Source organism: Kribbella aluminosa (assembly GCF_017876295.1).
GTDB classification, from domain to species: domain Bacteria; phylum Actinomycetota; class Actinomycetes; order Propionibacteriales; family Kribbellaceae; genus Kribbella; species Kribbella aluminosa.
The window spans coordinates 1186647-1299657 of sequence record NZ_JAGINT010000002.1; the positions used below are offsets into that span (position 1 = coordinate 1186647).

General features: G+C 69.4%; 112 protein-coding genes, 3 tRNA genes and 2 riboswitches (2 of these 117 only partly in view). Of the genes, 58 read left to right on the forward strand and 57 right to left on the reverse strand.

The features are described from left to right. Both JOF29_RS27055 and JOF29_RS27060 read right to left on the reverse strand, forming a co-directional pair. Window positions 1-103, reverse strand: partial view of a type II toxin-antitoxin system VapC family toxin gene (locus tag JOF29_RS27055; protein ID WP_209697244.1) — the start only. The gene continues 314 nt to the left of window position 1, outside the view; 103 of the gene's 417 nt are visible here — the first part of the coding sequence; its start codon is at window positions 101-103; the stop codon falls past the left edge of the window. Further along, window positions 100-285, reverse strand: a complete 186-nt coding sequence (locus tag JOF29_RS27060; RefSeq protein ID WP_209697245.1) for a hypothetical protein — start codon at window positions 283-285, stop codon at window positions 100-102. The genes JOF29_RS27055 and JOF29_RS27060 overlap by 4 nt, the downstream gene beginning before the upstream one ends. A 220-nt stretch (window positions 286-505) precedes the next feature. On the opposite strand from JOF29_RS27060, the gene JOF29_RS27065 reads away from it, so the two are divergent. Together JOF29_RS27065 and JOF29_RS27070 are read left to right on the forward strand one after the other, a co-directional pair. Continuing rightward, entirely contained in the window at window positions 506-1537 is a 1032-nt protein-coding gene (locus JOF29_RS27065) for a PSP1 domain-containing protein (protein ID WP_209700025.1), read from the forward strand. Between the two features lie 101 nt (window positions 1538-1638). Next, window positions 1639-3114 carry an alpha/beta hydrolase gene (locus JOF29_RS27070; RefSeq protein ID WP_307863718.1) on the forward strand — a complete coding sequence of 492 codons (1476 nt, stop codon included), beginning with the start codon at window positions 1639-1641 and terminating at the stop codon, window positions 3112-3114. Window positions 3115-3117: 3 nt separating this feature from the next. Here JOF29_RS27070 and JOF29_RS27075 read toward each other — a convergent pair whose 3' ends face one another. After that, the gene (locus tag JOF29_RS27075) at window positions 3118-3747 is read right to left on the reverse strand and encodes a hypothetical protein (RefSeq protein WP_209697247.1); all 630 of its coding nucleotides are present in this window, start codon (window positions 3745-3747) and stop codon (window positions 3118-3120) included. 89 nt (window positions 3748-3836) lie between these two features. Between JOF29_RS27075 and JOF29_RS27080 the strand changes: the two genes are divergently transcribed. Beyond that, complete coding sequence (locus JOF29_RS27080) at window positions 3837-4181, forward strand: sterol carrier family protein (RefSeq protein WP_209700026.1); 345 nt, start codon at window positions 3837-3839, stop codon at window positions 4179-4181. 46 nt (window positions 4182-4227) lie between these two features. On the opposite strand, the gene JOF29_RS27085 is transcribed toward JOF29_RS27080, so the two are convergent. Beyond that, window positions 4228-5028, reverse strand: a complete 801-nt coding sequence (locus JOF29_RS27085; RefSeq protein WP_209697248.1) for a hypothetical protein — start codon at window positions 5026-5028, stop codon at window positions 4228-4230. A 188-nt stretch (window positions 5029-5216) separates the two neighbouring features. On the opposite strand from JOF29_RS27085, the gene JOF29_RS27090 reads away from it, so the two are divergent. From JOF29_RS27090 to JOF29_RS27110, 5 genes are all read left to right on the forward strand, one after another. After that, window positions 5217-6503, forward strand: a complete 1287-nt coding sequence (locus JOF29_RS27090) for an MFS transporter (RefSeq protein ID WP_307863720.1) — start codon at window positions 5217-5219, stop codon at window positions 6501-6503. 25 nt (window positions 6504-6528) lie between these two features. After that, on the forward strand, window positions 6529-7491 hold the full coding sequence (locus JOF29_RS27095; protein ID WP_245359494.1) for a hypothetical protein: 963 nt from the start codon (window positions 6529-6531) through the stop codon (window positions 7489-7491). A 54-nt stretch (window positions 7492-7545) separates the two neighbouring features. Continuing rightward, a riboswitch (cobalamin riboswitch) is annotated at window positions 7546-7731 on the forward strand. A 26-nt stretch (window positions 7732-7757) separates the two neighbouring features. Next, the gene (locus JOF29_RS27100; RefSeq protein ID WP_209697249.1) at window positions 7758-8780 is read left to right on the forward strand and encodes an ABC transporter substrate-binding protein; all 1023 of its coding nucleotides are present in this window, start codon (window positions 7758-7760) and stop codon (window positions 8778-8780) included. Between the two features lie 13 nt (window positions 8781-8793). Continuing rightward, window positions 8794-9768, forward strand: a complete 975-nt coding sequence (locus tag JOF29_RS27105; protein WP_209697250.1) for a FecCD family ABC transporter permease — start codon at window positions 8794-8796, stop codon at window positions 9766-9768. Window positions 9769-9779: 11 nt separating this feature from the next. Further along, window positions 9780-10718, forward strand: coding sequence for a FecCD family ABC transporter permease (locus JOF29_RS27110; RefSeq protein ID WP_307863721.1), 939 nt, complete (start codon window positions 9780-9782; stop codon window positions 10716-10718). Here JOF29_RS27110 and pdxR read toward each other — a convergent pair. After that, window positions 10711-12213: a MocR-like pyridoxine biosynthesis transcription factor PdxR gene (gene pdxR, locus JOF29_RS27115; RefSeq protein WP_209697252.1), complete on the reverse strand. Its 1503-nt coding sequence runs from the start codon at window positions 12211-12213 to the stop codon at window positions 10711-10713. The two genes, JOF29_RS27110 and pdxR, sit on opposite strands and share 8 nt — an antisense overlap. 28 nt (window positions 12214-12241) lie before the next feature. On the opposite strand from pdxR, the gene JOF29_RS27120 reads away from it, so the two are divergent. The 3 genes from JOF29_RS27120 to JOF29_RS27130 are packed head-to-tail and all read left to right on the forward strand — an operon-like array spanning window position 12242 to window position 14696. Beyond that, on the forward strand, window positions 12242-13042 hold the full coding sequence (locus JOF29_RS27120; protein WP_209697253.1) for a methyltransferase: 801 nt from the start codon (window positions 12242-12244) through the stop codon (window positions 13040-13042). Continuing rightward, the gene (locus JOF29_RS27125; protein ID WP_209697254.1) at window positions 13039-13179 is read left to right on the forward strand and encodes a hypothetical protein; all 141 of its coding nucleotides are present in this window, start codon (window positions 13039-13041) and stop codon (window positions 13177-13179) included. The genes JOF29_RS27120 and JOF29_RS27125 overlap by 4 nt, the downstream gene beginning before the upstream one ends. A 20-nt stretch (window positions 13180-13199) precedes the next feature. Further along, the gene (locus JOF29_RS27130) at window positions 13200-14696 is read left to right on the forward strand and encodes a CYTH and CHAD domain-containing protein (protein WP_209697255.1); all 1497 of its coding nucleotides are present in this window, start codon (window positions 13200-13202) and stop codon (window positions 14694-14696) included. A gap of 112 nt (window positions 14697-14808) precedes the next feature. On the opposite strand, the gene JOF29_RS27135 is transcribed toward JOF29_RS27130, so the two are convergent. From JOF29_RS27135 to JOF29_RS27175, 10 genes are all read right to left on the reverse strand, one after another. Next, window positions 14809-16437, reverse strand: coding sequence for a monocarboxylic acid transporter (locus tag JOF29_RS27135; RefSeq protein ID WP_209700029.1), 1629 nt, complete (start codon window positions 16435-16437; stop codon window positions 14809-14811). An 11-nt stretch (window positions 16438-16448) separates the two neighbouring features. Then, window positions 16449-16787 carry a DUF485 domain-containing protein gene (locus JOF29_RS27140; RefSeq protein WP_209697256.1) on the reverse strand — a complete coding sequence of 113 codons (339 nt, stop codon included), beginning with the start codon at window positions 16785-16787 and terminating at the stop codon, window positions 16449-16451. Window positions 16788-17012: 225 nt separating this feature from the next. Continuing rightward, complete coding sequence (locus JOF29_RS27145) at window positions 17013-18593, reverse strand: sodium/solute symporter (RefSeq protein WP_209697257.1); 1581 nt, start codon at window positions 18591-18593, stop codon at window positions 17013-17015. Then, window positions 18593-18835, reverse strand: a complete 243-nt coding sequence (locus JOF29_RS43640) for a hypothetical protein (RefSeq protein ID WP_245359496.1) — start codon at window positions 18833-18835, stop codon at window positions 18593-18595. Before JOF29_RS43640 ends, JOF29_RS27145 begins: the two co-directional genes overlap by 1 nt. Window positions 18836-18986: 151 nt before the next feature. Then, complete coding sequence (locus JOF29_RS27155) at window positions 18987-19721, reverse strand: LytR/AlgR family response regulator transcription factor (protein WP_209697259.1); 735 nt, start codon at window positions 19719-19721, stop codon at window positions 18987-18989. Window positions 19722-19731: 10 nt separating this feature from the next. Continuing rightward, complete coding sequence (locus tag JOF29_RS43645) at window positions 19732-20112, reverse strand: sensor histidine kinase (RefSeq protein ID WP_307863723.1); 381 nt, start codon at window positions 20110-20112, stop codon at window positions 19732-19734. Between the two features lie 10 nt (window positions 20113-20122). Further along, window positions 20123-20863, reverse strand: coding sequence for a sensor histidine kinase (locus JOF29_RS45555; protein ID WP_307863725.1), 741 nt, complete (start codon window positions 20861-20863; stop codon window positions 20123-20125). A gap of 17 nt (window positions 20864-20880) precedes the next feature. After that, on the reverse strand, window positions 20881-21618 hold the full coding sequence (locus JOF29_RS27165; RefSeq protein WP_209697260.1) for a metallophosphoesterase family protein: 738 nt from the start codon (window positions 21616-21618) through the stop codon (window positions 20881-20883). A 55-nt stretch (window positions 21619-21673) separates the two neighbouring features. Further along, complete coding sequence (locus tag JOF29_RS27170) at window positions 21674-22087, reverse strand: hypothetical protein (RefSeq protein WP_209697261.1); 414 nt, start codon at window positions 22085-22087, stop codon at window positions 21674-21676. Window positions 22088-22138: 51 nt separating this feature from the next. Next, entirely contained in the window at window positions 22139-23329 is a 1191-nt protein-coding gene (locus tag JOF29_RS27175) for a hypothetical protein (RefSeq protein ID WP_209697262.1), read from the reverse strand. Between the two features lie 171 nt (window positions 23330-23500). Between JOF29_RS27175 and JOF29_RS27180 the strand changes: the two genes are divergently transcribed. From JOF29_RS27180 to JOF29_RS27200, 5 genes are read left to right on the forward strand one after another with little or no spacing between them, the layout of a single operon-like run. Next, complete coding sequence (locus tag JOF29_RS27180) at window positions 23501-24913, forward strand: serine/threonine-protein kinase (RefSeq protein WP_209697263.1); 1413 nt, start codon at window positions 23501-23503, stop codon at window positions 24911-24913. A 46-nt stretch (window positions 24914-24959) separates the two neighbouring features. Next, a complete protein-coding gene (locus JOF29_RS27185) occupies window positions 24960-26294 on the forward strand; it encodes a dipeptidase (RefSeq protein ID WP_209697264.1) in 1335 nt (444 codons plus the stop codon). Between the two features lie 43 nt (window positions 26295-26337). Then, window positions 26338-27462, forward strand: a complete 1125-nt coding sequence (locus tag JOF29_RS27190) for an NAD(P) transhydrogenase subunit alpha (RefSeq protein ID WP_209697265.1) — start codon at window positions 26338-26340, stop codon at window positions 27460-27462. Continuing rightward, window positions 27459-27764 (forward strand): NAD(P) transhydrogenase subunit alpha part 2, encoded by a 306-nt coding sequence (locus JOF29_RS27195; RefSeq protein WP_209697266.1) that lies wholly within the window; start codon window positions 27459-27461, stop codon window positions 27762-27764. The genes JOF29_RS27190 and JOF29_RS27195 overlap by 4 nt, the downstream gene beginning before the upstream one ends. Further along, window positions 27761-29131, forward strand: coding sequence for an NAD(P)(+) transhydrogenase (Re/Si-specific) subunit beta (locus tag JOF29_RS27200; RefSeq protein WP_209697267.1), 1371 nt, complete (start codon window positions 27761-27763; stop codon window positions 29129-29131). The genes JOF29_RS27195 and JOF29_RS27200 overlap by 4 nt, the downstream gene beginning before the upstream one ends. A gap of 677 nt (window positions 29132-29808) precedes the next feature. Here JOF29_RS27200 and JOF29_RS27205 read toward each other — a convergent pair. Then, window positions 29809-30156, reverse strand: a complete 348-nt coding sequence (locus JOF29_RS27205) for a hypothetical protein (protein WP_209697268.1) — start codon at window positions 30154-30156, stop codon at window positions 29809-29811. 56 nt (window positions 30157-30212) lie between these two features. Next, window positions 30213-31232, reverse strand: coding sequence for a helix-turn-helix transcriptional regulator (locus tag JOF29_RS27210; RefSeq protein WP_245359498.1), 1020 nt, complete (start codon window positions 31230-31232; stop codon window positions 30213-30215). Between the two features lie 223 nt (window positions 31233-31455). On the opposite strand from JOF29_RS27210, the gene purF reads away from it, so the two are divergent. Beyond that, window positions 31456-33018, forward strand: a complete 1563-nt coding sequence (gene purF, locus JOF29_RS27215; protein WP_209697269.1) for an amidophosphoribosyltransferase — start codon at window positions 31456-31458, stop codon at window positions 33016-33018. An 85-nt stretch (window positions 33019-33103) separates the two neighbouring features. After that, complete coding sequence (gene purM / locus JOF29_RS27220; RefSeq protein WP_209697270.1) at window positions 33104-34177, forward strand: phosphoribosylformylglycinamidine cyclo-ligase; 1074 nt, start codon at window positions 33104-33106, stop codon at window positions 34175-34177. Window positions 34178-34346: 169 nt separating this feature from the next. On the opposite strand, the gene JOF29_RS27225 is transcribed toward purM, so the two are convergent. From JOF29_RS27225 to JOF29_RS27235, 3 genes are all read right to left on the reverse strand, one after another. After that, complete coding sequence (locus JOF29_RS27225; protein ID WP_131293116.1) at window positions 34347-34532, reverse strand: DUF3073 domain-containing protein; 186 nt, start codon at window positions 34530-34532, stop codon at window positions 34347-34349. Between the two features lie 205 nt (window positions 34533-34737). Next, the gene (locus tag JOF29_RS27230; RefSeq protein WP_209697271.1) at window positions 34738-35544 is read right to left on the reverse strand and encodes an ABC transporter permease; all 807 of its coding nucleotides are present in this window, start codon (window positions 35542-35544) and stop codon (window positions 34738-34740) included. 27 nt (window positions 35545-35571) lie between these two features. Next, window positions 35572-36456, reverse strand: coding sequence for an ABC transporter ATP-binding protein (locus tag JOF29_RS27235; RefSeq protein ID WP_209697272.1), 885 nt, complete (start codon window positions 36454-36456; stop codon window positions 35572-35574). Between the two features lie 142 nt (window positions 36457-36598). On the opposite strand from JOF29_RS27235, the gene JOF29_RS27240 reads away from it, so the two are divergent. Both JOF29_RS27240 and JOF29_RS27245 read left to right on the forward strand, forming a co-directional pair. Next, a complete protein-coding gene (locus JOF29_RS27240) occupies window positions 36599-37789 on the forward strand; it encodes a sensor histidine kinase (protein WP_209697273.1) in 1191 nt (396 codons plus the stop codon). Continuing rightward, window positions 37786-38442, forward strand: coding sequence for a response regulator (locus JOF29_RS27245; protein ID WP_209697274.1), 657 nt, complete (start codon window positions 37786-37788; stop codon window positions 38440-38442). The genes JOF29_RS27240 and JOF29_RS27245 overlap by 4 nt, the downstream gene beginning before the upstream one ends. A 4-nt stretch (window positions 38443-38446) precedes the next feature. Here the strand turns inward: JOF29_RS27245 and JOF29_RS27250 are convergent, their stop codons facing one another. From JOF29_RS27250 to JOF29_RS27260, 3 genes are all read right to left on the reverse strand, one after another. Continuing rightward, on the reverse strand, window positions 38447-38689 hold the full coding sequence (locus JOF29_RS27250) for a hypothetical protein (protein ID WP_209697275.1): 243 nt from the start codon (window positions 38687-38689) through the stop codon (window positions 38447-38449). 184 nt (window positions 38690-38873) lie between these two features. Further along, a complete protein-coding gene (locus JOF29_RS27255; protein WP_209697276.1) occupies window positions 38874-39737 on the reverse strand; it encodes a C40 family peptidase in 864 nt (287 codons plus the stop codon). Beyond that, window positions 39737-39904: riboswitch (cyclic di-AMP (ydaO/yuaA leader) on the reverse strand. It overlaps the preceding gene by 1 nt. A gap of 295 nt (window positions 39905-40199) precedes the next feature. Then, complete coding sequence (locus tag JOF29_RS27260) at window positions 40200-41162, reverse strand: threo-3-hydroxy-L-aspartate ammonia-lyase (protein ID WP_209697277.1); 963 nt, start codon at window positions 41160-41162, stop codon at window positions 40200-40202. Window positions 41163-41258: 96 nt separating this feature from the next. Between JOF29_RS27260 and JOF29_RS27265 the strand changes: the two genes are divergently transcribed. Next, the gene (locus tag JOF29_RS27265) at window positions 41259-41621 is read left to right on the forward strand and encodes a YciI family protein (protein ID WP_209697278.1); all 363 of its coding nucleotides are present in this window, start codon (window positions 41259-41261) and stop codon (window positions 41619-41621) included. 65 nt (window positions 41622-41686) lie between these two features. Here JOF29_RS27265 and JOF29_RS27270 read toward each other — a convergent pair whose 3' ends face one another. Then, window positions 41687-41872 (reverse strand): YegP family protein, encoded by a 186-nt coding sequence (locus JOF29_RS27270; protein ID WP_209697279.1) that lies wholly within the window; start codon window positions 41870-41872, stop codon window positions 41687-41689. 95 nt (window positions 41873-41967) lie between these two features. Then, entirely contained in the window at window positions 41968-42630 is a 663-nt protein-coding gene (locus tag JOF29_RS27275; RefSeq protein WP_209697280.1) for a TetR/AcrR family transcriptional regulator, read from the reverse strand. A gap of 95 nt (window positions 42631-42725) precedes the next feature. Between JOF29_RS27275 and JOF29_RS27280 the strand changes: the two genes are divergently transcribed. The 3 genes from JOF29_RS27280 to JOF29_RS27290 all read left to right on the forward strand — a co-directional run bounded on the left by JOF29_RS27280 (window position 42726) and on the right by JOF29_RS27290 (window position 45370). Continuing rightward, entirely contained in the window at window positions 42726-44150 is a 1425-nt protein-coding gene (locus JOF29_RS27280; RefSeq protein ID WP_209697281.1) for an MFS transporter, read from the forward strand. A gap of 41 nt (window positions 44151-44191) precedes the next feature. Beyond that, on the forward strand, window positions 44192-44803 hold the full coding sequence (locus JOF29_RS27285) for a tyrosine-protein phosphatase (RefSeq protein WP_209697282.1): 612 nt from the start codon (window positions 44192-44194) through the stop codon (window positions 44801-44803). A 93-nt stretch (window positions 44804-44896) separates the two neighbouring features. Next, the gene (locus tag JOF29_RS27290; protein WP_209697283.1) at window positions 44897-45370 is read left to right on the forward strand and encodes a GNAT family N-acetyltransferase; all 474 of its coding nucleotides are present in this window, start codon (window positions 44897-44899) and stop codon (window positions 45368-45370) included. Here the strand turns inward: JOF29_RS27290 and JOF29_RS27295 are convergent. Together JOF29_RS27295 and JOF29_RS27300 are read right to left on the reverse strand one after the other, a co-directional pair. Next, window positions 45317-46522 (reverse strand): hypothetical protein, encoded by a 1206-nt coding sequence (locus JOF29_RS27295; RefSeq protein ID WP_209697284.1) that lies wholly within the window; start codon window positions 46520-46522, stop codon window positions 45317-45319. The two genes, JOF29_RS27290 and JOF29_RS27295, sit on opposite strands and share 54 nt — an antisense overlap. Next, entirely contained in the window at window positions 46519-47649 is a 1131-nt protein-coding gene (locus JOF29_RS27300) for a hypothetical protein (RefSeq protein ID WP_209697285.1), read from the reverse strand. Before JOF29_RS27300 ends, JOF29_RS27295 begins: the two co-directional genes overlap by 4 nt. 316 nt (window positions 47650-47965) lie before the next feature. Here JOF29_RS27300 and JOF29_RS27305 point away from each other — a divergent pair, with 316 nt between their 5' ends. Beyond that, complete coding sequence (locus JOF29_RS27305; protein ID WP_209697286.1) at window positions 47966-48586, forward strand: hypothetical protein; 621 nt, start codon at window positions 47966-47968, stop codon at window positions 48584-48586. Here JOF29_RS27305 and JOF29_RS46105 read toward each other — a convergent pair. The 6 genes from JOF29_RS46105 to JOF29_RS27335 all read right to left on the reverse strand — a co-directional run bounded on the left by JOF29_RS46105 (window position 48578) and on the right by JOF29_RS27335 (window position 51261). Continuing rightward, the gene (locus JOF29_RS46105; protein WP_209697287.1) at window positions 48578-48994 is read right to left on the reverse strand and encodes a nucleotidyltransferase domain-containing protein; all 417 of its coding nucleotides are present in this window, start codon (window positions 48992-48994) and stop codon (window positions 48578-48580) included. The two genes, JOF29_RS27305 and JOF29_RS46105, sit on opposite strands and share 9 nt — an antisense overlap. A gap of 235 nt (window positions 48995-49229) precedes the next feature. Continuing rightward, window positions 49230-50210 (reverse strand): VOC family protein, encoded by a 981-nt coding sequence (locus JOF29_RS27315; RefSeq protein WP_209697288.1) that lies wholly within the window; start codon window positions 50208-50210, stop codon window positions 49230-49232. Between the two features lie 196 nt (window positions 50211-50406). After that, on the reverse strand, window positions 50407-50700 hold the full coding sequence (locus tag JOF29_RS27320) for a hypothetical protein (protein WP_209697289.1): 294 nt from the start codon (window positions 50698-50700) through the stop codon (window positions 50407-50409). A gap of 230 nt (window positions 50701-50930) precedes the next feature. Then, window positions 50931-51003: transfer RNA gene (locus JOF29_RS27325), tRNA-Phe, on the reverse strand. Between the two features lie 48 nt (window positions 51004-51051). Further along, window positions 51052-51128, reverse strand: a tRNA-Asp gene (locus JOF29_RS27330). A gap of 60 nt (window positions 51129-51188) precedes the next feature. Continuing rightward, window positions 51189-51261: transfer RNA gene (locus JOF29_RS27335), tRNA-Glu, on the reverse strand. 93 nt (window positions 51262-51354) lie between these two features. Here JOF29_RS27335 and JOF29_RS27340 point away from each other — a divergent pair. Then, window positions 51355-51696, forward strand: a complete 342-nt coding sequence (locus tag JOF29_RS27340; RefSeq protein ID WP_245360484.1) for a metallopeptidase family protein — start codon at window positions 51355-51357, stop codon at window positions 51694-51696. A gap of 120 nt (window positions 51697-51816) precedes the next feature. Here JOF29_RS27340 and JOF29_RS27345 read toward each other — a convergent pair whose 3' ends face one another. Together JOF29_RS27345 and JOF29_RS27350 are read right to left on the reverse strand one after the other, a co-directional pair. Continuing rightward, complete coding sequence (locus JOF29_RS27345; protein ID WP_209697291.1) at window positions 51817-52545, reverse strand: polyprenol monophosphomannose synthase; 729 nt, start codon at window positions 52543-52545, stop codon at window positions 51817-51819. 63 nt (window positions 52546-52608) lie between these two features. After that, complete coding sequence (locus tag JOF29_RS27350; protein ID WP_209697292.1) at window positions 52609-52989, reverse strand: STAS domain-containing protein; 381 nt, start codon at window positions 52987-52989, stop codon at window positions 52609-52611. A gap of 194 nt (window positions 52990-53183) precedes the next feature. On the opposite strand from JOF29_RS27350, the gene JOF29_RS27355 reads away from it, so the two are divergent. After that, window positions 53184-53921: a DNA alkylation repair protein gene (locus tag JOF29_RS27355; protein ID WP_209697293.1), complete on the forward strand. Its 738-nt coding sequence runs from the start codon at window positions 53184-53186 to the stop codon at window positions 53919-53921. A gap of 32 nt (window positions 53922-53953) precedes the next feature. On the opposite strand, the gene JOF29_RS27360 is transcribed toward JOF29_RS27355, so the two are convergent. Both JOF29_RS27360 and JOF29_RS27365 read right to left on the reverse strand, forming a co-directional pair. After that, the gene (locus tag JOF29_RS27360; protein WP_209697294.1) at window positions 53954-55432 is read right to left on the reverse strand and encodes an MFS transporter; all 1479 of its coding nucleotides are present in this window, start codon (window positions 55430-55432) and stop codon (window positions 53954-53956) included. A 5-nt stretch (window positions 55433-55437) separates the two neighbouring features. Continuing rightward, on the reverse strand, window positions 55438-56139 hold the full coding sequence (locus JOF29_RS27365; RefSeq protein WP_209697295.1) for a hypothetical protein: 702 nt from the start codon (window positions 56137-56139) through the stop codon (window positions 55438-55440). A gap of 223 nt (window positions 56140-56362) precedes the next feature. Between JOF29_RS27365 and JOF29_RS27370 the strand changes: the two genes are divergently transcribed. The 3 genes from JOF29_RS27370 to JOF29_RS27380 are packed head-to-tail and all read left to right on the forward strand — an operon-like array spanning window position 56363 to window position 58439. Then, a complete protein-coding gene (locus JOF29_RS27370; protein ID WP_307863727.1) occupies window positions 56363-57169 on the forward strand; it encodes a DUF4397 domain-containing protein in 807 nt (268 codons plus the stop codon). Between the two features lie 20 nt (window positions 57170-57189). After that, window positions 57190-57810 carry a class F sortase gene (locus tag JOF29_RS27375; protein WP_245359502.1) on the forward strand — a complete coding sequence of 207 codons (621 nt, stop codon included), beginning with the start codon at window positions 57190-57192 and terminating at the stop codon, window positions 57808-57810. Window positions 57811-57821: 11 nt separating this feature from the next. After that, the gene (locus JOF29_RS27380) at window positions 57822-58439 is read left to right on the forward strand and encodes an L-threonylcarbamoyladenylate synthase (protein ID WP_209697297.1); all 618 of its coding nucleotides are present in this window, start codon (window positions 57822-57824) and stop codon (window positions 58437-58439) included. A gap of 3 nt (window positions 58440-58442) precedes the next feature. On the opposite strand, the gene JOF29_RS27385 is transcribed toward JOF29_RS27380, so the two are convergent. After that, complete coding sequence (locus JOF29_RS27385; RefSeq protein ID WP_209697298.1) at window positions 58443-59090, reverse strand: nitroreductase family protein; 648 nt, start codon at window positions 59088-59090, stop codon at window positions 58443-58445. A gap of 54 nt (window positions 59091-59144) precedes the next feature. Here JOF29_RS27385 and JOF29_RS27390 point away from each other — a divergent pair, with 54 nt between their 5' ends. Both JOF29_RS27390 and JOF29_RS27395 read left to right on the forward strand, forming a co-directional pair. Further along, window positions 59145-59792 (forward strand): nitroreductase family protein, encoded by a 648-nt coding sequence (locus tag JOF29_RS27390; RefSeq protein WP_209697299.1) that lies wholly within the window; start codon window positions 59145-59147, stop codon window positions 59790-59792. A 72-nt stretch (window positions 59793-59864) separates the two neighbouring features. Then, a complete protein-coding gene (locus JOF29_RS27395) occupies window positions 59865-60014 on the forward strand; it encodes a hypothetical protein (RefSeq protein ID WP_209697300.1) in 150 nt (49 codons plus the stop codon). Window positions 60015-60092: 78 nt separating this feature from the next. Here JOF29_RS27395 and JOF29_RS27400 read toward each other — a convergent pair whose 3' ends face one another. Beyond that, a complete protein-coding gene (locus JOF29_RS27400; RefSeq protein ID WP_209697301.1) occupies window positions 60093-60584 on the reverse strand; it encodes a DNA polymerase ligase N-terminal domain-containing protein in 492 nt (163 codons plus the stop codon). A 127-nt stretch (window positions 60585-60711) separates the two neighbouring features. Here JOF29_RS27400 and JOF29_RS27405 point away from each other — a divergent pair, with 127 nt between their 5' ends. Next, entirely contained in the window at window positions 60712-60888 is a 177-nt protein-coding gene (locus JOF29_RS27405; RefSeq protein WP_245359504.1) for a hypothetical protein, read from the forward strand. Window positions 60889-60949: 61 nt separating this feature from the next. On the opposite strand, the gene JOF29_RS27410 is transcribed toward JOF29_RS27405, so the two are convergent. After that, the gene (locus JOF29_RS27410; RefSeq protein WP_209697303.1) at window positions 60950-61147 is read right to left on the reverse strand and encodes a hypothetical protein; all 198 of its coding nucleotides are present in this window, start codon (window positions 61145-61147) and stop codon (window positions 60950-60952) included. Window positions 61148-61970: 823 nt separating this feature from the next. On the opposite strand from JOF29_RS27410, the gene JOF29_RS27415 reads away from it, so the two are divergent. From JOF29_RS27415 to JOF29_RS27440, 6 genes are all read left to right on the forward strand, one after another. Further along, window positions 61971-64409, forward strand: a complete 2439-nt coding sequence (locus JOF29_RS27415) for an MFS transporter (protein ID WP_209697304.1) — start codon at window positions 61971-61973, stop codon at window positions 64407-64409. Between the two features lie 641 nt (window positions 64410-65050). Next, complete coding sequence (locus tag JOF29_RS27420) at window positions 65051-66349, forward strand: SWIM zinc finger family protein (RefSeq protein ID WP_209697305.1); 1299 nt, start codon at window positions 65051-65053, stop codon at window positions 66347-66349. Then, window positions 66346-67809, forward strand: a complete 1464-nt coding sequence (locus tag JOF29_RS27425; protein ID WP_209697306.1) for a DUF5691 domain-containing protein — start codon at window positions 66346-66348, stop codon at window positions 67807-67809. The genes JOF29_RS27420 and JOF29_RS27425 overlap by 4 nt, the downstream gene beginning before the upstream one ends. Before the next feature lie 115 nt (window positions 67810-67924). Next, on the forward strand, window positions 67925-69004 hold the full coding sequence (locus tag JOF29_RS27430) for an ATP-binding protein (protein WP_209697307.1): 1080 nt from the start codon (window positions 67925-67927) through the stop codon (window positions 69002-69004). Next, window positions 69001-71181 (forward strand): DUF5682 family protein, encoded by a 2181-nt coding sequence (locus JOF29_RS27435; protein ID WP_209697308.1) that lies wholly within the window; start codon window positions 69001-69003, stop codon window positions 71179-71181. The genes JOF29_RS27430 and JOF29_RS27435 overlap by 4 nt, the downstream gene beginning before the upstream one ends. Continuing rightward, entirely contained in the window at window positions 71178-72323 is a 1146-nt protein-coding gene (locus tag JOF29_RS27440) for a VWA domain-containing protein (protein ID WP_209697309.1), read from the forward strand. Before JOF29_RS27435 ends, JOF29_RS27440 begins: the two co-directional genes overlap by 4 nt. Here the strand turns inward: JOF29_RS27440 and JOF29_RS27445 are convergent, their stop codons facing one another. From JOF29_RS27445 to JOF29_RS27455, 3 genes are all read right to left on the reverse strand, one after another. Then, complete coding sequence (locus JOF29_RS27445) at window positions 72324-72668, reverse strand: YciI family protein (RefSeq protein ID WP_209697310.1); 345 nt, start codon at window positions 72666-72668, stop codon at window positions 72324-72326. It lies immediately after the preceding gene. Between the two features lie 105 nt (window positions 72669-72773). Then, window positions 72774-73943: a hypothetical protein gene (locus JOF29_RS27450; RefSeq protein WP_245360494.1), complete on the reverse strand. Its 1170-nt coding sequence runs from the start codon at window positions 73941-73943 to the stop codon at window positions 72774-72776. Next, complete coding sequence (locus tag JOF29_RS27455; RefSeq protein ID WP_209697311.1) at window positions 73903-74955, reverse strand: glycosyltransferase family 2 protein; 1053 nt, start codon at window positions 74953-74955, stop codon at window positions 73903-73905. Before JOF29_RS27455 ends, JOF29_RS27450 begins: the two co-directional genes overlap by 41 nt. A gap of 307 nt (window positions 74956-75262) precedes the next feature. Here JOF29_RS27455 and JOF29_RS27460 point away from each other — a divergent pair, with 307 nt between their 5' ends. Beyond that, window positions 75263-78124 carry a S8 family serine peptidase gene (locus JOF29_RS27460; protein WP_307863728.1) on the forward strand — a complete coding sequence of 954 codons (2862 nt, stop codon included), beginning with the start codon at window positions 75263-75265 and terminating at the stop codon, window positions 78122-78124. 40 nt (window positions 78125-78164) lie between these two features. On the opposite strand, the gene JOF29_RS27465 is transcribed toward JOF29_RS27460, so the two are convergent. After that, window positions 78165-78416, reverse strand: coding sequence for a hypothetical protein (locus JOF29_RS27465; RefSeq protein ID WP_209697312.1), 252 nt, complete (start codon window positions 78414-78416; stop codon window positions 78165-78167). 458 nt (window positions 78417-78874) lie between these two features. Here JOF29_RS27465 and JOF29_RS27470 point away from each other — a divergent pair, with 458 nt between their 5' ends. The 10 genes from JOF29_RS27470 (at window position 78875) to JOF29_RS27515 (ending at window position 88017) form a co-directional block, all read left to right on the forward strand. Beyond that, window positions 78875-79432 (forward strand): TetR/AcrR family transcriptional regulator, encoded by a 558-nt coding sequence (locus JOF29_RS27470; protein WP_307863729.1) that lies wholly within the window; start codon window positions 78875-78877, stop codon window positions 79430-79432. Next, entirely contained in the window at window positions 79429-80286 is an 858-nt protein-coding gene (locus JOF29_RS27475) for an LLM class F420-dependent oxidoreductase (RefSeq protein ID WP_209697313.1), read from the forward strand. Before JOF29_RS27470 ends, JOF29_RS27475 begins: the two co-directional genes overlap by 4 nt. Window positions 80287-80438: 152 nt before the next feature. Further along, window positions 80439-82004 carry a malate synthase A gene (aceB, locus tag JOF29_RS27480; RefSeq protein ID WP_209697314.1) on the forward strand — a complete coding sequence of 522 codons (1566 nt, stop codon included), beginning with the start codon at window positions 80439-80441 and terminating at the stop codon, window positions 82002-82004. Window positions 82005-82105: 101 nt separating this feature from the next. Continuing rightward, window positions 82106-83902, forward strand: a complete 1797-nt coding sequence (locus JOF29_RS27485) for a peptide ABC transporter substrate-binding protein (RefSeq protein WP_209697315.1) — start codon at window positions 82106-82108, stop codon at window positions 83900-83902. 2 nt (window positions 83903-83904) lie between these two features. Then, entirely contained in the window at window positions 83905-84882 is a 978-nt protein-coding gene (locus tag JOF29_RS27490; RefSeq protein ID WP_307863730.1) for an ABC transporter permease, read from the forward strand. Continuing rightward, window positions 84869-85744: an ABC transporter permease gene (locus JOF29_RS27495; RefSeq protein WP_209697316.1), complete on the forward strand. Its 876-nt coding sequence runs from the start codon at window positions 84869-84871 to the stop codon at window positions 85742-85744. The genes JOF29_RS27490 and JOF29_RS27495 overlap by 14 nt, the downstream gene beginning before the upstream one ends. Then, window positions 85741-86709, forward strand: a complete 969-nt coding sequence (locus tag JOF29_RS27500) for an ABC transporter ATP-binding protein (RefSeq protein WP_209697317.1) — start codon at window positions 85741-85743, stop codon at window positions 86707-86709. The genes JOF29_RS27495 and JOF29_RS27500 overlap by 4 nt, the downstream gene beginning before the upstream one ends. Further along, window positions 86702-87481: an ATP-binding cassette domain-containing protein gene (locus JOF29_RS27505; protein WP_209697318.1), complete on the forward strand. Its 780-nt coding sequence runs from the start codon at window positions 86702-86704 to the stop codon at window positions 87479-87481. Before JOF29_RS27500 ends, JOF29_RS27505 begins: the two co-directional genes overlap by 8 nt. 12 nt (window positions 87482-87493) lie before the next feature. Continuing rightward, the gene (locus JOF29_RS27510) at window positions 87494-87844 is read left to right on the forward strand and encodes a hypothetical protein (RefSeq protein WP_209697319.1); all 351 of its coding nucleotides are present in this window, start codon (window positions 87494-87496) and stop codon (window positions 87842-87844) included. Beyond that, the gene (locus JOF29_RS27515) at window positions 87841-88017 is read left to right on the forward strand and encodes a hypothetical protein (protein ID WP_209697320.1); all 177 of its coding nucleotides are present in this window, start codon (window positions 87841-87843) and stop codon (window positions 88015-88017) included. Before JOF29_RS27510 ends, JOF29_RS27515 begins: the two co-directional genes overlap by 4 nt. Here JOF29_RS27515 and JOF29_RS27520 read toward each other — a convergent pair. The 3 genes from JOF29_RS27520 to JOF29_RS27530 form a co-directional block, all read right to left on the reverse strand. Continuing rightward, complete coding sequence (locus JOF29_RS27520) at window positions 88014-89171, reverse strand: DegT/DnrJ/EryC1/StrS family aminotransferase (RefSeq protein ID WP_209697321.1); 1158 nt, start codon at window positions 89169-89171, stop codon at window positions 88014-88016. The genes JOF29_RS27515 and JOF29_RS27520 overlap by 4 nt on opposite strands. Next, a complete protein-coding gene (locus JOF29_RS27525) occupies window positions 89153-90901 on the reverse strand; it encodes a hypothetical protein (protein ID WP_209697322.1) in 1749 nt (582 codons plus the stop codon). Before JOF29_RS27525 ends, JOF29_RS27520 begins: the two co-directional genes overlap by 19 nt. Window positions 90902-90970: 69 nt before the next feature. Then, window positions 90971-92275: a hypothetical protein gene (locus tag JOF29_RS27530; protein ID WP_209697323.1), complete on the reverse strand. Its 1305-nt coding sequence runs from the start codon at window positions 92273-92275 to the stop codon at window positions 90971-90973. A gap of 141 nt (window positions 92276-92416) precedes the next feature. Here JOF29_RS27530 and JOF29_RS27535 point away from each other — a divergent pair, with 141 nt between their 5' ends. After that, window positions 92417-92596, forward strand: coding sequence for a hypothetical protein (locus tag JOF29_RS27535; protein ID WP_209697324.1), 180 nt, complete (start codon window positions 92417-92419; stop codon window positions 92594-92596). 422 nt (window positions 92597-93018) lie between these two features. Here the strand turns inward: JOF29_RS27535 and JOF29_RS27540 are convergent, their stop codons facing one another. Together JOF29_RS27540 and JOF29_RS27545 are read right to left on the reverse strand one after the other, a co-directional pair. Continuing rightward, window positions 93019-93393, reverse strand: coding sequence for a cupin domain-containing protein (locus tag JOF29_RS27540; RefSeq protein WP_209697325.1), 375 nt, complete (start codon window positions 93391-93393; stop codon window positions 93019-93021). A gap of 4 nt (window positions 93394-93397) precedes the next feature. Further along, entirely contained in the window at window positions 93398-94153 is a 756-nt protein-coding gene (locus JOF29_RS27545; protein ID WP_209697326.1) for a S1 family peptidase, read from the reverse strand. Between the two features lie 232 nt (window positions 94154-94385). On the opposite strand from JOF29_RS27545, the gene glgX reads away from it, so the two are divergent. The 5 genes from glgX to JOF29_RS27570 all read left to right on the forward strand — a co-directional run bounded on the left by glgX (window position 94386) and on the right by JOF29_RS27570 (window position 102081). Then, a complete protein-coding gene (glgX, locus tag JOF29_RS27550) occupies window positions 94386-96497 on the forward strand; it encodes a glycogen debranching protein GlgX (RefSeq protein ID WP_209697327.1) in 2112 nt (703 codons plus the stop codon). Then, a complete protein-coding gene (gene treY, locus JOF29_RS27555; RefSeq protein ID WP_209697328.1) occupies window positions 96494-98887 on the forward strand; it encodes a malto-oligosyltrehalose synthase in 2394 nt (797 codons plus the stop codon). Before glgX ends, treY begins: the two co-directional genes overlap by 4 nt. A gap of 1 nt (window position 98888) precedes the next feature. After that, window positions 98889-100625, forward strand: coding sequence for a malto-oligosyltrehalose trehalohydrolase (gene treZ / locus JOF29_RS27560; RefSeq protein WP_209697329.1), 1737 nt, complete (start codon window positions 98889-98891; stop codon window positions 100623-100625). Window positions 100626-100784: 159 nt separating this feature from the next. Then, window positions 100785-100985, forward strand: coding sequence for a hypothetical protein (locus JOF29_RS27565; RefSeq protein ID WP_209697330.1), 201 nt, complete (start codon window positions 100785-100787; stop codon window positions 100983-100985). A 271-nt stretch (window positions 100986-101256) separates the two neighbouring features. Next, window positions 101257-102081, forward strand: a complete 825-nt coding sequence (locus JOF29_RS27570; protein WP_209697331.1) for an SAM-dependent methyltransferase — start codon at window positions 101257-101259, stop codon at window positions 102079-102081. Here the strand turns inward: JOF29_RS27570 and JOF29_RS27575 are convergent. The 6 genes from JOF29_RS27575 to JOF29_RS27605 form a co-directional block, all read right to left on the reverse strand. Further along, window positions 102071-104671 carry a GNAT family N-acetyltransferase gene (locus JOF29_RS27575; protein ID WP_209697332.1) on the reverse strand — a complete coding sequence of 867 codons (2601 nt, stop codon included), beginning with the start codon at window positions 104669-104671 and terminating at the stop codon, window positions 102071-102073. The two genes, JOF29_RS27570 and JOF29_RS27575, sit on opposite strands and share 11 nt — an antisense overlap. A gap of 342 nt (window positions 104672-105013) precedes the next feature. Further along, a complete protein-coding gene (locus JOF29_RS27585) occupies window positions 105014-105649 on the reverse strand; it encodes a TMEM175 family protein (protein WP_209697333.1) in 636 nt (211 codons plus the stop codon). Between the two features lie 34 nt (window positions 105650-105683). Beyond that, a complete protein-coding gene (gene arfA / locus JOF29_RS27590; RefSeq protein ID WP_209697334.1) occupies window positions 105684-107183 on the reverse strand; it encodes an arabinosylfuranosidase ArfA in 1500 nt (499 codons plus the stop codon). Window positions 107184-107259: 76 nt separating this feature from the next. After that, on the reverse strand, window positions 107260-108264 hold the full coding sequence (locus JOF29_RS27595) for a LacI family DNA-binding transcriptional regulator (RefSeq protein ID WP_209697335.1): 1005 nt from the start codon (window positions 108262-108264) through the stop codon (window positions 107260-107262). Window positions 108265-108309: 45 nt separating this feature from the next. Continuing rightward, window positions 108310-108522 (reverse strand): hypothetical protein, encoded by a 213-nt coding sequence (locus JOF29_RS27600; protein ID WP_209697336.1) that lies wholly within the window; start codon window positions 108520-108522, stop codon window positions 108310-108312. Window positions 108523-108571: 49 nt separating this feature from the next. Beyond that, entirely contained in the window at window positions 108572-109612 is a 1041-nt protein-coding gene (locus JOF29_RS27605; RefSeq protein WP_209697337.1) for an aldo/keto reductase, read from the reverse strand. Between the two features lie 143 nt (window positions 109613-109755). Here JOF29_RS27605 and JOF29_RS27610 point away from each other — a divergent pair, with 143 nt between their 5' ends. Both JOF29_RS27610 and JOF29_RS27615 read left to right on the forward strand, forming a co-directional pair. Beyond that, window positions 109756-110790, forward strand: a complete 1035-nt coding sequence (locus JOF29_RS27610) for an aminotransferase class V-fold PLP-dependent enzyme (protein WP_209697338.1) — start codon at window positions 109756-109758, stop codon at window positions 110788-110790. Window positions 110791-110809: 19 nt separating this feature from the next. Beyond that, entirely contained in the window at window positions 110810-111238 is a 429-nt protein-coding gene (locus JOF29_RS27615; protein ID WP_209697339.1) for a MerR family transcriptional regulator, read from the forward strand. A 34-nt stretch (window positions 111239-111272) separates the two neighbouring features. Here JOF29_RS27615 and JOF29_RS27620 read toward each other — a convergent pair whose 3' ends face one another. Both JOF29_RS27620 and JOF29_RS27625 read right to left on the reverse strand, forming a co-directional pair. Further along, window positions 111273-111749: an SRPBCC family protein gene (locus JOF29_RS27620; RefSeq protein WP_209697340.1), complete on the reverse strand. Its 477-nt coding sequence runs from the start codon at window positions 111747-111749 to the stop codon at window positions 111273-111275. A gap of 123 nt (window positions 111750-111872) precedes the next feature. Further along, window positions 111873-113011: the 3' portion of a molybdopterin molybdotransferase MoeA gene (locus JOF29_RS27625; RefSeq protein ID WP_245359506.1), read on the reverse strand. 91 nt of this gene lie beyond the right edge of the window; the window shows 1139 of its 1230 coding nt (coding positions 92-1230); the start codon falls outside the window, past its right edge; it ends in the stop codon at window positions 111873-111875.

The following is a 113011-nucleotide window of genomic DNA, read 5'->3' on the forward strand; positions in this document are numbered from 1 at the left end:
CTACCTGGGCTCCGAGCAACTCGCGAAGCAGCGCAGGCGGAAGCGCATTCTTGATGCTCAGGGAAGCGACATCCGTGTCCAGCACGATCCTGCGCGGGCTCACGCGACGTCGGCCCGCCGCATCGTGCCCAGATCGGCCAGGAACTCGTCCACCTCGCCGTCGTCGAAGACTCCATCCGCGGCAAGATCGTCGGCAGAGCGCACTGGGGCAGTGCCCCGGAACAATTCGTCAACAGACACGGCGCCGCGCGAGCGGCCCGAGTGTTCGGCGTTGTCTGCGGTCACGACATTACCTCCAGGATCGACTACAACGCCGAGTATCCCACGGTGACCGGACAATTCTTGTGTGTCGGCCATTCCTCGTGGAGCACCTCGCGCGGTCGTCGCTGCAGCCTTGCAGGCAGTTGGGCCGCGCGGGGACTGCTTGCGTGGTTGCTCGTGTGGCTGTGGGGTGGCTGCGATGGGGGTCGGGGAGGAGATCTGCAAGTAGTCTGAGGGCGTGGGTATGGTGATGGCGGTGTCGTTCGAGCGGTACGGGCGGCTTTATTACCTTGATCCGGGGGAGTTTCGGCCTCGGGTGGGGGACAAGGTGCTGGTGCCTACGGACGACGGGCCTGAGGTTGCCGAGTGTGTGTGGGCGCCGCAGTACGTGACCGAGGAGGTCGGCGGGCTGCCTGCCTGTGCGGGGATTGCGACCGCGCAGGATCTGGAGCGGGACGAGCAGAATCGGCAGCGGCGGGCGGACGCCCGGCTGATCGCCAAGCGGACGATCCGGCAGCACGGGTTGCCGATGAAGGTGGTCGGGATCGATTTCGTCGATCGGCGGCCGGATATCGATCAGCTGGTGATCGTGTACTTCTCCGCGCCGCACCGGGTGGATTTCCGGGAGTTGGTGCGGGACCTGGCGCGGGCGCTGCGGGCGCGGATCGAGCTCCGGCAGGTCGGGGCGCGGGACGAGGCGCGGTTGCAGGGCGGGATCGGGCCGTGCGGGCGGGACCTGTGCTGTGCGACGTTCCTGAAGGACTTCGAGCCGGTCAGCGTGCGGATGGCGAAGGACCAGGACCTGCCGCTGAACCCGTTGAAGATCTCCGGCGCGTGCGGGCGGCTGATGTGCTGCCTGAAGTACGAGCACCCGCTGTACCAGGAGTTCAACGCCAACGCCCCGGCGCTCGGAACCGCGGTGGAGACCCCCGCGGGTGATGGAGTGGTGGTCGGGCACAACGTGCCGAGCGACACCGTGGTCGTCCGGCTGGCGGCCTCGGGCCGGCGGTGTGCGTGCAGCCGGGCGGACGTCTGTTCGCCGCGGCAGCAGTACGAGGCATCGGGTACGACGACCCCGGACGCGCCGCCCGTCGTACCCGAGCCACCAGTAGTGCCCGAGACATCCGAAATGCCCGAGACATCCGAAGTGCCCGAGCCACCAGTAGTACCCGAGACATCCGAAGTGCCCGAAGAGACGCGCGAGGAGCGCCGGGCCCGCAAGCCGCGCCGGCGGCGCCGGTTGCACCACGAAGACGAGGGAGACACCGCCCAGTGAGATTCCGCACTCAACCCACCCCTCGCTTCACTCGGGGCGGGGTAGGTGGCAGGTCGAGCGTACTGGTGGCAGCTCTTGCGGTGCTCGCGAGTGGGTGTGGGGTGGCGAGTCGTGCGCAGGAGGCCGGCAACGGTACGGCGCCCGGCGTCGGGAGCAATCCGCCGAGCGGACCGGTCGGGCCGATCCCCGCGGGGCTGGAGAAGTTCTACCAGCAGCGCCCGGACTGGCAGCGCTGCGGTACCAACCAGCAGTGCGCGACCATCCAGGTGCCGCTGGACTACACCAAGCCGGCCGGCCAGACGATCGAGCTGCGCGCCCGGAAGGTGCTCGCGAAGGATCCCGGCGGCCGGATCGGCACGCTGTTCATCAACCCGGGCGGCCCGGGGGCGAGCGGGCAGGAGTTCGCCGCGCAGGCGCCGATGCTGTTCGGGTCGTCGGTGCTGCGGAAGTTCGACGTGATCGGTTGGGATCCGCGCGGGGTCGGCGAGTCGACGCCGGTGAAGTGCCTGGACACCGCGGGGCTGGACGCGATGATCGCCGCCGACGGCAGCCCGGACAACGCCGCCGAGATCGCCGACCTGGACAAGCAGTCGAAGGCCTTCGCGGCCGGCTGCGAACAGCGCTCAGGCCGGCTGCTGCCGCACGTGAACACCAAGGACGCGGCCCGCGACATCGACGTACTGCGAGGGATCGTCGGCGACCCGCAGCTGTACTACCTCGGCATGTCGTACGGGACGTACCTGGGCGCGACGTACGCCGAGGAGTTCCCGAAGAACGTCGGCCGGATGGTGCTGGACGGCGCCGTCGACCCGGCGAGCACGTCCGAGCAGATGGGGATCGAGCAGGCGAAGGGCTTCGACAAGGCGCTGGACGCGTTCGCGGAGGACTGCGCGCAGCGGTCCTGCAAACTCGGCGGCAACAAGGCCGAGGTGCTCGCCAAGGTCGACCAGCTGATCAAGGACAGCGACGAGCACCCGCTGCCGGGTGACGGGCAGCGCCAGGTCACGCAGGCGCTGGTGACCCTCGGCCTGGTCTACCCGCTGTACCTGAAGGACTTCTGGCCGCGGCTCGAGGACGCCGTCGCGGCCGGGCTGTCGGGTGACGGCAGCCGGTTGCTCGCGCTCGCCGACGAGTACACCGACCGCAAGCCGACCGGGTACGCCGACAACTCGAACGAGGTGCAGATCGCGGTGAACTGCAGCGACCGCCCGGACGCCACCTCGATCGCGCAGATCCAGGCGGAGGTGCCGAAGTTCAAGGCGGCGTCACCGCGGTTCGGCGAGTTCATGGCCTGGTCGTCGGTGTCCTGCGTGAACTGGCCGGTGAAGCCGACGAACACCCCGCACCCGATCAAGGCGGCCGGGGCGAAGCCGATCATGGTGCTCGGTACGACGCGCGACCCGGCGACGCCGTACGAGTGGGCGGTCGGGCTGGCGCACGAGCTGGACAGCGGTGTCCTGGTCACCCGGGACGGCGACGGGCACACGGCGTACCTGTCCGGCAACGCCTGCGTGAAGAACGTCGTCGAGAGCTACCTCGTGCAGGGCAACACGCCCGCCGCCGACATCAAGTGCTAGGACCTAGTTGGGCCGGTTGTCGCCCGGTGACACCGGGACCTTGAGGGTGTCGACCGCGTGCTGGAGCACCGCCCGCAGGCCGGCGTCGTCCTGCGGGCGGCCGCCGACGGTGATCTCGACGGCTGAGGTCTTGCCGCCGTCCAGCGAGATCCAGCGCGACAGCCCCATCCGCGGCCCGCGGGTCTTGTCGATGTACGTGTAGACCAGCAGGCCGTTGTCGCGGCTCGTCACCTGCAGGTCCTTCTCGTCGATGCTGCGCTCGCGGTCCCGCACCAGCTCGTCCGGGCTCTGCTTGCTGCCCCGGGTGTCGAACCGGATCTGCCAGACACCGGTCGGGTCGAGGAACTTCGGCCGGGTGCCGCTCTGGGCGCTCTTCCAGCCGGTCGGCACGTCCGCCGACACCGGGTCGACGTCGGTGCCGAAGTTCTGTACGGCGTACTGCAGCGCGTCCGCCTGCAGCCCGTCACCGCGGGTCGGCGTACTCGACGTGGTCGGGCTGACGATGCCCACCCGCTCGTCGTGCGCTGCGAACGGGTTGCCGCCGTTGACGACGACGGCCGTGCCGAACGCGACCACGCCGACGGTCATTCCCGCCAGCGTCATCAGCAGCGCCTGGTGCCTGGGCGTGAGCATCCCGACCTCGCTTCCGTATCTCCCGGGTGATTATCCCCGACGAGAGGGGCGTCACCGCAAACCGCCGCGTACGCTGGCACGTCGTGGAGATGTCAGACACCGCTTTCCAGCAGGCCTTGCGGCATTACGACGACGGTACGGCGGAACGCGCCGAGCTGAAGCTGCTGACCAAGGAGTTGCTGAATCGCCTGGTCGCGAAGGCGCCGGGGCACGCGGTGGAGGTACGGATCCCGCCGTACGGCGCAGTCCAGTGCATCGAGGGTCCGCGGCACACCCGCGGTACGCCGGGCGCGGTGATCGAGATGCCGCCGGAGCTGTGGATCGAGGTCGCGCTCGGCCGGACCAGTTGGGCGGACGCCCGGATGTCCGGAAAACTCCGCGCCAGCGGCGAACGCACCGACCTGACCGCGCTGCTTCCCCTGACGAACAGTTGAGCCGCGGCATCCCGAAGGACACCGCGGCTCGGACCTGAGGAGATTCTCAGCTGACCCAGACCGTGGTGCGGCCGTAGACGATCGCGAGCTTGCCGTCGTCGCGCATCTGCAGCGCGGAACCCTTGCGGGTGGTCTTGGTGGCCCACAACGGCTTCTTGGCGGCGCTGTAGACCACGAAGTTGCCGTCGGTCTGCATCGTGGCGAAGGCGCCCTTGCTGATCGTCTTGGTGCTCCAGATCGGCGTCTTGCCGTTCTTGACGACCACCAGGTTGCCGTCGGCCTGCATCTGCGCCCGGAACACGCGGCTGTGCGAGTACAGCGCCACCGGGTTGGTCAGCAGCCGCCCCGGGTTCAGCGTGACCATCACCATGTAGCGGGACCAGACCGGCTTCCGCCGGACGTTGTAGAGCACCAGGTTCGAGTCGTTCTGCACGTTCAGGATGGCGTTGGTGCTGCCGGTCGTTCCGCTGGCCCAGACCACCGTACGGCCGGACACGACGACCAGGTTGCCGTCGGCCCGCATGATCAGCGAGGACGCCTTGCGGTTGGTCATGGTCGCCCAGATCGGGGTCCGGCCCTTGACCAGGACCGCGTTGCCGTCGGTCTGCATGACCAGCGCGTAGACCTTGTTCAGCGACCGGAGGTACTGGCCGGGCTTCAGGTACTGACCCGGACGCAGCAGGCCGGACGACGGCGCCGCGGCGGACTGGGCCGTGACAGCGGTGGTAGCCGTCTGCGACGCGGGAGCGGCGTGCGCGGCCGACGGAACAAGCAGGGTGGCACCTGCCGCCGCGCCCGCGGCGAGGGTGGCGAGCAGGCGGGTGCCGGCCGACTTGATCGAGATCATGCGGTTGTTCTCCGATTCCCGAGGATCGGCCGGGGTTTTCCCCGGCCGCCGAGATTGACGCCCTGGGCAACCAATCGGTTGTCACGCTAGGACGCCCACGGGTCGCTTCCGGATCCTTTCGATGCTGGTGGAAAGGGTGGCCGGTAATCAGGTTCGTCCGGAGCGGTCGGAACTGTCACCATGGTGCGGTGGCAGCAAGTCTTCGCTCGCGGCTGGTCCGGATGCGTGTCGATCTGACCCCGTGGCGTGGTTCCCGCGATTTCCGCATCCTGCTGGTCGCGGGCTCGGTCTTCTTCCTCGGCGGCATGGTCGGGTACGTCGCACTGCCGTACCAGCTGTACCAACTCACCGGCTCGAACTTCGCGGTCGGCGCGATGGGCCTGGTGACGATCGCACCACTGGTCGTGTTCGGCCTGTACGGCGGTGCGCTCGCCGACCACGTGGAACGCCGGAAACTGCTGGTCGGCACCGGGATCGCGCAGGTCGTGATCTCCGCGCTGATGGTGACGAACACGCTGCTCGCGCACCCGCAGATCTGGCTGATCTACGTCTGCGGCGCGCTGAACGCGGTCGCGTCGTCGCTGCAGCGGCCGTCGCGGGAAGCGCTCCTGCCGCGGGTGGTGAAGCACGCGGAGATCCCGGCCGCGGTCGCGCTGAGCTCGCTGACCTCGCAGATCGGGCAGCTCGCCGGCCCGGCGGTCGGCGGCGTACTCGTCGGTTCGGTGGGCGTGACCTGGGCGTTTTCGGTCGAGCTGGCCGGGATCGTGTTCGCCACGCTGCTGTACGCCCGGCTGGGTTCGTACCGGTCGGGAGCGCACACCACGGCGCCGAGCCTGCGGGCGATCGGCGGCGGGATCGTGTACGCGTTCCGCCGCAAGGACCTGCTGGCGACGTACCTGGTGGACATGGTCGGGATGTTCCTGGCGATGCCGATCGTGCTGTTCCCCGCGTTCGCGACCGTCGTGCTGAAGGAGCCGAAGCTGCTCGGGCTGCTGTACAGCGCGGAGGCGATCGGGGCGATGTGCGCTTCGCTGACGAGCGGCTGGGCGAAACATGTCCACCATCAGGGCCGGGCCGTCGTCCTCGCGACGATCGGCTGGGGTGCCGCGGTCGGGATCGCCGGGCTGGCGCCGAACATCTGGTTCGCGATCGGGTTCTTCGCGCTGGCCGGCGCCTGCGACATGGTGTCGGTGCTGTTCCGGTCGGTGATCTGGAACCAGACCATCCCGGACGAGATGCGCGGCCGGCTGGCCGGGATCGAGATGCTCGGCTACTCGCTCGGCCCGCTCGGCGGTCAGGCCCGCTCCGGGCTGGTCGCGGACCTGACCGGCGTCCGGACCGCGATCGTCAGCGGCGGGATCCTGTGCGTCGCGGGCGTGGTCGCGACCTCGGTCTGGTTGCGCGAGTTCTGGCGGTACGACGCCCGCACCGACGAACACGCCGTCCGCGAAAGAGAGCTCCGCGCCGCCGGTTGAGGGCATGTCCTAGGCTCAGTTCATCATGCGTACCCTGATCGCCGCCGGGCTGGCCGTCGTACTGCTTGCGGGGTGTGGCGGTCACGGGCAGGAGACCGCGCCTAGCGTGCCGCCGCTGGTCTCGGTGAGCGGGTTCGACACCCCGTCGGCGACGCCCTCGGACACGCCGTCACCGACCGCGTCGGCGACGCCCGCCGACACGGTGTGCCTGCGGATCGACGAGACCCTGGTCCGGACCACGCTGGCCGTGCCGGTCGTGCGAATCCAGCGCGAGAACCCGCCGGCCGAGCTCGACATCCCGGCGTACGACGTCTGTCAGCTGAGCCTCGGCACCACAGCGAACGGACCGGTGCTGCGGATCGGGGTTTCGGTGCTGCAGGCAACGGCGGCGACGCTGGCGGCGGCCCGGAAGGTGTACGCCGCCCACGGGCGCGAGCCCGCCGTGACCGCGAACCTAGGCGAGGGCGGGTACGGGACGAGTACGTTCGTGGTGTTCCTGCTCGACGGCAGGCTGTACAAGATCTCCGGTCCCCGCGCCACGCTCGCGAAGTACGTCGTACTCGGCCAGGAGGTCGCCCGGCAGGCGCCCGGGCTGCCCGCGCCGGCGCTGGAGATCACCCGGCCGGAGTGCGATGCAGGATCGGCCGCGGCCGAGCAGGTGATGGGCGTGCCGGCGACGGCCCGCCGCGACGGTGAGACCCTCGTCGGCGACCCGGTGTGCGGCTGGGTGACAGGCACGAGCGTGCTGTACTCGACGGTCCGCCGGGAGCCGGACGCCAAGGCGCTGATGGCACCGCTCGGCAAGGCCGCGACCTCGCAGTCGATCCCGCTCGGCGACGAGGGGTACATCGACACCGCGACCGGCCGGACGACGATCCGGGTCGGCGACGACAAACTCGTCGACCTGGTCCCGCTGCCGGCCCGCGCGATCAACCCGGACCTGATGACCCAGTTCGCGCTCGCGCTGTCCTCGCTCTACACGCACTGAGACACGCGCTGAGACTCCCGCTGAGACGCCCGACCTGCGACCCGGTCGCGGGTGTTAGGGTGGCCGCGCCGTGGTGTTCGGGAAGCCGGTGTAGTACCGGCGCGGCCCTCGCCACTGTGATCGGGATGTTCGCCGGATGTTCCCCTCGGGGAGACCACTGGCCGCTTGCGGCTGGGAAGGTTCGACCGGCGATCGCGGTATCCCGTCAGCCAGGAGACCGGCCACGGCGCTGACCCGTCCACGAGGTGCTGGAGGAGCGGTCCGCCATGGCCGTAGTACGTGTGCTTGCTGTTGCCCTGTCGCTTTCGCTGCTGGCCGGTTGTGCACCGTCTGCCGCCGAGAGCCCGGGCGCGACCACTGTGAAGAACTGCGGGATCGACGTGTCCGTCGACGGCCCGCCGAAGCGGGTGTTCGCGGCGTATCAGCCGGCGATCGAGCTGGCCCACGCGCTGGGCATCTCGGACCGCCTGGTCGGTACGGCGTACCTCGACTCCCAGGTGCTGCCGGAGTACACCGCCGCGCAGTCGAAGGCGAAGTACTTCAAGAACCTGCCGAGCCGCGAGGAGCTGCTCAGCCTGAATCCGGACTTCGTGCTGTCCGGGTTCAACGACGTGTTCAGCGCGGCCGGGAGCGACGCCAGCTTCGGCAGCCGGAAGGGTCTCGCGGACCTCGGGGTGCAGACCTGGATCTTCAGCCCGCTGTGCCCGACCGCTGACGGCAAGGGCGACGAGGCGATCGACCCGGCGACGGTTTCGATGGACAACGTGTACGCCGACCTGCGCGACCTCGGCCGGTTGTTCGGCGTCGAGGACCGCGCCGCGCAGGTGATCGCCGACCAGAAGCGCCGGATCGCCGCGGTCTCCGACGCGGTGAAGGACGCGCCGCGGCCGACCGTGGCGATCATCCGCCCGGGGCTGGAGGGCGGCGGGATGACGGTGTCCGGCGGCCCGGACTTCGGCACCGTGCTGATCCGGCAGGCGGGCGGCGTGAACGCGTTCGCGGACCTGACCTCGAAGCGGAACGTGAAGATCAGCGTCGAGGAGTTCATCAAGCGGGACCCCGACTACGTGCTGATCAGCGGTTGCTGTGACGCCTCGCTGACACCCGCGGCCTCGCAGCCGGACGTGAACAAGATCCTCGCCAATCCGGCGTTCGCCAATCTGAAGGCGGTGCGTTCCAAGCACGTCGTCCCGTGGCTGTTCGCCAACCACTCGGCCGGCGTCCGCGGCGCCTACACGACGGAGAACCTCGGCCACATCCTGCACCCCGATCTAGGGCGTGTCTGGTGACACGCCCTGTCAAGTGAAGCGGGCCGCCGGCCTGGTCGCAGTACTGGCGGTCGTCGTCGTGTTGTCCCTGTGCGTCGGCGACCGCTGGATCGGGCCGGGGGAGGTGTACCGGGCGCTGACGGACTTCACCGGCAGCGACAGCGACCGCGTGGTCCGGTACCTGCGGTTGCCGCGGACCGTCGCGGGTCTGCTGGTCGGCGCCGCGCTCGGGCTGTCCGGAGCGGTCATGCAGGGCGTCACCCGGAATCCGCTGGCCGACCCCGGGATCCTCGGCGTGAGCGCCGGCGCCGCGGTGGCGGTCGTCGCGGCGATCGGGCTGTTCGGCATCCACAGCCTCAGCGGGTACGTCTGGTTCGCGATGGGCGGGGCGCTGGTGGCCACGGTGGCCGTCTACCTGGTCGGCGCGGTCGGCGGTACGACGCCGGTGAAGCTCGCGCTGGCCGGTGCGGCGATCTCCGCGCTGCTCGGCTCGGTCACGTCGGCGGCGACGCTGCTGGACCTGTCGACGCTGAACGAGTACCGCTTCTGGGTGGTGGGGTCGTTGTCGCTGGCCGACCACGGGATCGTCGCCCAGGCCGTGCCGTTCGTTGCTTTTGGCATCGTTCTTGCCCTGGTGCTGGGGCGGTCGCTGAACCAGCTCGCGCTGGGCGACGACCTGGCCCAGGCGCTCGGTACCCGGGTGCTGCTGATCCGCGTACTGGCCGGCCTCGCGGTCGTGGTGCTGGCCGGTACGGCGACCGCGATCGCGGGACCGATCGGCTTCCTCGGGCTCGCCGTACCGCAGGTCGCGCGGTTGGTCGTCGGCCCGGACCAGCGCCGGATCCTGCCGTGGTCGATGCTGCTCGCGCCCGTCGTACTGCTGCTCGCCGACATCGTCGGACGGGTGGTCGCGCGGCCGGCCGAGCTGCAGGTCGGGATCGTCACCGCGCTGATCGGCGCCCCGCTGTTCATCGCCCTGGTCCGGCGCCGGCGAACGGCCGCGCTGTGAGGACGGGCGTGGTGGCGTCGGTGCTGACCGTCGTCGTGGGGGCGTACGCCCTGACTCGCGGTGACTACACGCTGTCGATCGCCGAGGTGCTGCGGACCTTGTCCGGGCAGGGCACCTTGATCACGTACGACGTGGTGGTGAACAACCGGCTGCCCCGCGTACTGACCGGGATCGGGGTCGGCGCGGCGTTCGCGATGTCCGGCGCGATCTTCCAGCGGCTGGCCCGGAACCCGCTGGTCAGCCCGGACCTGATCGGCATCAACGCCGGAGCCGCGCTGGCCGCCGTACTGATCATCACCGTGATCGGCAGCGGGTGGATCCCGCTCGGCGCGCTCGCCGGGTCGCTGCTGTCGGCGGTGAGCGTGTACCTGCTCGCGTACCGGAACGGGGTCTCGGGGAATCGGCTGGTGCTGGTCGGCGTCGGGGTGACGGCGATCGTCGGGTCGTTGACGGCGTACCTGCTGACGCTCGCGGACATCTACACGGCGAAGAGCGCGTCGATGTGGCTCGCCGGGAGTCTCGCCGGGCGGTCATGGACGCACGTCGTACTGATCGGGGTCACGCTGGCCGTCGGGATTCCGGCGGCCGTCGTGGTCGAGCGGCAGCTGCGGTTGCTGGAGCTGGGCGACGACCTCGCGCGGGCGCTCGGCGGGCGGGTCGAGAGCGCCCGCGGGGTACTGATCGCCCTCGGTGTCGGGCTCGCGGCGTTGGCGACGGCGACCGCTGGGCCGATCGGGTTCGTTGCGCTGGTGGCGCCGCAGCTGGCCCGCCGGCTGGTTCCGCGACCTGGGCTGGTGGTTCCGGGGGCGATCGGGGCGTTGCTGGTGGTCGTGTCGGATCTGCTGGCGCGGACGGTGGTCGCACCGACCGTGCTGCCGGTGGGTGTGGTGACGGCCTTTCTCGGCGCGCCGTACCTGCTGTATCTGTTGACCCGCGCTCGTCCTATCTGACGCTCGCGATGGTGGCGATCGCGTCGGTGATCTCGGTCGGGGTGCGGGCGGCGTACCCGAGAACGAGGCCGGGGGCGTGCGGGAGCTGGCAGTGCCAGGACAGCGGGTGGCACTTCACGCCGGCGTCCAGGGCGGCCGCGGCGAGTGCGAGGTCGTCGCCTTCGTCGAAGGTGATGGTGAGGTGCAGGCCGGCGGCGGCGCCGTGGATGGTTGCCGTCGGCAAGTGAGTGCGGATCGCGGCGACCATCGCGTCCCGGCGGGTACGGTGCCGGCGGCGGAGCATCCGGAGCTGGCGTTCGAGTTCGCCGGACTCCATCAGGTGCGCGAGGGTCAGCTGCGGGAGCGCCGCGTTGCCGAGGTCGGCGAGGCGTTTCCGGCCGATCAGCTCCTCCTTGTACTGCGGGGGCGCCAGCATCCAGCCGATCCGCAGCGCGGGCGCGAGCAGCTTGGAGACGCTGCCGACGTAGATCACCTGCTCCGGGAGCATCGCGCGGAGCGCCGGCACCGGTGGGCGGTCGTACCGGTGCTCGGCGTCGTAGTCGTCCTCGATGATCAGGCCGCCGTCGGTGGCCCACTGGACGAGTTCGCGGCGGCGTTCACCGTCGAGTACGACCCCGGTCGGAAAGTGGTGCGCCGGGGTCGCCATCACCACGGCGGCTTCGGACTTCCGCAGTACGTCGACCTGCATTCCGCGATCGTCCACGGGGACGGGTGGGGTTCGCATGCCCCAGTTCTGCAGGTGCTGGCGGGAGCCGAGCGAGCCGGGGTCCTCGACGGCGATCTCGTGGATGCCGTGCTGGTCGAGCAGTTGCGCCACGATTGCGATCGCCTGCGCGACCCCCGCGACGATGATCAGGTCCTCCGGGTCGGCCGCGATCCCGCGGTACTGCGCCAGCCAGCCCGCCACCGCCCGCCGGAGCGCCGGCGTCCCGGCCGGATCCCCGTACCCGAACTCGGCCGCCCCGAGATCGCTGAGCACCGCGCGCTCCGCCCGCAACCACGCCGCCCGCGGAAACGCCGCCAGATCCGGCACCCCCGGCGTCAGATCGACCCGGGCCGGGGCCGACCGCAGGGCGTCGAAGATCTCGGGGTCGTCGGCAGGACGACAGGAGGTGTCCGCGAATTCGCCTGCCACCTCCCGCACGCCAGGCGGGCGAGCTCGTGTACGCAGACCACTACGTACTGTCGAGCGGTCGGCGAGCTGCGCTGCGACCACGATGGTGCCGCCGCGCCCGCGCCCGGCGACCTGGCCGTCTTCGGTGAGGCGCTGGTACGACTCGGTGACCACCCCACGGGAGATGCCCAGGTCGGCGGCCAGGGTGCGGGTCGCGGGGAGCCGGGTGCCGACCGCGAGCTGCCCGCTGGAGATGGCGGCCCGCAGGCGCTCGGTGAGCCAGTCCGCGAGACCGCCGGCGGGTGCCTCGGACGGGTCGAGCTGGAGGAAGTCCGCGCCACCTTTGGACCGGCCACTTAGTGCCGGATTGGACCTGTTCACTGGACCATTGTCGCGCGACCGTTGAGGTATGGGAACCGACTACGTCCACGGCTACACCCCGGCGGAGACCCGCCGGCTCACCGACCAGGCCGGCACGCTCGCCGACCTGCTGCACGGCGGTACGACGTACCCGGCCGGCAGCCGCGTCCTCGAGGCCGGCTGCGGCGTCGGCGCGCAGACCGTCCAGCTCGTCACCCGCAGCCCGGGCGTCCAGCTGGTCGCGATCGACATCTCCGAGGCGTCGCTCGCCCAGGCGAAGGCCCGCGTCGCCGAGCACGCGCCGTACGCCGTGGTCGACTGGCGGCACGCGGACCTGCACGAACTGCCGGGCGAGAAGTTCGACCACGTCTTCGTCTGCTTCGTCCTCGAACACCTCGCCGACCCCGTCGACGCCCTCACCCGGCTCCGGGGCCTGCTCAACCCCGGCGGCACGATCACCGTCATCGAGGGCGACCACGGGTCCGCGTTCTTCCATCCCCGCAGTACCCGCGCCCAGGCCGTCGTCGACTGCCTCGTCGACCTGCAGGCCGCGGCCGGCGGCGACTCGCTGATCGGCCGCCGGCTCCAGCCGCTGCTCGAACAGGCCGGGTACGACGACGTACGGGTCGAGCCGCGAACCGTGTACGCCGACCAGAACCGCCCGCACCTCGTCGACGGATTCACCCGGAAGACCTTCGTCGCGATGGTCGAGTCGGTCCGCGAACGCGCCGTCGCCGCCGGGCTGCTGACCGCGGCCGAGTGGGCCGCGGGCATCCGCGATCTCGAGAAGTCCGCCGCACCCGGCGGCACCTTCCACTACGCGTTCTTCAAGGGAGTGGGCCGGACATGATCATGCTGGGAGTCCTCGTCGCGCTGGTCTGCTGGGGCCTGAACCGCAACCACCGGCGGCAGATCCGCCCGACGGTCGCCGACCTGACCGATCGGGATCTGCAACGATTGATAGACGATCTCAGGGCCAGTTCATGAACGCCTGGTAAACAAGAAGGATGGCACCGACTGAGCAGCTCGAGATCGAGACGAAGTACGACGTCGGCGACGACGTGATCGTGCCCTCGCTGCACGAGCTGTCCGGTGTCGCGAGCGTCGCGCCACCGGTCGAGCTCGAGCTGGAGGCGGTGTACTACGACACCGCCGACTTGGACCTGGCCGCTCACAAGGTCACGCTGCGGCGGCGTACCGGTGGCGAGGACGACGGCTGGCACGTGAAGTTCCCCGGATCGTCCGGCGGCCGGCTCGAGGTCCGGTATCCGCTCGGGCGTTCGGTGCGCAGCGTTCCGATCGCGGTCGTGCGTACGGTCCGGGTCCATGTGCGGGACCGCAGGCTGGAGCCGGTGGTCACGTTGGCGACCCGGCGGGTCGTGCATCGACTGCTCGACGCGGACGGCGCGGTGCTCGCGGAGCTGGCCGACGACCACGTGACCGCGACGGTCGCGGGCGGGGAGCCGGAGAGCTGGCGTGAGTGGGAGGTCGAGCTCGTCGACGGCGACAACCTGCTGCTCGAGGACGCGGGCGAGCTGCTCAGGTCCGTCGGCGCGCGTCCGGCGAGCGGCCCGAGCAAGCTGGCGCGGGCGCTCGGCGACCGGGTCCCGCCGTACGACGAAGGGGCCCTGCCGAAGAAGCCGCGGACGTCGGACCTGTTCCGGGCGTACGCCGGTGCGCAGGTGCGGGCGATCCGGGAGCGGGACCCCGAGGTACGGCGGGACGTGCCGGACGCGATCCACAAGTTCCGGGTCGCGACGCGGCGGCTCCGGTCGGCGCTGGCGACGTACCGTCCGGTGATCGACCGCGCGGTCGGTGACGAGCTGCGCGCCGAACTGAAGTGGCTCGCCGGTGAGCTCGGGGTCGCCCGGGACGCCGAGGTGCAACGCGAACACTTCGCGGCCGAGGTCGCGGAACAGCCCGTCGAGCTGGTGATGGGCCGGGTCGCGGGCCGGATCGACGACCACCTGCGCCGGGTCTACCGCGAGGGTCGTGCCGGTGCGCTGGCCGCGCTGGAGAGCCCGCGGTACTTCCAGCTGCTCGACGCCCTGGACGACCTGATCGCGAAACCCCCGGTGACCGGCGACGATCGCAAGGCCCGCCGACAGGCGCGGGAGCTGCTGGCACACGACTACGACCGGATGCGGAAGGCCGTACGCCGTTCCCAGCAGGCCGAGACGGTCGCGGAGCAGGACCACGAGCTCCACGAAGTGCGCAAGTCCGCCAAGCGGCTGCGCTACGCCGCGGAGTCCGCCGTACCGGTCCTGGACGACGAGGCGACCGAGCTGGCCGCGCGCGCCGAACAGGTCCAGGAGATCCTCGGCGAACACCAGGACTCCGTCGTCTCCCGCGACCTCCTCCACACCCTCGCCCTGCAGGTCTACGCCGAAGGCGGCAACCCCTTCACCTACGGCCGCCTGCACGCCACCGAGGAACACCGAGGCAACAGCTCCCGCGAAGCCTTCTACGAACTCTGGCCCACCCTCGAATTCCACCTCGGCTGACGAAACAAGAGACGGACCCGGGCGGGAGGGTGCCGGGTCCGTCTCCTGGGGCGGGGTGGGGCTGCCAGGCAGGTCCGCGTCGATTCAGCAGGACCCGCCTGACAGGCTTCTTCTAGTGCGGCACCGCCTTTTCGGCGCCGGCGCCGGTGAGGGAGCGGACCTCCATCTCGGCGAACTTGTCGACGTCGACCTGCTCCTTGCTGGTGATCGTGCCGAGCCAGCCGAGCAGGAACGCCAGCGGGATCGAGACGACGCCCGGGTTGTCCAGCGGGAACCAGTGGAAGTCGATCCCGGTGTCGGTGATCATCGACAGGCTGGCGCCGGTCTTCTTGTCCACCTTGCCGGAGACGACCGGGCTGAAGACGATCAGGATGATCGTCGAGGCCAGACCGCCGTAGATGCTCCACAGCGCGCCGCGGGTGTTGAACCGGCGCCAGAACAGCGAGTACAGGATCGTCGGCAGGTTCGCACTCGCCGCGACCGCGAACGCGAGCGCCACCAGGAACGCGATGTTCTGCCCGTTGGCGAAGATGCCGCCGATGATCGCGACGAGGCCGATCACGACCGCGGTCAGCCGCGCCACCCGGACCTCGCCGTCGCCGCTGATCTGGCCCTTCTTGATGATCTGGCCGTAGATGTCGTGCGCGAACGACGTACTCGCGGTGATCGTCAGCCCGGCCACCACCGCGAGGATCGTGGCGAAGGCGACCGCGGAGATGACCCCGAGCAGGACCTCGCCGCCGAGTTCGTAGGCGAGCAGCGGGGCGGCCGAGTTCGCCTTGCCGGGGGCCGCCTTGATCCGGTCCGGTCCGACGATCGCGGCAGCGCCGTACCCGAGGACCAGTGTGAACAGGTAGAAGATGCCGATGATCCAGATCGCCCAGCTGACGCTTCTCCGGGCCTCCTTCGAGTCCGGCACCGTGTAGAAGCGCATCAGCACGTGCGGCAGGCCGGCGGTACCGAGTACCAGCGCGAGCGCGAGCGAGATGAAGTCGAGCTTGGTGACGCCGGTCAGGCCGTACTGCAGACCCGGGCTCAGCAGCTTCTCGCCGGCCGCCGGGCTCTTGTCGACCGCCGCACCCAGCAGCCCGGAGAGGTTGAAGGTGTACTTCGCCAGCACCCAGAGCGTCATGATTCCGGCGCCGATGACCAGCAGCACCGCCTTGACGATCTGCACCCAGGTGGTGCCCTTCATGCCGCCGACCAGCACGTACACGATCATCAGGATGCCGACCACGGCGATCACGAGGCTCTGCCCGGTGCGCCCGGACACGCCGAGCAGCAGGGCCACGAGACCCCCGGCGCCTGCCATCTGCGCCAGCAGGTAGAAGAAGCAGACGCCGAGGGTCGAGATCGCGGCCGCCATCCGGACCGGCCGCTGCTTGAGGCGGAACGACAGTACGTCGGCCATCGTGAAACGGCCGGTGTTCCGCAGGAGTTCGGCGACCAGCAGCAGTGCGACCAGCCACGCGACGAGGAAGCCGATCGAGTACAGGAAGCCGTCGTACCCGTTCAGCGCGATCGCGCCGGCGATGCCGAGGAACGACGCGGCCGACAGGTAGTCGCCGGAGATCGCGATGCCGTTCTGCGGGCCGGTGAAGTTCCGGCCGCCGGCGTAGAAGTCGGCCGCGGTCTTGTTGTTCCGCGAGGCCCGGAACACGATCGCCAGCGTGGCGAGGACGAACAGCCCGAAGATCAGGATGTTGACGGTCGGGTTGCCGACTGTTGCCAGCGGCAACATCAGTGGGGCGGTCACTGCGGTGCTCCCTCGAGCTGGTGGCGGAGCTTCTCGGCGTCCGGGTCGATCCGGCGGTCCGCCCAGCGGACGTAGATCAGCGTGATCGCGAACGTCGACACGAACTGGCCGAGGCCGAACAGCAGCGCGACGGTGATGTTGCCGCCGCCGATCCGGTGCGACATGAAGCCGTGCGCGTAGTCGGCGAGCAGGACATAGACGAAGTACCAGACCAGGAACAGTGCGGTCATCGGGAACACGAAGCGCCGGAACCGGCGACGCAGCTCGGAGAAGTCCGGTGACACCTGGACATCCCGGTACGTCGTCAGGTCCGGATCGCGAGTGGAATCACTCACCGCGGGACCTCCATGGGGATCGTGCCGGGCGGTATGACGAGGCCGGCGAGGTTGCTGCGTCGTACTGTGGCCTGGGTCACGACCGCCCGACAGCACCGGCGCGCACCGGTCGCTCAGCGGAGCAGACCAGTCGACCGGTGGATCACTGCGCTGCGACGAGCGGTAGGAACCGCACGACGAGCGGCGGACGCCCACCACTCGACAACCTCCGGCGAGCGGCGACGGTCAGGCGTGCGGCGGCGGCCGGAGGGAGCCTGCGGCACGGTTGGTCAGTGTCGCAGGTCCGCGATCCACGTCGACCGCCTCGGGCGTGTGCAGGCGGACCATCGAGCGCGCCGTGCCGGCCGGGATCCGGTCGGGGGTGAGCTTCGAGACCACGATGACCGTGACGAACGCGAGCGGCATCGTCCACGCGGCAGGCTGGCCGACGAGTGCCCGCGGCCAACCGCCCTGCGGCCCGCCGGACACGTTCACCAAAGCGGCGGCGCTGGCCGCGATCCCGCCGACGACCAACCCGGCCGCGGCGCCGGTCGTCGACATCCGCCGCCACCAGATCCCCAGCACCAGCAACGGGCAGAACGTCGACGACGCGAGTGCGAACGCGAGCCCGACGGTGTCCGCGAGACTCAACGCACCCGTCACCGTGAACGCCAGGTACGGCACGATCATCGCGATCAGCGCCGCGATCCGGAAGCTGCTCACCGCGACGTAGTCCCCGCCGGTCCACCGGTGCAGCCGGCTCCGCAACAGGTCCTGGTCGATCACTCCGGCGATCGCGACCGTCAGCCCGGACGAGGTCGACAGGAACGCCGCGAACGCGCCCGCCGCGACGAGTGCACCGAGCAGATCCCCTGCTGTACCAGGGAAAATCCGTCCGGGCAGCTCGAGTACGACGGTGTCACCGCCGGTGGCCACCAGGTCCGGCGCGAACGTCCGCCCGAGTACGGCGTACATCGGAGGGAAGAGGTAGAACAGGCCGAGCAACGCCAGAACGACCACCGTGGTACGCCGGGCCGCGCGGCCGTCGGGGTTGGTGTAGAAGCGGACCAGGACGTGCGGGAGACCCATCGTCCCGAAACAAAGGGCCAGGAGCAACGAGTACGTCGCGTACAGCGGGTGGTCGCGGCCGCCCGCGCGGGACAGCGGCTCGGCCCACGCGGCGGCGGCCCCGTGCAGTGAATCGAGCACGCCGGTCGGCTGGTGCCAGACGAGCAGGATGACGAAGATCGGCGCGGCGAGCGCGGTCAGCTTGAGCCAGTACTGGAACGCCTGGACGAACGTGATCGACCGCATTCCGCCGGCGGCGACGTTGATCACCACGATCACCGTGACGACCGCGGCCCCGACCTGTGGTGGCGCGCCGGTCACGGTCTGGACGGCCAGGCCCGCACCCTGCAGTTGGGGCAGGAGGTAGAGCGTCCCGATGCCGACCACGAGCCCGGCGCAGATCCGTCGTACGGCGGCGGACTCGAAGCGGGTCTCGGCGAAGTCCGGCAACGTGTACGCGCCGGACCTGCGCAGGGGTGCGGCCACCAGGACCAGCAGCATCAGGTAGCCGACGGTGTAGCCGACCGAGAACCACAGCATGTCGGCGCCGTTCACCAGCACGAGTCCCGCGACGCCTAGGAACGACGCGGCGGACAGGTACTCGCCGCTGATCGCGGACGCGTTCCAGCGTGGCGAGACCGCGCGGCTGGCGACATAGAAGTCACTGGTGGTCCGTGAGATCCGTAGCCCGAACAGACCGATGCCGATCGTTGCCACGACCACCAGCCCGATCGCGGCCACGCTGATCGCGGCAGGCACTACTGCCGCCCTACGAACTCGGTGAACTCCGCTTCGATCCGCTCGGCGTTGCGGACGTAGATGCGCGCGGCTATGTACACCACGGGGTACACGAGGATGCCAAGAATGACCCAGGGCAGTGGCAGGCCGAGCACGGAGAGGGTGCGGGTCGGTGGGACGAGCCAGAAGAGCAAGGGGATGCTGCCGAGGACGAGCAGTACGCCGCCGATGACAGCCAGCGTGAGCCGAAGCTGGGACTGCACCAGCGACTGCATATAGACCTGGCCGAGTCTTGTTTGCTCGTCGATCTCTCTGGTGCCTGTGGGGGTGAGGGGACGGCGGGCTGCGCTCGCTCTAGGGCTCGTGACACGTACTCGTCTGGGTGCGTCCGGCGTACTCATCGAAGCAGCCGTCTCATCGGGAGCGGACCAGGAGGTCGCGGAGCTCGCGGGTGTGGCGTCGGCTGACCGGGAGCCAGTCGTCGCCGACCCTGACCGAGCAGCGGCCGCCGTCCACCCGCATCTCGTCCACGTGCTGCAGCGCGACCAGGGTGCTCCGGTGGATCCGGGTGAAGCCCGCGTCGCGCCAGCGCTCCTCCAGCGTGCTCAGTGGGATGCGTACGAGGTGGGAGTTCTGGCCGGTGTGCAGGCGCGCGTAGTCGCCCTGTGCCTCGACGTACCGCACCGTGGAGCGCTGTACGAACCGGGTGATGCCGGCCAGCTCTACCGGGATCACCTCGTCGTCCGTCTCGTCAGGGGTCTGCAGAGCGGCCGGAGCGCCCTGGGTGACGACCCGGCGTACCGCCTCCGCCAGCCGCTCCTGCCGGACCGGCTTCATCACGTAGTCGGTCGCCTCCAGGTCGAACGCCGCCACCGCGTGCTCGTCGTACGCCGTCACGAACACGATCTGCGGACGGCTGGCGAACTTGGACAGCACCCGGGCCAGGTCGATGCCGTCCAGACCGGGCATCTTGATGTCGCAGAACACCACGTCCAGGTCGGTCGCCTGCAGGATCTTCAACGCGTCCGGCCCGTTCGAGGCGGTCCGGATCTCCCCGATCCGCGGGTCCTGCCCCAGCAGATACACCAGCTCGGCCAGCGCAGGCTCCTCGTCGTCCGCAACCAGCGCGCGCAGGGCAGTCTCGGCCATAGAGCGAACTCTAAGGGGACGCGTGGACTCCTGAGGAGTATTTGGGGATCCGGAAAGTCACCTTGGTGCCGGCGTCCACGGCCGTCTCCACGATCAGGCCGTACGGGTCGCCGTACACCTGGCGGAGCCGGGCGTCGACGTTGCCGAGGCCGACGGAGTCGCCGCTGGACACGCCGGACAGCGCCGCCCGGATCACCTCCGGGTCGCTGCCGGCGCCGTCGTCCTCGACGCTGATCTCCGCCTCGTTGATCCGGTCCCGCGCCCGGATCGTGATGTTGCCGACCCCCGTCGTACCCTCCAGACCGTGCCGTACGGCGTTCTCCACGAGCGGCTGCACCACCAGGAACGGGATGACCACCGGCAGCACCTCAGGAGCGATCTGCAGCGACACCTTGAGCCGCTCACCGAAGCGGGGCCTGCTCCAGGACCAGGTAGCGCTCTACGTTGCGCAGCTCGTCCGCGAGCGTGGTGAACTCGCCTCCACGACGCAGTGCGTACCTGGAGAAGTCAGCGAACTCCAGGAGCAGCTCACGCGCCCGCTCGGGGTCTGTGCGGACGAACGACGCTATAGCCGCCAGAGCGTTGTAGATGAAGTGCGGGCTGATCTGAGCGCGGAGTGCACGCAGCTCGGCCTCCATCGCGCGGGTGCGCTCCTTGTTGAGCTCAGCGAGCTCCACCTGTCCGGAAACCCAGCGGGCGACCTCGTCAGTCGCCCTGACAAGCGCGGCCGACGTGCTGTTGCTGTACGCCACCAGCACGGCAACAACCCGCTCCTCGGTGACGATCGGTGCGACCACCGCCGTACGGATCGGACACTGCGGGTCCCCGCAGGCGACGTCGTGTGCACCGAGGACGGCGGTACGGCCTGAGCGCAGCGTCGGCGCAGACAGGTCCTTGGCGTCGCGGCGGTGGTTGCTCTCGTAGGGGCCGCCGACGCCGTCCCACGCCAGTACGCCGGATGCGTCGCAGATCGCGATGGCCGCCGTACCGAGGAGGTCCCGGAGATGGCGGCTGGCCTTACCGGCCGCGGCAGGTGTCAGGCCTTCACGCAGGTGTGGGCTGGCCAACGAGGCGGTATGCAGGGTCGCATACGTCGCCTTGTCGGCCGGAGTCCCGAAATGCTTCCGCCGGCGCGCGAACACCCCATGACGGTAACCGCTTAGCCCTCCGCACGCGGCCTGAACGCCTCCAGCGCCTCCGTGTCGGAGTACGTGTGCAGGAGGTACTCCTCGACCCACTCGGTACGCCCCGGGTACGTCGACTCGCTGACGATCCGGTCCGCCGCCTTAGCAGCGTCAATCGGTGTGTGGCGCAGCTGTACGCCGTTCTCGGACAAGTGCGCCCACGTGGGACCAGGAGCGCCGTACGGCATCCCCACGCTGCCCGCGTTCACCACTTGCCGCCGGTCGACCTGCCGCGCGTACGGCATGTGCGTGTGCCCGCAGACAACAGTCCTGACCTCCTCCGGCAGCCCCGAGAACACCTGCGCCCACCGGGAGATCGGGCTGTCCACCAGCACCATCTCCACGTCGTCCCGCGGGGTGGCGTGGCAGAACAACACGTCCCCGATCGTCACCGTCAACGGCAGCCCCGCCAGCAACTCCACCTGATCCGCCCGCAGCTGCTCCGCGGCCCAGGGAGACACCGCATCCGGTGGCTCCTCGTCATACGTCCCCCGAACCATCTCCACCAGCTCCCGGTCCGCATTACCCCGCACCCACACCACCCGATCGCCCAGCCCTGTCAGCACATCCAACGTCTGCACAGGCATCGGCCCACTGGCAATATCCCCAGCCAGCACCACAAGATCAGCCCTCTGCACCTCCGGCTCACCCAAAACAGCCTCCAGCGCAGGCAGCACCCCATGAACATCAGCAAGCACAGCAATCCGCTCCATCCCGTCAGTCTGCTGCCGAATCCCTTGCAGCACCGACGGATCTGCTGAGGGCAGATCAGCTGGTCAGCTCGAAGGACTTCGCCGTCATGACCTGTGTAGCCCGCTCGCACGCACCGGTGTCGATGGCACATCGGACAACTGCGGCCTTGGTGGCGGGTGCCATCTGGCCGCCGGACACGACCGCCGCCAGTAGGAGGTGGTTGTCGTCCTCGGCCACCGTTCCGTGGAAGCAGCCGCTCCACTGCCGGATCACGGCCGCGGTCCGGGCGTCCAGCGCGGTCACGATGTTGCTGCAGCCTTCGCCGTACGTCGGAACGCCGATCGCGACCGCTCCGTCCGGCGTGATTCCGGTGACCCCGTAGTCGCAGGTCCGGAACCGCTTCTTGGCGCCTGAGGTTTCGACGACCGTGCTGCACTGACCGCCCTCGGCCGTGGGATTCGACGCGACCAGCTGCCCGTCGGACGACATCGCGATCGGCGCCGGCGGCCGATGGCGGGGCGCGCGGGTGGAGTCGTCACATCAAGCGCCGATCTGCAGGCCGGCCTTGGTGAGGGGGGTCGCGAGTTCGCAGGTGCCGGTGGTGATGGTGCAGCGGACGATGGCGGCCGGGGTGCCCGCGCCGTCGTCGGCGAGCAGTAGGAGGTGCTGGTCGTCCTCGGGGACTGCCTGGCGGAAGACGCCGCTCCACTCGTGGATCAGGCTGCCGTTCTTGGCGTTCAGCGCGGCCGCGATGCCCTGGCCGTAGCCGTCCTCGTACATGGGGCCTGCGATCACAGTGGCGGCGTCGGGGGTGAAGCCCGCGATGATGTAGTCGCACGTGCGCCAGAGCCGCTTCCCGGCCGGGACGGTGAGCAGGTTACTGCAGCTGTTCTGGTTCGCCTGGGTTGTGATCGAGCCGGCCGTGTCGACGCTCGATACGGCCATCGCGGAGGGGATCGCCTTGAGCGGGGTGGCCTTCGAGTCGCCGGGCGTCCACTGGTAGAGGGTGGTGGTGCCGTTCCGTGTCGTCGACGCGTCGAAGTACACCGTCCCGTTCGTGTAGCCGCGCAGCATGGTGTTCCAGACGCCGGGGATCTGGACCTGCTGGACGTTCTGGGTCTTGGCGTCCTCGGCGTACACGGTAGCGCCGCCGGTCGGTTCGCCGGTGGACTTCAGCTTGGTGCCCAGGTACGCCGCGGCGGTCCCGTCGTCGGTGGCGAAGATCTGGGTGACGTCCGGGGTGTGGCGGATGATCTTGCCGTTGTCGTCGAACGTGAGCAGCTCGTTGCCGGAGCCCTTGGTGACGACGGCGAGCGACGTGATACCGAGCCGGGCGACCTGCTGGATGTCCATGGTGCCGGGGATCGTGATGTCGCTGCCGGCGCCGCCGAGGACCTTGCGGCCGTACAGGTACGCGACCTGCGGTTCCCGGCCCTGGGCGAGCGTCTTCAGGTCGATCCTGGTCGTCGGCAGGCTCGTGGGCGTGGCGGTGGTCTGCGACGGGGGCGCCGTCGGTTTCGGCGTGCTGGTGGCCTCTGACCGGGCCGCCGTCGGCTTCGGCGTACCGCTGGATGGCGTCTGGGCGCTGGCCGCCGTCGACAGCGGGGCGGCTACGGAGCCCTCCGCGTTGGCTTGCGGCCCCTGGCGGTACGCGAGCGCTCCGCCGCCTGTCACGGCGGCCACGGCGACGGCTGCGACGAGGGCGGCCAAGCGGCCGTTCTGCACTCGCATTCGGCGATCTCCTTGCACAGTCATGGTCAGGTCACGGTCGGTACGGACCGTGCGGCGGACCACGGTCGGAGCGGGAGGCAGCCCCCCGCTGTCGGGGACTGTGACGCCCGGAAATGCCGCTTTGTTCACTCCCGCGAACGGGTCGCAGGTCAGATCGAGCATAATTGCGCCATGGACCAGCCTGACCGGATCGGCCGGTACTCCCTGGTCCGCCGGGTGGGTGCCGGAGGTTTCGCGACCGTCTGGCTGGCCCGGGACGAGCAGCTCGACGCCGAGGTCGCGGTCAAGATCCTGTCCGAGAACTGGGTCGAGGACGAGGACGTCCGCCGGCGGTTCCTGGCCGAGGGCCGGTTCCTGCGCAAGGTCGACTCGCTGTACGTCGTCGGGGTGCACGACATCGGCGAGGCCGACGACGGCCGCCCGTTCATGGTCCTCACGTACGCCGACGGCGGCACGCTCGCGGACCGGATCAAGGCCGGCCCGCTCGAGCTCGGCGAGGCGGTCCGGATCATCACCCAGGTCGGCCGCGGCCTCAAGCACCTGCACGCCCGCGGCGTCCTGCACCGGGACGTGAAGCCGGCCAACGTGCTGTTCCGCTCCGGGCCGAACGGCGACCGCGCGATGCTGTCCGACCTCGGGCTGGGCAAGTCGCTGGCCGAGGTGTCGCGGATCACCATGCCCGGCGGCACTCCGGCGTACGTCGCCCCGGAGCAGGTGATGGGCGAACGCCTCGACCACCGCGCCGACCTCTACTCGCTCGGCGCCGTCGCCTACGCCGCGTTCACCGGCCAGGCGCCGCACGGTGTCGCCACGCTCGGCGCGGTGATGCAGATCGAGAAGCCGCCGCCCTCGATGACCACCCTGCGCGCGGACGTCCCGGACGCGATCGACGTCGTCGTACGGCGTGCCCTCGAGCCGGACCGGGATCAGCGCTGGCCGGACCTGGACAGCTTCCTCGACGCGCTGCGCGAGGCCCACACCACCGGCAAGGTCCCGGCGCGGCTGGTGCCGGCCGCGGAGATGCCCGCGCCGACCGGGACAACCGCCCCGGTCGACCAGGCGACCGCGTTGTCCAGCGCCAACGAGCGGACGGTCGCGGCGAGGCCGAGGCGCAGGCGGGCCGGTGTGATCACCGCGCTGGCCGCGGTGCTGCTGGCCGCGGGCGGTGGGTACGGCGGGTACGAGTACGTCCTGACCCGGCCGGTGAAGGTGACGGATTTGCCCTTCTCCGTGGAGGTTCCGCGGTCGTGGGGGCAGAAGGCGATCGACAGCGGTTCGCAGTCGCTGCTGGTCAGCTCGAACACCAGGGCCTGGCAGAGCAACGCGAGGGTCGAGGGCGTCTTCGTCGGGCTGGTGCGGGCGAGCACGCTGCCACGAACCGTCACTCCGCCCGACGGATGCACCGTGAGCGGTCAAGACGTGCGGAACGGCACCGCGACCTTCCAGCTGACCTGCGGCGCCGGCCCGGCGGTCGTCGAGCAGTACCGGCAGGTCGGCGACGTACAGATGCACATCCAGGTCCGGGCGTCCGACGCGAACACCCGGACGGACGTCCTGGACTCGGTGCAGTACAAGACCTCCTAGAGCACCAGCGACGAGATCGACGACACGGACGCCGTACGGTTGTCGCATGACCGATCTGTCCGCGGCGATCGACCGCGTTCTGCCCAGCGTCCGTGCCGACCTCGAGGACCTCATCCGGATCCCGTCGGTCAGTTACGAACCGGCCCGTGCGGCCGACGTCCAGCGGTCCGCCGAGGCGACCGCGGCGTTGTTCGAGGCCGAGGGCTTCATGGTCAAGATCGTCCGCGCGGGTGACGGTGCGCCGGCGGTGATCGCGAAGAAGCCGGCCCCGGCCGGGAAGCCGACCGTACTGCTGTATGCCCATCACGATGTGCAGCCGACCGGCCCGGTCGACCAGTGGACGTCCGAGCCGTTCGAGCCGACCGAGCGCGACGACCGGCTGTACGGACGCGGCGCCGCCGACGACAAGGCCGGGATCGCCGCGCACCTGGCCGCCGTACGGGCCTTCGGCAACGATCTGCCGGTGGGCGTGACGGTGTTCGTCGAGGGTGAGGAGGAGATCGGCTCGCCGACCCTGCTGCAACTGCTCGACGAGTACGCCGACGAGCTCGCCGCGGACGCGATCGTGATCGCCGACTCCGGCAACTGGGAGGTCGGGACGCCGGCGCTGACCGTGTCGCTGCGCGGCCTGGTCGAGTCGTACGTCGAGGTTCGAACGCTCGAGCACGCCGTCCACTCCGGGCTCTTCGGTGGCCCGATCCCGGACGCGCTGTCGGCGCTGTGCCGGCTGCTCGCGACGCTGCACGACCACAAGGGCGACGTCGCGGTCGACGGACTGCACGCGTCGCGCGCCGCGGACGTCGTCTACCCGGAGGACCGGCTGCGCGCCGAGTCGTCGGTACTGGACTCCGTCCGGCTGACCGGCTCGGGTTCGCTCGTCGACCGGCTGTGGACGCGGCCGGCGGTCGCCGTGGTCGGCATCGACGCACCGTCGGTGGCCGAGGCCAGCAACACGCTGGTGCCGGTCGCGCGGGCGAAGGTCAGCCTGCGGGTCGCTCCAGGTGACGACGCCGTGAAGGCGAGCGCCGCGCTGCGTGACCACCTGGAGAACAATGCGCCGTGGGGTGCGCAGGTCACCGTGACCGAGGGCCAGACCGGCCAGCCGTGCAGCGTGAACGCCCGCGGCGCCGGCTACGAGGCGGCCCGCTCGGCGTTCCAGGAAGCCTGGGGCGTGGAGCCGGTGGACATGGGCATGGGCGGCTCGATCCCGTTCATCGCGGAGTTCCAGCAGGCCTTCCCGGCGGCGGCCATCCTGGTCACCGGCGTCGAGGATCCGGACACCCGCGCACACGGCATCGACGAGGGCCTGCACCTCGCCGAGTTCCGCAAGGTCTGCCTCGCGGAGGCCCTGTTGCTGCAGAACCTCGCAAACCAGGCGTGACCGGGCTTTCCGGCGACCCAGTGTTTGGCATAGGTTTCGGCGAGTGAAGATCGCAGTCGTACGGGAGACCAGACCGGCCGAGCGCCGGGTCGCGCTGGTGCCGGAACATGTCGCGAAACTGATCGAGCTCGGCTACGAGGTCGCGGTCGAGCCGGCCGCCGGTGAACGCGCGCTGTTCTCCGACGACCAGTACCGCGCGGCGGGCGCCGAGGTTGCCTGGGGTGCCGATCATGCCGCCACCATCGTGGCGTCCGTACAGCCGCTGGAGCGCGAACGCCTGCAGCGGCTGCACGCCGGTACGGCGCTGATGTCGTTCCTGCCGACGAACCCGCCGGATGTGGTCCGCACCGCAACGCGGGCCAAGCTGACGGCGTTCGCGATGGAGCTGATCCCGCGGATCTCCCGGGCCCAGTCGATGGACGCCCTGTCCTCGCAGGCGCTCGTCGCCGGGTACCGGGCCGCGATCGTCGCCGCCGAACGGCTGCCGCGGTTCTTCCCGCTGAACATGACCGCGGCCGGTACCGTCCCGCCGGCCCAGGTCGTGGTCCTCGGCGCGGGCGTCGCCGGACTGCAGGCGATCGCCACCTGCAAGCGCCTCGGCGCCGTCGTCAAGGCGTACGACGTCCGCACCGCCGCCGCCGAGGAGATCGCCTCGATGGGCGCCGTGCCGATCGAGCTCGAACTCGGAACCCTCGACGGCCCCGGCGGGTACGCCCGCGAGATGACCCCCGAACGCGCGCAGCTCCAGCGTGATCTGCTGACGCCGTACGTCGCTGCGGCCGACGTCCTGATCACCACCGCTGCCGTGCCGGGCCGGACCGCGCCGATGCTGGTCACGCGGTCCATGGTCGAGCAGATGAAGCCCGGCTCCGTGGTCGTCGACCTGGCGTCCGAGCAGGGCGGCAACGTCGAGGGCTCGGTCGCCGGTACCGAACTGACGATCGGCGACGCACTGGTCTGGGGCGGCGCGAACGTGCCGTCGCAGATGGCCGGCCCGGCCTCCCGGCTGTACGGCCAGAACATCGCGAACCTGATCCGGTTGATGACGCGGAACGCCGCCTTCGACCCGGACTTCGAGGACGAGATCGTCCGCGGCTGCTGCGTGACCCACGACGGCAGTGTGCTGCACGAGCCGACCCGTGCCCTGCTGGAAGGACCCCAGGCATGAGTGAATCGATTGCGCTGCTGACGATTTTCGTCCTCGCGGCGTTCGTCGGCGTGGAGGTGATCAGCAAGGTCTCCTCGACGCTGCACACCCCGTTGATGTCCGGGGCGAACGCGATCCACGGCGTCATCCTGGTCGGCGCCATCATCGTCACCGGCGCCACCAACTCGGTGATCGTGATGATCGTCGGGCTGCTGGCCGTCGTACTGGCGACGGTCAACATGGTCGGCGGGTTCGTGGTCACCGACCGGATGCTGGAGATGTTCAAAGGTCCGGGGGCTCGCAAGAAGGAGCTGCACAAGTGATCCCCACCTGGGCCCAGATCGGCTATCTGGTCTCCGCGGTCTGCTTCATCGTCGCGCTGAAGGCCCTGTCGTCGCCGCGCAGCGCTCGCACCGGCAACCTGATCGGCGCCGCCGGTGCCGTGCTCGCGGTGCTGATCACGTTCGCCGCCTACAAGCCGAACCACCTGGCGCCGATCCTGATCGCGCTGATCATCGGCACGATCGGCGGGGTGATCGGCTCCCGGCGCGTGCAGATGACGCAGATGCCGCAGCTCGTTGCCTTGTTCAACGGTGTCGGCGGCGGCGCGGCCGCGCTGGTCGCGTTGCTCGAGCTCGGTGAGGTGACCGCCGACGCGACCGTCGCGGCGATCGCGACCGCGTTCACGATCCTGGTCGGGGCGATCAGCTTCGCCGGTTCGGTGGTGACGTTCGCCAAGCTGCAGGAGCTGATGACGACCCGGCCGGTGACGTTCCCGGGCCTGCCGGTGCTGTTCGTCGCGTCGCTGCTCGGCGGCCTGGCGCTCGGCGTCTGGCTGGTGTCGGACCCGCGCGTGTGGGTCGGCGTACTGCTCTGCCTCGTCGGTCTCGCGATCGGCGTGATGCTGGTGCTGCCGGTCGGCGGTGCCGACGTACCGATCGTCATCTCGCTGCTGAACGCCTTCACCGGTCTGACGGTGGCCGCGGGCGGATACGTCCTCGGCAACACGCTGCTGCTGGTGGCCGGCACGCTGGTCGGCGCGGCCGGTTCGTTGCTGACCAAGCTGATGGCGAACGCGATGGGGCGGTCCGTCTTCAACATCCTCTTCGGCGCCGTCCGTGGCGGATCGACGCTCGGCGCTGGTACGGCGTCCGACCGGCCGGTGATCTCGGCGGGTCCGGAGGATGTCGCGATCCTGCTCGGGTACGCGAACAAGGTCATCATCGTGCCCGGGTACGGGCTGGCCGTCGCGCAGGCGCAGCACACCCTGCGCGACCTGGTCGAGGAACTGCACAGCCGCGGGGTGAAGGTCGACTACGCGATCCACCCGGTCGCCGGCCGGATGCCGGGCCACATGAACGTGCTGCTCGCCGAGGCCCAGGTCCCGTACGAGCAGCTCCGCGAGATGGACGACATCAACGGCGACTTCAAGACGACGGACGTGGTGCTCGTCGTAGGCGCCAACGACGTCGTCAACCCCGCCGCCCGCAACACCCCGTCCGCCCCCATCTACGGCATGCCGATCCTGAACGCCGACGAGGCCCAGCGAGTCATCTTCCTCAAACGCTCCATGCGCCCCGGCTTCGCCGGCATCGAAAACGAACTCCTCTACGACCCCCGAACCACCCTGCTCTTCGGCGACGCCCGAGACTCCCTGACCAAACTCCTGGCCGCCCTAAAAACGGTCTAGCCCAATTCAGTACCGGAAAGCCGCGCTCCCATCCGGGCGCGGCTTTCCTGCGTTCATCCGGACGACCTTCAGTTTCGTGGAGGTCGGCCGTACCGGGAGCCGAGGTGGCGCCGAAGCGACCGCGACGTCAGGGGTTCACCTTTCACATTGCCCGTTCACCCTCCTCACACCGTTGGTGAAGGGGCACTGTGACGGGTGAACCTCTCAAATGCCGCCCATTGCAAGGGAGCCGGGCCGCACCAGCGGTGGACGCCCGCGCAGGCGAAAGTGCCTCGGACCTCGGTCTACAGCCCCGCTTCGGGAGGTTTTGCGTGCGTCCGTACCGAGAGTCCGGGCGGCGCACCCATTCCTCTCGCCCTTCCCCCACCAAGGAGAACACCTTGTCCTGCCATGCGACGCCCCTTTCCCGAGCCTGGGACTGGGGCTAATCCATCCATCCACCCACCCTGCTGCGGCGCCCGAACCCGCAACCGATGGTGCAACTCGAATCTTTCCACCGAGGCCCACGATAAATTTCAAGATCTCAGGTATCCCTGGTCGCTTCCAGTACGATTCTGGATAGACGTACCGAAGCTCTATACCGCGCTCAAGATGTGGCCGGTCGGTAAACGTGTCGGGATTCCAGTTGGTTGTAGGCGCATCCCGCACCAATCCCCAGATTTCTCTGGCCGGAACCTTTACATTCTCTGGTTGGCGATTTCACGCCCCTCGAGGATCTCGACATCGCCGCTTCTTCGCTGCACCAGGAAGTTCGCTAGGTCGGCGGTGAACCGGTTCGCGGCGAGTCGGTCCGAGCGGAGTTGCTCGCTCAGTACGTCGATTTCCTGCTGACGGCTTTCGGCAAGGCGGCTGAAGATCAGCGCTGGGTCCAGTGGATACTCGACGCCCTCGACCCAGCTCTGTACGACAAACCCGAGGTCGCGCAGGCGCTGCAGCTGCTGGGAGGTCTCGTCCTCGGTCTGTCGGAGCTCGGCGGCCAGTTCGTTCAGCCGGGTCGCACGCCCGAGCTCCGGCCGCTGCAGCAAGGTCCGGTAGACCGCGAGTAGGTCTTCCGTCAGGGCCGAGGAGTCGAACTACGGCGTCAGACCCAGCCGCGTTTGGCCGCGGCTACTCCGAGTTCGAAGCGGCTGGCGGCGTCTAGGCGTTCGGAGAGGTTGGCGGTGATGCGACGGGCGGTGCGGAGGGAGATGCCGAGGAGACGGGCGACTTGCTCATCCTTGGCGCCGCCGGCGAGGAGACGCAGTACTTCGGACTCGTGGGGTGTCAGCGGCGTCTCGTCGTCGCGGTCGTCCGGGTCGAACAGTTCCGCGGCGCGAGACCAATAGGCGTCGAACAGCGCGAGGGCCATGGCGACAACAGCCGGTGTGCGGTGGATTACCGCGCCGGCAGTCGGGTTCTCCGGGTCCATCGGCATCATCGCGATCTCCCGGTCAAAGAGAAGGAGGCGCATCGGCAGCGTCGGCGTCACTCGAACCTCGCCGCCCAGTCTGTGCATCGTCTCGGCGTACTCCACCGCCTGTTTCGAGGCGGTCATGCTCTGGAGGTACACCGTCTTCATCTTGAGACCGCGTTCCAGCAGTTCGAAGTCGGGCGAGCGCTCCGACTTCGGCAGCGATTCGTCGAAGTGCGCCGGCACCAGGCCCCAGAATGTGTCCTTCGCCTTCAGTGCGAGCTCTTCGATTCGACGGGATGCGTTCGCGCGGCCCTTGAGCACCTCGACATCCCCGCTGCTCCGCGAGGTCAACAGTTCGTTGTACTGCTCTGCGATGACCTCGGCGGACGCTTCGGCTTCTTTCAGCTCACCGAGTGCCTTGCCCAGTTCGGTGCGGCGCCGTTCGGCGAGGCCGGTCAGCCCGACCCGAGGGTGGACTGCGTGTTCACCTTCCGGATTGGTCCAGGTCGGCACGAGCAGTTCGAGCTTTCGAAGCTTGTCCAGCAGTTCGTCCACCTCACTGGGCGAACGGTCTACTAGCGCCGCAATCTGCTCGGGCGTACTGTCTGGGTGGCTGAGAAGGGCGTGATAGACCGCAAAAGTGGCTTCGTCCACCCCCAGCGGCTCGAGCACGATCTTTCTCCTCCAGAACTTGTCGGAACCGACCATATACAGACAGCGTCGACAAAGAGGACACATAGGTCGGTTCCGGATTATTTCGAAGGGTCAGAGTGTGATCAAGAAGCTGCTGGCTGTAGTCGGCGTTGCGCTGCTCGCAGTTGCCGCCACCCCACTGACCGCGTCGGCGACGAGCGAGAGCCCGGCTTGTCAACTGGTCCAGGCCTGCTGGTAGTTGGAGCGGGCACTGCGTCGTGTCCCGTAGACTGTTGGTGTGGCTCGTGGCGATGGTCGGCTTACTCATGAACTCGACCCGCAGGATCTGGGTCCGCAGGACGCTTGTGGCGTCTTCGGGGTCTGGGCGCCGGGTGAAGAGGTTGCCAAACTGACGTACTTCGGGCTCTACGCCTTGCAGCATCGGGGGCAGGAGTCGGCGGGGATCGCGGTCAGTAACGGGAGCCAGATTCTCGTGTACAAGGACATGGGGCTGGTCAGCCAGGCCTTCGACGAGGCGACCCTGGCGTCGCTGCGGGGGCATATCGCGATCGGTCACTGCCGGTACTCGACGACCGGGTCCAGTGTCTGGGCGAACGCGCAGCCGACGTTCCGCAGTACGGCGACCGGCTCGATCGCGCTCGGGCACAACGGGAACCTGACCAACACCAGTGAGCTGGCCGCCAGTCTCGCCGGTGAGGGTGATCTGGATCTCGGTCTGGACGCCGAGGTCGACCACGCGAAGGCGAACGCCAAGCACGGCGCCTCGAGCGACACCGACATCCTGACCTCGATGCTGGCCGGCTACCCGGACCTGACGATCGAGCAGGCCGCGGCCCGGATCCTCCCGAAGGTCAAGGGCGCGTACAGCCTGATCTTCATGGACGAGAACACGCTGTACGCCGCTCGCGACCCGCAGGGCATCCGCCCGCTGGTGCTGGGCCGGCTGGAGCGCGGCTGGGTGATCGCGAGCGAGACCGCCGCGCTGGACATCGTCGGCGCGTCCTTCATCCGTGAGGTGGAGCCGGGCGAGATCGTCGCGATCGACGCCGAAGGGCTCCGGTCGACGAAGTTCGCCGAGCAGGACCCGAAGGGCTGCCTGTTCGAATTCGTGTACCTGGCCCGCCCGGACACCCAGATCTCCGGTCAGCGGATCTACTCGACCCGGGTCGAGATCGGCCGCAAGCTCGCCAAGGAGCACCCGGCCGAGGCCGACCTGGTGATCGCGACCCCGGAGTCCGGTACGCCGGGTGCGATCGGGTACGCCGAGGCGTCCGGCATCCCGTACGGCTCCGGCCTGGTCAAGAACGCGTACGTCGGCCGGACGTTCATCCAGCCGAGCCAGACGATCCGCCAGCTCGGCATCCGGCTGAAGCTGAACCCGCTCCGCGAGGTGATCGAGGGCAAGCGCCTGGTGGTCGTCGACGACACGATCGTCCGCGGCAACACCCAGCGTGCCGTGATCCGGATGTTGCGCGAGGCCGGCGCGAAGGAGATCCACGTCCGGATCACCGCGCCGCCGGTGAAGTGGCCGTGCTTCTACGGTATCGACTTCGCCAGCCGCGCCGAGCTGATCGCGAACGGGCTGAACACCGAGGAGATCTGCCGCTCGCTCGGCGCCGACTCGCTCGGGTACATCAGCCTGGACGGACTGGTCGAGGCGACCACGGTGCCGATGGACCGGCTCTGCCGCGCCTGTTTCGACGGTGTGTACCCGGTCGCGCTGCCGGACCCGGAGCAGCTCGGCAAGCACCTGCTGGAGGACCCGCTGCGGACCGACGCGGACGGTTTGGCGACGGTGTCCGGTGGTGCCGGCGCCGCCGACGCGCTCAGCCGCCCGTAACCAGAACCGAAGCCGGACCACGTGCGCCGGTCCGTCAGACTGGGTGCCGCCAGGAGTACCGAGCCGTGACAGGGAGAGCAGAACAGTGAGCGAAGGGGCGAGCTACGCCGCCGCCGGGGTCGACATCGAGGCCGGTGACCGGGCCGTCGAGCTGATGAAGGAGTGGGTGGCGAAGGCGACCCGCCCCGAGGTGGTCGGCGGGCTCGGCGGGTTCGCCGGGCTGTTCGACGCGACCGCGCTGACGTCGTACCGGCGGCCGCTGCTGGCGACGTCGACGGACGGGATCGGGACCAAGGTCGCGATCGCGCAGAAGCTGGACAAGCACGACACGATCGGGTTCGACCTGGTCGGGATGGTCGTCGACGACCTGGTCGTGTGCGGCGCGGAGCCGCTGTTCATGACCGACTACATCTGCACCGGCAAGGTGGTCCCGGAGACGATCGCGCAGATCGTGAAGGGCATCGCCGAGGCGTGTGTCGAGGCCGGTACGGCGCTGGTCGGCGGCGAGACGGCGGAGCACCCGGGCCTGCTGGAGGCGGACGAGTACGACGTCGCGGGCGCGGCGACGGGTGTGGTCGAGGCCGACGAGGTGCTCGGCGCGGAGCGGGTGCGCGCGGGCGACGTCGTACTGGCGATGGCGTCGTCGGGGCTGCACTCGAACGGGTACAGCCTGGTGCGGCACGTGTTCTTCGACCGGGCCAAGTGGACGCTGGACCGGACCGTCCCGGAGCTGGGGACGACGCTGGGCGAGGTGCTGCTGACGCCGACCCGCGTGTACGCGAAGCATTGCCTGGAGCTGATCCAGGAGCTGAACGACGGCGACGACAAGCCGTTGCATGCGATGTCGCACATCACCGGCGGCGGGTTCGCGGCGAACCTGGCCCGGGTGATCCCGGACGAGCTGTCGGTCCGGATCGACCGGTCGACGTGGACGCCGGAGCCGATCTTCGGGCTCGTCGGACTGCTCGGCGACGTACCGCTGCCGGAGCTCGAGAAGACGCTGAACATGGGCGCCGGCATGGTCGCCGTCCTGGACCCGTCGTCGGCCGGCGCCGCGATCCAGGCGCTGGCGTCCCGCGACATCCCTGCCTGGGTGTGTGGCGAAGTCACCGCAACCGCAGGCGGCACCGTCACGCTCGAAGGCACGTACGCCAACTAGCGCACCTCGCCACCTGCGAGCGGATCCCGATCGAACCGTCCGACGCCTCGGGCTGCTCGGTCTACTGATCCGCCACAGGTGGTGCTGGTGTGATGGAACACGTCGGGCGCACGGTGAACTGCTCAGCCACCCCACGAGGGGCGCCTGAGCAGCTCAGCCGGGCTAATGCTTACCGACGGGGGTGGTAGTCGTCGGCGTCGTCTCCGTCGCCGTCGTTGTCACCGTTCGCAGAACGGTCGCCACCCTGGTCACCGGACAGCTCACGCTTGAGCTGGTCCAAGTCGGTGTCCCAGGTGCGGTACTTCAGGTCGCGTGCGACCTTCGTCTGCTTGGCCTTTGCACGGCCGCGCCCCATAGCGTCGACCCCCTCGCACAAGTCAACCGGGTACGCTGCGTGGCGCCCACGGATCAGTCGTCAGTAATCGTGGTTCAAGGATACCCGGAGCGGCGGATCGACACACGCACCGCCCCCTCGTCGGGCCTCGCAGAGGTTGGATCACAGCATCGGCGAGGTGGGCCGATCCCCTCAAACCGGCCCACCTCGCCGCGTCCGGTCCCCGCTACTTGACCTCGCGACGTGAGCTTGCCCACAGTCCGACGATGGTCGGCAGGACGATCCAGACCCCCACCGCGGTGAGCGTCTCCGCGGCCATTCCGTGCAGATCCCGCTCCGCGATCCGGCCGAGCGCGCCGAACACGTCGAGCCACTTCGCGTTGTCCTTGAACAGCGCCGGCCCGGCCAGCGACCAGGCGGTCGGCGCGATGAAGTACATCAGGATCGCGACCGCGGTCTGCGGGACCACCGCACCGAACGCGGCACCCATCACGACGTTCAGCGCGACCGTCAGGTACGCGCCGGCGAGCTGCCCGCCGAGCCCGGCGTACGACGCGGTGTGATCGGTGGCCGCACCCGCCACCGCCGTGGTCGCGAGGGTCAGTACGACGACCCCGGTCAGCACGACCGCGCTCAGCACGATCGCCGACACGAACTTGGCCAGCTGCACGCGCACCCGGCGCGGCGACAGCGTGAACGTGGTCAGCGCGGTCCGCTGGGTCCACTCCGACGTCATCGTCATCACACCGATGACCGGCAGCAGCAGCATCACGCCGGTGATCGCGGCGCTCAGGAAGAAGTCGAATCCCGCCGGCCCGGTCCGCAGGTGGGTCAGCTGCCAGGCGAGGGCGGCGAGCGCGATCAGCAGGATCGCGGCGATCAGCACCCGGCCGCTGCGGGTGTTGACGGACTTGCGGAGCTCGATCGTGACGAGCTTCAGGAAGGACTGGCCGCGGGCGGGCGGCAGGCTGGTCGCCACCTCGCTGCGGTGCTTGGCGTTCGTCGCCGGCGCGACATCGGTCACGGTGCTCATGGAAGGTCTCCCGGAAGAAGTCGGTGATCAGGCGGCGGCGGGTGCGGCGGTGAGCTGGAAGAACAGGTCCTCCAGGCCGGCGCCGTCGCTCTGGCGGAGTTCGAGAAGGATCTGACCGGCAGCGGCGGCGGCGCGCCCGACCTGCTCGGCGGTGGCGTCGACGCGCAGCGCGCCGTCCGGCGTCCGGTCGACCTGCAGGCCGGCGGCGGTCAGCGCCGTACGGAGTCCGGCCGGGTCGAGACCGCGGACCAGCGTGCCGGAGCCGGCCAGCAACTCGTCCAGCGAGCCGTTGGCGACGATCCGGCCGCCGCCGATCACGACCAGCCGGTCGACGGTCGCCTGGACCTCACCGAGCAGGTGGCTGGACAGGATCACGGTGCCGCCGCGGGCGGCGAAGTCCTGCAGCAGCCCGCGCATCCAGCGGATGCCCTCCGGGTCCATGCCGTTCGCGGGCTCGTCGAGGATCAGTACGGCGGGGTCGCCGAGCAGCGCGGCCGCGATGCCGAGCCGCTGCCGCATACCGAGCGAGTACTGACCGACGCGGCGCTTCGCGGCGTGGCTGAGTCCGACCGCCTCGAGCATCTCGTCGGCGCGGGTCTTCGGCACCCCGAGCAGGCTCGCGTTCAGCAGCAGCGTCTCGCGGCCGGTGCGGCCCGGGTGCTGCGCGGCGGCGTCGAGCATGACCCCGACGACCCGCCCCGGGTTCGGCAGCTCGACGTACCGCTTGCCGCTGATGGTCGCGGTGCCCGAGGTCGGCGGCGTCAGGCCGGTCAGCATCCGCAGCGTGGTGGACTTGCCGGCCCCGTTCGGCCCGAGGAAGCCGGTGATGCTGCCCGGCTGGACGGTGAACGAGACGTCCTGGACAGCCGTGGTGCTGCCGTAGCGCTTGGTCAGGTTCTCGACGGTGATCATGGCAACGAGTCAACCGTCGGCGACCCCCTCCGCACATCGGACGACCGGCTGCTCCGACCCCCTACGAAAGTCGTCCGTCCGGGTCCGGAACCTACCCGGAAGGGGGAGGTGATCGCGTCGCCGGTCGAACTACAGTGACGGAATGCGACGGTTGCGCCGGTGGTACGCCTGGTGGTTCAGGCATGCCCCGCGCCTGCGCGACATCCTGTACGTCGGCTTCAGCCTGCTGACCATCGTCCTGCAGGCCGCGTCCGGCTCCGGCGGCTGGAGCCCCAAGGACTGGTACGTGCTGGGTGCCGGCATCGTCGCCTCGGTCGCGCTGTTCTGGCGCCGGCGCTTCCCGGTGACCGTCACCGCGATCGCCGTCCTCGCGATGCTCACCGGGGGAATCTTCGTCCCGATGGGCCTTGCGCTGCTGACGTTGTCGATCCGCCGCCGCGACTACGCACTGGCCGTCCTCGGCGTCGCGGCGTACGCCGCCTACGTCCTGAACAGCTGGGGTGGCAAGGGATCGATCTGGGTGCAGGTCTTCACCGCGCCGTTCCTGGTCGGCACCTGGATCGCGATCGGTGCGTACGTCGGCGCCCGCCGCGACCTGATGGCGTCCTGGCGGGACCGGGCCGAGCGGGCAGAGGCCGAGCGTGAGCTGCGCAGCGAGCAGGCCAGGCTCGGCGAGCGGGCCCGGATCGCGCAGGAGATGCACGACGTGCTCGCGCACAAGGTCTCGCTGATCGCGCTGCACGCCGGCGGCCTGGAGGTGAACCCGACGGTCGGCGCCGACAAGGTCGAAGGGTCTGCCCGGCTGATCCGCGAGACCGCACGACAGGCGATGGAGGACCTCCGCGAGGTCCTCGGCGTACTGCGGACCGACGTCAGCGTGGCGGGTGCCGACCTTGCCCCGGTCCCGAAGGCATCCGACCTGGAACGGCTGATCACGGCGTCCCGGGACGCCGGGGTGACGGTCGGGTATGACGGTGCGCTGCCGGACGACGTACCGGTGGCGGTCGGCCGGACGGTCTACCGGGTCGTCCAGGAGTCGCTGACCAACGTGCACAAGCATGCCCGCGGCGCCGCGACCGACGTACAGGTGCACGGTGCTCGGGGAGCGGGCGTGACGGTCAGGGTGACGAACGTACGGCCGGTGGCCGCCGGCTCGCTGCTGCCCGGTGCCGGCGCCGGGCTGGTCGGTCTGCGCGAGCGGGTCGAGCTGGCCGCCGGACGGTTGTCCACAGGGCCGACGCCCGACGGCGGCTGGCAGGTCGAGGCGTGGATACCGTGGGACGACCATCGGCAGGACAGCGAGCCGGTGCTCGTGGACGAAGGAGAACGATGACGCGGCTGCTGATCGTGGACGACGAGGCGCTGGTGCGGGCCGGGCTGAAGATGATCCTCGAGTCCGACGAGGACCTCGAGGTGGTCGCCGAGGCCGAGGACGGCGCGGACGCCGCCGCGATGGTCAAGGAGCACCGGCCCGACGTCGTACTGATGGACATCCGGATGCCGCGGCTGGACGGGCTGGCCGCGACCCGGGAGGTGCAGGCGCTGCCGGATCCGCCGAAGATCGTCGTACTGACGACCTTCGACCTGGACGACTACGTGTTCCGGGCGTTGCAGGCCGGGGCGAGCGGGTTCCTGCTGAAGGACACCCCGCCCCGCGAGCTGGTGCAGGCGATCAAGGTGGTGGCGGCCGGGGACGCGATGCTCTCGCCGGCGGTGACCCGGCGCCTGATCGGGCACTTCGCCGGGGACTCGCGCCCCGATCGGCGACGGTCGGCGCAGGAACGGATCAGCAGGCTCACCGAGCGCGAGCGGGAGGTCCTGGTCGAGGTCGGCCACGGCCTGCAGAACGCCGACATCGGCCGGAAACTGTTCATGAGCGAGGCCACCGTGAAGGCGCACGTCTCCCGGGCCTTGGTGAAGCTGGACGCGACCAACCGCGTCCAGGTGGCGATCCTGGCCTACGAGGCCGGACTCCTGGACGACTGACCGACTAGGCCGACTGGTTCCGCCAGGACAGGACGGTGGCGAGGCACACGAGGGCCACGAGGGTCCAGAAGGCCGGGTAGAACCAGCTCGGGGCGTGATGCCAGATGAAGAGCTCGTCACCGGAGCTGAGGAAGACATGGAGCTGGGACTTTCCGGTGGCGTGTGCCCGCTCCACGAGTGCCCGTGTGTAGGCGTAGGTGGTGGCGCCGACCGCGAGGATCCAGAGCACCACGGCCAGTCGTCTCACACACGCCTCCGCTTTCGAAGAGCGGTCAGCGTAGGAGGCAGGGGTGAACAACAGGAAACCGACCCGGGCCGTCGGAGGGGTGGGGGCGACGGCCCGGATCGGTTTCGGATGTCAGCGTGCCCGGGGGAGAGAACGCTGACGACCGGCGGCGCCCATTGGGGGGAAGGCACCCGCCGGTCAGGACTCAGATCCGCCCGAAGGCGACGCTACTGGTCCAGATCTGCGCCTTCGCGACCGGACGGCCCGGCCTCGAGGAGTGCCACAGCATGTTCCCGCCGGCGTAGATGCCGACGTGGTACACACCGCCGCCGCCGTTGCTGAAGAACACCAGATCGCCCGGCTTCGCAGCGCTACGGCTGATGTGCTTGGTCGCGGCGTACTGCTCACGCGCCGTGCGGGGCAGCTTGTGCCCGGCGTACTTGTAGACGTAGCCGGTGTAACCGGAGCAGTCGAAGCCGCTGGTGCTGGTGCCACCGTAGCGGTACGGCGTGCCCTTGAGCTTGGCTGCTTCCTTGAGCACCTTGGCCCGGAACGTGCCGACGCCGGCCGAGGCAGAGCTCGCACCATGGTTGCCGTACAGCACCTTGTGCTTCGCGGCCCAGGTCAGCCGGCCCCAGGTCTTCTTGTCCGTGTAGCCGGTGGCCTTGAGGCCCCAGGACGTCTGGAACTTCTTCAGCACCCGGACGGTGCTGGTGCCGAAGTAGCCGTCCGGACCCAGGTGCAGGGCCTTCTGGACGTACTTCACGGTCGGGCCGGAGTCACCCAGCCGGAGCAGAGGCCGGCTCGGGATGCTCGTGTGACCGCGCTGCTGAGCGGCGGTCATGGTGGCCGCGGACGCGGTCGCCGGGGTGGTGCTGAGGCTCAGCGCGGCTCCACCACCGACAGCGAGGCCGACCGAGAGGACGGCGGCTGCGGCGCGAGGCGCACCGGACCTGCTGGACTTGCTGGACTTGCGGTGCCTCGCAATGGTCCGGCCGGTGGGCCGGTCTGTACTGGATTCAGCGTTGACGGCGCGCGAAAGCGACGTCCGTCGGGCTGTGACGGGCATGGTTGTCTCCCGACGCCTGTGAAGTTAGCTGTCGGGTTCGGGCTGGGATTCATAGCCCGGTCCGCTCCCGCGGACTTCACCCCAGAGTCTCGGCCACTCACGGTCGAGACCCAACTTCCTGGGTCCCCCACCCCTGCCATGTCGTTCGAGGGGAGCACATGGGCCCTGGCAGGGCTCGGCGTTGACCCGTGTGCAGTTCGTGTTGTTTACCGAACCGCCGACGACTGTATAACAGAACGATCACGGCGCAAACCCTTCAATCCACAGAGTCGCTCCCGAAAGGGCCTGAATGGTCCTCTGACGGGTCAGCAAGTGTGGATGAACACCGGGTGTCCTGAGCGCGTCTGAGCGGGGCGCAGGCGTGCACTGAGGGCTTCGATGTGGCCTCGGTCACAGTTGCCGGTGGCTTTCTGTGACGACGGGCACAGAGGGTGGTGAGGGCACCCTAAAGTTCTTGCGCGTTCAGCTAGTTTCCAGCAGCTCGCGGAAGCGTTCCAGGCCTACGTTGCCGCCGGACAGCACCACTCCGACGCGCTCCGGCAGCCCGTGGATCCGTCCGGCCAGCAGTGCCGCCAGCGCGCTCGCCCCGCTCGGCTCCAGGACGATCTTCAGCCGCTCGAACGCGAACGCCATCGCGGCCACGATCTCCTCGTCGCTGACCAGCTCGAACGACTCCACCAGCTGCCGGTTCACCGCGAACGTCAGCTCGCCCGGTGTCGCGATCGCCTGCCCGTCCGCGATCGTCCGCGGTACGTCGATCCGCACCCGCTCGCCGGCCGCCAGCGACCGGGCGTGGTCGTCGCCCGCCGCAGGCTCGACGCCGATCATCCGGATCCCCGGCGACATCAACGTCGCCGCCGTCGCGCAGCCGGCCATCAGCCCGCCGCCGCCGACCGGGACCAGCAGCGCGCCGAGATGCCCGACGTCCTCGATCAGCTCCAGCGCGACCGTGCCCTGCCCCGCCATCACGTCGTAGTGGTCGTACGGCGGGATCAGCGTCCGCCCGCGCTCCGCCGCCAGCTCCTGCGCGAGCGCGGTCCGGTCCTGGGTGTACCGGTCGTAGGTCACCACCTCGGCGCCGTACCCCCGGGTCGCCGCCAGCTTCGTCGGCGGAGCGTCCTCGGGCATCAGGATCACCGCCGACGTCCCGGCCAGGCGGGCCGCCAGTGCGACGGCCTGTGCGTGATTCCCCGACGAGTACGCCGCGACGCCGGCCGCGAGCTGCTCCGGGCCGAGCCGGCTGATCGCGTTGTACGCGCCGCGGAACTTGAAGGCGCCGATCCGCTGGAAGTTCTCCGCCTTCAGGAACACCCGCGCCCCGACCCGTTCGTCGAGCGTCCGCGAGGTGAGCACCGGCGTACGGTGCGCAACCCCGGCGAGCCGGTCGGCGGCGGCCTGGACATCTGTGAGACTCAGCCCATTCATGAAAGAAAACTAGGGCATGTCAAGACGCATCGGCCCGCTCCGTACTGATGGATGAAGGCGCCCGATCGGCGGGGGCCGGGTTCCGAAGGAGACACCGTGAAGTACCTACTGGTCCTGAACATCAACACCGAGGTGCTCGAGGCGCTGCCCGAGGCGGAGCAGCAGGCCATCGGCGCCGGGCACCAGAAGTTCATCGACACCATCAAGTCGTCGGGCGAGTTCCACAGCACGGTCGCGCTGACGCAGCCGTCCGAGTCCGCGGTGGTGAAGGTGCGCAACGGCGTGCCGGCAGTCACCGACGGGCCGTTCGTGGAGTCGAAGGAGTTTCTCGGCGGCTTCTACCTGATCGACGTGGCGTCCCGGGAGCGGGCGGTCGAGCTGGCCGCGATGATCCCGGACGCGGGTATCGAGGGCCTGGGCGTGGAGATCCGCGGCGTGATGTTCGCGGACGGGCTCTGACCCCGGCGAACAAGAATGGGGGTTTCTCCGGTCACCCGGAGAAACCCCCTTGTTTTCTTGAGGTATCAGTCAGTCTGGTCGTCGACGTTCGCCTCCGCGGCGTTCCGCTTGATCGAGTCGATCCCGTTGATCGCGGAGGCCTTGGTCTTGTAGCTCTCGCTGCTGGTCGCGATGATCTCGCCGTTCCCAGCCTTCAAGCGGAACCGGAACTCCCCGGACTTGTCCTTGTACAGCTCGAACTTCCCCGCCATCGGTGTACCTCCATAGAGAGTGGTATCGCTCCGCTTCGGAGCGTAGTCCTCTCGGGGCGGATCGTGTCGCTGAGACACCCGTTCTCAGGGACCGCTCAATCCCGGACGCCGCGGATCCCGGCGACCACCAGGTCGACGCCGACTGCGTAGTACCGGTCCTGGGACGAGGGGCAGACCAGCGCGCCGGCGGCCGAGGTGACCAGCGGGTACTGCGTCGGCGACAGCGCGCCGAGTGCCGCGCGCTTGCGGCGCAGGGACGCCTCGCGGGCCTCCGGATCGCTCACCTCGCGGGCGATCGGGTCCGTGGTGACGAGCGCGATCAGCGAGCAGATCGACTGCCGGCCGATCTCCGCCGCGTCGTCGACCGGGAAGCCGCCCTCGACCAGCAGGCCGAGCGCCCGCTCGGCCAGCGCGAGACCGGGCTCGGCGACCAGGATCCGGGCCAGTGTGAGGTCCGCCAGTCGCGGGTGCGCGCGGAGCGCGTCGACGAATGCGGTCAGCAGCGCGTGCAACTGCTCGTCCCACGGCTCGTCGGTCGGCTCCGGCAGTACGACGTCCGCGAGCAGGCGATCGCCGAGCGCCGACAGCAGATCGTCCTTGTCCTTGAAGTGCCGGTACAGCGCCATCGGCGTGACGTCGTGCCGTGCGGCGAGCTTCCGGAACGAGACAGCGGCCGGCCCCTCGTCGTCGGCGATGGCCAGCGCGGTCTCGACGACCCGCACCGGATCGAGCCGGCGGGCGGTCTCCTTGGTGATCACGTTGACAAGTCTACACCGTAGACCTAGTGTCTACTCCGTAAGCTTACGCCGTATACATACGGCGTATACACCACTCTGAGTAATGAGGTACGGCGATGCGACGCAGTCCTTGGGCCACCCTGGCGTTGCTGGCCCTCGCGCAGTTCATCGTGGTGCTCGACGTGACGATCGTGAACGTCGCGCTGCCCCACATCCAGGCGGACCTGCACTTCTCCGCCGACTCCCTGCAGTGGGTGATCAACGCCTACACGCTGCTCTTCGGCGGCTTCCTGCTGCTGGGCGGCCGGATGGCCGACCTGCTCGGCCCGCGCCGGGTGTTCACCGCGGGGCTGCTGCTGTTCGGTGCCACTTCGCTGATCGCGGGGTTGTCCAACTCACCGGAGTTCCTCATCGGTGCCCGGGCAGTCCAAGGCCTCGGGGGCGCTCTGCTCTCGCCGGCGGCGCTGGCCATCCTGACGATGACCTTCGCCCACAGCCGCGAACGCAATATCGCGATGGGCGTCTGGGGCGGCCTCGCCGGCCTCGGCGGAACGCTCGGTGTCGTCGCCGGCGGGGTCCTGGTGGATTCCTTGAGCTGGCAGTGGGTGTTCTTCGTGAACGTACCGATCGTGCTCGCACTGGTCGCCCTGATCCCGGTCTTCGTGCGGGACGTGCGCCATACGACGGGTCGTCGTACCTTCGACACCTGGGGCGCCGTACTGGGCACGGCTGGGCTGATGGCTGTTGTCTACGGCGTCGTGCGCTCCGAGCCCTCCGGGTGGGGTTCTTTCGAGGTTGTCGGCGTACTGACGGCCGGTGTGATCCTGCTGGGTGCCTTTGTCTTCGTCGAATCGCGGTCGGCTTCTCCGCTGGTCCCGCTGCGGTTGTTCCGGTCGCGGGCGCTCAGTGTTTCCGGCGCTTCGCTGGCGCTGAACGGGGCCGGGTTCCTGTCGATGTTCTTCCTGACCGCGATCTACCTGCAGCAGGTGCGCGGCGACAGTGCGCTCCAGGCGGGTATCCACTTCCTGCCGATGGGCGGCGCGGCGATCGTCGGTGCGGTGCTCGCGTCGCAGCTGGTGCAACGCCTCGGTACCCGGACGGTGCAGCTGGCCGGTGCGGTGCTGAGCGTCGTCGGTCTGCTGCTGCTTTCGCAAGCCAACGCCACGGGTAGCTACCCGAGCCAGTTGCTTCCCGGTCTGATCATCTTCGGCTTCGGCATCATCGGGGTCGGCGTACCGGGTCAGATCAACGCGGTGTCCGAAGTGCGTCCGGTCGAGGCGGGTGCCGCGTCGGGTGTGGTCAACGCGATGTACCAGGTGGGCGGCGCGCTGGGGCTCGCGATCGTCACCACGCTCTCGATCACGCACACCACCAACGAGCTCGCTCACGGCGCGAGCCAGCTGCAGGCGTTGCAGTCCGGGTACGAACGAGGTCTGCTCGCGGCCGCCGCGTTCGCGATCGCCAACGTCGTGCTGACGCTCGCGACCCCGCAGCTGCAGCCCACCTCGGAACAGCTCACCGAAGCCACCGCCGCCGCCTAAAGTTGCACACGGCAACCATCCTTGGTTCTAGGGTGGTTGCCGTGCGCACACTGAACTGGCCGGACTGCGGAAATGCCAGGGACCTCGGCGGCCTGGGCGACGTACGGCCGGGAAGACTGGTCAGAAGCGACAACCTCGACCAGCTGACCGCCGCCGGCCTCGCCGCCGTCGAGTCCGCCGGCATCACGAGATTCGTCGACCTCCGGAGCGCGTGGGAATGCGAGACATTTCCCTCGCCGTACGTCGCGGATCCCCGCTGGTGCAACGTTCCCCTCTGGGACCCGGCGGACCCCGACGTCTCGGACCTCGACCTGTACGAGCAGTACCGCGTCCTCGTGGACGACTACGCCGGCCGCGTCGCCACGGCGATCACCACCATCGCCGAGGCCCCACCCGGCTGCGTGGCCGTCAACTGCCACGCCGGCAAGGACCGCACCGGCGTCGTCATCGCCCTGACCCTCGATCTCCTGGGCGTCCCTCACGACGTCATCGCCACCGACTACGGCACCCCACCCGAAACCATCCTCCGCCTCCTCACCCACGTCCAGCACCGGTACGGCGGAACCCGCACCTACCTCCTCCAGTCCGGCGCGACCGCGGAACAACTAGCTGGACTGCGTACCCGCTTCACCGGGGTGAAACCGGTCACCTGATGTGACATTGTCGGCGGGACGGTTTGGTGATCGGGCCAAACGGCGACACTGGTATGGATGCTGTGCTGCCATCTCCCGAAGGGGTCCGGGACCTTGGAACTCGCCATGCTCGGTGCCGACGACTGGCCGATCGCCCGAGAGGTACGCCTCCGGGCCCTCAAGGACTCGCCAACGGCGTACATCGCCGATTACGAGGAAGAGGTGACCGTCGGTGAGGACCGCTGGCGGGAGCGGTTCACCCGGATGCACTGGGTCGTCGCCCGGGACACGGCCTGGATCGTCGGCATGGCGAGCTCCGTCCGCGTCGCCGGCCGCCCGCCGTACGAACGCCACATCGAGTCGGTCTGGGTGGACCCGCGGTACCGCCGCAACGGCGTACTGCGGTTCATCCTCGCCCAGCTCGCCGCGGCCGAACCCGCCGTCACCGAATGGCGGGTCTGGGTGCTGGACACCAACACGGTCGCACGTCAGGTGTACGACCGACTCGGCTTCAGCCCCACCGGCGAACGCCAGCTACTGGCCGACGGCTCCGGCCGACGCGAGATCCGCCTGCGATTCGGTCGGTAGGCCGTACCCACAAGAGACCCAGTTGGTCAGCCGCAGCTGGCTCAGTGCGTCCTCTTTGCGCTGCCTCGACGGGAGATTGCCGAGCATCTTCTGCCAGAGCTCCTCGTCCTCCTGCCAGCTCTGGATGAACTCCACACACAGGCTCGAGGAGCTGCGGTGCGCCCACGTCCTGGCGGTCTCCAGCGACGTGACGATGCGCGGGAACTCCTTCTCGTCGATCGATGCCTTCGCTCTCCGCACCGCCTCGAGGGTGTCCTCGATGGTCTTCAGCCGGATGCCCTTGAAGCGGTCCCAGTACGTCGGCTCCATCGCGATCCGGAGCTGCTCCTCGAAGGGCATGCCCGGCTGGCTCTCGAATGCCGCGTAGAGCCCCTCGGCCAGCAGGTCGCCGAACTCCTCCCGGGCCGCGCGCTGCGGATCGGCGAACGGGTTGTACGCCAACTGCCGGACCTCGCCGATCTTCGGGATCGCCCGCCGGGCGGCGTACCGGGCGAAGAAGAACCAGTCCTCGTTGTAGATGTCGGCGAAGAACGACAGCTCCGGGCGTTGCAGATCGACGCCGAGGACGGCGCCGCTGACGAACACGTCCTGCGGCGCGACCAAGCCTCGTGCGTGGCAGACCACCGAGTTGTCGGGGAACTCCCGGCTGGCCATCGACGCGACCGGATGCCTGTCGAGGTACCCGGTCAGGCGGTCGACGTCCGTGGACTTGAGACCCCGGATGTCGTCGTCGACGAAGAGGATCTTGTTCCAGCCGCGCAGCCGGCCGTACAGCAGGCCGAGGTTGCGTTTCGCGCTGAGGTCGCTGGACCGGTCGGCCGACGCCTCCAGGAACTTCCGGGCCGAGGTCTTCGGGGCCGGGCACGGCGGCCGGTAGTCCTCAGGCACCTGGATGACCAGGGCCTGGGCGTACAACGTGCTCTTCACTCGTTCGACGACCTTGTCCAGCAGCGCCTCACGGCTGCAGAGGATGACGAGCGGCACGCGCTGGTCGGCGGCCAGCGTGATCACGGGCTGCAGCTCGGCCGCCCGCCGCGCGGCCGGGACCACGATCGCGTCGAGCTTGGTGCCCGCCGCCGGCCCTGCCGGAGCGGAGCCGTCGCAGAGCAGGCCCGCGTGCGACGATCGGATTTGTCGGGATCGGCGGCTCATTCGGTGTCGTCCTCCGGTGACCATTCGTACAGCCGGTTCTCCGCGATCTCCAGGTCGGGCGTGACGGCCTCGCCGTTCACCACCGGGACGCGCATCAGCAGACCGAAGACGCCGCCCGGGAACCTGTTCGCCAGGTACGTCTCGTTGCGCTCGCGGACGGCGTCGTCGGTGAGCGTCCGGACCGCGCCCAGGACGCCGCGGCTGTAGACGCCGTTGCAGATCGTGATGGTCCGGCTGTGGTTGAACGGGTTCGGCAGCCGGGCGAACAACGCGACGTCCTCGACGAGCTCGCGAGGCTTGTCGCCCCGCCAGGCGTCCTGGGCCTGGTCCGCCTCGAGGTCGGCCTTCGACGGCGCGTCGTCCTCGGGGACGTAGTCCTTGCGCTCCTCCCACTGCGGCCGGTACTCCTGACCGTCGCGGGACCGGAAGATCTCGCCGTCGGCCAGGTCCGGGACCGACAGTTGCCGGATCGGCAGGTTGTCGAGAACGCGCAGCAGACGGCTGGTCACCCGGTTCCAGGCGATGCCGCCGATCAGGACCAGGTGGCCGGACAGGTGGTCCGCGCTCACCTCCGACGGCAACCGGTGCCGGACCCGGAGCTCCGGGTTGGACGCGCGGACGTGGCCCCACATCTCGATCAGCGCATCGAGGTCCGCGTAGCTGTACAGCCGGGTGAAGTTCGGGTTGTCCGGGTCGGCGAGCGACGACCGTCCGTCCTCCGGGATCTCCGGGCAGATCAGCGTGATGCGGCCGGATTCGAAGTCGAAGGTGTAGGAGCCGCTGGAGGTCGGCGTACCGGTCTGGTGGTGGCGGATGTCGTCGCGGAGGGCGACGAGTTCGCGGTGCAGGGCGCTGAAGCGTTCGCGTTCGGCGGTGTTCAGCTCCTGTTCGCGGGGCACGCGGTCGGGGACGACCGTCATCGCGAACAGCAGCGCGTACGAGCGCAGCCGCTCCTCCGGGGGCAGCTTCGGATTGGACTGCGACTCCCAGGAGCTGATCGTCGCCACCGCGACGCGGACCTCGCCGGCGCTCAACGCGTTCGACAGGTCCTTCTGGGTCAGTCGCTCGGATTCCCGAAGGTCCCGGAGTCGTCTGGCGAGTCGTACGGCCTCTGGAGAGGGGGCCACTCTCACTCCCGAAATGGTCGACCAACTGCGGGTGCGGCGGGCCGACTGATCGTATACCCGGCTCTACCCGACTTCACCGAGCCCCACTGTAGTGCGGCGTCCGAGGGTCGCTCGTTCGCCGTGCCGTCCGTGGACCGGCGGGGCTCCGGCCTGAGATCGCTCACCCGTTGTTCCTGACAAACTGGCGATTGACCGTAGTTACACCGTAGCTCTACCGTAGTACTGAAGTCGACCTGAAGCCAACTGAAGCTACGCGACTCGCGGACAGATGCGAGAAATCGAGGATCCGGACGGGGTGTTAGTTCAACCTGAGCAGGTGCCCGATGCGCAGATCATCCGCCGTGCCGACGATCGCCACCGGCGACCTCGAGGCGTACCTGTACATCTCACCGACGGCGTCGCACGGCTCGCGCTGCCGCCCGAGCACGACGGACCGGCGTACCGGGTTTTTCGGTTGATCTGGCGTGAGCAGAGTGAGCTGGCCCGGTTGCGTCGGCTGGCGGCGGGTCGGCCGAGCGGGATACCGCAGGACCGGCACATCCTGGTGCTCGCGTTCGTCGAGTACCTGACCTGGCTGGAGTTCGATGCCGAAACCGGGCTGACCGAGTTGCCCGCGGACCGAGAGCCCGTCGCCGAGCTGCGCGAGCGCCGTCGGGACGGGTACCTGCGGAGCGCGACCGATCTGCGGCACCTGCCGTCGCCGCGGACCGGCTCGATGACCAAGACGGTCTGGGATCGCGCCGGTGGATATCACGGTCTGCGCCGGCTGGCCCTGCTGGAGCTCGCGGCGCGACCGGAACCGCCCTGGACCGATTCGTCCGCGCCGGCGAGTTGTCCGGCCCGGAGCGGCGCGCGGATGGCCTGGACGCTGGCCCGGGCCAGCTCCGGACGAAGGTACGGGATGCCGTCCGACGTGTGGGCGATCGCATCAACGTAGGGCCGGCGGATCCTGCGGTCGAGTGAGCAGATCCAGTTCGCCCCGTCGTCGGGGACACGCATCACGTCGACACACCACATACCCGTCGATGGGTCTCGGGCCATGGTCTGCTGGTATTCGAAGGTACGCAGCACCAGCGCCGTCGACAGGCCAGAAGCCCTCCCGGCCTGCGACGAAGAACTCGTAGGCGGACAATCGCTCGCGAATCACGTCGAAGTCCCACAGCGGGGTCGCGATCTCCAGGTCCTCGTGTTCACGAGTCTGGCGCCCCTGGAACAGATCCAAAGCCCACCCGCCGACCACCCACCAACGCGCAGACGTTCCCGCAAGAAGGCCGGCGATCGTCTGCGGGTGCCATGCATCCCACGTCTCCGGCCCCCAATCAAGGTCGACCGGTCCTGTCAGCACTCAGCAATCGTAGAGGCCGAAGCCCTCGCGACCGCCCGCCAAGGCAGGCAGGAGTGCACCTTCCGTGCAATGACGGATGTCCGCTCAGGCGCGAACGGGAATTGACTTCGCGTACCTGCCTTGCGCGGCTCGGCGGGCACCTGTGCTCACGTATTGCGCGGGACCTGGCCGATGAGCCCCAACACCGACTACCACGAGTGGAAGCGCCGCCTTGAAGACTGTTGCCGGGGTCGGCTCATTCGCCCTTGTAGCACAGGCAGAATGGGTGGCCGGCCGGGTCGGCATACACCGGGCAGCTGCCGCCCTGCGGCGGTAGCAGGGTCCCGCCGAGGCCGAGGGCGAGGCGTTCCTTCTCGGCCCGGTCGTCGAAGCCGATGTCGAAATGCATCTGCGGCGGATACGCAGGGTCGGGCCACCGGGGTGGTTGGTAGTGGGGGACGCGCTGCAGGGCGATCATCGGGAGCCGCTCGTCGTCGCGGGCGATCACGATCCGGTCGGGTGAGTCTTCGACCGTACGGGGCATGTCCAGTACGCCGCCCCAGAACCGGGCCAGCGTCGGTGGAGCGGCGCAGTCGATCACCACGCGGACGAGCGTGCCGAATCGGTCCGTGGGTTCGGTGAGGCCGGGGTAGAGGCAGAACGGATGGCCCACCGGGTCGGCGTACACGCGCCAGCCGGGGAAGTCCTTCAGCTTCGTCGCCCCGTGCTCCAGCGCTGCGCGCTCGGCAGCCTCGAGGTCGGCGACGAGCACATCGAGATGGATCTGCGTCGGGTGTGCCGGGTCGCGCCAGCGTGGAGGGCGCATCCGGCCCTCGCCCGGTCCGATCCGTCCGTGGGTGAGCATCGTGTAGAACGCCCGCAGCTCGTCCGCTCGCTCGTCGGGGCAGCCGACAACGACCCAGAATCGTCCGTCCTGCTCGTCGGAGTCGACCGACGTACCGACGACCTTGGCGGCCTGGTCCAGCACCACGCTCACGAACGCCTGTCCACTGTTGCCTTTCAGGACGACGCGGACCATGTGATCGTTGACCCGCCGCGCATTGCTCACGGTCCGGTCCGAACCCGCGAGCTCGTCCACATCCGGCCGCCACGACTCGGCGATCCACGGACCTGGATCCCATCCGACGAGGCCGCTGACCGCGTTGGCCGCTGGTACGTTCGCCTGTTCCAACGCGTCGACCCAGCGGCATGCGACTTCGACGAGATCCTGCGGCATCTCCGCAGTCTCACACCGGCCGGGCAACCCGATCAAGACTCGGCCAGCCCGGGGCTGCTAGACCCGGACCAGCGAAATGGTCGGCGGTCTCGCGACCTGGAACCGCAGCTCAGGGCGGTTTCGAACCGCCAACCCGTCCGCTGCGAAACGTGCTCCAAACCGCTGCGCGAGAGGAGGTCCTACAGCAGAACGTGGCCTAGTTGCGCAGTACGGCACCAATCGCAGAGCGACCGAGAAACAGGCTCGGCTCCTGGTCAACGAAGCCAGGCCGACGCCGCTCAATGCACTGATCAAGGTATGCCTTGAGGCGTTGGCGAGCCCCAAGCACCAGCAGGCGCCGGAACAGCTGTTGGCCGGCGCGAAGCGGGTCGATACGGGATCCGTGTTCACGACTGAGGTCGGTACGGCGATCGAGCCAGACAACCCGACGTCGTACCCGATCCGGAAGGCGGCTGAACTGGACGAGGTGCACTTCCACGATCTCCGGCACTCGTGCGTGACCTTGCTCCTAAGGCTGAAGGTGCCCCGCACATCGTGCAAACGATCGTGGCCACGCGGACGTCCAGGTGATCATCGCGGCGTACGCCATGCGCTGGAGGACCAGCGGCACGCGCTGAAACAGCTCGAGGGGATGGCTGCCGGACAGGTGCTGCTGTACTTGTTGCTGGACCAGCGGGAGGATCGGCGGATCTCAGACCGAGATCCACGCTCAAGAAAGGGTGGTCAGGGGCGGTCTCGAACCGCCGACCTTCCGCTTTTCAGGCGGACGCTCTACCAGCTGAGCTACCTGACCGGGAGAAAGTTCGGCGGCGGTGTTGTGGACACCGCCGCCTTCTTCTCCTGGCGACCCAGACGGGACTCGAACCCGCGACCTCCGCCGTGACAGGGCGGCACGCTAACCAACTGCGCCACTGGGCCTCAATGACTCGACGATCGTACAGCATCCTCGAGGTACTTCTTGCACCGGCCTTTCGGCCGTATCCCCAACGGGATTCGAACCCGCGTTACCGCCTTGAAAGGGCAGCGTCCTAGGCCACTAGACGATGGGGACTCGGACCCGCGGGAGCCGAAGCTCCAGGGACAGCCGTAAGCATAGAGGAGACCGCGCCAGCTTCCAAAACGGGATACTGGTGGGGTGATCGAGATGAGCCGGACCGACTTCGAGGGGCTGGTCGCGCAGGCGTTGGACGAGGTACCGGAGGAGTTGGCGGGGCTGATCGACAACGTGGCGGTGTTCGTGGAGGACGAGCCGCCGGCGGGGGATCCGGAGCTGCTCGGGATCTACGAGGGGATCCCGCTGACCGAGCGCGGGCACTACTACGGCGGCGTCCTGCCGGACCGGATCACGATCTACCGCAACCCGACGTTGAGGATCTGCGAGACCGTCGACGACGTGGTGGAGGAGGTGCACATCACAGTCGTGCATGAGATCGCCCACCACTTCGGCATCGACGACGAGCGGTTGCATCAACTCGGGTACGGGTAGGCCGGACGAGCCGGGGTGGGGCAGTCCGCCCGGAAGCACCCGATTCCGCCCGCGAACTCGAGCATCCGCGCCGGTCGGATGCTGGCGACCCAGGTCGATCTGATCCAGGTCCGACGAGGGTCAGGAGCGGGTGAAGAGGAGCTTCCAGGGCATGAGGGCCGACTCGAGTTGGACCTTGAGGGACATCTTGGAGACGCCCTCGGTGCGTTCCTCGAAGCGGATCGGGACCTCGGCGATCTTGAGGCCGCGCTTGACCGTCCGGTAGTTCATCTCGACCTGGAACGAGTACCCGTTGCTGGCGACCGACGCGACGTCGATCCAGCGCAGGGTGTCGGCCTTCCAGGCCTTGAAGCCGGCGGTGGCGTCCTTCACGTGCAGGCGCAGGATCGCGTTCACGTAGAAGTTGGCCCAGGCGGACAGCGCCCGGCGGTGCCAGCCCCATTCGGCCGCGGCGGAGCCGCCGGGGACGTACCGGGAGCCGATCACCACGCCGGCGTCGGTGGTCCGCAGCGTCTCGACCATGATCGGGACGACCGAGGCCGGGTGCGACAGGTCGGCGTCCATCTGGATGACGATGTCGGCACCCTCGTCGAGCGCGCGGGTGATCCCGGCGACGTACGCGCGGCCGAGGCCGTCCTTCACGGTCCGGTGCAGTACGCCGACCTTCTCCGGCGACTTCTTCGCCAGCTCGTCGGCGACGTCGCCCGTACCGTCGGGGGAGTTGTCGTCGACCACCAGAAGTTCCAGGCCGGGCAGGTTCAGGTCGGACAGCAGTCCGGCCAGCACAGGCAGGTTGTCCCGCTCGTTGTAGGTCGGTACGACGACCACGATCTTGGCTAGCTCACCCATGACTTTCCTTCGTCGGAGACACCGGAGGCTACCGCACCCGGTGGCCTCGAAGGTTCAACGACCTTACAAGTCCGCAAGTGCCTCGGTGGCGGTGCCGTAGATCCGGAACTGGCCGCCGAGGCCGGTGACGGTGAGCGGGCGGTCGACCGGGCGGCCGACGCCGACCAGTGCGAGCGTGATGTCGTGCTGGCCGGCGAGGTTGCGGGCCTCGACCAGGTTGCCGAGGCCGGCGGAGCTGCAGAACGTGACGGCGGACAGGTCGATCAGCACCAGCCGGGACGGCGGTGCGACCGCGGCCCGGATCGCCTCGGCGGCGAACTCGGTGCTCGCGATGTCGATCTCGCCGGACATCCGGACCATGAGCACGCCCGGTTCCAGCTCTTCGGTGACGGCATCGAACGTGGTCCTGATCATGCCGTCCCGCGGCTCTGGCTGGCTGGTCACGCGGGTATCTCCCCCGGGGTAGCGCCACGAACGCGGGTCCTGGCGGAAATGGAACTGCCCTGTTCTCACACCGTATGCCTGATGGCGCAGGCGTCACAACGGGTCTCGCGACGTTGGAACCCGGAGCGTGACCTACGGGACCTGCCGTGGTGTAGACAAGGCGGCATGGGCGTTCTCGACGGTAAAGCGCTGGTTTGAGTACCGCGCGACTACTCTCCGACGTCGACGCGGCCGCCGACCCGGCAGCTGCGCTGATCCTCGCGCGCTACTTCAAGCTGGGACCCGGCGAGTACGGTCACGGCGATCGGATGATCGGCGTCAAGTTGTCGACGATCCGCGGCATCCTCAAGCCGTACCTGCGTGCCGACCTGCCGCTGCCCGAGCTCGAGCAGGCGCTGACCAGCCCGGTGCACGAGCACCGCCTGACGATCCTCTGTCTGCTGGCCGACCGGGCGGCACGGGCGATCAAGCCGCGTACGGCGAACCCGGCCGAGCTGCAGGCGCTCTACGAGATCTACCTGCGCAGTACGGCGTACATCAACAACTGGGACCTGGTGGACTGCAGCGCTCCGCAGATCGTCGGCGGGTACCTGCTCGACAAGTCCCGGGACCCGCTGTACGAACTCGTCCGCTCGACGTCCCTCTGGGAACGACGAATCGCGCTGGTCGCCACGCAGTACCTGATCAACCAGGGCCAGAGCGCCGACACCTACAGGCTGTCCGCCGAGGTGCTCGACGATCGGGAGGACCTGATCCACAAGGCGTCCGGCTGGATGCTCCGCGAGGCCGGCAAGCGCGTCGACGAGGCCGAGCTGCGCGCGTTCCTCGACCGGTACGCCGGCCGGATGCCGCGCACCATGCTCCGGTACGCGATCGAGCGCCTCGACGCGGTCAGCCGCAGGCACTACCTGGCCGTACCGCGCGTCCGTTGAGCATTTGCCGCCAGCACCGATAAGTCGACAAATCAGTTCTTGCTGTCCGCGTACGGCGGGGCCTCCAGTGCGCAGTGCGGGTGGTGATGCACCAGGCCCGGACGTGCGCGCTCGCCGAGCGTGAACCAGGCGATCGCGCCGCCGGCCGCGGCCAGGACCGCGGAGATCACCAGGGCGTTCCCGAAGCCGTTGTGGAAGGCAGCCGGATTGCGGTACGCGTCGCCGGTGATACCGGCCGCTATCGGGATCGCGGCGACCGCCATCAGCTGAGCCGACCGGGCGACCGCGTTGTTCACCCCGGAGGCGACCCCCGCGTGGTGGTCCTCGACCGACGACAGCACGGTTGCGGTCAGCGGCGCGACGGTCGAGACGAGTCCGAGTCCGAGCAGTACGACGGCCGGAAGTACGGCGGTCACGTAGTTCGAGCCGGTGTCGATCCGCAGCATCAGCAGGAACCCGCCGGCCATCAGCACCGGCCCGACGGTCATCGGGATGCGTGCGCCGATCCGGTCCGACAGCCCGCCGGCGTACCCCGACAGGCCGAGCATCAGCGCGGTCATCGGCAGCAGCGACGCGCCCGCCCAGAGCGCCGAGTAGTGCAGCGCCGTCTGCAGGTACACCACGACCAGGAACGTCGCCGTACCGAGGGCGCCGTACACGACGACCGTGACCAGGTTCGCTCCGGTGAAGCGGAGGTTGGCGAAGATGCTCGGCGGCAGCATCGGGTGCGAGCCGCGCCGCTCGACCTCGACGAACGCGACGAACGCGAGGACGCCGATCACCAGGCTGGTGAGGACGATCGGGTCGCCGAAGCCGTGGTCGCCGGCGCTGATCAGGCCGTACGTCAGCCCGGCGAGACCGACGGTCGCGAGGATCGCGCCGGTGAAGTCGAGTCTGCCGGCGGCCTCCTCGTCGCGGGTCTCGGGTACGTGCCGGAGCGTCACGACGACGGTCACCAGCGCGAGCGGTGCATTGATCAGGAAGATCAGCTGCCAGTACCCGCTGTCGACCAGGGTGCCGCCGACGAACGGTCCGACGGCCGCCGCGACCGACGTCAGGCCGGACCACATGCCGACCGCCTTGCCGCGGTCGGAGTGCCGGAACGTGGTCTGCAGGATCGCCAGGCTGCCCGGCGTCAGCAGCGCGCCGCCGATGCCCTGCAGGACCCGGCCGGCGATCATTACCTGGAGGTTCGGCGCGACCGCGCACACCACCGAGGCCGCCGCGAACCAGATCACCCCGGCGACGAACGTCCGCCGGCGGCCGAGCCGGTCGCCGAGCGAACCGCTGAGCAGCACCAGCGAGGCGAGCATCAGCATGTACCCGTTCACGATCCACTGCAGACCGGCCATGTCGGCGTTCAGGTCCTTGCCCATCGCGGGGAGTGCGACGTTCACGACGGTCCCGTCCAGGAACGCCATCCCCGACCCCAGCGCGGTCGCGGCCAGCACCCATCGACCGCGGGCCGTGCCCAGCGCGATCTGCCCCTCAGCCGGGGGCTCAGTAGTCATAGGGCTCAGCGTGGCAGATCGAGCTGGAGTACGACGAGGGCCTTCCCGGCCGGGATGTCCGGACGGACCGTCAACCGGGCAGGATCCCCGACCGCGCAGCGCGGTTCGGCGAGAAGTGGGCAGATCGCGTTCAGCAGCCCGCTCGTCACCGTGACATCCGTCGGCAGCGACCCGTCGGCGCTCGCGGTCAGCGGGCGAATGGCCGCGCCGGCCCGCCCGGTCTGCGACGGCGTCGCCAGGACGGCCGAGCCGGACAGCCGATACGTCAACCGGAACCGGGTGGCCGCGACCGTCAGCGGGATGTCGCCGGACGCCGAGAGCGTGGTGTTCTCGATCGGCACCGACTGGTCGTCGGCGACCACGTTCAGGTTCGTCACCCGCGGCTTCGTCGGCGACATCATGCCGGGCAGCTGGTCGCCGGACGCGGGCAACTGGAGCGGCAGCATGTCCGTGGCCGCCGGCAACCTCAGATTCTCGGTGATGTCGAACGATCCGTCCGAGCGCGGTACGACGGTCAGTTCGATACCCGGTGTGGTCGACCCGGGGCCGGGAGTGCTGGTGGTCACCGTTCGCGGTGCGGCCGGCTGCGCGCTGCTCAGCCCCGGACTCGGTGACGTCGGTCCGAAGGCACCGTTCGAGCAGGCTGTGGTCGCGCTGTACCCCAGCGCCAGCGCGACCACCGCCAGACATCGGACCCCTGCCCGCACCTGTCGGCACCCCCCAGATACAAGACCCGTGCGTCCCCTGGTGGCCGGGCCGAAGTGGATTTAGGATACGCCCGAATTCGCAGGGGCGGGTGAATTCGTTCGCTATTTCCAAGGTATGAAGTGGGGGAGAAAAATGCGGGAACGGGACGTGTCCGGGCAATCTCGGACAGTGCACAAAAATGTTTCGAGAATTCCAGGTCCGGTAATTCGGAGAGTGCTTCCGGTGTTGCTCGCGGCGATCGTCGCGGTGGCGCCGGCGGTGGTCGCCGGGCCGGCCGTGGCGGCGACCGGCGCCAACCTGTACTTCGTCCAGGGTCTGCCGGGGCGCAGCCTGGACATCAGTGTGGACGGCCGTCAGGTGGCCGCTGGGGTGGCCGGTGGGAAGCTGATCGGGCCGTTCGGGGTGGCGGCCGGGAAGCGGATGATCACCGCGAAACAGGGCGGCAAGATGGTGATCCAGCGAGAGGTCACGGCGGGCTCCGGGGCGAGCCTGGACGTCGTCATTCATCAGCCGGTGACGCCGAGCGGCGCGCCGCTGCTGACCACGTACGCGAACAAGTTGACCGGCGTACCGAAGGACAAAGCCGGATTGCGGGTCGCGCACGATGCGGCGGTCGGTCCGGCCGACATCCGGGTGAACGGAAAGGTACTTTTCCAGAACGTCGCGAACGGGGAATCGCTGGACGTGGTGGTGCCGGCCGGGACGTACCAGGTCGAGATCGTGCCGACCGGCGCGACCTCACCGGTCGTGCTCGGTCCGCTGGCGCTGCCGGTGAAGGCCGGCTATCTGACCCGGGTGTTCGCGATCGGTGCCCCGAGCCAGAAGACGATGACCGTTGCGCTCGGCACGATCAAGGTTCCGGCCACCGGGTCGGACAAGCCGCGGGTGGTGAACACCGGCACCGGCGGACAGGCGGCAGAGCTCGACCAGGCGCAGAGCTCTGCCGGTCAGTCGGGGCTGTGGGTCGTGGTGCTGCTTGCCGCGCTCGCGTTCGCCGTCGGCGTCGGCCGGAAGGCGGTCCGTCGCTGAAACGGCGCCTGCTCGGCACGATGCTGTGCTGTCTCGCCCTGGCCGGTTGTGCGGCCGGGGCGAGCGGCGCGGTACCGGCACCTACGCCGGCATTCGCCTTCCACACCACGGGTACGCCGCCGCAGCCGACCACCAGGTTGTCCGCGCCGCCGGGGCGGATCGGTACGCCCGCGCCGAGTCAACGGGTGCGATTCGTGCCGCAGTTGGTCGTACTGCCCGGTGGTACGCACGCATCGGTGCTCACGGCAACGACCGTCGACGGGCTGCTGCAGGTGCCGGCGAAGGCGCAGAACGTCGGGTGGTGGGACGGCGGCGCCGAGGCCGGTGACCCGTACGGCTCCGTGGTGCTCGCCGGGCACGTCGACACGAAGACCGAGGGCCTCGGGTACTTCGCCCGGCTGCGCGACGTACGGCCGGGTGAAGTCGTCGTACTGCGTGGATCCGGGCACACGGCGTCGTACCGGGTGGTGTCGGTCGCGGCGGTCCGGAAGGACGCGCTGGCGACGACGAGCGGGGCGTTCAGCCAAACGGTTGACCATCGGCTGGTGCTGATCACCTGCACGGGTGCGTACGACGCGTCCCGCGGCGGATACCAGGACAACCTGGTGGTGATCGCGGAGCCCACCGGCCCGGCGCAGTAGGCTCGACCGCCATGGCCAGGTATTTCGACATCCATCCCGAGAACCCTCAGCGGCGGTCGATCGGGCAGGTGGTGGACCTGCTGCGTGAGGACGGGCTGATCGCGTACCCGACCGACTCCTGTTACGCGCTCGGCTGCCAGCTGGGCAACCGGGACGGCATCGACCGGATCCGCAGCATCCGGCACCTGGACGACCGGCACCACTTCACGCTGGTCTGCGAGAACTTCGCGCAGCTCGGGCAGTTCGTGCACATCAGCAACGCGGTGTTCCGCTCGATCAAGGCGGCCACACCGGGCAGCTACACGTTCATCCTGCCGGCCACCAAGGAGGTCCCGCGCCGCCTGCTGCACCCGAAGAAGAAGACGGTCGGCGTGCGGATCCCGGACCACGTCATCACCCAGGCGCTGGTCGCAGAGCTGGGCGAGCCGCTGGTCTCCAGCACGCTGCTGCTGCCCGGTCACGAGGAGCCGATGACGCAAGGCTGGGAGATCAAGGAAGAGCTCGACAACCAGATCGACGCGGTCATCGAGGGCGAGGTCGGTACCGAACCGACGACCGTCGTCGACTTCTCCGACGACGTCCCCGAGGTGGTCCGGGTCGGTGCCGGCGACCCGACCCCGTTCGAGTAGGACCTACCACCGGTCCCAGTGCAGGACCTGGTCGCGCGGGACCCGCTTGGCCGGGCGGAAGTCGGTCCCGATCGTGAACGCCAGCGGGAGGAACGCGGCGAGCATCACCTCGTCGTAGGGCACCCGGAGCACGTCCGCGAGTTCCCGTTCGAGCGGCCCCTGGGCGGTGGTCCAGACCGTGCCGAGTCCGCGCTCGCGGGCGGCGAGCATGAAGCTCCAGACAGCCGGCAGGATGGACCCCCAGGTCCCCGCCTGTACGGTCGCCGACGCGCGATCGGTCCGCCCCTCCACGGCCGGGATCACGAACGCCGGCACCTGATGGATGTTGTCCACCAGGTATCGCAGGCTGTCGAACACCCGCTCCGTCGACCGGGCGTGATGATTCATCCGCCGTACGTCGTCCGCACTCAACGGCTGTCCCGGCGCCTCGGTGACGGCCCGCCGGAAGATGTCCGCGACCGCCCGGCGTTGCGCGTCCTCGGTGACCACCAGGAAGTGCCAGCGCTGCCGGTTCCGCCCGGTCGGCGCCTGGGTGGCGAGGTCGACGCACTCCTCGATCAGCCTGCGCGGCACCGGCCGGGTGAAGTCGAGCCGCTTCCGCACAGCGCGGGTGGTGGACAGGACTTCGTCGGCGGACAGGTTCAGACCCATCGAAACCATCCTTTAGTAGATAATCTGCTGTAGAACTACTGTAGACTGCTGTGCGTGGCTTACACACTCGACCTGAACCCCGACGAGCTGCTCACCACGACGCGGACCGTGCGGAAGCGGCTCGATCTTGAGCGGCCGGTGCCGATGGAGCTGATCCGGGAGTGCCTCGAGATCGCGCTGCAGGCGCCGTCCGGGAGCAACCGGCAGACGTGGCACTGGCTGGTGATCACGGATGCCGAGAAGCGTGCGGCGGTCGGTGAGTACTACCGGCGTGCCGTCGAGCAGTACCTGGCCGGTCCCGGCGCGGCCGGGAAGCTGCACGCGGAGGACCCCGAGCGTGGGCCGGTGCAGCGTCGGGTGGGCGACAGCGTGGCCTACCTGGGCGATCGGATGGGGCAGGTGCCGGTGCTGGTCCTCCCATGCCTGCAGGCGAAGAAGCTGCCCGCGGGGAACCAGTCCGGCCTCTGGGGCTCGATCTTGCCGGCAGCGTGGAGCTACATGCTCGCCGCCCGCGCTCGTGGCCTCGGTACGGCGTGGACGACGCTGCACCTCACCTACGAGCAGGAAGTGCAGGAGCTGCTCGGTCTACCGGAGGACATCCGGCAGACGGTGCTGATCCCGACCGCGTACACGATCGGGACCGACTTCAAACCCGCACCACGTCAGCCGCTGGACGACGTACTGCACATCGACGGCTGGTAATCCGTACCGCACCTCCAGCTCCGCGAGCTGCGGGCCGTGACCGGAGCCGCTGGCGTTGAGTAGGTGCGGGGTGTGGATCCACTGCAGCGGACCGGCGTCCTGGTAGATCTGGATGAAACGATCAAACGACTGCCAGCCGACGTTGTAGTTGCCCGCAGCATCGATCGTGGTGTTCGGGATCAGCAGCGCCTGGAAGTCCGCGAACTCGCGCAGCCGGCGTAGACGCCGGGGGTCGCGCCGGCCGGGACGTGGACGCTCTCACGGTACGGCTGGGTGACGTTCGCGGCCGGGAGCGGGAGCTCAGGTGGCGGCCATCTCCTCGATCGTGAGGCCGCTGAGCACCGAGCGCGGTTCGGCGACGGTCAGGTCGAGGCCCGGGTCGGCGTCCGCGTCCTTCACCTTGACCAGCAGCCAGTCGCCGCCCGTCCTCGTGAAAGCCCAGGCGCCGTTGAGTTTCACGCCGTGCAGTTGCACTTTCAAGTGCCCGCGCTCGATCGCCTCCGCGGGGTCGACGAGCCGGTGCCGGTCGTCGCGGGTGAGGTTCGTGTAGACGCCGGCGTCCCAGACGATCACCGCACCGCTGCCGTACTGCGCGTCCCGGTGCACGCCCTCGTACGACGCGTACTCCAGATCGTGGTCCGAGGTGAACACCGCGAGCCGCTTCACCACCGGATCCAGCGACGGCCCGCGCGGCACCGCCCACGACTTCAGCACCCCGTCCACCTCCAGCCGCACGTCGTAATGCAGCCGCCTGGCATCGTGCAGTTGCACAGCGAAGATGGGCTTGAACATGAGGCTCCGTACGAATTCGAGTTACCGCTAACGGTCTGTCAGGTTGCGGTTGTAGGCTTGCGTCTGGTTGGGAAACCAGCCCCACAAACCCTCCTCCATCATCCGCCCCTGTCCAGAAGCAGGTGCCATGCCCGTAGCCTCCTCACCGGCGCGGCCGATCGCCGTTCAGATCCTGATCGGCGGCCGCTGGATCGCCGGCCAGGAGCTGGGTCGCCGGACCGGGACGGCCGGGACCGACGAGATCCTCGTCAGTCACCACGGCCATCTCGTCTGGGTCGACCACAGCTCGGTCCGCGAGTCCTGACAGCTGAAAGCCCTTACCTTAAAGGCTTTTCAGCAAAGAGCTTTCGCAATCAGGTTGCCGATTACACGTAGTCGTGGGCGAACCTGATCGTTCGCTCCACCTCCGTGTCGGTACCGACCGGGCAGAACAGGAACTCCGTCGTACCGGCGTCCTTGTACCGCTGCAGCTGCTTGGCCACTGCCGCCTCGTCGCCGACGACCGCGGTGTCCTCAGGTCCCGCAGTGCCGCCACGATCGAGGACAGCGCGGTACGCCGGCATCGAACCCGCGGCGCCGTAGTGGTCCCGGATCCAGGCGCGGGTCGCGTCCGGGTCGTCGGCTCACCGGTGAGCAGCGGACCGAGCGCCTCGAGGTACTCGCGCATGTACGCCGCGGGGCGGTCCATCGACAGCCCGAGCACCCCCTCGACCAGGTGCGAGTGGCTCGAGCCGACGCCGAGCCGTCCTCGCCGCCGTCGACCAGGCCTCCGAAGTCGCCGCCTCCCGGGCGTCGGGCGCGTCTGGGGTCCTCCGCATAGGCACTGCCCCGGGCCCCCCGCTCGCGCCTGGAACGTGGCCTGACCATCCTCCGCACCCGGACGCCCAACCTCGACGTACAAATCAGTTCTGGGACTACAGCCGGATACCTGACCGCGCTGCGTTCGGGGGAACTCGACGTCGCGTTCGTCCGCGGAGAGGTGGCCGCGGCCGAGGGTGCGCTCTGGATGGGTCCGTTCGCACCGGCGCTCAGCGCACCCGGCCAGTTGGTGGTCGCCGACGGGCACTGCCTGGACACCCTGATCGCGGCGTTCGGCTGAGAAGGTCTCCGGCGGGCCCTGACAGCTCCGCCGGAGACCGGAGTGTTGATTACTCAACAAGCACCGGATCGTACGGGGGAAATCCAGTTTCGAGGAGGGCCCGTCTCATAATTCATCCGACGAGCGTTTGATGGCTCCCGGTGAACAGTTGCTGACGGCGCGGGATTAAAGTTGGTAGTTGCAACCAAATATCGGGCTGGGTGAGGGCAAACGCCGGCCGTTTCCGCCTCGGAGCAGTGCACCCCACTGCCCCGGTCGTCGCGTTCCCGCCGTACGAACGGAAACTGATGTCTGCCACCCAGACCCGCCACCCAGACCAGCCGGCCACACCCGCCGGCCACCCCACCCCCTACCGCTCCCGGTACGCCGAGCCGGAGCACGCACCCACCGCCGCGCCACCGCCGCCGTCCGGCAACCCCGAGCTCTCGCACCGGGAGATCCTGGAGATCCTCGCCGGGCTGCTCGCGGCACTGTTCACCGCGGTGCTCAGCTCGACGATCGTCAGCAACGCGCTGCCGACGATCATCGCGGACCTCAAGGGTTCGCAGACGCAGTACACCTGGGTGGTCACCGCCAGCCTGCTCGCGATGACCGTGTCCACACCGGTGTGGGGCAAGCTGTCCGACCTGATCAGCAAGAAGCTGCTGGTCCAGCTCGCGATCGTCGCGTTCGTGATCGGCTCGATGCTGGCCGGCGTGTCCCAGAACGTACCGTTCCTGATCGGTGCCCGGGTCCTGCAGGGGCTCGCGATGGGCGGCCTGATGGCGCTCGCGCAGGCGATCATCGGTGCGGCGATCCCGCCCCGCAACCGCGGCCGGTACTCCGGGTACATGGGCGCCGTGATGGCGCTCGCGACCGTCTCCGGTCCGCTGGTCGGTGGCGTCATCGTCGACACCTCGTGGCTGGGCTGGCGCTGGTGCTTCTACGTCTGCGTACCGCTCGCCGTGGTGTCGCTGATCGTGCTGCAGAAGTTCCTGCACCTGCCGCTGGTGAAGCGCAAGGTCAAGATGGACTACCTGGGCGCGCTGCTGATCGCGGGCGCGGCCAGCCTGCCGCTCATCTGGGTGTCGTTCGCGGGCGAGCACTTCCCGTGGTGGTCGTGGCAGACCGGCGCGTACCTCGGCGGTACGGCGCTGCTCGCGATCCTGGCCGTGGTGGTCGAGACGCACGCGAGTGAGCCGCTGGTCCCGGTGCGGGTCGTTCGCGAACGGACGACGGCGTTGGCGATCCTCGCGAGCCTCTCGGTGGGGATCGCGATGTTCGGCAGCGCGGTGTTCCTCGGGCAGTACTTTCAGGTCGCCCGCGGGTACAGCGCCACCGAGGCGGGGCTGCTGACGATCCCGATGATGTTCGGGTCGTTCCTCGGGTCGGTCGGGTCCGGGCAGCTGATCACCCGGTTCGGGAAGTGGAAGCGGTACCTGGTGATCGGCGGGTTCTGCCTGACCGCGGGGCTCGGCGTCCTCGGGACGATCGACCACGAGTCGCCGTACTGGTACGTCGGCCTCGGGATGCTCGCGATGGGCATCGGCATGGGGATGACGATGCAGAACCTGGTGCTCGCGGTGCAGAACACCGTCGACGTCAGCGAGGTCGGGGCGGCCGGCGCGACCGTGACGTTCTTCCGCAGCCTCGGTGGTGCGGTCGGGGTGTCCGTGCTCGGCGCGGTGCTGGCGACCCGGGTGACGAACCTGATCGCCGAGCACCTGCGCGAGCTCGGCCCGGGCGCGGCCGCGGCGGCGCAGGGCGGGTCCGGGAGCGTGCTGGACGTGAACTCGCTGCCGGCGCCGGTGCAGGCGATCGTGCGGCACGCGTACGGCGATGCCACCGGGCGGATCTTCGTGATCGCTGCCGGAGCTGCGGCGGTGAGTCTGCTGGCGGTGCTGTTCATCCGGGAGGTGCCGCTTCGTCGTACCGTCGCGATGAGTGCGTCAGCCGACGGCTCGCCCGACGCTGACGCTGGCGAACTCGGCAGCGCGGGCGCGGCGTCGTACCGGGAGACCGTCGCCGACGATCCGGCGGAGCGCGCCGCGGTGGTTGCGCTGGACGTGATCACGTCGGCGGAACGTACGGCGCGGGAACGTGAACGCGAGGCCAGCGAGCGGGTGCAGGCGGCGGCGACCACGATCCGCCAGATGCGGACCGACGTCGCTGACCTGTTCACCCGGGTCGACCAGCAGATCGCCGAGCTGGAGAACACGCTGCCGGACGCGGAGATCCCGCAGCCCGCGGCGGCGATCCTCGACTCCCAGCGCCCCGCCGGCGAACTCGTCGACGAACTCCGCCGGTACGAGCTGAGCGTCCTCAGCGCGAGCCAGCGGACGGCCGACCACCTCCGCGAAACCGCCCGGACCGACGCCGACTCCGTCCGTACCACCGCCCACGCCGACGCCGAACAGGTCCGTACGACGGCCAACGCCGAGGCCGACCACGTCCGGACCAGCGCCCGCGCCGAGGCCGAACAGGTCCGTACGACGGCCCGCGCAAAGGCCGACAACCTGCTGGCCGAGGCCCGCGCCGAGGAACAGGAGATCCGCACCCGGATCGCCGAGCTGGAAGCCGTCGAACACCGCCTCCTCACCACCATCCGCGACGGCCTCTCCGAAACCCCCCGCCCACCCGCCGCCCCCACCCGAACCCCCGACCCCACCCCGGCGAACCCCACCCTCGCCCCCGCCCAAGGCAACGGCTACCCCGACGAAGCCCAACACCGCCAACCCTTCGGCTAACCCCCGCCGGGTCCACCCACCAGGCCCGCCCGGTCCACGGCTGGGTCCGCCCGCCGGGTCCACGGTCGGGTCCACCAGCCGGGGCCGCCCACCGGGCCCGTCCGCCCGGTCCGGCCGACCCCGGCCCCACAGCCGGGTCCACGCCGCCGGGTCCGCCCGCCCGGTCCACGGCCGGGTCCGCCCGTCGGATCGACCCGCCCGGTCCCTCACCCTGTCGGGTCCGCCCGGTCCGGCTCCACCGCTGGGGCCTGGGCCGACGCGACTTCGTCGAGTCGTGGTGAATGGTCCTGGTGGTGTTCGGCGAGTCGTGGAAATCGGGTGCTCAGCCTGAATCCGTGGAGGGCAGGGTCGCCTCTGAGCCGGAGCGGCTCGCCCCCCGTGCGGCAGACACGATGTGAGAGGTTCACCCATCAGGTTGCCCCTTCACCAATGGTGTGCGGTAGGTGAACGGGCAATGTGCGAGGTGAACCCCTGAAGTTGCGGCCGGTTTGGCACACCTCGGCTGCCTGGACGGCCGACCGCCACGGATCTGAGCTTCGGCGTGCTCCGGCGGAGCCTCGATCCACGACTCGGCGACCGGTCGGCCAAGCGCGGGTGGGTGGGGTGGGAGGATTTGGGGGACGGGTTGTGGGAGGAGTGGTGTGGGGTTGTGGGACGTGGAGCAGGTGCTGGGGCTGGCGTCTGATGCTGCGTCCGCGAAAGCCGGGCAGGGGTTGGCTCGGCGGGAGAAGTGGTCGGGGGCCGGTGCGACGGAGCGTGCGGTCTGGGGGTTGTGCCAGGGGAGCGGGAAACAGCCGTACCAGACGGCCGTCGAGCTGACCGGGCCGGCGTACAAGTGCTCCTGTCCGTCGCGGAAGTTCCCGTGCAAGCACGCCCTCGGGTTGATGCTGCTGCTGGCGTCGGACGGTGTCCCGCCCGGAGACGAGCCCGACTGGGTGACCACCTGGCTCGAGCAGCGGACCGAGCGCGCCGAGCGGGTGGAGCGGAAGCCAGGTGAGGTCGCGGATCCGATCGCGGCGCAGGAGCGGGTCGCCCGGCGGGCGGATCGGGTGTCGGCGGGCCTCGCGGAGCTGGCCGGGTGGCTGGACGACCAGGTACGCCAAGGCCTCGGCGGGTTCGACCAACGCGCGTACGGCGAACTGAACCGGCTCGCCGCGCGCATGGTCGACGCCCAGGCCCCAGGAGTAGCAGGAGCGGTACGGAGAGCCGCAGGCGTCGTCGGCCGCGGCCACGGCTGGCCCGGCGAACTCCTCGAAGAGCTCTCGCTCATCCACCTGATCGTCGCCGCCCACGCGCGCCTCGCCGACCTCCCGCCGTCGCTCGCGGATACCGTCCAGTCGCGGATCGGCTGGCCGACCGAGACCGCCCGCGTACGGCTGGAAGGCGAGCAGGTCCAGGACGACTGGCTGATGCTCGGCCGCGTGGTCGAACCCGACGACCGGCTCACCCTCCGCCGCGTGTGGTTGCGCGGGGCAACAACCGGGCGGATCGGCCTGATCCTCACGTACGCCGCCGCCGGCCGGCCGCTCGACCCGCTGCCGGCCCGACCGGGTGAGTTCGTCCCGGGCACGCTCGCGTTCTACCCCGGTGCGCTCCCGATGCGGGCGCTCCTCACCCAGACCGACCAGCGCGGGCAGGCACCGCGCCCGCACGGTCATACGGTCCACCAGGCCCTGACGTCGTACGTCGAATCGCTCGCCGCCGATCCGTGGAACGAGCGCTGGCCGCTCGTGCTGTACGACGTACGCCCCGCGCGTCACGGCGACGGGTGGGCGCTCGTGGACGAGGCCGGTGACGGGCTGGAGATCCTGCCGGGCTGGGATCCGCTGAAGCTGCTCGCGGTCTCGGCCGGCGATCCGATCACCGTCGCCGCCGAGTGGAACCGGGCCGGCCTGCGCCCGATGACGTGCTGGCGCGACGATCGGCCGGTGACGCTGTGAAGGGTTGGGACGGGCTGGTCAGCTCGGTGCTGCTGGGGACCGATCGGCGACCGGCGGACTTCGACGAGTTACCGGAGTACGTGCGGGAGCGGCTGGGTGACGGTGGCCTCCTGGATGCTGCTGCGTTGGCGACCGTCTACAAGCGGGCCGGGCGCAAGCCGTTGCGGGAGCTGACGCCGTTGGAGCCCGCGGGTGGCGAGGATCGGCCGTTGCCGAGGCCGGGTGCGGTACGGCGGCTGGCGGCGATGCTGGGCGGGTTCCAGACGGCCGCCCTGGGCGAGTGGTTGCGTACGGCGGAGGCGAACGGATGGGGTGTTCCGCCTGAGCATTTGCCGGCGCTGGCCGACTACGCCCGGAATCGCGCCGAGTACCGGCCGTTGGTGATCGCGGCGGCCGGGCGGCGGGCGCGGTGGCTCGCGGAGTTGAACCCCGAGTGGCGGTTCCTGCACGCGGCCGATGCCGAGAGCAACGATCCGGAGTTGTGGACGCATGGGAACGCGATCCAGCGTCGGGCCTGGTTGCTGGGGCTGCGGCGGCGGGAGCCGGGGGCGGCGCGGGCGGAGCTCGCGGAGGTGTGGCCGAACGAGTCGGCTGCCACGCGGGCGGACTTCCTCGGGCTGTTCGCCGAGGGGTTGTCGCTGGCGGACGAGGAGTTCCTGGAGACGGGACTCGATGATCGTTCGCGGGAGGTACGGCGGGTGGCGGCGCGGATGTTGGCGCGGTTGGCGGAGGCGCAGTACGGCGTACGGATGACCGAGCGGCTGCGTTCGCATTTGGTGGAGAGCCAGGGGGTGCTGGCGGTCGACCTGCCGCGGAGTCTCACGGCGTCGATGGAGCGCGACGGTCTTGATTCCCAGAACCCGGAGGGCGTCGGCAAACGGGCCTGGTGGTTCCATCAGATCGTGGCCAACACACCTCTGTCAGCAATGCACCTCACCTGGCTCGAGACTCCTGTCGAGGGCTGCGCCCCCGAAGTACTCCAGTCGGCCTGGACCGAAGCCACAGTCCGCGAAGGAGCAGCGGCCGCCGCGCGCCCGTCCGCCGAGCCGGCGGAGGCGGACGGCGGGGAGGCGTTGGCGAGCCGCTGGGCGCGGGCGTTGCTGCTGGCGAACGCCAACACCGGGAGCCGGAATCCTGCTGAGTTGTTGCGGTTGTTGCCGCCCGTCGAGTGGGCTCGGGCGGTGGAGGTGATGCGGGGCAGTGTGGATGTCGCCGAGTTGGTGGGTGGGCTGCCGGTGCCGTGGCCGCCGGAGCTCGCGAGGATGATTCTCGATCAGCTGGTCCGGGTCGGTACCAACCGTGCCTGGGCGCGGCTGGCAAGCATCGCGGCCCGCGCGGTGCCGCCCGACGTACTCGACCATCCGATCACCCGCGACCCGACCGGCGACGAGGACACCTGGCGCCGCCGCCTCGTCGAAACCCTGACCTTCCGCCATGAAATGCACGAGGAGCTGACATGACAGTGCTGATGCCGCGACTCCGTCGCGGCGGGTCATGGGGCTTTGGCTCCTGGTCTTCCCTCGTCGCTCCGGTCGCTTCGCTCCCTACGCTCCTCAGTCCAGACCAGGAGGCCCCATGACCGAGGTACTGCGCCCGCACGCGGAAGTCGAGTATGCCGACGAGTTGCAGGCTCTGCGGGCGAGCGACGACAAGCCGCGGCCGCCCGCCTGGCAGCTGTCGCCGAGTGCCGTCGTCACGTACCTGCTCGGCGGGAAGGCCGGCAGCATCGAGATCTCCCCGAAGTACGTCGGCCCGCGCCGGCTGGTCGAGGTCGCGGTCGCCACCCTCGCGACGGATCGCGCACTCCTGCTGCTCGGCGTACCGGGCACCGCGAAGACCTGGGTCAGCGAGCACCTCGCGGCCGCGATCAGCGGCGACTCCACGCTGCTCGTGCAGGGTACGGCGGGCACCGCGGAGGAGGCGATCCGGTACGGCTGGAACTACGCCCAGCTGATTGCCCAAGGCCCCAGTGAGGCCGCGCTGGTGCCGAGCCCGGTGCAGCGCGCGATGACCGAGGCGAAGATCGCCCGGATCGAGGAACTGACCCGGATGCCGTCCGACGTCCAGGACGCGCTGATCACGATCCTGTCCGAGAAGACGCTGCCGATCGCCGAGCTGGCCACCGAGGTCCAGGCCCGCAAGGGGTTCAACGTCATTGCCACAGCCAACGACCGGGACAAGGGCGTCAACGAACTGTCCAGCGCACTCCGCCGCCGCTTCAACACCGTCGTACTGCCGCTGCCGGACTCCGCCGAGGACGAGGTGGCGATCGTGGCCCGCCGGGTCGCGCAGCTCGGGTCCGCGCTCGAGCTCCCGCAGCCCGACGACGCGCTGGACGAGATCCGCCGGGTGGTGACGATCTTCCGCGAGCTCCGCTCCGGACGGACCGAGGACGGCCGGACCGCGGTCAAGTCGCCGTCCGGCACGCTCTCCACCGCGGAGGCGATCAGCGTCGTCACCGGCGGTCTCGCACTCGCCGCGCACTTCGGTGACGGAGTACTGCGGCCGGCCGACGTCGCGGGCGGCATCCTCGGCGCGGTCGTCAAGGACCCGTCGGCGGACCGGGTCGTCTGGTCGGAGTACCTCGAGACCGTGGTCCGCGAACGCGACGACTGGGCCCCGTTCTACCGGGCCTGCCGAGAGATCTCCGGATGACCGTTCATCTGTTGGGGATCCGGCATCACGGGCCCGGGTCGGCGCGCGCGGTGGCCGCGGCGCTGGCCGGGATCCGGCCGGACATCGTGCTGATCGAGGGGCCGCCGGAGGCCGACAAGATCGTCGAGCTGGCGGCGTCGGAGGAGATGGAGCCCCCGGTCGCCTTGCTCGCGTATGCCGTCGACACCACGGACGACTCGACGCGGGCGGCGTTCTGGCCGTTCGCAGTGTTCAGCCCGGAGTGGCAGGCGATCAGGTACGGGCTGGCGGCGGGTGTTCCGGTACGGTTCTGCGATCTGCCGGCCGCGCAGCAGTTCGGCTCGTCGGGCGGGCGGTCTGCGGCCGCGATGGACCCGCTCGCGACGCTGGCCGCGGCCGGTGGGTACGACGACCCGGAGCGCTGGTGGGACGACGTGATCGAGTCGCGGCGGGACGGTGCCGAGCCGTTCACGGTGATCGCGGACGTGATGCGCGAGCTCCGGCACGGCGAGGACGCGGTGGGGCGTGAGGCCCAGCGCGAGGCGTACATGCGCACCGTGCTGCGGAAGGTGCAGAAGGAAGGGTTCGAGAAGATCGCGGTTGTCTGCGGCGCCTGGCACGTTCCGGCGCTGGAGCTTCCGTTGCCGCCGGCAACACATGACCAGCGGATCCTGAAAGGCCTGCCGAAACGGAAGATCGCCTGCACCTGGGTGCCCTGGACGCACGGCCGGCTGGCCGCGACCAGCGGGTACGGCGCCGGCATCACGTCGCCCGGCTGGTACCACCACCTGTTCACCGCGCCGGACCAGATCACCGCACGCTGGCTCTCCAAGGTCGCCCAGGTACTGCGCGCCGAGGACTTGCCGGTGTCGAGCGCGCACGTGATCGAGGCGGTCCGGCTCGCGGATACGCTGGCGGCGTTGCGCGAACGCCCGCTCGCGGGGCTGAGCGAAGTCACCGAGGCCACGCGGGCCGTGCTCTGCGGCGGGAACGACGTACTGCTGGATCTCGTGACCCGGGAGGCGGTCGTCGGCGAGCTGCTCGGGTCGGTGCCCGGTGCGACACCACAGGCGCCGGTGGCGGCGGACTTCGCGGCGCAGGTCCGCCGGTTGCGGATGAAGCGGGACGCGGCGGAGCGCGTGATCGAGCTCGACCTGCGGAAGCCGAACGACGTGGAGAAGTCCCGGCTCCTGCACCGGTTGCGGATCCTCGGCGTCGACTGGGGTGTGCCGGCCATGGACGAGCGCCGCGCGCAAGGTACGTTCCGCGAGCTGTGGCGGCTGGCGTGGGACCCGGGGCTCGAGGTCGAACTCGTCGCGGCCGGCGCCCACGGTACGACGGTGCTCGGCGCCGCGACGACCGTGATGCTGAAGGCGGCGGACTCGACCACGCTGGCGGACGTCACGGCCGCGTTGGAGAAGTCGCTGCTCGCCGACCTCGCGGACGCGCTGCCGCCGCTGCTGCAGGGCATCGACAGCCGCGCCGCGGCCGACGCCGACGTCGGACACCTGATGGCGGCTCTCCCTTCGCTGGCCCGCGCTTCGCGGTACGGCGACGTCCGCGGGACCGATACCGCCGGGCTGGCCGCGGTCGCGGGGCGGATGGTCTCACGGGTCTGCGCGGGCCTGGCGCGGACGGTTCACGGGCTGGATCCGGATGCCGCTTCCGCCGTACAGGAGCTGATCGACGGCGTGCAGGACGCGACGGCGCTGCTGGCCGAGGGCGTACGGGCGGAGTGGCTGAACACCCTGCAGGGGTTGAGCGATCGGGCCTCGGTGCCGCCGTTGATCCGCGGGCGGTTGACGCGGCTGATGCTGGACACCTCGCGGTTGCCGGACGGCGAGGTCGCGCTGCGGCTCGGGCGGTCGTTGTCACCCGGTACGGCGACGGCGGACGCGGCCGGGTACGTCGAGGGATTCCTGGCCGGCGGCGGGTTGTTGCTGGTACACGACGAGCGGTTGCTCGCGCTGGTGGACGCGTGGCTGGGCGGGATCCCGGACGACGCGTTCGTGGAGGTGCTGCCGTTGCTGCGGCGTACGTTCGGGACGTTCGCGGCGCCCGAGCGGCGGACGATCGGTTCCCGGGCGCGGGTGCTCGCCGATCCTGGTTCAGCTGTTGTTGCCGACGACAACGACCTGGACGCCGAACTGGCCGCGACCGCGTTGCCAGTGGTGGCGCAACTGCTGGGGGTCTCATGAGTGAGGAACGTCTTCGCCGCTGGCGGCTCGTGCTGGGCGCGGAGGCCGAGGAGGAGACCGGTACGACGCTTTCCAAGGCCGACCAGTCCGTCGACGCCGCGTTGGCCGCGTTGTACGACGCCGGCGAGAGCTCGGGTACGCAGCGGGCCGCCGGGCTGGGGTCGTCGGCGCCGCGGGTGGCGCGCTGGCTGGGGGACATCCGGCAGTACTTCCCGAGCACCGTCGTCCAGGTGATGCAGCGGGACGCGGTCGAGCGGCTCGGGATCACCCGGATGCTGATGGAGCCGGAGCTGCTCGGCGCGGTCGAACCCGACGTACATCTGGTGTCCACGCTGCTCGCGCTCAACGAGGTGATGCCGGAGGAGACCAAGCAGACCGCGCGCGAGGTCGTCGGGCGGGTCGTCGCGGAGCTCGAGGCGCGGCTGGCGGAGCGGACCCGGGCCGCGGTGACGGGCGCGCTCGACCGGGCCGGGCGGACGTCGCGGCCGCGGCACTCGGACATCGACTGGGACCGGACGATCCGGGCGAACCTCAAGCACTTCTCGCCCGCGCTCGGCACGATCGTGCCGGACCGGCTGGTCGGGTACGCGCGCCGCAACCACAGCGTTCAGCGGGACATCGTGCTGGCGATCGACCAGTCCGGGTCGATGGCCGAGTCGGTCGTCTACGCGTCGCTGTTCGGCGCGGTGCTCGGGTCGATCCGGACGCTGCGGACGTCGCTCGTCGTGTTCGACACCGCGGTCGTGGACCTGACCGACCGGCTGGAGGACCCGGTCGACGTACTGTTCGGGACGCAGCTGGGCGGCGGGACGGACATCAACCGGGCGCTCGCGTACTGCGAGGAGCTGGTCACGAAGCCGGCCGACACGGTCCTGGTGCTGATCTCGGACCTGTACGAGGGCGGCGTACGGGAGGAACTGCTGCGGCGGGCGCGTTCGCTGGTGGAGTCCGGCGTCCAGGTGATCGCCCTGCTGGCACTCGCGGACTCAGGCACCCCGTCGTACGACGCCGAGAACGCCGCCGCGCTGGCCGACCTCGGCGTACCGGCCTTCGCCTGCACCCCCGACCAGTTCCCCGACCTGATGGCCGCCGCAATCCGCCACGAAGACATCACCACCTGGGCAGCCACCAACATCACCTAGCTAACCGGCGATCTCGAGGATGTCGATCGGCGTGTGCGGGTCGGCCTCGGCGAAGCGGAGGGCCCAGTGGATGGCTTCTTCCTTGGAGTCGACGCGGATGATCGAGACGCCGGCGACGAGTTCCTTGGTCTCCGCGAACGGGCCGTCGATCACCCGCGGCTGACCGGGCGCCGGGAACGTCACGCGGGCGCCGCGGGAGCTCGGCATCAGGCCCTCGCCGAGCACCAGGACGCCGGCCTGGCGCATCTCCTCCAGGACCGCGTCGGCGCGCTCCAGGATCTCCGGATCCGGCGGGTTCCCGGCTTCCAGGTTGTCGTTGGTCTTGTGCAGCAGCATGTACCTCATGGCGCCGACCTTACTGCCGCAGCGTGGACGCCCAGGCAGGCACAAGCCCTGGTTCGAACGTTCGAACGGTCGCGCCAGGCGGGTTGTGCCTGCATCCAGGTCCGGCTACACCCGCGGAAGGTCGCTCGGCGCGTAGTAGCTGCCTGGGTCGTCGCACGCCGGCGCCTCCGTGAGCTGGGCCGGGTCCCGCAGCAGGAGCGCGTGGCCCTTGGTGATCGCGGGGTCCAGGTACTCGTGGCCGGGCAGGTCCGCGACCGCCGTACGGCAGCCGAGCGCCATCCCCTCGAAGAGCGCCGTGGTCGAGACGCCGACCTGGTACGTCGCGGTCGCGAGCAGGTCGAGCGTGCTGCCGCCGGTCGACAGTTGTACGCCGGGCGGGATGGCGTAGTCGGCGGGGCGTTCGCTCGGATGCAGGCGGTACAGGACCTCCAGCTCGGGGTGCTGCCGCGCGACGGCCTCGGCCACCCGGATCAGCTCGGTACCGATCGTGCCCTGCGAGAGGAAGACCACCCGGTCCTGCTTCGGGGCCGGCGCCGGGAGGAACGGGGCGCCCGTGACCTTGGTGCGCATGCCGGCCGGGAGGTCCGCGACGTCGGTCCAGTACGACCCGAAGCACCACAGCTCGTCCGGCTGATCCGCCACGTCCGGCCGGCCGGGGTAGCTGTACCCGAGGTGGAACGGGCTGATCGCGCCGTGCTGCAGCTCGACCACCCGGATCCCGAGATCGCGGGCCGCACCAACGATGTGCTGGTGGAAGTACGCGACCACAAGGTAGACGGTCTCGATCCGGTGCTTCTTCAGCAGCGCACGGTAGAGCGCGCGCAGCCGCAGATGCTTCGGCACCTCGCGGGCGAGCAGCGCCCCGATCGGGACCCGGACACCGGTGAGTTTCTCCAACGCGTCCGCGGCGCCCCGGTCGTCGACCGTACCGCGGTGCACCGCGCCGGCCGCCGACGTGAAGAAGTCCAGGTTCTTGCTGCCGGGCAGCGGTACGCCGTTGATCCCCGAGTCCAGGATCAGCGCGCGGTCGCCGAGCAAGGTCCGGAGTTCGTCGGTGTAGATCTCGACACCGTTCGGTTTCCGCGGGTGCGGGACGACCAACGCGTCGTACCGGCCGGGGAACGGGCTGCGGGTGACCACTCCGGCCACGTGCCGCGCGACGAGGGCAGCCTTGCCGGACGGCGTCCGGCGTACCGGATGGGGAGCTCCGTGGATGCCGCTGCGGCGGGTCAGCTCATGGAAGACGCGCATCCGGATGATCGGCCAGGGATGCATCCCCTTGAGCTGCCACGTCAGCAGCTCCAGGCTCTTCTCCACCGTCCAGATCGCCTCGCACAGCTCCGCCACCGTCGGCCGAACCGTGCCGTTCCCGGTACTCGTCATGGTTGATCCCAACTATCCCGGCGAGACTTCCGACGCCCGAGAAGAACCGGCGGACTGCCTTCAGCAGGTGCGTCTTCCGGCCGAGCAGCAGCCCGGCGAGGGCGAGCCCGAACGCGGAGATCACCCGGGCCGAAGCATAGGCCAGCACCAGTACGTAGCTGATCGCGCCCGGGCGGATCAGCAGCCGGCTGATCGTGTCACCGCTGCCGGACCGGAACGCCCGCCGGACCAGCCAGGCCAGCGTGGTCCGGCCGACGGGGACGTCCTCGGCGATACACGCCTCCTCGCACCAGACGATCCGGAACCCGGCGCGGTGCACCCGCAGGAAGAAGTGCAGGTCGCTGGAGCCGGTGTAGCGGAACGCGGGGTGGAACCCGGGCGTGACCGCGTGGTACACGCGGCGGCTGACCAGCGTGTTGTTCGTGTACGCCTTGCGGAGCTCCTCGCCGGTGGTGTGCCGGCCGGTCGAGTCGTGGACGTCGCTGTAGTGGTTCCACGCCGGAGCGCCGGCCGGGAGGTTGCCCTTCACCGGTCCGGTGACAACGTCGGCGCCGGTGGACTCCCACGCCTTCAGCAGCGTCGCCAGCCAGCCGGGCGGCGCCACTTCGTCGTCGTCCACGAAGACCAGCGCGTCGTCGTTCCAGCACAGCTCGACCGACCGCTCCCGGGCGAAGGGGATCCCCGGCTCCGCCTCCACCACCGACTCGATCGGGTACGGCGTACCCTCGCCGAACTCCTCCAGCACCCGCGCCGCCGACCCGTCCGCGTCGTTGTCCACCACGACGATCCGGATCGAGTAGTCCGCGTCCGCCGGCAACTCCTGCGCCTGCAAACTCGTCAGCAACCCCCGCAACAGAGCAGGTCGCCTGAAGGTAATCACCGCAATGGCGACGCAGGTGCTCATGGCGCCCGAGACTATCGGTCTCCACCAGCATCCACCCAGTCACAGAGTGCATCGAGCCCCCGCATGTGGGTTTCCCCACGCCCGGGTCGTTCACACACCAGACGGCCAGCCTCCCACCCGACGTGCCGGGCCTACGCCTCGTCGTGCGGTTCGATCCGGATTGTGCGCTGGTCCATCGGGTGATTGTCGCCTGCGCGACACGAAACGGTTACGGCGGCCGGTGCGTGTAACGCCGAGGGGGGTCTCGACGATTTAGGACCAGACCGAATAGGTCTTCCCGCCCTGTCGAGGCCCTTGGGGGTTTGTGGTGTTCAGTAAGCGTTTGCTGCGGCTGGTGATGCCTGCGGCGATGATCGCGGGTGGCGTGGTCGTCGTCACCGGGTCGAGCGGGTCCGCGGCCCCGCCGCGCCCGTACCGGCCGCCGTTCGCGGCGGGGAAGCACCAGGCGGAGTACGACGCGCACTCGGTGATGGTGAAGTTCAAGCCGAAGGCGACGGCCGCGAACCGGCGGGCCGCGGTCTCGCGGTACGGCGCGACCGCCGAGGACCCGGTGGCATCGACCGTCGTGAAGCTGACCAGCGACGAACCGGCACCGGACCTGCTGAAGAAGGTCAAGGCCGACCCGACCGTGGAACTGGCCTCGCTGAACTACAAGCGCTACATCTCGGCCGTCCCGAACGACGAGTACTACGCGTCCGACCAGAAGGCGTACCTGAGCACGGTCCGCGTCCCGCAGGCGTGGGACCTGTCGAAGTCGACCGGCAGCCAGATCGTCGCGGTCCTCGACACCGGCGTGGACGCGGGCCACCCGGACCTGGCCGGCCACCTGGTCCCCGGCTACAACGCGGTCTCCAGCACCCGTCCGAACCCGGTCGACGACCACGGCCACGGCACCATGACGCTCGGCATCATCGCCGCGGCCGCGAACAACGGCCTCGGCGTCGCGGGCGTCGGCTGGAACGTGAAGGCGATGCCGGTCAAGGTTCTCGCCTCGGACGGCACCGGGTACGACGCCGACATCGCCGAAGGCATCGACTGGGCGGTCGCCCACAAGGCCAAGGTGATCAACATGTCCCTCGGCGGCCCGGACGACAACCCGATCCTGCACGACGCGGTCAAACGTGCGTACGCCAGCGGCGTCGTCGTGGTGGTCGCCGCCGGCAACGACGGCAACGAAAGCCTGCAGTACCCGGCTTCCTACCCCGAGGCGATCGCGGTCGCCGCGACGGACGCCGCGGGCGCGCTGACCGACTTCAGCTCGTACGGCGACTGGGTGGACGTCGCCGCGCCGGGCGTGGACATCCTGTCCACCGGCTCCCGCGCGCTGACGCCGCCCGGGTACGAGCCGTACTGGTACTGCACCGGCACCTCCTGCTCCGCGCCGATCGTCGCGGGTATCGCGGCGCTGGTGAAGAACAAGTGGCCGACGTTCACCCCTGCCCAGGTCGCGCAGCGGGTGGAGAGCCTCGCCCGCGACGCCGGCCCCCGCGGCATCGACCCGTACTACGGCCACGGCATCGTCGACGCGTACGCCGCCCTCGGCGGCAAGTGGGCGCCGGACTTCCCGGTCGCCGCACCCGACGGCAACGACCAGCCGGCCCGGGCGACCGCGATCTCCCTCGGATCGGTCAGCGGCACGATCAACACCGAAGGCGAGACCGACTGGTACAAGGTGACCTCGGACGCGGTCCGCAACCTCACGTTCAGCGTGACCGGCCCCGAGTTCAACGACGACAAGTACACGGCGAACTTCGGTCCCCGGCTCCTCGTCGTCGACTCCAACCTGAGGGCGGTCGCCGGTGACGTGAAGGCCTACCCGGACTTCTCCCCGACCACTCACCAACCGATCTGGGGGCCGCTCACGGTCAGTGTCGGCGCCGCCGTCCAGGCAGGTGACACATACATTGCCGTCCGCAACGACAACGGCTCGCGCGACACTCGGCCGTACACGCTCACCGTCAGCGAAGCCACCGGACGCTCCTCCGGCGTGCAGTACGCCTACCCGGTCCGGGACGTGACCCCGGCCGATCTCGGCGTCGGTGCCCCGCTGACCAGCACACCGGCCGTCACCTTCGCCTCCGACATGGATCCGGCTCGGATCACCTCGGACACGGTGTTCCTGCAGAACGGTAAGACCGGCGCCGTGGTGCCGGGCGCCGTCGCGTACGACGCCGCGACCCGGAAGGCAACCATCACGCCGAACGCTCCGCTCTCCGAGGCCACGCCGTACCGGGTCACGGTGACGCTCGGGGCGTTCGCCCCCAACACGCGGGACGACGGGTGGAGCAGCGTGTTCTCGACGGTCGACCTGACCCCGCAGAAGCTGACCGTGTTCAGCGGTAGCGGCGCCTACCTTGCGGCGAACCTCGCGTGGACGATTCCGCCGACGCCGGACCTCGATCAGGTGATCGTGCGGCGGAACGTCGGGAGCAAGGTGCCGACGCCGACGACCGGGACGTTGGTCTACGCGGGTACGGGTACCGCGGTGAAGAACACCGGGCTGGCGCAGAACGCGACGTACACGTACGGCGCCTGGGTGCTCGACCGGACCGGGCACTACAGCCCGATCGCGGTGAAGCAGTTGCTCGGGATGAAGTCCGGGATCGCGACCACGTCGACGTCGATCAGCTACGGCGGCGCGATCACGATCAAGGGGAGCACCCTGCGGATCGACAACAAGGCGTACGCCGGGCTGCCGGTGAACGTGTACGTCCGGCCGAAGACGTCGTCGAAGTTCACGTTGCTCGCGGCGCTGAAGACGACGTCGACCGGGAACCTGGCCGTTGTCACGAAGCCGGCCGTGTCGTCGGTCTACATGCTGACGTTCCCCGGCAACGCCGACCTGATGGGAACCCGGACCGCCGACATCACCGTCCAGGTGGCGCCGACTGTCTCCGCGGCGCTCTCGCCGGCGGCGATCAAGCTCGGCAAGACGACGGTGCTCAGCGGGTACGTCGCCCCGGCGCACGCGGGCAAGCCCGTCTACCTGCAGCAGTACGGCAACAAGGTGTGGAAGTCGATCGCGTCGGTGAAGCTCAGCACCTCCGGCAAGTACGCCTTCGGCATCAAGCCGGCACTCCGCGGCAAGATCGCCTACCGCGTCTGGTTCCCAGCCGACACTGACCACACGACGGCGTACAGCGCGAACAAGGTCGTCACGGTCGGCTGACCAGTGCCGGCTGGGGAGGCCTGCCCTCCCCAGCCGGCCGTTACTTCAGCTCCACGGTCCATGGCCCACTGCGAAGGACGGTCCAGTTTGCGGTGGGCGTGAGGGCTACCGAGTACTCGGTGTAAAGCTGGTAGGTGCCGGGGATCAGCGGGGACTGGGTGGTGCCGCAGTGATCGAGCGGTACGGGAATGGTTAGCTCCCTGCTGGCGCGGGCGGCCAGTGTCAGTTGGATGGCGCTGGCGGCGATGGGGCCGGTCGTGGCGACCACGGTGCCGTTCCTGACGACGATCACTCGGACCGCACTCGCGGTCGCGCCGTCGACGGCCCCCGCGGGAACTGTTGGTCAGTACGCCGGTCACTCGGCCGTACACCTCCACGCGAGTGATCGGTTGCTCGGCGATAGTGACTCGGAGCGGTGACTCCGCCGGATGCTGACCGGTGAGCTTCGCACCGCATGCCTGTGGGAAGGGCACCGGAGCGGTTGCCGCCACCTGCGGTTGAGGTTCCCCGGGCCGAACGGCCCAGACAACCGCGAACACCACTGCGGCGGTGCTGACCGAGACGCCCGCGACTGCGAGCCACGCAGTCCGCCTGCGGCCTCGCCGGGTGCTGGCGGCGTCCTCGGCCAGGTCCACGATCTTCATCGCATACTCCTCACTCGTGCCGAGCGCACTTCTTCCACGCCCAGGACGATCGAGTCGGAGCAAACGTTGCGTCGGGGGTTCCTGTACCTGTTAGTACAGTGGTGGCGTGGAGACGGTTGAGCGGTTGATTCGTAGTGCGCAGGAGATGTTGTGGGAGCGGGGGTACGTCGGGACCTCGCCGAAGGCGGTGCAGCGGCTTGCGGAGGCCGGCCAGGGGAGTATGTATCACCACTTCACCGGGAAGGCCGACCTGGCGAAGGTGGCGATCGAGCGGTCGGGGGCGGAGCTGCGGGAGGCTGCCGAGGGGCAACTGGGCGGCGACGGTACGGCGGAGGCGCGGATCGAGGGGTATCTGACGCGCGAGCGGGACGTTCTCAAGGGGTGCCGGATCGGGCGGCTCGTGGCGGATCCGGAGGTGGTTACGGATCCGGTACTGCGGGCACCGGTCGCGGAGACGTTCGCGTGGCTGCAGCGCCGGCTGGCGGAGGTGGTTGCCGAGGGCAAGCGTGGTGGCGAGTACCCGGAGTCCGTCGACCCGGAGCGGACCGCCGCGACGATCGCCGCCGTACTGCAGGGTGGTTATGTGCTGGCCCGCGCGGCCGATTCGCGCGAACCGTTCGACCTTGCGGTCAAGGGTCTCATTGATCTGCTGGAGGCAAAATGAAGATCGGCGCGGTGTTCCCACAGCTCGAGATCGGGGCGGACCCGGCGGTGGTCCGCGAGTGGACGACGACGGTCGAGGCGGCCGGGTACAACCACGTGCTCGCCTACGACCACGTGCTCGGCGCGGACCCGGCGAACCGTCCGGGCTGGACCGGGTACACCGACAAGTCCTTGTTTCACGAGGTTTTCGTGCTGTTCGGCTATCTGGCCGCGATCACCACGACGCTCGAACTCGTCACCGGCGTACTCGTCCTCCCGCAGCGGCAGACCGCGCTCGTCGCGAAACAGGCCGCCGAGGTCGACATCCTGAGCGGCGGCCGGTTGCGGCTCGGCGTCGGCATCGGCTGGAACCAGGTCGAGTACGACGCGCTCGGCGTACCGTTCGAGAAGCGCGGCGCCCGCCTGAGTCAGCAGGTCGACCTGTTGCGGAAGCTGTGGGCCGAACCGGTCATCTCGTACGACGGCACGTTCGACCACGTCGAGCAGGCGGGGCTGAATCCACTGCCGGGACGGGAGATCCCGATCTGGTTCGGCGGCGGCGCGGATGCCGTACTGCGGCGGACCGGGCGGATCGGCGACGGCTGGATGCCGCAGTCCGCCCCGGACGACACCGCGCGCCGGCAGCTCGCGCTGATCCGGCAGGCAGCCGAGGACGCCGGCCGCGACCCGCAGGACATCGGTGTCGAGGCCCGCCTGACCCTCGGCGCCGTACCCGAGCAGGACTGGCGCGCATTCGCCGACGCCTGGCGAGCCCTCGGCGCAACCCACCTGTGCGTCAACACGATGAACATGGGGCTCTCCCGGCCGGAGGAGCACGCCCAGGTACTCCGGGAGGTGCTACCGAAGCTCAGCTGATCGGCGGCTCGCGGTCGAGCGTCATCGTCCGCAGCTTCGAGTGGTGTCTCGCGTCAGGAGGCGGGCGTGCAGGAGCGCGACGGCTGGATTACGGTGTTGGTATACCGGATAACGGACCACGAGATCGTAGTTCTTGACTAAGGAGCCCCCCAGTGTCAGTCGACGTCACCGGCCCGCTGCACGAGCGGTACGACGAGATTCTCAGCGAGCGGGCGCTCGGCCTGATCGAGACGCTGCACCGGGCGTACGACGGCCGCCGGCGTGAGCTGCTCGGGCGGCGTGCGGAGCGGATCGCCGCGATCGTGGCCGGGACGGAGCTGGGGTTCCTGCCGGAGACGCACCAGATCCGCGACGACCCGGAGTGGCGGGTGGCGCCGCCCGCTCCGGGGATTGTCGACCGCCGGGTCGAGATCACCGGGCCGACCGACCGGAAGATGACGATCAACGCGCTGAACTCCGGCGCCAAGGTCTGGCTCGCCGACCAGGAGGACGCGAACACGCCGACCTGGGAGAACGTCGTCGGCGGCCAGCTGAACCTGCTGGACGCGATCACCCGGAAGATCGACTTCAGGACCGGCACGAAGAGCTACGCGCTGAAGCCGGACGACGAGCTCGCGACGATCGTCGTCCGGCCGCGCGGCTGGCACCTGCCGGAGAAGCACATCCTGGTCGACGGCGAGGAGACGTCGGGCTCGCTGGTGGACTTCGCGCTGTACTTCGCGGCCTGTGCGCAGCTGCAGCTCGACCGCGGCCAGGGCCCGTACTTCTATCTGCCGAAGATGGAGTCACACCTCGAGGCGCGGCTGTGGAACGACGTGTTCGTGACCGCGCAAGAGGCGCTCGGGATCCCGCGCGGGACGATCCGGGCGACGGTACTGATCGAAACCTACCCGGCGGCGTTCGAGATGGAGGAGATCCTCTACGAGCTCCGCGAGCACTCGGCCGGCCTGAACGCGGGCCGTTGGGACTACATGTTCAGCGTGATCAAGACCCACCGCACCAGCGGTACGGCGTTCCAGCTGCCGGACCGGAACAGCGTGACGATGACGGTGCCGTTCATGCGGGCGTACACCGAACTGCTCGTACGGACCTGCCACAAGCGCGGCGCGCACGCGATCGGCGGCATGGCGGCGTTCATCCCGAGCAAGGACCCGGCGGTGAACGAGCAGGCGTTCGCCAAGGTCGAGGCCGACAAGACCCGCGAGGCCGGCGACGGCTTCGACGGCTCCTGGGTCGCGCACCCGGGGATGGTCGAGACCTGCCGCAGGGTCTTCGACGCGGTCCTCGGCGACCGGCCGAACCAGATCGACAAGCTCCGCGAGGACGTCACGGTGACCGCCGAGCAGCTGCTCGACGTCGCCGCCACGCCCGGCGAGGTCACCGAGGCCGGGCTGCGCAACAATGTCAGCGTCGCGCTGCAGTACCTGGCGGTCTGGCTCGACGGCACCGGTGCGGTCGGCATCTTCAACCTGATGGAGGACGCCGCCACCGCCGAGATCTCCCGCTCCCAGATCTGGCAGTGGCGCCGTAACCAGGTCGTCCTGGACACCGGCGAGACCGTCAGCACCGAGCTGGTCGAGCGGATCGCCGACGAGGAGATCGCCAAGCTCGGCGACCCGGCCCGGTACGCCGCCGCCCGGTCGCTGTTCCTGGAGGTGGCGCTGGCCGACGAGTACGTCGACTTCCTGACGATCCCGGCGTACGAGCGCTTCCGCTGAAATAATTACGGTAATGGCCGTAAAGCGTTGACTCCGACGCTGTTACGGCCCTACGGTCGCGCCATAAGTCGAGTTCAGGACGCCAGAAAGGCGGCATTTCCTTGGCTATCAGCGCCCATCTCTCTGTTCGCCAGTCCCCGGTCGGTCAGACCCGGCGTGACTTCCTTCGGCTGTCCGGTCTCACGATCGCCGCGATCGGCGGCAGCTGGTCGCTGACCGGCTGCGGCCTGTTCGGTGCCGACAGCAAGGCTCCCGACGGCCAGTCGACGCTGAAGATCGACTACGTTCCGGTCGAGGTGCTGGATCCGCAGGTGATCACCAACGGCATGTGGATCCTCAGTCGCGGAATCTCCGAGGGCCTGGTCGCCCAGAACGAGAACGGCGACGGTGTGCAGCCCGCCGTCGCCAGCGAGTGGAAGGTCTCCGACGACCACCTGACGTACACCTTCACGCTGCGCGGCAACGCCCAGTGGTCCGACGGCAAACCGGTCGTCGCACAGGACTTCGAGCGCACCTACAAGCGGCTGTTCACCCCGGCGGGCGGCTCGGCCGGCGGTACGACGCTCGGCGCGAACAGCTACCAGACCGCCACCGGGATCAAGGGCGCGCAGGACTTCCTGTCCGGTGTACTGACCGACTGGACCAAGGTCGGCGTACATGCGAACGGGGACCACGAGCTCGTCCTCACGCTCGCCCACCCGAACCCGGACTTCCTGCTCGCGCTCACCCATCCGGCGATGCTGCCGTTGCCGATGGACCTCGTCGAGAGCAAGCCGAAGGACTGGCAGAACCCGCCGAACTACGTGTCCAACGGGCCGTACACCGTGACCGAATGGGTCGCGAACTCGCGGCTGATCCTGGTACCGAACGAGAAGTACTGGGACCGCGGCAACGTCAAGGTCGGCCGCATCCAGGTGAACCTCGTCGAGCCGAGCGCGGCCGCGACGGCCACCGTGCCGTACGAGAACGGCGAGACCGACCTCGTCCAGCTCGCCGGACCGGACGTACTGCGGTTCCAGAAGAGCGCGACGTTGTCGAAGGAACTCGAGCAGACCGAGAACTACAGCATCCTCTACCTCGCGAAGCTGCGCAGTCAGCACAAGGCGATGGACGACGTACGGGTCCGTAAGGCGCTGTCGCTGGCGCTGGACCGCAAGACGCTGGCCGGCGTCCAACCCGGTCAGCAGCCCGGCGTCTCGCTGGTGACCAGCCGGGCGAAGGGCTGGGACGACAGCATCGCGATCAAGGAGGACGTCGGCGAGGCGAAGCAGTTGCTCGCCCAGGCCGGCTACCCGAACGGTCAGGGCCTGCCGCCGGTCCGGCTGCTGGTCGGCGTACCGGACACGACGCTCGCCGACGCGATCGTGGACAGCTGGACCAAGCAGCTCGGGATCAAGGCGGTCGTCGACCACGTCGAGGCCGGCGTCTACACCGAGCGCCGCTGGCAGGTGCAGAAGGGCGACTACATCGGCTTCTACTACGGCACGTTCGCCGGGCTGCCGACCTGGCCGACGATGGTCGGGTCGTTGTGGTCGCCGCAGAACGTCCAGGAGATCAGCCTGCCGAGCGACCAGTGGCAGAAGTACCAGGCGGTGCAGGACGACAAGACCATGACGCCTGCCGCGAAGACCGCCCAGCTCAAGGCGATCCGCACCGGGTACGCGGCCAAGCCCGCGCTGGAGATCGGCACGCTGGTCGAGCAGGCCGCTGCCGAGTCCGATGACGCGAAGCGGCTGGCGTTGTACAAGCAGGCCGCCAAGCTGCGTGAAGAGCAGTACCTGTACTTGCCGGTGCTCTGGCAGAGCCTGTTCCACGCGGTCAAGCCGAAGGTGCACGGCCTGCAGTTGCGGGCGTACCCGGACTACTTCTACCTCAAGCCGCTCAGCGTGGTGAGCTGACCGTGGGGCTCGCCGTCTACATCGGCAAGCGCGTGGTGCGGCTGGTCCTGTCCCTGATCGCGGTCTCGATCCTGACCTTTACCCTGCTGCAGCTCGCACCGGGCAACTTCGCGGACCTGCAGCGGGTGAACAGCGGCGCCACCAACCTCGGCGGCGTCGGCACCGAGTCGATGGTCGGCGAGCTCGAGTCCCGGTACGGCGCCGACGTACCGGCCTGGAAGCAGTACCTGATCTTCATGAAGGGTGCGGCGCACTGGGACTTCGGGCCGTCGTACAAGTACGCCAGCCGGAACGTCCAGGACATCATCGCCGAGGCGTTCCCGGTGTCGGCGACGTTGGCGTTGCTGGCCGTCCTGCTCGCGCTGCTGATCGCCGTACCGGTCGGGGTGTTCGCGGCGTTGCGGCAGAACTCGAAGTCCGACCATACGACGATGTTCGTGGTCACGCTCGGGCACGCGCTGCCCAGCTACCTGACCGCGGCGTTCATGATCCTGCTGTTCTCCGCCACGCTGAAGCTGCTGCCGTCCGGCGGCTGGAACGGGCCGAAGGACCTGATCCTGCCGGTGCTCGCGCTGAGCCTCGGCCCGGCCGCGGTGCTGGCCCGGTACGTGCGGTCGAGCATGCTGGAGACGTTGCGCGAGGAGTACATCACGGCGGCGCTGGCCAAGGGCGGTCCACGGCGTACCGTCATCGTCCGGCACGCGCTGCGCAATTCCCTGATCCCGCTGGTCACCGTGGCCGGACCGCTGCTGGCGGCGTTGATGACCGGCACCGTGTTCGTCGAGGCGCTGCTGCGGATCCCCGGTCTCGGCCTGTACTTCGCCAACGCGGCCGCCAGTCGGGACATGCCGTTGCTGATGGGTACGGCGTTGTTCTTCGCGCTGATCCTGATGGTGACCAACCTGGTCGTGGACCTGGCGTACGGGCTCCTCGATCCGCGAATCCGTGCGGCCGGAGGTGGTCCCCATGACCGCGACTGAGGGCGTGAGGGTTGCGCGCGGTCCGTGGGCGCGGGCCTGGTCCAGGTTTCGTCGGCACCGGCTGGCGTTCGGGAGCCTGATCTTCTGCGCGTTCCTGATCCTCGTCGCGATCGCCGCGCCGCTGATCGCGCCGTACGGCTATGAAGAGACCGATATCCAGCACAAGCTCGCGGGGCCGGGATCCGCGGGGCATCTGCTCGGGACCGACCTGCTCGGCCGGGACATCCTGAGCCGGCTGATCTACGGCCTGCAGACCGCGCTGACCGTGGCGTTCGGTGCCGAGCTGACGGCGCTCGTGCTGGCGCTGGCGATCGGGCTGCTCGCGGGCTACCTCGGCGGGCGGGTCGAGCAGGTGCTGATGGCGTTCACCGACGTGATGTACGCGTTCCCGAGCTACCTGTTCGCGGTCGTGATGGTGACCGTGCTGGGGCGCAGCATCTTCGCGCTGGTGGTCGCGATCGGGATCGCCTCCTGGGTCACGCAGGCCCGGCTGGTCCGCGCGCAGGTGCTGACGCTGAAACAGCGCGAGTACGTCGAGGCGGCCCGGTCGATGGGCGCGAAGGGCACCACGATCGCGATCCGGTACATCCTGCCGAACGCGATCGGCCCGATCCTGGTCACCACCAGCTTCGCGATCCCGGCCGCGATCGCCGCCGAGGCAGGGCTCGCGCTGCTCGGGCTGGGCGTCCAGCCGCCGACCCCGTCGTGGGGCGCGATGATCAGCGACGGCAGCCGGTACCTGCTGGCCGCGCCGCACCTGCTGGTCGCGCCGGCGGTGCTGTTCGCATTGACGCTGCTGGCGTTCACGTGGATCGGCGACGGCGTACGGGACGCGTTCGACGCGAGTGGGGAGCAGCGATGAGCCTGTTGTCGGTCCGGGAGCTGCGGACGACGTTCCGACGTGAGGGCGGCGATCCGCTGACTGCGGTCGACGGCGTTTCGTTCGACGTACAGCGGGGACAGGCGCTGGCGGTCGTCGGGGAGAGCGGGAGCGGCAAGAGCGTGACGATGCGCAGCGTGCTGGGCATCCTGCCGCGGACCGCGCGGATCACCGGCGGCCAGGCGCTGTACGGCGGCCGGGACCTGCTCGCGATCGGCGACAAGGAGCTGCGCCGGATCCGCGGCCGCGACATCGCGATGGTGTTCCAGAGCGCGATGGAGGCGATGAACCCGACGCTGACGCTCGAGCGGCAGCTCACCGAGCACCTGATCTGGCACGGCCTGTGCACGAAGGCGGAAGCCCGCAAGCGCGCGATCCGGGCGCTCGGCGACGTCGGCATCCCGGACCCGGAGAAGCGGATCCGCACGTACCCGTTCCAGCTCTCCGGCGGGATGCGGCAACGGGCGATGATCGCGATGGCGATGGTGACCGAGCCGGCGCTGCTGATCGCCGACGAGCCGACCACCGCGGTCGACGTCACCGTGCAACGCCAGATCCTCGACCTGCTGGCGGACCTGAAAGCGCGCGGCACGGGGATCGTGATGATCACCCACGACCTCGGTGTCGCGCGGTACTTCTGCGACGACGCCGTCGTGATGTACGCCGGACGGGTCGTCGAACGCGCGCCGATGGGGACGCTGCTCGACGACCCGCGGCATCCGTACAGCGTCGGCCTGCTCGGGTCGGGCGTCGAGGTCGGCGGACGCGACCTGCCGCTGCGGCCGATCCCCGGCAGCCCGCCCGACCTCTCCCGGCGTCCGGAGGGCTGCCCGTTCCATCCGCGCTGCCCGCAGGCCGAACTCCCGCGCTGCAGCACCGAACAGGAACCGTTGACGATCGGCCCCTCGCGGGACGCCGCCTGCTGGAAGGTAACCGCCGATGTCTGAGCCGCTGATCCGGGCCTCGTCGGTGACCAAGGTCTTCAGGACCCGGGCCGGTGAGGTGCGCGCTGTCGACGACGTGTCGCTGACCGTGCATCGGGGCGAGACGCTCGGGCTGGTCGGGGAGAGCGGCAGCGGCAAGTCGACGATGGCGCGGCTGATGATGGGGCTGCAGACGCCGACCTCGGGACGGGTCGAGTTCGACGGGCGTGATCTGGGTACGCTGCCGGCTCGTGAGTTGCGGTTGCTGCGCCCGCGGATGCAGATGGTGTTCCAGAACCCGTACGGTTCGCTGTTGCCGCACTTCAGCGCGATCGGCAACGTGATGGAGCCACTGCGGCTGCACGACCGTGGCGACCGGGAGTCCCGGCGTACGACGGCTTTGGAACTGCTTGAGCTGGTGGGGATCAACACGCACCATGCGGAGCTGTATCCGCGGCAGTTCTCGGGTGGTCAGCAGCAGCGGATCGCGATCGCGCGGGCGCTGGCGCTCGAACCCGAGCTGCTGGTCTGCGACGAGCCGACGTCGTCGTTGGACGTGTCGATCCAGGCGCAGATCCTCGAACTCTTCACCGACCTGCGCGATCGGCTGGGGCTGTCGTTCCTCTTCATCTCGCACAACCTGGCCGTTGTCGAACGGCTGGCCGATCGCGTCGCTGTGATGAACAAGGGGCGACTGGTCGAGGAGAGCCCGACCGAGGAGTTGTTCCGCGATCCGCAGGATCCTTATACGCAACAACTTCTTGCTGCCGTACTGCCCATTCGGCAGGACGGCTGAGAGACTGCTGTCGTGTACACGCCTACGCCGCAGGAGATTGCGCTCGCGTTCGACCTGGGCTCGGGTGGTGGTGAGCTGGTGCATGTGCGGCGTGGTGACAACGATGCTTGGCGGTTGGGTGGGTACTTCGTCAAGGGATACTTTCCGGCGACGGGCGGGCAGTTCAACGGCGACGGGTTGACCGATCAGCTGGCGGTTGCGATGGCGTTCGAGCAGCTGGCGCTCGACGCCGGGGTGGACATGCCGGAGCCGGTGATGCCGGTCGATCCGTTCCTGGGTTGGCTGGTGCAGATCGAGGACCGGCTGTTCCGGGTCCATCGCTGGGTCGAGCACCATTCCGGATCTGCTGACGTCTCAGCGTGACCCGAAACCACCTGCAGGTCCTCGGCGAGCACCTTCAGGTAGCCCTCGGCGAAACACCGCCAGCCCGCTGGATGGGCGACCAGGTCGCCATCGACGCTGCCATCACCACCACCCTGCAGGACTTCCCCACCAAGCTCGCCGACCTGCACCACCTCGCCGCCGCCGTCCGCTAGTTGCTCTCGGCAACTGCGGTGGTGATGGCGGTGGCGAGGGCCCGGGTTTGGGGTTCGGTGCCGAGCAGGTAGGGCTGGGGGATCCAGATGGTGTCGGTGGCGACGGTGTCGGCGTTCGGGCAGTCGGTCTCGGGGTAGGGCTGGTTGAGGCGGTCGGTGATTGCTTTTGCCTCTCGCAGTACTGCGGTGTTGCGGTGGAGGGGGACGTAGCCGGAGGACGCCTTGTCGAAGCCTGTGGTGGTGAGGGACTTGAGGACGGCGTCGCGGTGGTCGGGGATGCGGAGCATGAAGAGGTGGCGGCCGTGGGCGGTGATGGCGGGGTCCTCGGGTGCGAGCCGGATGCCGTCGACGGTCGAGAGCAGGTCCGTGAGTAGCTGGGCGTTGCGTTCGCGGAGTTGCTGGAGCTCCGGGTGCCGGCGGAGCTGGACCCGGAGGATCGCCGCCTGGAACTCGGTCAGCCGCAGGTTGTAGCCGACCGTCTCGTGCTGGTACCAGCCGCCGCCGGGGACACGCCCCACGTTGACCAGCGAATACACCGCGCCGGCCAGCTCCGCGGAGTCAGTGAGTACGACGCCGCCCTCGCCGGCGGTGATGTTCTTGCTGCTCTGGAAGCTGAACGTGCCGAGGTCACCGATCGCCCCGACCGGCCGGCCCTTGTACGCCGCCCCGTGCGCCTGCGCCGCGTCCTCGACGATGGTCAGCCCGTGGCGCTCCCCGAGTGCGGTGAACGCGTCGAGATCCGCCGGCCGCCCGGCGAGGTGGACGACGACGATCGCCTTGGTCCGCTCGGTGATCGCAGCCTCGGCGGCGGCCGGGTCGAGCAGGTGGGTGTCCGGATCCACGTCCGCGAACACCGGTACCGCGCCGACGAACAGCGCCGCCGACGCGGTCGCGACGAACGTGTACGGCGGCACGATCACCTCGTCGCCGATCCCGACGCCGGCGGCCCGCAGCGCGACCGCGATCGCGAGCGTCCCGTTCGCCAGGCAGACCGCGTACCCGGCCTGCTGGTACGCCGCGAACTCCCGCTCGAACGTAGCGACAGTGTCCCCGCTGGTGCTGCCCCACTTCCCCGAGTTCAGCACCGCGAGCAGCGCCTTGGCTTCCTCGTCGTCGTACTGCGGCCACTCCGGCATCATGGTGTGATCACCCATCTGTTGTCTCCGGCAACGATATCCGCGGTCAGCTCGACGAAGGCCCGGCCGAACCGGTCCACCGTCCGCGCCGATCCCTCGCCCTCCTTGACGATCGGGCCGCTCCGGCGCTCCGAAGCAACCATGATCGCGGCGCCCGGCACCGTCGACGCGGCGCGTGCCCGGACCTCGAGCCCGTCGGGATGCCGCGCGACCGACAGTTCGACACCCCGCCGGCTTCGCTCCCACTCGTTGATCCGTCCGGCCGTCCACCACGGCATCCCGCGCCGGCGCGCCTCCGCGGCGAGTTCGATGCACGCCCTCCGGGTCGGCGGGCGCAGGTACAGGTGCGGCCCGTGGAACAGGAAGTGCGCGACGCCGTGGACCGCCTGCGCACCGTCGAGGATCACGTCGCGGACGGCGGCGTGCCCGGCCCAGGCGAGGTCCTGGGTGTGCAGCGGCAGATTGAGTACGTCGTACAGCCGGTTGCCCTCGGCCGCCGGCGCCATCGGGAACGTCACGTGCGCGGCGCCGAAGGTGAAGCCGACATCCCCTTGTTTACTGGGCCCGCGGGACTCGTCGATCTGGAGGCCGAGCCGCTCGCACCACGTGTAGAACTCGGTCCAGCCCTCCCAGCGGGTGTAGTGGTTCTTGTTCGAGACGATCTGCTCGGTCCCGGTGACGGCCTGCGCCCACGCGTACTGCGCCCGCACCTGCGGCCAGCCCCAGACTGCCAGGTCCGCGTCGCCCATCGCGTTGTAATGCAGGGCGTTCTCGTGTCCGGCCGCGGTGATCTCCACGTGTAGATCGGCGGAGTACCCGCCGGGGAACAGGTGGCACCACGTGACCTTGACGTCGGCCTCGGCGAACGCGTCGAGCGCGGCCTGCCCTTCTTCCTCGACGTTCCCGTCGGAGTCGTGCGACATGTGCGCGACCGCATCCACCCCGGCCGGCCAGTACCAGAGCCACGGCACCACGGCCCCGCTCTGCTCGGCACTCCACCACAGGCTCTGCGCGAACAGCGCGCACCACCAGTCGGCCTGCGGCTGGTCGAACATCGGTACGGCGCTCGGCGGTGGATACGTATGTTCGAACCGCTCGACGAGTTCCGGCTCACCCGGTGGCATCGCCCGGTCGTGCTCGAAGCTGAGCGCCATCCCGTCCTCGCACTTGAGGATCCCGTCGTCGATCGGAGCCGTACCGTCGGCAGCCGGCGCGCCGTCCGCGGTCACGGCGTACCCCTGCTGGATCCGGACGATCGTCTGCCACAGGTCGACGCCGTACGTCAGCACCACGCCCGCGTCGAGCCGGCGCAGGGTGATCGCGGCCGCGTCGTCCTGCCAGCGGGCGATTACCTCGGCATCGGACGGCTCGAGCCGTCCGCCGATCGCGTGCAGTGCGGTCGGCGGGCGGTACGACCAGACCGGGACGTCTACAGGTGTCACCTGACCATCGGGTACGGCCTCGTACGCCGCGACGCCCGCGAGCGTGGAGAGTTGACCGGGATCGCCGACGACGATCAACGCGCCGCCCGCGCGCACCCACTGCTCGAGCCCATCGGTAGGACCAGCGCCAGGGGCCGCCACGATCAGCACGGGGACGTCGTCCGGGATCTCGTCCGGAGCGACCGATCGATACGGCAGCCGGAGCTGCCCGAGGACCTCGTCCAGGTAGACCCACCAGGCGTCCTGACCCGCCTGGTGGGCCTGCTCGGTCGCCACCCGGTTGTCCACCACCGCGATTGCAGGCATGCCGACCACCCTGCCTCAGCGGACAACCTACGGCAAGACCTGAATAGCAGTTATGGATGTCCGTAATAACTAGCGGGGGAGTTTCTCCACGAGTAGCTGGAACGGCCGCGGCGGCCGGCCGAGCTTGTTCGAGCGGGGCGGCGGCATCGGCCAGGCGAGGCCCTCGTCCACCAGCGTGGTCAACGTCCGGCGCGCTGTCCGCAGCGTGACGCCGAGCAGTTCGGCAACCTTCTCCGCGTCCACGACCCGCTCGGTGTCGTTCGCCCTCTCCAGCTGTTCGGCCAGCGTCGCCAGGATCTGCAGAGCACGCGAATCACCCGGCACCGGCCGTTCGGCGGCCCGGGTGCGTTCGCCCGGGATCTGCAGCACGAAGCCGTGCGGACCGACCACGAACGCCGTACCCCCGCCGGCCGCCTTGTCGACGGCGGACTGGGCGTTCACCTCGGCCTCACGGGTCGACGTACCGAGGCCGATGCCGACCTCGAGCCGGATCCCGAGCTCCTCGGAGATCCGGTCCAGGAACGGCGCCGTCGACAGGTTGTCGGTGGCCAGCCGCAGCGAGCCCATCGTGGTGACGATCAGGAAACTGTGCTCGTCGCGTGGCACCACCGCGGCGTCCATCGGCCGGGCGTCGCGGAGCAGTTCGCGGTGCAGCGACAACCGCAGCTCCTGGTACCAGTACGCGCTCGCGCTGGCGTGTGCCGGCAGCGAGGCCGCGGGCACCCGGACGATCATCGTGACGATCCGGGACTCCTCCAGCTTGGCGCCGCCGCCCATCAGGATCGCGGTGGTCAGCGCCTGCCGGATCGTCATCGACGACGGCGTCATCCGGAGCGTCGGTACGCCGGCGTTCCGGAGCGCGACGTCGACGGTCGGCACCGTGGTCACCGCCCCGGTGGTCCGGCCGCGCGCGTGCAGGGTGCGGTGGAAGTCGAGGAACTCCTCGGCCGACTCCGGACCGGCGTACTCCTTCAGCCGGACCCCGGAAACGCTCAGCCCGATCTCCTCGTAGACGTGCTTGAGGTCGCGACGCGCCATCGTGTCGACGCTGATCCGGGCCGGATCGAAGACCTTCTCCAGTACGCCGCGGAGCAGCGCCGAGAACAGGGCCGGCCCGCCGCTCGGTACGTACGTCGCCGGTACCGGCAGCCCGCCCGCGACCGCCATGTCGTACGGCAGCGGCCCGGCGAACAGGAAAACGTCGACCCGGGACGCGATCCGGGCCGCCTGCTCGTGCGCGGCGTGCTCGTCGGCGTACACCGCGGTGACCAGTCGGAGCGCCGGGTTGTCCAGCTCCCGGGCCAGGTTCACGATCCGGGGCACGATCTGATCGGCGCCGACCACGCCGACGGTGACCTGTTCGTGAGTCGGCATGTCAGCGACGTCGATCGGCCGCGAGACGGAGTAGCACCCAGCCAGGTTAACCGGCACCCAGCCTGCTCACGTGTTGAAGCAGATTTGGCCGAGGGACTGATCGGTTCCGGTACTCTGGTGGAAGCAAGGAGGTGGTCGGAGATGTCAGAGCCAACGTCAGCGCCTGACGCTGTGGACCGTGCCGGTGCTTCTTACTGGCAACGGCACCACCTTGAGGATCTTCTGCGCGGTAGCAAGCCGCTCGGAGAGGACGAGTCGTTCGAGATCCCCGATCTGGCCGACGACGAATGGGACCGGTTCGTCCGGGCGATCCACGAGTGACGGTTGGGACAGTCCTGCTCGATACGAACGTCTTCACTGCCTGGCTGAAGCCTCGCTCGACGCTCATCCCGATGTACGGCTAGCATGTCTTCGGTCGTCGGATCGCTATCGCACATCAGACGGTGGCAGAGGCTCGGTACGGCGCGGTCGTTGCGGGGTGGGGAGACAAGCGGCTGGACAACCTGGAGCGTCTGATCCACCGGAGTGCCGTTCTTCCGGCCGACGACGAGACGACTTGGGTGTACGCCCGGTTGCGCGCGCAGTGTAGGCAATCGGGGCACCCGCTGCACCAGAAGCAGCATCAGGGTGATCTGTGGATCGCGGCAACGGCGCTCCGGTGGCGGTTGCCACTGGTCGCCCACGACGCAATTTACCTCGGGTGCCCGGAGCTCGAACTACTTACGGAGCTCTCTCCCTCGTAATCATCGCCGTGCGGGGGCGTCGACGTTCACGGTTGGGATCCCACTGCCGGCCCGCGCGATGATGGCCAGCGAGGGCTCGGTGCTCGGGTTGCTCTCCCGGTGCACGGTGAACGCCGGTACGTGCACGAAGTCGCCGGCCACCGCGTCCAGGTAGTCGTCGGAGCCTTCGAACTCCAGCCGGAGCACACCGGACACGATGTACAGGCTGCTCTCGTTCTTGTCGTGGTGGTGCCAGCCGGAGGTGATGCCGGGCTGGGTGATCACCTGGCCGGCCCACAGGATCGGGAGCTCGAACGCCCGCATCCGGAGCATGCCGGAGGTCGGGTCAGCGGCGACCAGGTCACCGGCCTTGATGACGCGAACGGGGTCGGACATACGTTCAGTGTTGCAGCAACGCTTCAGCCACGGGCGCGATCTCGGCGTACACGCCAGGCTCGCCCGGCTGCGCGCAGCCCTGTCCCCAGGACACGACACCGAGCAGGCGGCCGTTGAGGACGAGCGGTCCGCCCGAGTCGCCCTGGCACGCGTCGGTGCCGCCCTTGAGGTAGCCGGCGCAGATGTTGGTGGCGGCGGTGTACCCGTTGGCGACGTAGCTCTTGTTGGCCAGGCACGTCTTGTCGCCCAGGTCCGGTACTGCGGCCTTCTGCAACGTCTCGTCAGGCCCGGTGTCCTGCGTGTCGCCCCAGCCGTACACGGTCGGTACTGCGCCCGCCGCGTCCGCCCGGACCCGCGTCTCGAGCGGCAGCACCGGCACCCCGGTGAACGGCTTCGCCAGCGTGAGCACGGCGACGTCGTACCGGTTGTTCTTCGTGTTGTACCCCGGGTGGATCCACACCTTGCTGATCGTCGACACCCGTCCCACTGAGCTGTCACCGAGGTCGGCACGGCCCTGCACCGCGTAGTACGTCGAGGTCGCCTCGTCCATGCAGTGCGCCGCGGTGACGATCTTGTCGGGCTTGATCAGCGTCGCGCCGCAGTACCGCCCGCTGGACGACTCGGACTGCGTGGTGTTCAGCGCGATCGCCCACGGAGCCTCGCTGACACCGGTCACCGTGCCGCCGACGATGCACGGCTTCGCCCCAGCCGTGAGGGTCAGCAGGCCGGCAACGACGAGTACGCCCCGTGAGAGTCTCATCGCTTTAGGTTAGCGAACAACTGGACCCTGCAGGCTACGCGCCCGCGGTCCAGCCGGCCGGCCTTGTGCGCCGGGTCCGGAAGGCCGACCGCTCGCTCACGGTTAGCGGAGCTGTGAAGGATTTGGGACGTTATAAGTCTTGCGGCTTCCTGCAAGGCCCTGCTCTGTGAATTCTCGGAACTGAAACACCCGGGTGTACGGCGAACCGGTCCGGGGTGGCTACTGTCGTCAGGTGCAGAAATGGCCTGGTCGTCCTTACCCTCTCGGTGCCACGTACGACGGCTCCGGGACGAACTTCGCGGTGTTCTCGGAGGTTGCCGAACGAGTTGATCTGTCGCTGCTCGGCGACGACGGAACCGAGCAGCTGGTGCAGCTGACCGAGGTGGACGGGTTCGTGCACCACGCCTACCTGCCGGGCGTACAGCCGGGCCAGCGGTACGGGTTCCGGGTGCACGGGCCGTACAACCCGTCCGAGGGTCACCGCTGCAACCCGTCCAAGCTGCTGCTGGACCCGTACGCGAAGGCGGTCGACGGGCAGATCGACGGCGACGAGTCGCTGTACAGCTACCGGTTCGCGAAGCCGGACGAGCTGAACACCATGGACAACCGCGAGCACACCATGCTCTCGGTGGTCACCAACCCGTTCTTCGACTGGGGCAACGACCGCCCGCCGGGCCACGCGTACCACGAGACGGTCATCTACGAGGCGCACGTCAAGGGCCTCACCAAGACGCACCCGGCCCTGCCGGAGAACATCCGCGGCACGTACGCCGGGATCGGGCACCCGGCAATCATCGAGCACCTCAGGGAGCTCGGGGTGTCCGCGATCGAGCTGATGCCGGTGCACCAGTTCGCCCAGGACGGGCACCTGCAGCAGATCGGCCTGTCGAACTACTGGGGCTACAACACGATCGGCTTCTTCGCGCCGCACAACGCCTACGCGTCCACCGGGACCCGCGGGCAGCAGGTGACCGAGTTCAAGACGATGGTGAAGGCGCTGCACGAGGCGGACATCGAGGTGATCCTCGACGTCGTCTACAACCACACCGCCGAGGGGAACGAGTTCGGCCCGACGCTGTCGTTCAAGGGCATCGACAACGCGGCGTACTACCGGCTCGTCGACCAGGACAAGTCGCACTACTACGACACCACCGGCACTGGGAACAGCCTGCTGATGCGGCACCCGCACGTGCTGCAGCTGATCATGGACTCGCTGCGCTACTGGGTCACCGAGATGCACGTGGACGGTTTCCGCTTCGACCTCGCGGCCACGCTGGCCCGCCAGTTCCACGAGGTCGACCGGCTGTCGGCGTTCTTCGACCTGGTCCAGCAGGACCCGGTGGTGAGTCAGGTGAAGCTGATCGCCGAGCCGTGGGACGTCGGAGACGGCGGCTACCAGGTGGGCAACTTCCCGCCGCTGTGGACCGAGTGGAACGGCAAGTACCGCGACCAGGTCCGGGACTACTGGCGGGGTGAGAAGTCCACGCTGGCCGAGTTCGCGTCCCGGCTGACCGGATCGTCCGACCTGTACCAGGACGACAGCCGCCGGCCGTTGGCGAGCATCAACTTCATCACCGCCCACGACGGCTTCACGATGCGCGACCTGGTCTCGTACAACGAGAAGCACAACGAGGCGAACGGCGAGGGCGGCAAGGACGGCGAGAGCTTCAACCGCTCCTGGAACTGCGGCGTCGAGGGTGCGACCGACGACCCGGAGGTCCTGCGGCTGAGGGCCAAGCAGGAGCGCAACTTCCTGACCACGCTGCTGATCTCGCAGGGCGTGCCGATGATCGCCCACGGCGACGAGCTCGGCCGGACCCAGAGCGGGAACAACAACGTCTACTGTCAGGACAACGAGCTCTCCTGGATCGATTGGCAGCTGACCGAGCCGCAGAAGCACCTGCTCGAGTTCACCCGGTCGCTGGTCAAGCTGCGCAACAATCACCCGGTACTGCGCCGCCGCCGGTTCTTCCACGGTGACACCGGGATCGACGGCCTCGGCGACCTGGTGTGGTTCAACCCGAACGGCACCGAGATGCAGAACGGCGACTGGCAGCGCGACGACGCCCGGGCGATCGCGGTGTTCCTGAACGGCGACGCGATCTCCGAGCCGGACCCGCGCGGCGAGCCGGTCGTCGACGACTCGTTCCTGGTGCTGCTGAACGGCAACTTCGAGCCGGTCGACTTCCTGCTCCCACCGGAGGAGTACGGCGAGACCTGGACAGTCGCAGTCGACACGACGACGCCCACGGGCACCGGGGACGCGGCCCCGCACGCCGCCGGCTCGACGGTCCAGCTGGAGGCCCGGAGCACCCTTGTCCTGACACGGTCGAGGCAGGCATGACGCAGGTCCCGCAGGCCACCTACCGGTTCCAGCTCCGCGCCGAGTTCGGATTCGACGACGCGGCCGAGATGGTCCCGTACCTGGCGAACCTCGGGGCCTCGCACGCCTACCTGTCGCCGATCCTCCAGGCGGCGCCCGGTTCCACCCACGGGTACGACGTGGTCGACCACAGCCGGCTGTCCGAACCGATGGGCGGCCGGCCCGCGTTCGACCGGCTCGCGGCCCGGCTCGCGCAGTACCGGCTCGGCGCGATCGCGGACGTCGTACCGAACCACGTCGCCGTACCGACTCCGGAGAGCCTGAACAAGGCGCTGTGGTCGGTGCTGCGGCTCGGGCCCGGCTCGCAGTACGCGGAGTGGTTCGACGTGGACTGGGGCGCGGGAGACCAGCCGTTGCTGATGGCCGTGCTGGGCCAGCGGATCGGCAAAGTGCTGGCCGACAACCAGCTGGCGGTCGACGACGACGTACTGCGGTACTACGAGCACGAGTACCCGCTACGTCCGGGGACCCAGGCCCTGCCGCTGGAGGAGCTGGTCACGGCGCAGTGGTACCGCCTGGCGCACTGGCGGGTCGCGGACGAGGAGCTGAACTACCGGCGGTTCTTCGACGTGGACACGCTGGCCGCAGTACGGCAGGAGGTGCAGGAGGTCTTCGACGCCACGCACCAGTTGCTGCTGGACTTGCTGCAGGAGGGGAAGCTCAACGGCTACCGCATCGACCACCCGGACGGCCTGGCCAACCCGCGCGAGTACTTGCGCCGGCTGGCCGAGCGGACCGGTGGTGCGTGGGTCGTAGTGGAGAAGATCCTCGAAGGCGACGAGGAGCTGCCGAGTGACTGGCCTTGCGCCGGCACCACCGGGTACGACGCTCTGCTGCGGGTCGGGGGTCTCTTCATCGACCCCGCGGGCGCCGCACCGCTCGCAGCACTCCACTCGGAGCTCACCGGAGCACCTGCCGACTTCGGTCGGGTTGTGGAGGAAGCGAAGCGTGAGGTCGTCCAGCAGGGGCAGTACGCCGAGGTGCATCGCCTGGTCGAGCTACTGGCCCGCATCTGCCAGGACGACGTACGGCTGCGTGACCACACCAGGAGGGCGTTCCACGAGGTCATCGCCGAGTTGCTCGTCCACTTCGACGTCTACCGCGCGTACGTCGTCCCTGGCGAGGAGGCGCCGCCTGCAGCGGTGGCTGGCATGGAGCGGGCCGCCGAGAAGGCCCGGGCGAATCTCGACGAGGACCGGCAGGCCACGCTGGACCTCGTACTGCATCTGCTGCTCGGGCGGGAGACCAGCACGATCGACGAGCAGGCGCGGGCCGAGCTGATCGTACGGTTCCAGCAGACGTGCGGTCCGGTGATGGCCAAGGGCGTCGAGGACACCGCGTTCTACCGGTGGCTGCGGCTCACGTCGCTCAACGAGGTCGGTGGCGACCCGGAGCACTTCGGGGTCTCGCCGGAGGAGTTCCACGCGTACGCGTCCCGTCTGAACAAGCACTGGCCGAAGACGATGACCACGCTGTCCACGCATGACACCAAGCGCTCAGAGGACGTGCGGGCTCGGCTGGGCGTGCTGTCCGAGCAGCCGGCTGCCTGGTCGGAGGCGGTGCGTGAATGGCGCCGCTTGGCCGACGACCACCGGAACCCGTCGCTGGACGGCAGTACGGACTACCTGTTCTGGCAGACCCTCTTCGGCACGTGGGACGACGGCCCGCTTGCTGAGGACCGCATGCAGGCCTACTTGCTGAAGGCGGTCCGTGAGGCCAAGCAGCACACGTCGTGGACCTCCCCGGACGAGGAGTACGAACAGACCGTCGCGGCCTTCGCCAGCGCAGTACTGCAGGACAAGGCGGTGTTGGACTCGGTACGGCGGTTTGCTGACCGGCAGGCCGACTACGTGCGTGCGGCAACGCTCGGCCAGAAGCTGGTGCAGCTGACGATGCCCGGCGTGCCGGACGTGTACCAGGGGACCGAGGTGGTCGAGCTGTCGCTGGTGGACCCTGATAACCGGCGGCCGGTGGACTACCAGCAGCGCATCGAGCGGCTGCAACGGCTGGACGAAGGAGGCAAGCCGGACGACCTGTCCGACGAGAAGCTGCTTGTCACGTCCCGTGCGCTCCGCTTGCGTCGGCAGTACCCGGAGGCGTTCGCCGGTAGCTACACGCCGCTGCCGACGTCCAACGGTCACGCGGTCGCGTTTGCCCGTGGGGACGCGGTCATCACCGTGGCGACCCGGCTGCCGGCCGCACTGCAGCGACTGGGCGGCTGGGGCGACAGCACAGTGGTACTGCCCAGCGGCCGGTGGAAGAATGTGCTGACCGGTCGGGAAGTCGCCGGTGCTACGCGCATCGACGACCTGTTGACGGACCTGCCGGTCGCTTTGCTGGTCAGGAGCTGAGATGCACACGTTCCGCGTCTGGGTGCCGGAGGCAAGCAACGTAGACCTGGTACTGCGGGACGGCGTGCTGCCGATGCGGTCCGGCGACGAGGGCTGGTGGGAGCGGCAGGTAGCAGAGGCCCACCACGGCACCGACTACGCGTACTCCGTCGACGGCAGCGACCCGCTGCCCGACCCGCGCAGCCCGTGGCAGCCGGACGGTGTCCACGGGTTCAGCAGGGTCTTCGACGCAGACCGCTACGAGTGGACCGACGAGAGCTGGACAGGGCGCGACGTACAGGGTGCTGTCTTCTACGAGCTGCACATCGGTACGTTCACGCTGGAGGGCACGCTCGACGCGGCTGCTGAGCACTTGGACTACCTGGCCGTGCTCGGCGTGGAGGTGGTCTCGCTGATGCCGGTCGCCGCGTTCCCCGGCGTCCACGGCTGGGGGTACGACGGTGTGGACCTGTACGCCGTGCACGCGCCGTACGGGGGACCGGAAGCCCTGCAGCGTTTCGTAGACCGCTGTCACGACGCGGGGCTCGCCGTGTGCCTGGACGTGGTCTACAACCACCTAGGGCCGAGCGGGAACTACCTGGGGAGCTTTGGCCCGTACTTCACTACGCGACACGACACCCCGTGGGGGCCGGCGGTCAACCTGGACGACACCGGCAGCACAGAGGTACGCCGGTGGGTCTGCGACAACGCCCTGCGCTGGTTCCGCGACTTCCACCTCGACGCGCTGCGGCTGGACGCCGTACACGCGCTGGTTGACGACAGCCCGGTGCACCTCCTCCAGCAGTTGTCTACTGAGACTGCTGCACTGTCCAGCGAGCTAGGGCGACCTCTTGGCCTGGTAGCCGAGTCGGACCTCAACGACCCGCGCACTGTCGAGCCGGTGGCGCAGAGTGGGATGGGGATGACCGCTCAGTGGAGCGATGACTTCCACCACGCGCTGCACTCACTGCTGACCGGGGAGCGGTTCGGGTACTACGTGGACTTCGGAGATCCCGCGGTGTTTGCGAAGACCGAGACGAAGGTGTTCCTGCACGACGGGACGTATTCGACGTTCCGGCACAAGTTGTGGGGGCGGCCGGTCGATCCGCGGACGCATCGCGGCGGGCAGTTCCTCGCGTACACGTCGAACCACGACCAGATCGGCAACCGCGCGCTCGGCGACCGCCCGGCGCTGACCCCGGGACAGCTCGCGATCGGTGCCGCGCTGGTACTGACGTCGCCGTACACGCCGATGCTGTTCATGGGCGAGGAATGGGGCGCGTCGACGCCGTGGCGGTTCTTCACGGACTTCCCCGCCGACACGGAGCCGGCGCTGGCGGAGGCGGTACGGACCGGGCGGCGGCGGGAGTTCGCGGAGTTCGGGTGGGACGCGGACGAGATCCCGGATCCGCAGGATCCACAAACGTGGCGCAGTTCGGTCCTCGACTGGTCGGAGCCGGACGAGGCGCCGCACCGCGACGTACTGACGTGGTACCGGCATCTGCTGACCTTCCGGGCCCGGATGCCGGAGCTGCGGGACGACTCGCTGGAGTCTGTCGGGGTGGCGTTCGATCCGGGCGGGGCGTGGCTGGTGGTGAGCCGGGGCAGCTTGCGGGTGGTGGCGAACCTGGCCGCGGAGGACGCGGTGGTGCGGGTCGATCAGGTGCCGGAGTACCTGGTGATGGCGTTCGGTTCGGCCGAGGTGACGGCGGACGGCGTGTGGTTGCCGGGTCACGGTGTCGCGATCGTCGCCGTCTAAGAGTTTCCAGCAAGTGCACGTTTGTGGGTGAATCCAACAGAAGTGGGCGTTCGAGCGTGTTGATCCGTGGTTATTTCCGGAATCGCTTGTCTGGCGACGTACTCGTGACGGACTGTGGATGAGCCAGCAGGGGAACGGGGGAATTATCGGGAGGTCCGGATGACAGTCGGAGGCGTCGACACCTACTACGACTACGAAGAAAAGCAGTGGAAGAGCCGGAAGCTGGGCGGTGGCCCGATCCACCATGGTCCCGTCTGCCCGGCCCCACGCACCCCAGACCACGTGGTGCACGACCCCGCGATCCACGACCGCCGGCTGTCCGCCCGCGACCACGACGTACCGCAGCACACGCTGAACTGACAACCCACCGGTGACAGGGCCCGCCAGACCAGGTCACCAGCCGGGTGCGAACGTACGCCATCTCAGGGGTTGACCTCTGAGATGGCGGTTTCGCATGCCGTGCGGCAACCCACGCCCCCAGAGGTCAAGCACGCGACCTACGATCCCGGGAGGCGATGGGATTTTGATGATGCGGGAACTGGCATCGGCGCGAGACAGGCCGGGCCGGGAGCGATGTAGTTTCCGGGTCGCATAGAGTGACAGCTGTCGCGACGAGGAAGGATTGTGCGCCATGGCCGATGCAGACGAGCGGGTGACGGAGCACGCGCCGTACCCGGGCTTCGACATCACCAAGCCGAGTATCGCCCGGACGTACGACTACCTGCTCGGGGGGAAGGACAACTTCGCCGTCGACCGTGCGTTCGGCGACCGGTTCATCAACGAACTGCCCGGCTCCCGGGTGATCGCGTACGACAATCGCGGTGCGCTGGTCCGCGCGGTGAACGAGATCGTCCGGTCGACGCCGGTCCGGCAGTTCGTCGACCTCGGCAGCGGCCTGCCGACCGCCGACAACGTCCACCAGGTCGCGCAGCGGTTCGCTCCGGAGACGAAGGTCGTGTACGTCGACAACGACCCGATCGTGCTCGCCCACGGCCGCGCGCTGCTCGCCGAGAACGCCAACACCACCGTCATCCAGGCCGACCTGCGCGACCCGAAAAGCATCTTCGAGAACGCGGACACCCTCCGCCTGATCGACTTCGGCGAGCCCGTCGGCGTGATCTTCAGCGCCACCCTGCATCACGTCAACGACGACGAGGACCCGGCCGGCATCGTCGCGTTCTGGAAGGACCGGATCGCGCCCGGCAGCCACGTCTTCATCAGCCACTTCCGCAGCGAGAACGACCCCCGCAGCCAGGAGCTCGAGCAGGTCCTGCAGGGCTCCCTCGGCCGTGGCCGCTGGCGCACCGACGACCAGATCCTCGCGCTCTTCGGTGACGGCTTCACGATCCTCGAGCCCGGGATCGTCCCCGCCGTCCAATGGCGCAACGACGAAGAACCCGACGACCTCACCGACTACCAGCGCCTGATCGCCGCCGTCCTCGCCGTCAAGAGCTGAGTCCGCGCCCCGGACGCCGTTTCCGGCGGAAGGCGAGCTGCGCCGTCTTGGTGCTGCCGTCCGGGTGGACGATCTTCGCCTCCGGGCCGAGGGCGAAGCCGCTCCGCTGGAAGCGAGCGATCGCGGGGGTGTTCCGGACGTCCGGGTCGACGACGATCCGTGGATTGCCGAGGTGCTCGAAGATGAACGCGATCAGCACCTCGATCAGCCTCCCGGTGAAGCCGGACCGGGCCTCGCCGGGGGCGATCAGCAGGTGTACGCCGAGATCGCCCGCCTCGACGTCGTACGCCGCCCCCACCGGATCCGCCTGCGGGTCGTACGTCTGCAGCAACGCCACCGGCACCCCGTCCAGCCGTACGACGTACACGTGATGCGTCGGCACCGAGTCCAGGAACCGGTAGATCTCCGCGATCTCGTCGCGGGACAACGACTGCATGCCCCAGAAGACCGCGCGCTCCGCCGTCACCCACTCGTGGATCAGGTCGAGGTCGCGCTCCGGATCCGCCTCCTCGATGCGGACCGTACCGAAACCGTCGACGGTGTGCTCGTGGCCGCGGTCCTCGCGAGTGACCTGGTCGTCGACGGGCGCGAGGGAACCCTGCAGCCAGAGCGGGAGCTGGTCGTGATGGTGTGGATCGCCGAGTACGCCGGACGCGCCGAGCGGGACGATCCAGCTGCTGGCGGAGCGATCCGCGAGGTCCCACGCGTACCGGGCCGCCGAGGCGCGGATCGACACGTCCGTCAGCCCGGGAAGGCTCGACGTGGACATCACGCAATGGTGATCGCCGGACAGCCCGAGGTCGAACGGCTCCTCGGACGGCGCGAACACCGGGCCGCGCAACGCGTGCAGCGGCGCGAGCTGGTGCGTCTCGCCCCACGGCGGGCGCGGGCTGTTCGCGGCGACCTCCTCCAGCGCCTCGCGGGCCAGCCAGGCGATGTTGACCTGCGGGACCAGGTCCGTGGCGAGCAGGTTCTCGAGCGCGTACGAGACGTGCGCCAGCGGGTCCATCCACGGCGTGAAGATGTCCGCCACGTCGGGGTTCTCGAGCATCGTGAAGTGGTCTGTGAGCCGCGAGACGAGCGCCTTGCGGATCGCGGCGTACGACGACGCCGTCGTGCTCGTCGCGTCCATGTGGCGGTCCCACCCGAAGAGTTCATTGCGGAGGGCAACTGCTTCCGACGACAGGCCGTCGAGGTCCGTGAGCAGGTCGAGGACGGAGCCCGCCGAGCCGAGGTACGTGTCCCGGTGGATGCTCGGCATGTCGTCGACCGACCAGTCGCGGCGAGCGTTCACCAGCTCGCGGATCCGGTCGGCGCGGTGCGGTGCCGCGAACTCGACACCGAGGTCTGCGGCCAGCTCACGCGCGTTCGCCATCGCGACCGGACCGTCCACGTCGGCGCGCGGCATCGGCGTGTGCCAGCCGTCCCACTCGTGCCCGGGTTCCCAGGCTGGTACGACGCGCAGCATGTTGGCGCGGGCACGACGCGGTACGACGCCGGCGGCCCGGTGCAGCAGGCCGCCCGCGGTGTCGGCCGCGAGTACGACGTTCACCGGCTCCACCCAGTCGTCGAACGCCGCGTCGACGTCGGCCACGGTGGTTGCCCGCAGCAACCGAGCCATCACCTCGAACCCGAGCTTGCCGGTCACCCGGGGCGGATACCGGAGCGAGATCGCCTTCCCGTCCTCCGGCCCCGTGATCACCGGTCCGCGGTCGGTCTCGATCACCTCCAGCTCGACGAGATCGCCGCCCGCCACCTCCACCACCTCGGTGTGCGCGGTGGCCGGCTTCCATCCGTCCGGGCCGAGCGCTTCTACACGTGTAGCTGTCCGGCGGAGCTGCTCGGCGTACAGGTCCTGGTAATCGGACATCGCGTTGGTGATCGCCCACGCGACCGTGCCGGTGTGGCCGAAGTGCGCGAGGCCCGGGATGCCCGGGACGGCCAGGCCGAAGACGTCGTACTCGGGGCAGGTGAGGCGGAGCTGCTGGTACACGCCCGGGTTCTCGATGTAGCGGTGCGGGTCGCCCGCGACGATCGGCTGACCCGACGCCGTGTGCGTGCCGGGGATCAACCATCCGTTGCTCCCGGAGCCGTGTGGGCCTTCCGACGAGAAGAGTTCGAGCGCGTCGTCACCGAGGACCGACGCGACGTGCGTCCGCCAGAGCTTCGACGGGAACCCGGCGAACAGGATGTGCACCGCCAGCCAGATCCCGAGCGGTGCCCACGGCTCCCACACCTGCGGCGCCAACCCGGTCTCTGCGAACTCCGGCGCCCGCCGCGCCCCGCCCGCCAGTGCGTGGTTCACTCCGTCGACGTACGCCGTGACCCACTCCTGCGTCTCGCCGTCGAGCGACTCGAAGCATCGCCGCGCCGTGTCCGCGAGCCGCGCCTGCCGGGCGAAAACGTCCCACCCGACCGCCTCCGCCCCGAGGAACGCGGCACTCGTCCCGAGACACCGCCGCCGGTCCAGCTCGATCTGCCAGGCCCGGTCGCGGGCGGCGTTCACGCCCTGCAGATACACCAACGCGAGCGGATCCCCGGCCTGCAAGTGCGGTACGCCGTACGAATCCCGGAACACCCTCGCGTTCACAACATCGCCCCCATGTCGATTCAAGTTAGGCTCGGCTAACTTCCTCGGCACCAATAGTAGGGTGCCGCGTGTGATCACCACGCTCGACGTTACCGACCGTCCGCTGGCGGCGCGGTTGCTGGCGGTTCAGCATGCTGCGTACGCCGTGGAGGCCGAGCTGATCGGGTTCGACGGGATCCCGCCGTTGCAGGAGGATCTACACGAGTTGATGGCCTCCGCGGAGCACTGGCTCGGGGCGTATGACGGGGCGCTGCGGATCCGCCAACCTCCCGGCCGTGAACCTGTACAAGTCCCGCGGGTACGCCGAGACCGGCCGCATCGAAGTTGCCCCCGGCATCCACATCACGCAGTTCCGCCGCGGGTCCTGACCTGCTCGAACCCGTAGTACAGCGCCAGCACGAACACGATCACCAGCGTGAGCTGCGGCGAGACGAACGAGAACCCGATCGTCGCCGCGTAGATCACCGTGCCTACCGAGTAGCGCACCAGAGACTTGCGGATCTCGGCCTTCGACATCGTGTGCTCGACCAGGTGGTGGCGGAGGACGTACCACCAGATCAGGCTGAACGCGATCGCCGCCAGCGTCAGCGTCGCGCTGTAGACCGCGGCCGCGACGTGCCCGTTGCTCGTCTTGTCCTCGAGGTGTTCCGCGAACAGGCTGGTCGGGAACGGCAGCAGCGTCACCCACAGCAACAGCAGCAGGTTGAGGAACATCAGCCCGCGGTCCGCGCGCTGGATCTGGCGGAACATCGAGTGGTGGTTCACCCACATGATGCCGAGGATCGCGAAGCTGGCCAGGTACGCCGCGAACTGCGGCCACTCGTTCAGCAGCGCCGGCCACAACCGCTGGCCCCCCTCGAGCTTCGGAGCGTGCAGCTCGAGCACGAGGAGGGTGATCGCGATCGCGAAAACGCCGTCACTGAAGGCTTCCAGCCGTGCGGTCTCGGCGAGGTCGGGCTGCTCAGACGGATTGGTCACGGGCCATAGTCTGAGCCATGGGGGTCGACCGAGGTCACTGCGTCAGCGAAATCGCCGTCCAGCTGATCGCCGGCAGGGTGATCGTCAGCTTGCCGTCCGCCAGCCGCGCGGACTCGAACGGCTGCGCGGTGACCCGGTCGGGTGCGGTCGCCGTGTTGGTGGCGTTCGGGTCGTCGTCGTGCACGATGACCGCCTCGTCGATCGCGGTCGCACCGGTCCGGCTGACGTCGATCGTGACCTCGACCGGCCCGTCGCCCGAGCGGTTCACCGCGAACAGCGCGACCCGGCCCTCGTCGTACGTCGCGACCGCGTCGACGGCCGGTACGTCGCCGTACCGGGCGGTGCTGACCGTGGGGGAGTCGGTCTCGATCCGCAGGACCTGACCGGCCGCGAGCCTGGAGGTGATCGCGAACGGGTGGAACGTCGGCTGCCGCCAGGCCGCGCCGCCCGGCTCGGTCATGATCGGCGCGATCACGTTCGCGAGCTGCGCCAGGCAGGCGACGCCGACCCGGTCGCTGTGCCGCAGCAGCGAGATCAGCAGGTTGCCGACCACAACGGCATCGGTGACGTTGTACTCGTCCTCGATCCGCCGCGGCGCCACGTCCCACTGGTCGCCCGGTCCGTCGGTGCGCCGCGAACGGTCGCCGTACCAGACGTTCCACTCGTCGAACGAGATGCTGATCTTCTTGCTGCTCTTGAGTTCCGCGCCGACGTGGTCGGCGGTCGCGACGACCGAGTCGATGAAGTGGTCCATGTCCACCGCGGACGCCAGGAACGACGCCGTGTCGCCGTCGTCGTTGCCGTAGTACGCGTGGCAGGAGATGTAGTCGACGAACTCGTAGGTCTCCCGCAGGACGTCCCGCTCCCAGGTCCCGAACAGCGGCATCTTCGACGAGGACGACCCGCACGCCACCAGCTGCAGGTCCGGCTCGATCATCCGCATCGCCCGCGCGGTCTCGGCCGCGAGCCGCCCGTACTCGGCCGGCGTCTTGTGCCCGACCTGCCACGGCCCGTCGAGCTCGTTGCCGAGACACCAGAGCTTGATCCCGTACGGCGAGGCACCATGTGACACGCGTAGATCGGACAGCGTGGTCCCGTCGGGGTGATTGGTGTACTCGAGTAGATCGAGCGCCTCCTGGACGCCGCGGGTGCCGAGGTTGATCGCCATCATCGGCTCGACGCCGGCCTTGGCGCACCACCTGCTGAACTCGTCCAGGCCGAACTCGTTGGTCTCGACGCTGTGCCAGGCCAGGTCGAGCCGCCGCGGGCGCTGGTCGCGCGGGCCGACGCCGTCCTCCCAGCGATAGCCGGACACGAAGTTTCCGCCGGGATACCGGACCACGGAAACGCCCAGCTCACGGGTCAGTTCCAGGACGTCTTTCCGGAAACCGTCCTCGTCGGCGGTCGCGTGGCCCGGCTCGTAGATGCCGGTGTAGACGCACCGGCCCATGTGCTCGACGAAGGTGCCGAACGTCCGCCGGTTGACCGGCGCGACCACGAAAGCAGGATCCAGAGTGAGGCTGGCAGAGGTCACGGGCGCATCCTTCTACATCGGTGTACTACATCGGTGTAGAAGATCATGCTGGCAGCCCTCGCTCCAGGTCAAGAGGTCAGTTGCGGGTGGATTCGCGCAGGTGCAGCTCGTACGGCGCGACGATCTCGGCCGGGGGTCCGTCGTCGCCGCTCAGGCGGCGGACCAGCAGGTCGACCGCGGTCCGCGCGATCTGGATCCGCCCGGCGTCGACCGTGGTCAGCGCCGGACTGCTGAACGCGGACTCGTCGATGTTGTCGAACCCCGCCACCGCGACATCCTCCGGCACCCGCATCCCACGCCCGATCAACGTCCGCATCGCGCCCAAAGCAAGCAAGTCGTTCAACGCGAACACGGCGTCGAACTCGACCCCGCGCTCCAGCAGCTCCTGCACCGCATCCGCGCCACTCGACCGCCGCCACGCCCCACCCGGTACGGCCAGCTCCGCCACCACCGGTACGCCGTACTCGGCCAGCGTCGACGTGTAAGCGCCGTACCGGATGGCCGCGGTGCCGACCTGCTCGCCCGGGCGGACGCCGATCACCGCGATCCGCCGGCGGCCCTGGTCGAGCAGGTGCCGGATGACCGCCTTGGTGCCGTCGACGTTGTCGATCATCACGTGGTCGACCGGGCCGTGGAAGATCCGCTCGCCGAGCAGCACCATCGGCGTCGAGGTCTTCAGCTCGTCGACGTCCTCCGGGCCGAGACCGAGCGGGCTGTAGAGCAGGCCGTCGACCAGGTGACCGCGCGGGCGGGCGAGCGCGGACAGTTCGCGTTCGCGGTCGGCGCCGGTGGTCTCGATCATCACGGTCAGGCCGTGCTCGCCGGCGGCCTCGATGGTGGCGTCCGCAAGCTCGGCGAAGTACGGGTTGCTGAGCTCGGGGACGGCCAGCGCGATCACGCCGGTGCGCCCGGACTTGAGGTTCCGGGCGGAGATGTTCATCCGGTAGTCGAGCGCGTCGATCGCGGCGAGCACCTTGGTCCGGGTCTCCTCGCGGATGTACGGGTATCCGTTCATCACGTTCGACACGGTCTTCGGCGACACCCCGGCCGCGCGCGCGACATCACGCATCGTCACCGCCACGGCGTCACCATGGGCGCCACGGTAGTGCACCTGAAGTCGAGTGAGTTACGGCGCGGGATCGGGAGTCGCGTCCTGGTCCTCGTGTGCCGGGCGGCGTGGAGGGTTCGGCTGCGGGCCCGCGGACGGGCCGCCCGGGTGGTCCGGGATGTCGGGCTCGTCGTTCTTGGTGAGTTCGATGCCCTCCTCGCGGAGGGTGTCGTCGATCGCCGGATCCATCTCGTGACCGGGATGCGGCAGACCGGGCCTGTCGAAGCTCATGACACCCTCCCTGACGAACTGTTGGCTGCCACCCACGATACGAGGAGCGTCAGCGATCGGACAGCGGGCGGCGCCACTGGCCGACGTCGGTGATCGACTGCGGTTGCCAGGCGGCGTCCGCCCGATACAGGTCGGTACCGGGCGGGACGATCTCGTCGATCCGGTCCAGTGTTTTGTCATCGAGAGTCAGGTCGGCGGCTTTGATCAGCCCGTCGAGCTGCTCCATCGTCCGCGGCCCGGAGATCACCGACGTGACCGCCGGGTGCGACGTCACGAAGGACAGCGCCAGCTCCGGCAGCGTCGTACCGATGCCGTCGGCAACTTCGATGAACTGCTCGACGGCGTCGTACTTCACGGCGTTCGCGGGCAGCGTGGGGTCGAAGCGCTCGGGGGCGAGCGCGGCGCGACCCGACGTCATGTCGATCGGCTGGTTCTTGCGGATCTTCCCGGACAGGAAACCGAACGCCAGCGGGCTGTAGGTCAACACGCCCATCCCCAGTCGCCGGGACGTCGGCAGCACCGACCGCTCGATGCCGCGGGCCATCATCGAGTATGTCGGCTGCATCGTCCGGAAGCGCCCGTACCCGCGCCGGTCGGCCACGTGGTACGCCTCGACGATGTCCTCGGCCGGGAACGCCGAGCAGCCGAACGCGCGGATCTTGCCGGCGCTGACCAGGTCGCTGAGCACCCAGAGCGTCTCCTCGATGTCCGTGGTGTGGTCCGGCCGGTGGATCTGGTACAGGTCGATCCAGTCGGTGCCGAGGCGACGCAGGCTGTCCTCGACCGCGCGGGTGATCCAGCGCCGCGAGTTGCCGCTCCGGTTCCGGCCCTCGGTGAACGGGAAGTGCACCTTGGTCGCCAGTACGACGTCGTCGCGGCGGTCCTTGAGCGCCTTGCCGACGATCACCTCGGACTCGCCCGCCGAGTACATGTCCGCGGTGTCGACGAAGTTGACGCCCTGGTCCAGGGCGGCGTGGATGATCCGGACGCAGTCGTCGTGGTCGGGGTTGCCGACCGCGCCGAACATCATCGCGCCGAGACAGTGCGTGCTGACCTCGATCCCGGTCCCACCCAGCGTGCGGTAACGCATCTCCGTAGCTCCTTCGTGTAGGTCCCCCGAACGCTAGGAGCTAGACCGCTGTCTAGGTCAACCCACTTTGAGAAGCCACCAACCGTTTCCGGGCCGGAAACCTGGTTGGTGGGTTCTCAAAGCGGGGTCCGTAGGGTGGGGGGATGGAGATCGCGGAGTTGTGGGATGCCGAGCCGGGGTGGTTGAACACGGCGTCGTACGGGCTGCCGCCGCGGCCGGCGTGGGAGGCGTTGCAGGCGGCGCTGGGGGACTGGCGGGTCGGGGCGACCAGTTGGGAGCCGTGGGACGAGTCGACGACCCGGGCGCGGGAGTCGTTCGCGCGGCTGGTCGGGGCGCAGGCTGCGGACGTGTTCGTCGGGAGCACGGTGTCGGCCGCGGTGGCGCCGATCGCGAACGCGTTGCCGGACGGCGCGAAGGTGCTGACCGACAACGTCGAGTTCACGTCGAACGTGTTCCCCTGGCAGGTGCACGCCGACCGCGGCGTCCAGGTGGTCGCCGTACCGTCGGACGAGCTGGTCGCGGCCATCACGGCGGGCGTCGACGTCGTCGCGGTCAGTGCCGTGCAGTCGTCGACCGGCGACGTCCTCGACCTGCCCGCGGTAGTTGCCGCGAGCAAGCAGATCGACGCGCTCGTGGTGCTCGACGCGACCCAGGCGGTGGGCTGGCATCCGCTCACCGTGGACGGGGTCGACGCGCTGATCGCGCACAGTTACAAGTGGTTGATGTCGCCGCGCGGCGCGACCTTCGGGTACCTGTCGCCGCGGCTGCAGGAGCGCTGCCGTCCGTCCGCCGCCGGGTGGTACGCCGCACGCGACATCCACGGCTCGTACTACGGGCCGGCGATGGAGCTCGGCCCCGGGGCGCGGAGGTTCGACCAGTCGCCGTCCTGGTTCTGCTTCGTCGGGGCGGCACCGGCGCTGGAGCTGATCGAGCAGATCGGCGTCGGCACGATCAACCGGCACAACCTCGCACTCGCGAACGAGTTCCGCGCCGGGCTCGGGCTGCCGCCGTCGAACAGCGCGATCGTCAGTACGGAGCTGCCCGGCGCCCAGGAAGCGTTCGCCGCGGCGGGCATCCGGGCCGCCGTACGGGACGGGAAGCTGCGCGCGTCGTTCCACATCTACACGACGCGTGCCGACGTACAACAGGCGCTCTCGGCCTTGAAGCCCTTGGTCTAGTTCGGGGTTAAGGTGCCGTATGGGTGGACTGAGTATCGGGCAGGTGGCGGAGCGGACCGGCTTGAGTGTGCACGCGCTGCGGTTCTACGAGCGCGAGGGTCTGCTCGCCGATCAGGTACGGCGGGAGTCGAACGGGCGGCGCGTCTACACCGAGGACGACGTCGAGTGGCTGGGCATGTGCATCAAGTTCCGCTCGTCCGGGATGCCGCTGGACACCATCCGCAAGTACACGGACCTGGTCCGGCAAGGGCCGGGCAACGAGGCGGACCGGCTCGCTCTGCTGAAGAGCCACCAGGACTACGTGAGCGCGCAGATCGCCGAGCTCAACGAATGCCTGAACGTGATCACCTGGAAGGTCGACATCTACCAGCAGCACGTCGACGCAGGTACGGCCGACTGTCTCTGGACAGCTCCCTCGGCACAGACGGAGAAGAGCGAGGCGTCCTGATTCGGGAGCACGTCGGACGTGCTCCCAACCAGTGTCAGAGGGCCGACTCCATGGCGGCGAGGGTCTTTCGCATGTTGGTGGCCAGTTCGTCGAGGCGTCCCTGGATGATCTCCGCGGCGCGGTCCGGGTACTTCACCACACCCATCCGTAGGCCGCTGTCGCCCGGGCCGTGCGTGAACGTCTGCCGGACGAGGGTCGCCTCGCCGCGGTCCTCCAGCTCGTAGGCCCAGTTCGCGAGCGGGAACTCCTCGCCGCCGTACACATCCCAGCCGAAGCGCTTCGGCTCCTCCAGGACGGTGACCGTGCAGGTCACGTACGTCTCGAACCCGTTCGGGAAGCGGTTCCGCGCCTCGAAACGGGCGCCCGGCTCCAGCCACGCGCCGTAGTAGCACTCGGGGCTCCACTCGCCGTACCGCTGGATCGCGGTGATCCCGGCCCAGACGGTGCGGGCCGGCAGCTGCATCAGTACCTCGACACCGGTGGTCGCACCGGTCACTCCGTAATCGTTCACGCCTCCGCCTCGCTGCGCTCGGCTCCGGCCTGAACGACAAGGTCGGCTCTGCTGTCTGTTCGCTCGCTGCGCTCTCTCATGCCCGGTACGTCGGACGCGCCCGGAGGGCCTCGACATTTTGCGTCAGAGGATCCACGGGCGGGCTCCGGGGTCGATCGGGAGCAGGCGGGCGGCGATCGCCTCGGACGGGCCCGGGGCGACGACGGCGAGGGCGTCGGCGACCGCCGGGCCGCGGAGCATGGCAGCCCCGTCGTGGCCGACCGGTACGGCGCCCTGTGCGGTGAGGCGGATCGGGACGAGGCGGGTGTTGGTGGGGTGGCAGGTGATGCCGCCCGGTACGGCGATGTTGGCAAGCGTGGCGAGGGGGAGTCCGCGCATGCGGGTGATCGCGGCGACGCCCAGGGTCAGGAACGCGACGAGCGCGGCGTGCGGGTTGCCCGGGAGGCCGAGGACCAGGCGGCCGTCGGGTAGCTGGGCGAGCGCCTGCGGGTGACCCGGGCGGCAGGCGACACCGTCGACGATCAGGTCGGCGTCGAGTTCGGTGAGCACGGCGCGGAGGTGGTCGGCGGGGCCGGACGCCGAGGAGCCGGAGACGAGGACGAGCTCGGCCTGGGTCTCCTTCAGGGCCTTGACCAGGGCGTCGCGGTCGTCTCGCAGGTGCGTGAGCGGTCCGTTGCGGGCGCCGGCGCGGGTGATCAGGCCGGGGAGCATCGGGCCGATGGCGTCGCGGATGCGGCCGGGGGAGGACGGGCCGCGGTGGACGAGTTCGTCGCCGGTGATGACGGCTGCGACTGTGGGTGGTGGGACGACCGTGAGCCGGTTGAGTCCGACGGTCGCGGCGAGCCCGAGCACGGCCGGGTCGACCACGATCCCCGCCGGGAGCAGCTGGTCGCCGGGCTTGCACTCCTCGCCGGTACGCCGGATGTGCCGCCCTTCCTTCGCCGGCCCCTCCAGCCGGTCGCCGCTCACGACCGCATCCTCCGACCGTACGACGCAGGTCGCCCCCACCGGCACGGTCGCGCCCGTCACAATCCCGGTCGCCTCGCCGTCCTCCAACGTCCCAGGCTCCGCGACCCCTGCCGCTACATGCCCGACGATCCGCCAGGGCCCGTCCCCGCGTACGGCGTACCCGTCCATGGCCGACCGATCCACCGCCGGCACCGCCACGGGCGCCACCAACGGCGTCCCCAGCACGCACCCGTCCGCATCCCCCAGCCCCCGAGAAGCCACCACTCCCGGCCGCGCCACCGCATACGCCAACT

What these genes read in the sequence shown, in the direction of transcription:
- JOF29_RS27065 (WP_209700025.1), top strand. Translation starts at nt 506, where the DNA reads ATGGTGATGGCGGTGTCGTTCGAGCGGTACGGGCGGCTTTATTACCTT.
- JOF29_RS27075 (WP_209697247.1), bottom strand. Translation starts at nt 3,747, where the DNA reads ATGCTCACGCCCAGGCACCAGGCGCTGCTGATGACGCTGGCGGGAATG.
- JOF29_RS27080 (WP_209700026.1), top strand. Translation starts at nt 3,837, where the DNA reads ATGTCAGACACCGCTTTCCAGCAGGCCTTGCGGCATTACGACGACGGT.
- JOF29_RS27085 (WP_209697248.1), bottom strand. Translation starts at nt 5,028, where the DNA reads ATGATCTCGATCAAGTCGGCCGGCACCCGCCTGCTCGCCACCCTCGCC.
- JOF29_RS27095 (WP_245359494.1), top strand. Translation starts at nt 6,529, where the DNA reads ATGCGTACCCTGATCGCCGCCGGGCTGGCCGTCGTACTGCTTGCGGGG.
- JOF29_RS27100 (WP_209697249.1), top strand. Translation starts at nt 7,758, where the DNA reads ATGGCCGTAGTACGTGTGCTTGCTGTTGCCCTGTCGCTTTCGCTGCTG.
- JOF29_RS27120 (WP_209697253.1), top strand. Translation starts at nt 12,242, where the DNA reads ATGGGAACCGACTACGTCCACGGCTACACCCCGGCGGAGACCCGCCGG.
- JOF29_RS27125 (WP_209697254.1), top strand. Translation starts at nt 13,039, where the DNA reads ATGATCATGCTGGGAGTCCTCGTCGCGCTGGTCTGCTGGGGCCTGAAC.
- JOF29_RS27130 (WP_209697255.1), top strand. Translation starts at nt 13,200, where the DNA reads ATGGCACCGACTGAGCAGCTCGAGATCGAGACGAAGTACGACGTCGGC.
- JOF29_RS27135 (WP_209700029.1), bottom strand. Translation starts at nt 16,437, where the DNA reads ATGTTGCCGCTGGCAACAGTCGGCAACCCGACCGTCAACATCCTGATC.
- JOF29_RS27155 (WP_209697259.1), bottom strand. Translation starts at nt 19,721, where the DNA reads ATGGCCGAGACTGCCCTGCGCGCGCTGGTTGCGGACGACGAGGAGCCT.
- JOF29_RS27165 (WP_209697260.1), bottom strand. Translation starts at nt 21,618, where the DNA reads ATGGAGCGGATTGCTGTGCTTGCTGATGTTCATGGGGTGCTGCCTGCG.
- JOF29_RS27170 (WP_209697261.1), bottom strand. Translation starts at nt 22,087, where the DNA reads ATGTCGTCCGACGGGCAGCTGGTCGCGTCGAATCCCACGGCCGAGGGC.
- JOF29_RS27175 (WP_209697262.1), bottom strand. Translation starts at nt 23,329, where the DNA reads ATGCGAGTGCAGAACGGCCGCTTGGCCGCCCTCGTCGCAGCCGTCGCC.
- JOF29_RS27180 (WP_209697263.1), top strand. Translation starts at nt 23,501, where the DNA reads ATGGACCAGCCTGACCGGATCGGCCGGTACTCCCTGGTCCGCCGGGTG.
- JOF29_RS27185 (WP_209697264.1), top strand. Translation starts at nt 24,960, where the DNA reads ATGACCGATCTGTCCGCGGCGATCGACCGCGTTCTGCCCAGCGTCCGT.
- JOF29_RS27195 (WP_209697266.1), top strand. Translation starts at nt 27,459, where the DNA reads ATGAGTGAATCGATTGCGCTGCTGACGATTTTCGTCCTCGCGGCGTTC.
- JOF29_RS27210 (WP_245359498.1), bottom strand. Translation starts at nt 31,232, where the DNA reads ATGGTCGGTTCCGACAAGTTCTGGAGGAGAAAGATCGTGCTCGAGCCG.
- JOF29_RS27225 (WP_131293116.1), bottom strand. Translation starts at nt 34,532, where the DNA reads ATGGGGCGCGGCCGTGCAAAGGCCAAGCAGACGAAGGTCGCACGCGAC.
- JOF29_RS27230 (WP_209697271.1), bottom strand. Translation starts at nt 35,544, where the DNA reads ATGAGCACCGTGACCGATGTCGCGCCGGCGACGAACGCCAAGCACCGC.
- JOF29_RS27235 (WP_209697272.1), bottom strand. Translation starts at nt 36,456, where the DNA reads ATGATCACCGTCGAGAACCTGACCAAGCGCTACGGCAGCACCACGGCT.
- JOF29_RS27240 (WP_209697273.1), top strand. Translation starts at nt 36,599, where the DNA reads ATGCGACGGTTGCGCCGGTGGTACGCCTGGTGGTTCAGGCATGCCCCG.
- JOF29_RS27245 (WP_209697274.1), top strand. Translation starts at nt 37,786, where the DNA reads ATGACGCGGCTGCTGATCGTGGACGACGAGGCGCTGGTGCGGGCCGGG.
- JOF29_RS27255 (WP_209697276.1), bottom strand. Translation starts at nt 39,737, where the DNA reads ATGCCCGTCACAGCCCGACGGACGTCGCTTTCGCGCGCCGTCAACGCT.
- JOF29_RS27260 (WP_209697277.1), bottom strand. Translation starts at nt 41,162, where the DNA reads ATGAATGGGCTGAGTCTCACAGATGTCCAGGCCGCCGCCGACCGGCTC.
- JOF29_RS27270 (WP_209697279.1), bottom strand. Translation starts at nt 41,872, where the DNA reads ATGGCGGGGAAGTTCGAGCTGTACAAGGACAAGTCCGGGGAGTTCCGG.
- JOF29_RS27280 (WP_209697281.1), top strand. Translation starts at nt 42,726, where the DNA reads ATGCGACGCAGTCCTTGGGCCACCCTGGCGTTGCTGGCCCTCGCGCAG.
- JOF29_RS27295 (WP_209697284.1), bottom strand. Translation starts at nt 46,522, where the DNA reads ATGAGCCGCCGATCCCGACAAATCCGATCGTCGCACGCGGGCCTGCTC.
- JOF29_RS27315 (WP_209697288.1), bottom strand. Translation starts at nt 50,210, where the DNA reads ATGCCGCAGGATCTCGTCGAAGTCGCATGCCGCTGGGTCGACGCGTTG.
- JOF29_RS27340 (WP_245360484.1), top strand. Translation starts at nt 51,355, where the DNA reads ATGAGCCGGACCGACTTCGAGGGGCTGGTCGCGCAGGCGTTGGACGAG.
- JOF29_RS27345 (WP_209697291.1), bottom strand. Translation starts at nt 52,545, where the DNA reads ATGGGTGAGCTAGCCAAGATCGTGGTCGTCGTACCGACCTACAACGAG.
- JOF29_RS27360 (WP_209697294.1), bottom strand. Translation starts at nt 55,432, where the DNA reads ATGACTACTGAGCCCCCGGCTGAGGGGCAGATCGCGCTGGGCACGGCC.
- JOF29_RS27375 (WP_245359502.1), top strand. Translation starts at nt 57,190, where the DNA reads ATGCTGTGCTGTCTCGCCCTGGCCGGTTGTGCGGCCGGGGCGAGCGGC.
- JOF29_RS27380 (WP_209697297.1), top strand. Translation starts at nt 57,822, where the DNA reads ATGGCCAGGTATTTCGACATCCATCCCGAGAACCCTCAGCGGCGGTCG.
- JOF29_RS27385 (WP_209697298.1), bottom strand. Translation starts at nt 59,090, where the DNA reads ATGGGTCTGAACCTGTCCGCCGACGAAGTCCTGTCCACCACCCGCGCT.
- JOF29_RS27400 (WP_209697301.1), bottom strand. Translation starts at nt 60,584, where the DNA reads ATGTTCAAGCCCATCTTCGCTGTGCAACTGCACGATGCCAGGCGGCTG.
- JOF29_RS27405 (WP_245359504.1), top strand. Translation starts at nt 60,712, where the DNA reads ATGCCCGTAGCCTCCTCACCGGCGCGGCCGATCGCCGTTCAGATCCTG.
- JOF29_RS27410 (WP_209697303.1), bottom strand. Translation starts at nt 61,147, where the DNA reads ATGCCGGCGTACCGCGCTGTCCTCGATCGTGGCGGCACTGCGGGACCT.
- JOF29_RS27415 (WP_209697304.1), top strand. Translation starts at nt 61,971, where the DNA reads ATGTCTGCCACCCAGACCCGCCACCCAGACCAGCCGGCCACACCCGCC.
- JOF29_RS27430 (WP_209697307.1), top strand. Translation starts at nt 67,925, where the DNA reads ATGACCGAGGTACTGCGCCCGCACGCGGAAGTCGAGTATGCCGACGAG.
- JOF29_RS27435 (WP_209697308.1), top strand. Translation starts at nt 69,001, where the DNA reads ATGACCGTTCATCTGTTGGGGATCCGGCATCACGGGCCCGGGTCGGCG.
- JOF29_RS27440 (WP_209697309.1), top strand. Translation starts at nt 71,178, where the DNA reads ATGAGTGAGGAACGTCTTCGCCGCTGGCGGCTCGTGCTGGGCGCGGAG.
- JOF29_RS27445 (WP_209697310.1), bottom strand. Translation starts at nt 72,668, where the DNA reads ATGAGGTACATGCTGCTGCACAAGACCAACGACAACCTGGAAGCCGGG.
- JOF29_RS27450 (WP_245360494.1), bottom strand. Translation starts at nt 73,943, where the DNA reads ATGCATCCCTGGCCGATCATCCGGATGCGCGTCTTCCATGAGCTGACC.
- JOF29_RS27455 (WP_209697311.1), bottom strand. Translation starts at nt 74,955, where the DNA reads ATGAGCACCTGCGTCGCCATTGCGGTGATTACCTTCAGGCGACCTGCT.
- JOF29_RS27475 (WP_209697313.1), top strand. Translation starts at nt 79,429, where the DNA reads ATGAAGATCGGCGCGGTGTTCCCACAGCTCGAGATCGGGGCGGACCCG.
- JOF29_RS27495 (WP_209697316.1), top strand. Translation starts at nt 84,869, where the DNA reads ATGACCGCGACTGAGGGCGTGAGGGTTGCGCGCGGTCCGTGGGCGCGG.
- JOF29_RS27500 (WP_209697317.1), top strand. Translation starts at nt 85,741, where the DNA reads ATGAGCCTGTTGTCGGTCCGGGAGCTGCGGACGACGTTCCGACGTGAG.
- JOF29_RS27505 (WP_209697318.1), top strand. Translation starts at nt 86,702, where the DNA reads ATGTCTGAGCCGCTGATCCGGGCCTCGTCGGTGACCAAGGTCTTCAGG.
- JOF29_RS27520 (WP_209697321.1), bottom strand. Translation starts at nt 89,171, where the DNA reads ATGGGTGATCACACCATGATGCCGGAGTGGCCGCAGTACGACGACGAG.
- JOF29_RS27525 (WP_209697322.1), bottom strand. Translation starts at nt 90,901, where the DNA reads ATGCCTGCAATCGCGGTGGTGGACAACCGGGTGGCGACCGAGCAGGCC.
- JOF29_RS27530 (WP_209697323.1), bottom strand. Translation starts at nt 92,275, where the DNA reads ATGCCGACTCACGAACAGGTCACCGTCGGCGTGGTCGGCGCCGATCAG.
- JOF29_RS27535 (WP_209697324.1), top strand. Translation starts at nt 92,417, where the DNA reads ATGTCAGAGCCAACGTCAGCGCCTGACGCTGTGGACCGTGCCGGTGCT.
- JOF29_RS27540 (WP_209697325.1), bottom strand. Translation starts at nt 93,393, where the DNA reads ATGTCCGACCCCGTTCGCGTCATCAAGGCCGGTGACCTGGTCGCCGCT.
- JOF29_RS27545 (WP_209697326.1), bottom strand. Translation starts at nt 94,153, where the DNA reads ATGAGACTCTCACGGGGCGTACTCGTCGTTGCCGGCCTGCTGACCCTC.
- treY (WP_209697328.1), top strand. Translation starts at nt 96,494, where the DNA reads ATGACGCAGGTCCCGCAGGCCACCTACCGGTTCCAGCTCCGCGCCGAG.
- treZ (WP_209697329.1), top strand. Translation starts at nt 98,889, where the DNA reads ATGCACACGTTCCGCGTCTGGGTGCCGGAGGCAAGCAACGTAGACCTG.
- JOF29_RS27565 (WP_209697330.1), top strand. Translation starts at nt 100,785, where the DNA reads ATGACAGTCGGAGGCGTCGACACCTACTACGACTACGAAGAAAAGCAG.
- JOF29_RS27570 (WP_209697331.1), top strand. Translation starts at nt 101,257, where the DNA reads ATGGCCGATGCAGACGAGCGGGTGACGGAGCACGCGCCGTACCCGGGC.
- JOF29_RS27600 (WP_209697336.1), bottom strand. Translation starts at nt 108,522, where the DNA reads ATGAGCTTCGACAGGCCCGGTCTGCCGCATCCCGGTCACGAGATGGAT.
- JOF29_RS27605 (WP_209697337.1), bottom strand. Translation starts at nt 109,612, where the DNA reads ATGCGTTACCGCACGCTGGGTGGGACCGGGATCGAGGTCAGCACGCAC.
- JOF29_RS27610 (WP_209697338.1), top strand. Translation starts at nt 109,756, where the DNA reads ATGGAGATCGCGGAGTTGTGGGATGCCGAGCCGGGGTGGTTGAACACG.
- JOF29_RS27615 (WP_209697339.1), top strand. Translation starts at nt 110,810, where the DNA reads ATGGGTGGACTGAGTATCGGGCAGGTGGCGGAGCGGACCGGCTTGAGT.